This window comes from Wolbachia endosymbiont (group A) of Dendrolimus pini (genome assembly GCF_964026835.1).
Lineage (GTDB): Bacteria > Pseudomonadota > Alphaproteobacteria > Rickettsiales > Anaplasmataceae > Wolbachia > Wolbachia pipientis.
Genome location: NZ_OZ034702.1, coordinates 749,729 through 865,071 on the forward strand (window position 1 = coordinate 749,729; position 115,343 = coordinate 865,071).

At 34.7% G+C, this 115,343-nt stretch carries 107 protein-coding genes, 1 tRNA gene, 2 rRNA genes and 8 pseudogenes (2 of these 118 running past the window's edge); 61 read left to right on the forward strand and 57 right to left on the reverse strand.

Going from position 1 to position 115,343, the window contains the following annotated elements; all coding sequences use genetic code 11:
- From AAGD66_RS03710 to AAGD66_RS03760, 11 genes and pseudogenes are all read left to right on the forward strand, one after another.
- Positions 1–153: the 3' portion of a phage tail sheath subtilisin-like domain-containing protein gene (locus AAGD66_RS03710; protein WP_341814415.1), read on the forward strand. Its footprint begins 1,035 nt before the window's first position; 153 of the gene's 1,188 nt are visible here — the last part of the coding sequence; its start codon lies beyond the left edge, outside the window; the stop codon is at positions 151–153.
- A gap of 11 nt (positions 154–164) precedes the next feature.
- A complete protein-coding gene (locus AAGD66_RS03715) occupies positions 165–671 on the forward strand; it encodes a phage major tail tube protein (protein ID WP_264706158.1) in 507 nt (168 codons plus the stop codon).
- Positions 672–705: 34 nt separating this feature from the next.
- On the forward strand, positions 706–960 hold the full coding sequence (locus AAGD66_RS03720) for a phage tail assembly protein (protein ID WP_341814416.1): 255 nt from the start codon (positions 706–708) through the stop codon (positions 958–960).
- A 115-nt stretch (positions 961–1,075) separates the two neighbouring features.
- Positions 1,076–3,346, forward strand: coding sequence for a phage tail tape measure protein (locus AAGD66_RS03725; protein ID WP_265024607.1), 2,271 nt, complete (start codon positions 1,076–1,078; stop codon positions 3,344–3,346).
- On the forward strand, positions 3,346–3,702 hold the full coding sequence (locus AAGD66_RS03730; protein WP_236514916.1) for a phage tail protein: 357 nt from the start codon (positions 3,346–3,348) through the stop codon (positions 3,700–3,702). The genes AAGD66_RS03725 and AAGD66_RS03730 overlap by 1 nt, the downstream gene beginning before the upstream one ends.
- On the forward strand, positions 3,699–3,908 hold the full coding sequence (locus AAGD66_RS03735) for a tail protein X (RefSeq protein WP_264685702.1): 210 nt from the start codon (positions 3,699–3,701) through the stop codon (positions 3,906–3,908). Before AAGD66_RS03730 ends, AAGD66_RS03735 begins: the two co-directional genes overlap by 4 nt.
- On the forward strand, positions 3,909–4,844 hold the full coding sequence (locus AAGD66_RS03740; protein ID WP_264374858.1) for a contractile injection system protein, VgrG/Pvc8 family: 936 nt from the start codon (positions 3,909–3,911) through the stop codon (positions 4,842–4,844).
- Between the two features lie 56 nt (positions 4,845–4,900).
- Positions 4,901–5,422, forward strand: a complete 522-nt coding sequence (locus tag AAGD66_RS03745) for an ankyrin repeat domain-containing protein (RefSeq protein WP_265024606.1) — start codon at positions 4,901–4,903, stop codon at positions 5,420–5,422.
- 54 nt (positions 5,423–5,476) lie between these two features.
- Entirely contained in the window at positions 5,477–5,704 is a 228-nt protein-coding gene (locus AAGD66_RS03750) for a hypothetical protein (RefSeq protein WP_007302999.1), read from the forward strand.
- A 20-nt stretch (positions 5,705–5,724) separates the two neighbouring features.
- Positions 5,725–6,477: pseudogene (locus AAGD66_RS03755) on the forward strand (patatin-like phospholipase family protein); the annotation flags it as partial.
- A gap of 104 nt (positions 6,478–6,581) precedes the next feature.
- Positions 6,582–6,743 (forward strand): annotated as a pseudogene (locus AAGD66_RS03760) (patatin); the annotation flags it as partial.
- 95 nt (positions 6,744–6,838) lie between these two features.
- Here AAGD66_RS03760 and AAGD66_RS03765 read toward each other — a convergent pair.
- The 5 genes and pseudogenes from AAGD66_RS03765 to AAGD66_RS03785 form a co-directional block, all read right to left on the reverse strand.
- On the reverse strand, positions 6,839–7,753 hold the full coding sequence (locus tag AAGD66_RS03765) for a helix-turn-helix domain-containing protein (RefSeq protein ID WP_406833412.1): 915 nt from the start codon (positions 7,751–7,753) through the stop codon (positions 6,839–6,841).
- 38 nt (positions 7,754–7,791) lie between these two features.
- Positions 7,792–8,706 carry a helix-turn-helix domain-containing protein gene (locus AAGD66_RS03770; RefSeq protein ID WP_265024604.1) on the reverse strand — a complete coding sequence of 305 codons (915 nt, stop codon included), beginning with the start codon at positions 8,704–8,706 and terminating at the stop codon, positions 7,792–7,794.
- A gap of 82 nt (positions 8,707–8,788) precedes the next feature.
- Positions 8,789–9,967 carry a hypothetical protein gene (locus tag AAGD66_RS03775; protein WP_265024603.1) on the reverse strand — a complete coding sequence of 393 codons (1,179 nt, stop codon included), beginning with the start codon at positions 9,965–9,967 and terminating at the stop codon, positions 8,789–8,791.
- Between the two features lie 99 nt (positions 9,968–10,066).
- Positions 10,067–10,723 carry a RadC family protein gene (locus tag AAGD66_RS03780; RefSeq protein ID WP_226080734.1) on the reverse strand — a complete coding sequence of 219 codons (657 nt, stop codon included), beginning with the start codon at positions 10,721–10,723 and terminating at the stop codon, positions 10,067–10,069.
- Positions 10,724–10,893: 170 nt separating this feature from the next.
- Positions 10,894–11,788, reverse strand: a pseudogene (locus AAGD66_RS03785) (helix-turn-helix domain-containing protein).
- Positions 11,789–11,908: 120 nt separating this feature from the next.
- Here AAGD66_RS03785 and AAGD66_RS03790 point away from each other — a divergent pair.
- Positions 11,909–12,853 (forward strand): Rpn family recombination-promoting nuclease/putative transposase, encoded by a 945-nt coding sequence (locus AAGD66_RS03790; RefSeq protein ID WP_141456735.1) that lies wholly within the window; start codon positions 11,909–11,911, stop codon positions 12,851–12,853.
- Here AAGD66_RS03790 and AAGD66_RS03795 read toward each other — a convergent pair.
- Both AAGD66_RS03795 and AAGD66_RS03800 read right to left on the reverse strand, forming a co-directional pair.
- Positions 12,835–17,985 (reverse strand): hypothetical protein, encoded by a 5,151-nt coding sequence (locus AAGD66_RS03795; RefSeq protein WP_341814417.1) that lies wholly within the window; start codon positions 17,983–17,985, stop codon positions 12,835–12,837. The two genes, AAGD66_RS03790 and AAGD66_RS03795, sit on opposite strands and share 19 nt — an antisense overlap.
- Before the next feature lie 264 nt (positions 17,986–18,249).
- Positions 18,250–21,321 carry a hypothetical protein gene (locus AAGD66_RS03800; protein WP_341814418.1) on the reverse strand — a complete coding sequence of 1,024 codons (3,072 nt, stop codon included), beginning with the start codon at positions 21,319–21,321 and terminating at the stop codon, positions 18,250–18,252.
- A gap of 618 nt (positions 21,322–21,939) precedes the next feature.
- Between AAGD66_RS03800 and AAGD66_RS03805 the strand changes: the two genes are divergently transcribed.
- From AAGD66_RS03805 to AAGD66_RS03815, 3 genes are all read left to right on the forward strand, one after another.
- Positions 21,940–23,763: an ankyrin repeat domain-containing protein gene (locus AAGD66_RS03805; protein WP_341814419.1), complete on the forward strand. Its 1,824-nt coding sequence runs from the start codon at positions 21,940–21,942 to the stop codon at positions 23,761–23,763.
- Between the two features lie 62 nt (positions 23,764–23,825).
- The gene (locus AAGD66_RS03810; RefSeq protein WP_265024599.1) at positions 23,826–26,267 is read left to right on the forward strand and encodes an ankyrin repeat domain-containing protein; all 2,442 of its coding nucleotides are present in this window, start codon (positions 23,826–23,828) and stop codon (positions 26,265–26,267) included.
- 125 nt (positions 26,268–26,392) lie between these two features.
- A complete protein-coding gene (locus tag AAGD66_RS03815) occupies positions 26,393–27,721 on the forward strand; it encodes an IS4-like element ISWosp9 family transposase (protein ID WP_341814420.1) in 1,329 nt (442 codons plus the stop codon).
- A 36-nt stretch (positions 27,722–27,757) separates the two neighbouring features.
- Here the strand turns inward: AAGD66_RS03815 and rmuC are convergent, their stop codons facing one another.
- From rmuC to AAGD66_RS03840, 6 genes are all read right to left on the reverse strand, one after another.
- Entirely contained in the window at positions 27,758–29,089 is a 1,332-nt protein-coding gene (gene rmuC, locus AAGD66_RS03820; RefSeq protein ID WP_151807714.1) for a DNA recombination protein RmuC, read from the reverse strand.
- A gap of 256 nt (positions 29,090–29,345) precedes the next feature.
- Entirely contained in the window at positions 29,346–29,516 is a 171-nt protein-coding gene (locus AAGD66_RS07010) for a DDE-type integrase/transposase/recombinase (RefSeq protein WP_080717647.1), read from the reverse strand.
- 255 nt (positions 29,517–29,771) lie between these two features.
- Positions 29,772–29,918: an IS3 family transposase gene (locus AAGD66_RS03825; protein WP_080717648.1), complete on the reverse strand. Its 147-nt coding sequence runs from the start codon at positions 29,916–29,918 to the stop codon at positions 29,772–29,774.
- Positions 29,919–29,977: 59 nt separating this feature from the next.
- Positions 29,978–30,109, reverse strand: coding sequence for a hypothetical protein (locus AAGD66_RS03830; RefSeq protein WP_255356260.1), 132 nt, complete (start codon positions 30,107–30,109; stop codon positions 29,978–29,980).
- Positions 30,109–30,243, reverse strand: coding sequence for an IS3 family transposase (locus AAGD66_RS03835; protein ID WP_007548354.1), 135 nt, complete (start codon positions 30,241–30,243; stop codon positions 30,109–30,111). Before AAGD66_RS03835 ends, AAGD66_RS03830 begins: the two co-directional genes overlap by 1 nt.
- 105 nt (positions 30,244–30,348) lie before the next feature.
- Positions 30,349–31,059, reverse strand: a complete 711-nt coding sequence (locus AAGD66_RS03840) for a class II aldolase/adducin family protein (protein WP_264723686.1) — start codon at positions 31,057–31,059, stop codon at positions 30,349–30,351.
- A 280-nt stretch (positions 31,060–31,339) separates the two neighbouring features.
- On the opposite strand from AAGD66_RS03840, the gene AAGD66_RS03845 reads away from it, so the two are divergent.
- Entirely contained in the window at positions 31,340–31,963 is a 624-nt protein-coding gene (locus AAGD66_RS03845; protein ID WP_155969020.1) for an AAA family ATPase, read from the forward strand.
- Here AAGD66_RS03845 and tsaB read toward each other — a convergent pair.
- The 3 genes from tsaB to AAGD66_RS03860 all read right to left on the reverse strand — a co-directional run bounded on the left by tsaB (position 31,958) and on the right by AAGD66_RS03860 (position 34,800).
- Complete coding sequence (tsaB, locus tag AAGD66_RS03850) at positions 31,958–32,542, reverse strand: tRNA (adenosine(37)-N6)-threonylcarbamoyltransferase complex dimerization subunit type 1 TsaB (RefSeq protein ID WP_264723684.1); 585 nt, start codon at positions 32,540–32,542, stop codon at positions 31,958–31,960. The two genes, AAGD66_RS03845 and tsaB, sit on opposite strands and share 6 nt — an antisense overlap.
- The gene (locus AAGD66_RS03855) at positions 32,542–33,672 is read right to left on the reverse strand and encodes a cation:dicarboxylate symporter family transporter (RefSeq protein ID WP_320157053.1); all 1,131 of its coding nucleotides are present in this window, start codon (positions 33,670–33,672) and stop codon (positions 32,542–32,544) included. The genes tsaB and AAGD66_RS03855 overlap by 1 nt, the downstream gene beginning before the upstream one ends.
- Positions 33,673–33,810: 138 nt before the next feature.
- Positions 33,811–34,800 (reverse strand): ribonucleotide-diphosphate reductase subunit beta, encoded by a 990-nt coding sequence (locus AAGD66_RS03860; RefSeq protein WP_155969016.1) that lies wholly within the window; start codon positions 34,798–34,800, stop codon positions 33,811–33,813.
- Positions 34,801–34,931: 131 nt separating this feature from the next.
- Between AAGD66_RS03860 and AAGD66_RS03865 the strand changes: the two genes are divergently transcribed.
- From AAGD66_RS03865 to AAGD66_RS03875, 3 genes are all read left to right on the forward strand, one after another.
- On the forward strand, positions 34,932–35,270 hold the full coding sequence (locus tag AAGD66_RS03865; RefSeq protein ID WP_006279908.1) for an outer membrane protein assembly factor BamE: 339 nt from the start codon (positions 34,932–34,934) through the stop codon (positions 35,268–35,270).
- 334 nt (positions 35,271–35,604) lie between these two features.
- Positions 35,605–36,015: a transposase gene (locus AAGD66_RS03870; RefSeq protein ID WP_151807722.1), complete on the forward strand. Its 411-nt coding sequence runs from the start codon at positions 35,605–35,607 to the stop codon at positions 36,013–36,015.
- 49 nt (positions 36,016–36,064) lie between these two features.
- On the forward strand, positions 36,065–36,553 hold the full coding sequence (locus tag AAGD66_RS03875) for a transposase (protein ID WP_341814421.1): 489 nt from the start codon (positions 36,065–36,067) through the stop codon (positions 36,551–36,553).
- Positions 36,554–36,722: 169 nt separating this feature from the next.
- Here the strand turns inward: AAGD66_RS03875 and AAGD66_RS03880 are convergent, their stop codons facing one another.
- The gene (locus tag AAGD66_RS03880) at positions 36,723–37,343 is read right to left on the reverse strand and encodes a hypothetical protein (RefSeq protein ID WP_006280120.1); all 621 of its coding nucleotides are present in this window, start codon (positions 37,341–37,343) and stop codon (positions 36,723–36,725) included.
- A gap of 172 nt (positions 37,344–37,515) precedes the next feature.
- Between AAGD66_RS03880 and AAGD66_RS07015 the strand changes: the two are divergent.
- From AAGD66_RS07015 to recO, 3 genes and pseudogenes are all read left to right on the forward strand, one after another.
- Positions 37,516–38,539, forward strand: a pseudogene (locus AAGD66_RS07015) (PDDEXK nuclease domain-containing protein).
- 76 nt (positions 38,540–38,615) lie between these two features.
- The gene (locus tag AAGD66_RS03895) at positions 38,616–38,762 is read left to right on the forward strand and encodes a hypothetical protein (protein ID WP_007548499.1); all 147 of its coding nucleotides are present in this window, start codon (positions 38,616–38,618) and stop codon (positions 38,760–38,762) included.
- Entirely contained in the window at positions 38,746–39,468 is a 723-nt protein-coding gene (gene recO, locus AAGD66_RS03900) for a DNA repair protein RecO (protein ID WP_182309188.1), read from the forward strand. The genes AAGD66_RS03895 and recO overlap by 17 nt, the downstream gene beginning before the upstream one ends.
- A gap of 137 nt (positions 39,469–39,605) precedes the next feature.
- Here recO and AAGD66_RS03905 read toward each other — a convergent pair.
- The 13 genes and pseudogenes from AAGD66_RS03905 to AAGD66_RS03965 form a co-directional block, all read right to left on the reverse strand.
- Positions 39,606–40,465 (reverse strand): IS630 family transposase gene (locus AAGD66_RS03905; RefSeq protein WP_341814422.1). Its coding sequence is split into 2 segments (ribosomal slippage): positions 39,606–40,141 and positions 40,141–40,465, totalling 861 coding nucleotides; the frame shifts between segments, so codons are not numbered across the junction.
- A gap of 33 nt (positions 40,466–40,498) precedes the next feature.
- Positions 40,499–40,756, reverse strand: coding sequence for a hypothetical protein (locus AAGD66_RS03910; RefSeq protein WP_264723730.1), 258 nt, complete (start codon positions 40,754–40,756; stop codon positions 40,499–40,501).
- A gap of 52 nt (positions 40,757–40,808) precedes the next feature.
- Entirely contained in the window at positions 40,809–42,191 is a 1,383-nt protein-coding gene (locus AAGD66_RS03915) for a PleD family two-component system response regulator (RefSeq protein WP_264723731.1), read from the reverse strand.
- A complete protein-coding gene (locus AAGD66_RS03920; protein ID WP_151807733.1) occupies positions 42,163–42,459 on the reverse strand; it encodes a hypothetical protein in 297 nt (98 codons plus the stop codon). The genes AAGD66_RS03915 and AAGD66_RS03920 overlap by 29 nt, the downstream gene beginning before the upstream one ends.
- 4 nt (positions 42,460–42,463) lie before the next feature.
- Complete coding sequence (locus tag AAGD66_RS03925; protein ID WP_265041245.1) at positions 42,464–47,188, reverse strand: NAD-glutamate dehydrogenase; 4,725 nt, start codon at positions 47,186–47,188, stop codon at positions 42,464–42,466.
- Between the two features lie 27 nt (positions 47,189–47,215).
- Positions 47,216–49,777: an ATP-dependent chaperone ClpB gene (clpB, locus tag AAGD66_RS03930; protein WP_264724263.1), complete on the reverse strand. Its 2,562-nt coding sequence runs from the start codon at positions 49,775–49,777 to the stop codon at positions 47,216–47,218.
- A 969-nt stretch (positions 49,778–50,746) separates the two neighbouring features.
- Positions 50,747–50,992: pseudogene (locus AAGD66_RS03935) on the reverse strand (PD-(D/E)XK nuclease family transposase); the annotation flags it as partial.
- A gap of 62 nt (positions 50,993–51,054) precedes the next feature.
- On the reverse strand, positions 51,055–52,884 hold the full coding sequence (gene typA, locus AAGD66_RS03940; protein WP_010962447.1) for a translational GTPase TypA: 1,830 nt from the start codon (positions 52,882–52,884) through the stop codon (positions 51,055–51,057).
- Between the two features lie 105 nt (positions 52,885–52,989).
- A complete protein-coding gene (pyrE, locus tag AAGD66_RS03945) occupies positions 52,990–53,586 on the reverse strand; it encodes an orotate phosphoribosyltransferase (RefSeq protein WP_006279657.1) in 597 nt (198 codons plus the stop codon).
- Between the two features lie 3 nt (positions 53,587–53,589).
- Entirely contained in the window at positions 53,590–54,774 is a 1,185-nt protein-coding gene (locus AAGD66_RS03950; RefSeq protein ID WP_155968759.1) for a dicarboxylate/amino acid:cation symporter, read from the reverse strand.
- 198 nt (positions 54,775–54,972) lie between these two features.
- Positions 54,973–56,298: a dihydroorotase gene (locus AAGD66_RS03955; RefSeq protein WP_155968756.1), complete on the reverse strand. Its 1,326-nt coding sequence runs from the start codon at positions 56,296–56,298 to the stop codon at positions 54,973–54,975.
- Between the two features lie 122 nt (positions 56,299–56,420).
- Positions 56,421–57,662, reverse strand: coding sequence for a hypothetical protein (locus AAGD66_RS03960; protein WP_341814424.1), 1,242 nt, complete (start codon positions 57,660–57,662; stop codon positions 56,421–56,423).
- 80 nt (positions 57,663–57,742) lie between these two features.
- Positions 57,743–57,931 carry a hypothetical protein gene (locus AAGD66_RS03965; protein WP_264723734.1) on the reverse strand — a complete coding sequence of 63 codons (189 nt, stop codon included), beginning with the start codon at positions 57,929–57,931 and terminating at the stop codon, positions 57,743–57,745.
- A gap of 22 nt (positions 57,932–57,953) precedes the next feature.
- Here AAGD66_RS03965 and AAGD66_RS03970 point away from each other — a divergent pair, with 22 nt between their 5' ends.
- From AAGD66_RS03970 to secF, 3 genes are all read left to right on the forward strand, one after another.
- Complete coding sequence (locus AAGD66_RS03970) at positions 57,954–59,783, forward strand: heme lyase CcmF/NrfE family subunit (RefSeq protein WP_265024672.1); 1,830 nt, start codon at positions 57,954–57,956, stop codon at positions 59,781–59,783.
- A 173-nt stretch (positions 59,784–59,956) separates the two neighbouring features.
- Complete coding sequence (locus AAGD66_RS03975) at positions 59,957–61,954, forward strand: hypothetical protein (protein WP_341814425.1); 1,998 nt, start codon at positions 59,957–59,959, stop codon at positions 61,952–61,954.
- A gap of 200 nt (positions 61,955–62,154) precedes the next feature.
- Complete coding sequence (secF, locus tag AAGD66_RS03980; RefSeq protein ID WP_264339180.1) at positions 62,155–63,030, forward strand: protein translocase subunit SecF; 876 nt, start codon at positions 62,155–62,157, stop codon at positions 63,028–63,030.
- 6 nt (positions 63,031–63,036) lie between these two features.
- On the opposite strand, the gene AAGD66_RS03985 is transcribed toward secF, so the two are convergent.
- A complete protein-coding gene (locus AAGD66_RS03985; protein WP_006279648.1) occupies positions 63,037–63,552 on the reverse strand; it encodes a TIGR02281 family clan AA aspartic protease in 516 nt (171 codons plus the stop codon).
- Between the two features lie 134 nt (positions 63,553–63,686).
- On the opposite strand from AAGD66_RS03985, the gene yidC reads away from it, so the two are divergent.
- The 9 genes from yidC to AAGD66_RS04030 all read left to right on the forward strand — a co-directional run bounded on the left by yidC (position 63,687) and on the right by AAGD66_RS04030 (position 68,545).
- Positions 63,687–65,396 carry a membrane protein insertase YidC gene (yidC, locus tag AAGD66_RS03990; RefSeq protein WP_264723739.1) on the forward strand — a complete coding sequence of 570 codons (1,710 nt, stop codon included), beginning with the start codon at positions 63,687–63,689 and terminating at the stop codon, positions 65,394–65,396.
- Entirely contained in the window at positions 65,374–65,802 is a 429-nt protein-coding gene (locus tag AAGD66_RS03995; protein WP_264723741.1) for a 6,7-dimethyl-8-ribityllumazine synthase, read from the forward strand. Before yidC ends, AAGD66_RS03995 begins: the two co-directional genes overlap by 23 nt.
- Positions 65,802–66,284, forward strand: coding sequence for a transcription antitermination factor NusB (gene nusB / locus AAGD66_RS04000; RefSeq protein ID WP_007549265.1), 483 nt, complete (start codon positions 65,802–65,804; stop codon positions 66,282–66,284). The genes AAGD66_RS03995 and nusB overlap by 1 nt, the downstream gene beginning before the upstream one ends.
- 172 nt (positions 66,285–66,456) lie before the next feature.
- Positions 66,457–66,786 carry a transposase gene (locus AAGD66_RS04005; RefSeq protein ID WP_007548762.1) on the forward strand — a complete coding sequence of 110 codons (330 nt, stop codon included), beginning with the start codon at positions 66,457–66,459 and terminating at the stop codon, positions 66,784–66,786.
- A gap of 1 nt (position 66,787) precedes the next feature.
- Positions 66,788–66,970: a transposase gene (locus AAGD66_RS04010; protein ID WP_167347183.1), complete on the forward strand. Its 183-nt coding sequence runs from the start codon at positions 66,788–66,790 to the stop codon at positions 66,968–66,970.
- 19 nt (positions 66,971–66,989) lie between these two features.
- Complete coding sequence (locus tag AAGD66_RS04015; RefSeq protein ID WP_007548764.1) at positions 66,990–67,397, forward strand: transposase; 408 nt, start codon at positions 66,990–66,992, stop codon at positions 67,395–67,397.
- A 68-nt stretch (positions 67,398–67,465) separates the two neighbouring features.
- Complete coding sequence (locus tag AAGD66_RS04020) at positions 67,466–67,612, forward strand: hypothetical protein (RefSeq protein ID WP_265040958.1); 147 nt, start codon at positions 67,466–67,468, stop codon at positions 67,610–67,612.
- On the forward strand, positions 67,597–68,007 hold the full coding sequence (locus AAGD66_RS04025) for a transposase (RefSeq protein WP_151807722.1): 411 nt from the start codon (positions 67,597–67,599) through the stop codon (positions 68,005–68,007). The genes AAGD66_RS04020 and AAGD66_RS04025 overlap by 16 nt, the downstream gene beginning before the upstream one ends.
- 49 nt (positions 68,008–68,056) lie before the next feature.
- Complete coding sequence (locus AAGD66_RS04030; protein ID WP_341814426.1) at positions 68,057–68,545, forward strand: transposase; 489 nt, start codon at positions 68,057–68,059, stop codon at positions 68,543–68,545.
- A 58-nt stretch (positions 68,546–68,603) separates the two neighbouring features.
- On the opposite strand, the gene AAGD66_RS04035 is transcribed toward AAGD66_RS04030, so the two are convergent.
- The 4 genes from AAGD66_RS04035 to yihA form a co-directional block, all read right to left on the reverse strand.
- The gene (locus AAGD66_RS04035) at positions 68,604–68,864 is read right to left on the reverse strand and encodes a hypothetical protein (protein ID WP_246484087.1); all 261 of its coding nucleotides are present in this window, start codon (positions 68,862–68,864) and stop codon (positions 68,604–68,606) included.
- 78 nt (positions 68,865–68,942) lie between these two features.
- Positions 68,943–69,404, reverse strand: coding sequence for a dUTP diphosphatase (gene dut, locus AAGD66_RS04040; RefSeq protein WP_006279458.1), 462 nt, complete (start codon positions 69,402–69,404; stop codon positions 68,943–68,945).
- Between the two features lie 702 nt (positions 69,405–70,106).
- A complete protein-coding gene (gene argB / locus AAGD66_RS04045; RefSeq protein ID WP_319803555.1) occupies positions 70,107–71,018 on the reverse strand; it encodes an acetylglutamate kinase in 912 nt (303 codons plus the stop codon).
- Between the two features lie 4 nt (positions 71,019–71,022).
- Positions 71,023–71,616, reverse strand: coding sequence for a ribosome biogenesis GTP-binding protein YihA/YsxC (gene yihA / locus AAGD66_RS04050; protein WP_151807719.1), 594 nt, complete (start codon positions 71,614–71,616; stop codon positions 71,023–71,025).
- A 98-nt stretch (positions 71,617–71,714) separates the two neighbouring features.
- Here yihA and prfA point away from each other — a divergent pair, with 98 nt between their 5' ends.
- Complete coding sequence (gene prfA / locus AAGD66_RS04055; RefSeq protein ID WP_007548640.1) at positions 71,715–72,794, forward strand: peptide chain release factor 1; 1,080 nt, start codon at positions 71,715–71,717, stop codon at positions 72,792–72,794.
- 27 nt (positions 72,795–72,821) lie between these two features.
- Here the strand turns inward: prfA and AAGD66_RS04060 are convergent, their stop codons facing one another.
- Positions 72,822–73,985, reverse strand: a complete 1,164-nt coding sequence (locus AAGD66_RS04060; RefSeq protein WP_265024598.1) for a multidrug effflux MFS transporter — start codon at positions 73,983–73,985, stop codon at positions 72,822–72,824.
- Between the two features lie 464 nt (positions 73,986–74,449).
- Here AAGD66_RS04060 and AAGD66_RS04065 point away from each other — a divergent pair, with 464 nt between their 5' ends.
- The 5 genes from AAGD66_RS04065 (at position 74,450) to AAGD66_RS07020 (ending at position 76,486) form a co-directional block, all read left to right on the forward strand.
- Positions 74,450–75,379: an AEC family transporter gene (locus AAGD66_RS04065; protein WP_006279391.1), complete on the forward strand. Its 930-nt coding sequence runs from the start codon at positions 74,450–74,452 to the stop codon at positions 75,377–75,379.
- Positions 75,380–75,588: 209 nt separating this feature from the next.
- A complete protein-coding gene (locus AAGD66_RS04070; RefSeq protein WP_007548354.1) occupies positions 75,589–75,723 on the forward strand; it encodes an IS3 family transposase in 135 nt (44 codons plus the stop codon).
- Positions 75,723–75,854: a hypothetical protein gene (locus tag AAGD66_RS04075; protein ID WP_255356260.1), complete on the forward strand. Its 132-nt coding sequence runs from the start codon at positions 75,723–75,725 to the stop codon at positions 75,852–75,854. The genes AAGD66_RS04070 and AAGD66_RS04075 overlap by 1 nt, the downstream gene beginning before the upstream one ends.
- A gap of 59 nt (positions 75,855–75,913) precedes the next feature.
- Entirely contained in the window at positions 75,914–76,060 is a 147-nt protein-coding gene (locus AAGD66_RS04080; protein WP_080717648.1) for an IS3 family transposase, read from the forward strand.
- A gap of 255 nt (positions 76,061–76,315) precedes the next feature.
- On the forward strand, positions 76,316–76,486 hold the full coding sequence (locus AAGD66_RS07020; protein ID WP_080717647.1) for a DDE-type integrase/transposase/recombinase: 171 nt from the start codon (positions 76,316–76,318) through the stop codon (positions 76,484–76,486).
- Between the two features lie 176 nt (positions 76,487–76,662).
- On the opposite strand, the gene AAGD66_RS04085 is transcribed toward AAGD66_RS07020, so the two are convergent.
- From AAGD66_RS04085 to pstC, 4 genes are all read right to left on the reverse strand, one after another.
- Positions 76,663–76,842: an ankyrin repeat domain-containing protein gene (locus AAGD66_RS04085; RefSeq protein WP_238514246.1), complete on the reverse strand. Its 180-nt coding sequence runs from the start codon at positions 76,840–76,842 to the stop codon at positions 76,663–76,665.
- Positions 76,843–77,246: 404 nt separating this feature from the next.
- Positions 77,247–77,591 (reverse strand): F0F1 ATP synthase subunit epsilon, encoded by a 345-nt coding sequence (locus tag AAGD66_RS04090; protein WP_006279902.1) that lies wholly within the window; start codon positions 77,589–77,591, stop codon positions 77,247–77,249.
- 12 nt (positions 77,592–77,603) lie between these two features.
- A complete protein-coding gene (gene atpD / locus AAGD66_RS04095) occupies positions 77,604–79,031 on the reverse strand; it encodes a F0F1 ATP synthase subunit beta (RefSeq protein ID WP_264724260.1) in 1,428 nt (475 codons plus the stop codon).
- A 101-nt stretch (positions 79,032–79,132) separates the two neighbouring features.
- Complete coding sequence (pstC, locus tag AAGD66_RS04100) at positions 79,133–80,221, reverse strand: phosphate ABC transporter permease subunit PstC (protein ID WP_265024588.1); 1,089 nt, start codon at positions 80,219–80,221, stop codon at positions 79,133–79,135.
- Positions 80,222–80,328: 107 nt separating this feature from the next.
- On the opposite strand from pstC, the gene rpmH reads away from it, so the two are divergent.
- The 3 genes and pseudogenes from rpmH to AAGD66_RS04115 all read left to right on the forward strand — a co-directional run bounded on the left by rpmH (position 80,329) and on the right by AAGD66_RS04115 (position 81,156).
- Positions 80,329–80,463: a 50S ribosomal protein L34 gene (gene rpmH / locus AAGD66_RS04105; RefSeq protein WP_006279898.1), complete on the forward strand. Its 135-nt coding sequence runs from the start codon at positions 80,329–80,331 to the stop codon at positions 80,461–80,463.
- A gap of 67 nt (positions 80,464–80,530) precedes the next feature.
- Positions 80,531–80,806 (forward strand): annotated as a pseudogene (gene rnpA, locus AAGD66_RS04110) (ribonuclease P protein component); the annotation flags it as partial.
- 86 nt (positions 80,807–80,892) lie between these two features.
- Positions 80,893–81,156 (forward strand): hypothetical protein, encoded by a 264-nt coding sequence (locus tag AAGD66_RS04115; protein ID WP_077188558.1) that lies wholly within the window; start codon positions 80,893–80,895, stop codon positions 81,154–81,156.
- Between the two features lie 85 nt (positions 81,157–81,241).
- Here AAGD66_RS04115 and rrf read toward each other — a convergent pair.
- Together rrf and AAGD66_RS04125 are read right to left on the reverse strand one after the other, a co-directional pair.
- A 5S ribosomal RNA gene (gene rrf / locus AAGD66_RS04120) occupies positions 81,242–81,348 on the reverse strand.
- A 66-nt stretch (positions 81,349–81,414) separates the two neighbouring features.
- Positions 81,415–84,180: ribosomal RNA gene (locus AAGD66_RS04125) — 23S ribosomal RNA — on the reverse strand.
- Between the two features lie 335 nt (positions 84,181–84,515).
- Between AAGD66_RS04125 and AAGD66_RS04130 the strand changes: the two genes are divergently transcribed.
- From AAGD66_RS04130 to guaA, 3 genes are all read left to right on the forward strand, one after another.
- Positions 84,516–85,592, forward strand: coding sequence for a methyltransferase domain-containing protein (locus tag AAGD66_RS04130; RefSeq protein ID WP_012673083.1), 1,077 nt, complete (start codon positions 84,516–84,518; stop codon positions 85,590–85,592).
- Positions 85,593–85,650: 58 nt separating this feature from the next.
- Entirely contained in the window at positions 85,651–87,435 is a 1,785-nt protein-coding gene (locus AAGD66_RS04135) for a ribonucleoside-diphosphate reductase subunit alpha (RefSeq protein ID WP_006280151.1), read from the forward strand.
- A 1,081-nt stretch (positions 87,436–88,516) separates the two neighbouring features.
- Positions 88,517–90,079, forward strand: coding sequence for a glutamine-hydrolyzing GMP synthase (gene guaA, locus AAGD66_RS04140; protein WP_264723688.1), 1,563 nt, complete (start codon positions 88,517–88,519; stop codon positions 90,077–90,079).
- Between the two features lie 32 nt (positions 90,080–90,111).
- Here the strand turns inward: guaA and AAGD66_RS04145 are convergent, their stop codons facing one another.
- Positions 90,112–90,819: a TerC family protein gene (locus AAGD66_RS04145; protein ID WP_038199715.1), complete on the reverse strand. Its 708-nt coding sequence runs from the start codon at positions 90,817–90,819 to the stop codon at positions 90,112–90,114.
- A gap of 421 nt (positions 90,820–91,240) precedes the next feature.
- On the opposite strand from AAGD66_RS04145, the gene AAGD66_RS04150 reads away from it, so the two are divergent.
- The 7 genes from AAGD66_RS04150 to AAGD66_RS04180 all read left to right on the forward strand — a co-directional run bounded on the left by AAGD66_RS04150 (position 91,241) and on the right by AAGD66_RS04180 (position 99,763).
- Positions 91,241–91,399, forward strand: a complete 159-nt coding sequence (locus AAGD66_RS04150; RefSeq protein WP_264723689.1) for a hypothetical protein — start codon at positions 91,241–91,243, stop codon at positions 91,397–91,399.
- Between the two features lie 185 nt (positions 91,400–91,584).
- Positions 91,585–92,391, forward strand: coding sequence for an ankyrin repeat domain-containing protein (locus AAGD66_RS04155; protein ID WP_264723690.1), 807 nt, complete (start codon positions 91,585–91,587; stop codon positions 92,389–92,391).
- A 283-nt stretch (positions 92,392–92,674) separates the two neighbouring features.
- On the forward strand, positions 92,675–95,170 hold the full coding sequence (gene mutS, locus AAGD66_RS04160; RefSeq protein ID WP_265024584.1) for a DNA mismatch repair protein MutS: 2,496 nt from the start codon (positions 92,675–92,677) through the stop codon (positions 95,168–95,170).
- 703 nt (positions 95,171–95,873) lie between these two features.
- Entirely contained in the window at positions 95,874–96,008 is a 135-nt protein-coding gene (locus AAGD66_RS04165) for a hypothetical protein (RefSeq protein WP_010962423.1), read from the forward strand.
- Between the two features lie 37 nt (positions 96,009–96,045).
- On the forward strand, positions 96,046–97,224 hold the full coding sequence (locus AAGD66_RS04170) for a ribonuclease D (RefSeq protein ID WP_264724261.1): 1,179 nt from the start codon (positions 96,046–96,048) through the stop codon (positions 97,222–97,224).
- Between the two features lie 295 nt (positions 97,225–97,519).
- A complete protein-coding gene (coaE, locus tag AAGD66_RS04175) occupies positions 97,520–98,107 on the forward strand; it encodes a dephospho-CoA kinase (protein ID WP_006280338.1) in 588 nt (195 codons plus the stop codon).
- 252 nt (positions 98,108–98,359) lie between these two features.
- Positions 98,360–99,763: an NAD(P)H-dependent flavin oxidoreductase gene (locus AAGD66_RS04180; RefSeq protein WP_182365528.1), complete on the forward strand. Its 1,404-nt coding sequence runs from the start codon at positions 98,360–98,362 to the stop codon at positions 99,761–99,763.
- A 91-nt stretch (positions 99,764–99,854) separates the two neighbouring features.
- On the opposite strand, the gene AAGD66_RS04185 is transcribed toward AAGD66_RS04180, so the two are convergent.
- From AAGD66_RS04185 to AAGD66_RS04210, 6 genes are all read right to left on the reverse strand, one after another.
- A complete protein-coding gene (locus AAGD66_RS04185; protein ID WP_010082072.1) occupies positions 99,855–100,019 on the reverse strand; it encodes an IS3 family transposase in 165 nt (54 codons plus the stop codon).
- Entirely contained in the window at positions 100,012–100,173 is a 162-nt protein-coding gene (locus AAGD66_RS04190) for a DDE-type integrase/transposase/recombinase (protein WP_010082071.1), read from the reverse strand. The genes AAGD66_RS04185 and AAGD66_RS04190 overlap by 8 nt, the downstream gene beginning before the upstream one ends.
- A 3-nt stretch (positions 100,174–100,176) precedes the next feature.
- Positions 100,177–100,611 (reverse strand): IS3 family transposase, encoded by a 435-nt coding sequence (locus tag AAGD66_RS04195; protein ID WP_319606382.1) that lies wholly within the window; start codon positions 100,609–100,611, stop codon positions 100,177–100,179.
- Positions 100,596–100,889 (reverse strand): transposase, encoded by a 294-nt coding sequence (locus AAGD66_RS04200; RefSeq protein ID WP_007548709.1) that lies wholly within the window; start codon positions 100,887–100,889, stop codon positions 100,596–100,598. The genes AAGD66_RS04195 and AAGD66_RS04200 overlap by 16 nt, the downstream gene beginning before the upstream one ends.
- A 162-nt stretch (positions 100,890–101,051) precedes the next feature.
- Positions 101,052–102,224: a porin gene (locus AAGD66_RS04205; RefSeq protein ID WP_265024670.1), complete on the reverse strand. Its 1,173-nt coding sequence runs from the start codon at positions 102,222–102,224 to the stop codon at positions 101,052–101,054.
- Positions 102,225–102,286: 62 nt separating this feature from the next.
- Positions 102,287–103,102, reverse strand: coding sequence for a hypothetical protein (locus AAGD66_RS04210; RefSeq protein ID WP_264374144.1), 816 nt, complete (start codon positions 103,100–103,102; stop codon positions 102,287–102,289).
- A gap of 233 nt (positions 103,103–103,335) precedes the next feature.
- Here AAGD66_RS04210 and AAGD66_RS04215 point away from each other — a divergent pair, with 233 nt between their 5' ends.
- The gene (locus tag AAGD66_RS04215) at positions 103,336–104,121 is read left to right on the forward strand and encodes an enoyl-ACP reductase (protein ID WP_264723694.1); all 786 of its coding nucleotides are present in this window, start codon (positions 103,336–103,338) and stop codon (positions 104,119–104,121) included.
- Here AAGD66_RS04215 and secD read toward each other — a convergent pair.
- Positions 104,118–105,476 (reverse strand): protein translocase subunit SecD, encoded by a 1,359-nt coding sequence (gene secD, locus AAGD66_RS04220; protein ID WP_264723695.1) that lies wholly within the window; start codon positions 105,474–105,476, stop codon positions 104,118–104,120. The genes AAGD66_RS04215 and secD overlap by 4 nt on opposite strands.
- On the opposite strand from secD, the gene AAGD66_RS04225 reads away from it, so the two are divergent.
- Positions 105,463–105,744 carry a hypothetical protein gene (locus AAGD66_RS04225; RefSeq protein ID WP_237357365.1) on the forward strand — a complete coding sequence of 94 codons (282 nt, stop codon included), beginning with the start codon at positions 105,463–105,465 and terminating at the stop codon, positions 105,742–105,744. The genes secD and AAGD66_RS04225 overlap by 14 nt on opposite strands.
- A 129-nt stretch (positions 105,745–105,873) precedes the next feature.
- Here AAGD66_RS04225 and AAGD66_RS07025 read toward each other — a convergent pair whose 3' ends face one another.
- Together AAGD66_RS07025 and AAGD66_RS04230 are read right to left on the reverse strand one after the other, a co-directional pair.
- The gene (locus AAGD66_RS07025; protein ID WP_080717647.1) at positions 105,874–106,044 is read right to left on the reverse strand and encodes a DDE-type integrase/transposase/recombinase; all 171 of its coding nucleotides are present in this window, start codon (positions 106,042–106,044) and stop codon (positions 105,874–105,876) included.
- A gap of 255 nt (positions 106,045–106,299) precedes the next feature.
- Complete coding sequence (locus AAGD66_RS04230) at positions 106,300–106,446, reverse strand: IS3 family transposase (protein ID WP_080717648.1); 147 nt, start codon at positions 106,444–106,446, stop codon at positions 106,300–106,302.
- A 318-nt stretch (positions 106,447–106,764) separates the two neighbouring features.
- On the opposite strand from AAGD66_RS04230, the gene AAGD66_RS04235 reads away from it, so the two are divergent.
- Complete coding sequence (locus tag AAGD66_RS04235) at positions 106,765–108,090, forward strand: IS4 family transposase (protein WP_264339118.1); 1,326 nt, start codon at positions 106,765–106,767, stop codon at positions 108,088–108,090.
- Between the two features lie 15 nt (positions 108,091–108,105).
- A pseudogene (locus AAGD66_RS04240) lies at positions 108,106–108,832 on the forward strand (IS5 family transposase).
- Positions 108,833–108,914: 82 nt separating this feature from the next.
- On the opposite strand, the gene AAGD66_RS04245 reads toward AAGD66_RS04240, so the two are convergent.
- From AAGD66_RS04245 to rsmA, 3 genes are all read right to left on the reverse strand, one after another.
- The gene (locus tag AAGD66_RS04245; RefSeq protein ID WP_007548354.1) at positions 108,915–109,049 is read right to left on the reverse strand and encodes an IS3 family transposase; all 135 of its coding nucleotides are present in this window, start codon (positions 109,047–109,049) and stop codon (positions 108,915–108,917) included.
- 63 nt (positions 109,050–109,112) lie between these two features.
- A complete protein-coding gene (guaB, locus tag AAGD66_RS04250; protein ID WP_264723696.1) occupies positions 109,113–110,606 on the reverse strand; it encodes an IMP dehydrogenase in 1,494 nt (497 codons plus the stop codon).
- A gap of 116 nt (positions 110,607–110,722) precedes the next feature.
- Positions 110,723–111,535, reverse strand: a complete 813-nt coding sequence (rsmA, locus tag AAGD66_RS04255) for a 16S rRNA (adenine(1518)-N(6)/adenine(1519)-N(6))-dimethyltransferase RsmA (protein ID WP_264723697.1) — start codon at positions 111,533–111,535, stop codon at positions 110,723–110,725.
- Between the two features lie 78 nt (positions 111,536–111,613).
- Between rsmA and AAGD66_RS04260 the strand changes: the two genes are divergently transcribed.
- Positions 111,614–111,686, forward strand: a tRNA-Thr gene (locus tag AAGD66_RS04260).
- A gap of 24 nt (positions 111,687–111,710) precedes the next feature.
- Entirely contained in the window at positions 111,711–112,436 is a 726-nt protein-coding gene (locus AAGD66_RS04265; protein WP_341814427.1) for a triosephosphate isomerase, read from the forward strand.
- 352 nt (positions 112,437–112,788) lie between these two features.
- Here the strand turns inward: AAGD66_RS04265 and AAGD66_RS04270 are convergent.
- A pseudogene (locus AAGD66_RS04270) lies at positions 112,789–113,551 on the reverse strand (IS5 family transposase).
- 58 nt (positions 113,552–113,609) lie between these two features.
- Positions 113,610–114,698, reverse strand: coding sequence for a DNA-processing protein DprA (dprA, locus tag AAGD66_RS04275; protein WP_264723699.1), 1,089 nt, complete (start codon positions 114,696–114,698; stop codon positions 113,610–113,612).
- Between the two features lie 61 nt (positions 114,699–114,759).
- Between dprA and AAGD66_RS04280 the strand changes: the two genes are divergently transcribed.
- Together AAGD66_RS04280 and AAGD66_RS04285 are read left to right on the forward strand one after the other, a co-directional pair.
- The gene (locus AAGD66_RS04280; protein ID WP_265024581.1) at positions 114,760–115,134 is read left to right on the forward strand and encodes a ferredoxin family protein; all 375 of its coding nucleotides are present in this window, start codon (positions 114,760–114,762) and stop codon (positions 115,132–115,134) included.
- 129 nt (positions 115,135–115,263) lie between these two features.
- On the forward strand, positions 115,264–115,343 hold the 5' portion of the coding sequence (locus AAGD66_RS04285) for a hypothetical protein (RefSeq protein ID WP_265040968.1). 43 nt of this gene lie beyond the right edge of the window; 80 of the gene's 123 nt are visible here — the first part of the coding sequence; its start codon is at positions 115,264–115,266; its stop codon lies beyond the right edge, outside the window.

Genomic DNA, 115,343 nt, shown 5'->3' on the forward strand with positions numbered 1-115,343 from the left:
ATTAGCGGAAAATGTTATGCAACTCCAGAGCTCAATACACCAACAAATATTGCAAGCGGGAAAGTATATTTTGATTTCGAATTTACACTACCATATCCGGCTGAGCAAATAACATTCAAATCTCATCTCGTAAATAATAGTGTAATAAGTTAGGAGAAAGCAAAGTGTTACCGAAAATACTGAGAAATTTTAACGTATTTGTTGATGGCCGGGGTTATGCAGGAAAAATAGATGAAATAACCTTGCCGAAGCTTACCATAAAAACCGAAGAGTACAGAGCTGGTGGTATGGATATTCCAATAAATATTGATATGGGCATGGAAAAGCTTGAAGCAGATTTCACTTTTTCTGAATACGATACAGAACTCTTTAGGCTATTTGGTCTAATAAATGGGAATTCAGTTTCTTTGACACTCAGAGGTGGAATGCAAGGGAGTGGTAGTAATGATATTGAAGCAGTAATAATCAATTTAAGAGGCATTTTTAAAGAGTTTGATTTTGGTAACTGGAAACCTGCTGAAAAAGCAACGCTGAAGTGTACTGTAGCTGCTCATTACTATAAACTTACTATAGGTGGTAATGAGTTAATAGAAATCGATGCTGAAAATATGATTAGAAAGATAAATGGTGTGGATCAGATGGCTTTGCTACAAACGGTTTTAGGCATATGAAAAGATTTCGAAATTTTATTTTAAGGAGGCAATAATGCACACTATAACACTAAACAACCCAATTACAGTTGATGGAATTTCTGTCTCAGAGTTATCGATGCGTGAACCTAAAGTAAGAGATTTACTTGCTATAGAACGCATAGAAGGCGAAGCTTTGAAAGAGGTAGCTTTAATTGCTAATCTAGCATCTGTGCCAAAAGAAGTAGTTGAAGATTTATGTATTAAAGATTATGTAGAAATACAAAAGGTACTAAAAGATTTTTTGTCGCAGCTGGAACAGAGAACTTAAAGTATAATGTATTACTACTCAGTTCTATTTCAGGAAGTGGAATTGAGCAGATTACTAATATGGATGTAAATGAATTTTTATCCTGGATAGAAATAAGTAAAGGAGTGGCAAAAAAATGTCAATGCTTTCAATAAAGATCGGTGCAACATTAGATGGCAGTTTTAATAGTGCAATGACAGGTAGTGCAGCAAAGCTTTCTAAGTTGGGTGATAGTATAAAGCAGCTTGATTCGTCAATGAAATCAGTCTCCAAATTTAAGCAATTAAATCATGATGCTCTTGAAGCCATGAAGAATTGGAAGGAAGCGGAGAAGAAAGCAAAAGAATCAGCTACAGCAATCGCTAAAGAGAAGAAGGAAAAAAAAGAACCAAGCAAAGCACTGAGAAATGAATTCGAAAAATTGAAAGCATCGGCATCAAAGGCAAAAGAGGCTTATATTAAAAAGAGAGATGCACTTCACACATTAAATGAAGAAATAAGGAAAAGTGGAAAGGATATTAAATCTTTAGTGAGGGATCAAACTAAACTTGGTTCATCTATTGAAGTACTCAAAGGGAAATACAATAAATTAGGATCTGTAATACAAAAACAGCAAAATGCTTTGGCAAAAAAAGCGCATTATAGATCACAAGTAATGGAAACTATAGGACTAGGACTTTCGCTTGCAACGCCAATTAAAGTTGCGATTGACTTTGAAAGTGCTATGGCTGACGTTAGGAAAGTAGTAGAATTTAATGGTGATAATGAAGCTAATATATTTACTCGAGAATTGAAGAAATTATCCCGTGAAATACCATTATCAGCCGCAGAGTTAGCACAAATAGCTGCAAGTGGCGGACAGCTTGGTATCAACAAAGGTAAGCTGCTTGAATTTACCACAACAGTAGCTAAAATGGCCACAGCATTTGATATGTCTGCTGAACAAGCTGGTGATTCCATAGCTAAACTCGCTAACATTTATGGAATTGCAGTAGAGAAGATGGAAGGAGTTGGTGATGTTATAAATTACCTATCAGATAATACTGCAGCTAAGGCAAACGATATGATTGAAGCACTTGCTAGAGTGGGTGGTAATGCAAAACAATTTGGTTTAGATATTAATCAGACAAGTAGTTTAGTAAATGCCTTCATTAGTTTAGGTAAACAACCTGAAAAAGCAGCAACTGCTGTCAATGCTCTGCTTTCTAAACTTCAAACTGCTGAAGGGCAAGGAAAAGAGTTCAAAGCAGCATTGGAATCGATAGGTATCACTGCAGAGGAAATGTCACAAAAGGTTGCTGAAAACGGGCAAAACGCTCTACTTCATTTTTTTGAAACTTTAGAAAAAGTAGATAGACAGGAACGTTCACAAATCCTTCTCAATCTCTTTGGTCAAGAATATCAAGATGATATTGCATTGATAGTTGGGAGTTTGGAAGAATATAAAAAAGCAATAGATTTTGTGGCTGATAAAGAAAAGTATAACAAATCTATGCAAAAGGAATTTAATAACCGTGCAAGCACTACAGCAAATAACTTGCAGCTACTTAAAAATACAATAGCAGAGCTAGGAATGAACTTAGGGTCAGTTATGCTACCTCCTTTAAATTGGATAAGTAAGATTTTGAGGTCTATATCTACAGGTATAGCTTGGTTCGCAGAGAAGTGTCCAATTTTGACTACAGGAGTTATGAGCATAATTTCAGCTCTTATTATTGGCAAGATTGCAGTGGTAGGTTTTGGTTATGCATTTGCATTGGCTGGAGGTGGACTATTAACTTTTAATGCTATTTTGCAGGGAACACTTTTGCCAGTATTAACTTCGTTATCAGCACGAGTAATTCCAGCAGTAATCATGGGACTGAAAGCTTTAACGCTAACCAATCCTATAGGAGCTGCTATTGCTGGACTATCAGTTGGTGCAGCACTTGTAATCGCTAATTGGCAAAAGGTAAAGGACTTTTTCTCAAGTATCTGGAAATCAATTACAAAACCTATAGAAAATTGGATTGGTATAGGAAAATTGTTTAATGATAATCCAATAAAAGCATTAGAGAAAACAGTAGAAGCAAAAATAGGCAGTGCAACTAGTGAAAATAGAAATGTTTTTAGTAAAGGAAATCCTTTATTAAATAATAATGCTTTTAGTGGAATTTCGAATAGTAGAACGAATATTGAAAGTGCTAGCGTGATTACAGAAAAAGGTTCTGTAGCAGATAATTCAGAGAAAGTTTTAAAAGACTGTGAAAAGTGTGAACAAAAAATTTTCAATCAAACTTTTACATTTAATATAAGTATTAAAGCAGAACCTAACCAAGATGTACGTAGTCTTGCTGATACAGTAATAAAAAGAATAAGAGAAAAATCGCGAGATGTTTTATTTGATTCAATAGAACCTATTTACTAATGTTTTCACTTGGTCCATATAAAATTTCTCCAACAGGGTTAAGGTGCAGTAAAGAGAATCGTTGGAATACCATAGAGTGTATTCACAAAGCTCCATTGTTGCAAAATATTGGCCAGGGAGTAGAAAATATAGATTTAGAAGGAGTCATTTATCTTAATAACTCTAATGGCTTAAACCAACTAAAAAATTTAAAGGAATCAATAGAAAATCAAGTATCCTATCCTTTAGTGGATAATACGGGTAATGTTTTAGGGCAGTTTGTAATTACACGATTAGAAGAAAAGCAAACGTCGTATTTTCCCTGTGGATTAGCAAAAAAGGTTGAATTTAGCTTAAGTTTAAGGCGTTATGTATGACAGTACATTATATAGCACAAGAAAATGAAATGTTGGATTATATATGCTTTAAACACTATGGACATAGCTCTGGAGCAGTAGAAATAGTATTGGAAGAAAATCCTGGACTTGCAGATTATGGAAGTTTTTTGCCTGCAGGATTAAAAATCAAGTTACCTACAATACAAGAGCAGTTGAAAAAATCGAAGTTAAAAGTGTGGGAATAAATGAAACCTGAATTTAGCATCGAAGGAATAAAAGATCATGTAATATCGGTGTATCTTACTGATGAATCTGGTACTATAGATGATATCGCAGAGGTATGTGTTGATTATGGCAATGAAAATGTAGAAGTTCCAAATGAATTGAACATAGCACTAGGTTATAAGGAAACGGGAATCTTTCCAATGGGTGTATATACAGTCAATGAAGTTACGATACAAGGCCCACCTAAGACCCTACTAATAAAAGCTCATGCAACAAATTTAAGAATATCTTTGAAGGCAAAAGTATCAAAAGAATGGCACCAAATTACCATAGAAAACTTAGTAAAAGAAATAGCTCAAAAACATGGATATGGATACAAAGTCGCTGAGGAATTTAAGGATATATTGATACCCCACATCAACCAAATAGATGAAAGTGATATCAGCTTGTTAACTAAAATAGCAATAGAAAACGAAGCAATGGCAAAATTAGCTGGTGGGTATATATTATTTATTTCAAAAAACATGGCAAAATCAGCCACAGGAAAAGCTTTAGGAACAACGAATATTAGACCTCAAGACACAATTAATTGGAAAGTGCATTTTACCGTACGTGATAAGTATAATTCAGTAGTGGCAAAGTGGCATAGCTATGAAAAGGGCGAAACTATTAAAGAAACAGTTGGTAGCGGTGAGCCAAGTTATATTATGCTGGAACTTTACTCAAATGCAGAGTCAGCACTAAGTGCAGCAAATGCCAAGTTGAAACAATTGAAGCGTAACAATGAAACTTTAGATGTAACTATGCCTGGTAATCCTCAAATTTTTGCAGAAGCTAAACTTAATCTTCTAGGTTTTAATCAAGCGTTAGATGGTGAATGGATAATTAATAGAGCGGAGCATACTTTAAATAGCTCGGGTTACCTTACTATGTTGTCAGCATCTTTGAGTAAGTAATGTTAAGAAAAAAATGAGTAATGATCTATTTAATATGAAGAAACTGTGTGCCAAATATGAAAAAAATAAAGTATAATGAAAGAGATAAACTACATTTCGTATGGTTCATACTATTAATAGTATGCGTTGCTATTACTTATTGCTATCAAAAATCTAAAGCTACAGATAATTATAACAAAACATTACAAGTGGCTACTAGTAATTGCAACTTAGAAATAGTAAAACTTTTAGTAAAGGATATGGCTCCAAACTTGAGTGGAACAACGTTACATTGTGCAGCAAGAAAAGGATGTTTAGACATTATCAGATTTTTAATAGAAGAGGAAAAAGTAAATATAAACGCACTTGATAGAAATGCATTTAAAAGAATAGCTTTACATCACGCTGCAGGTGAAGGACACCTAGAAGTTATTAAGTTTTTATTGGAGAAAGGCGCAAATCCTAATATTAGAGATATAGATGGAAAAAACCCAAGAGATGTAGCTGTGCTAAGATCACGGCACAATAAAGATAAACCATACGATGAAATTATACACTTGCTCTATAATGCTGAAAAAGAACACGAATCTGAGCAGTAATATTTCGTAACCGGAAACAAGAAGTAGTTGAAAGATTACACAGTTAGGAGAAACATGCAAAATCAAAAAATCCCAATTACAGTAATTATCACGTTATTAATACAAACAGTAGCATTTATATGGTGGTTATCCAAGCTAGACTCAAGGGTACAATTTCACGATAAACTTATTGAATATGGTTTAATGGAAAAAGTGTTAGTACTTGAGGAAAGGGTAAAAAATCTTTCTGAGGAATTGGATGAGTTTAAATTACACGTTCTAAGCGGAAAAATTAAATCTTAATACCTTTACCCAAATTCACAATGATTAAATATATTTTATCCGTTGATGGAGGTGGCATAAGAGGCATCATACCAGCCATTATTCTAGCAGAAATAGAGCAAAGGACAAGAAAACCGATAGCTGAAATCTTTGATCTTATGGCAGGGACCTCAACCGGTGGAATTGTTGTAGCTGGATTATGTAAAAAAGATAAACCTCAATATTCTGCTAATGATTTAGTCGAGTTCTATCGGGAATATGGACCATATATTTTCAAGTCTTCATTTTTTAGGCGATCAATATTATCTTGGTTTAACTGTGCACAATACCCATATAAAAATATTGAATTTGTATTGGACAAATATTTTGGTGATGATACTCTACAAAACACTTTAAATAATGTACTGCTTACCAGTTACGACATTCAGAATAATTGCCCATTTTTCTTCAAAAGCTGGAAAGAAGGTAATATTAAGCTGAAAGATGCACTCAGAGCTGCAACGGCTGCACCTACTTACTTTGCACCTAAATATCTTAAAATCAACCACAAGGAAATGGTATTAGTGAATGGCGGGGTATTTGCAAATAATCCAGCGGCTTGTGCATATGCAAGTGGTAAGAGGTTATTTCCAAATGATGATATTCTACTGTTATCGATAGGTACTGGAAGAACAGATAGAAGCATAGAGTATGCCAATTCAAAGAGATTTGGAAAAATAGGATGGATAAAACCTTTGTTAAATGTGATGTTTGCCTCTGGACTGGACTGCGTAAATTATCAGATGAATCAAGTATAGCTCTTTTTACAATAATCCGAACAGATCATAATATGCTACTGCTCTACCATAGCCATAAGCACATATCTTATCCTATTCGGACTATTGCGAGAAGTGCTATAATAGGCAATAGATACGTAAGAATACAATCGCAATTGAAGCTAGCGTCGGCTGACATGGATAACATTACATCAAAAAATATCAAATCTCTTCAACAAGAGGCAAAGGCAATGATAGAGGACAATCAGAAATTAATAGATAAACTTTGCGATTTCATATCTTAATTTATACCAAGCAAAATTCAACTGAGCCAAAAAAGTTGGTTAGCAAATTCTGTTGGTTAAATCATTAACTAACTTTACTTATATCTTAAACACATTCAATTTTCACACTCACCCAACTCATCAGCAGTTAGGCCACTTGCTCGCAAAATAACATCAGTAGAAACACCCGCCTTCACTAGATTTTTCGCAACCTTAATCTTTTCTGTTTTTTTAACTTTCTCTTTGCTATTCTTCATATCCCTAGATAAAAATTTCTTCACTAATTCTTGCTCTTCAGTTTTTCTTAGTAAATTAAGTAGTTCACTATCTTCATTTGTTTTAGGCAGCAGAACTTTAATATTCACTGATAATCCTTCTGCTATTTGATATAATTTGTCAAATGATATGGCAGTGTATCCTATTTCATACTCGTGTATTTCCTTGAGTGTTAAACCAACTTTGTTTGCTAAATCTTTCTGAGTATACCTTTTTATCAATCTCCATTCTCTTATTCTTTGCCCTATTCTGTAGTATATAGAATCAGTGCAGACTTCTTTCTCTGTATTATCATACTCGTAAATAGATAAGCCGGTTGCTTGGGAAATTATGTCAACTGAAACCCCTTCTTTCACTAGATTTTTTGCTATTTCCAACCTTGCCTCTTCTTGATTAATTTTTTCGCTAATATGAACAAACCTGACTAATGAAGGTACTATTTTGCCTAACTTTTGATTCTCGTATATTTTCGTTAGATAGAGTATTTCCTCGTCTTCATAGCTGTCTTCCCTTACTATTACTGGTTCAGGTAATAAATCTATAACGTCAACTGATAATACTCTTGCTATTATATATAGTACTTCAATTGGAATAGGAATATACCCATCTTCATAGCTGTTTACTTCTTGGTATGTTAAACCTATTTGACTTGCTAATCCTATTTGAGTATGCCCTCGCATTAACCTACAATTTTCTATTCTTTGCCCTATTCCATAGCTAACATTGCTTGCAGAAACAAACACATATACCTCCATTTAAGAAAAAAACTCTATTACTATAATTTTTCCACGAGCTACCCATCTAAAACTAGATCAACAGGTAAACCTACCGATTGCAAAATAATATCAACAGGAATTCCCCCTTTTACTAAATCTCTTGCAATTTTGATCCTTTCCACTTTCCTCACTTTTTCTTCACAAATCCTTATACCTTCAAACAGAGACTCTCTTAATGCACTACGTAGTTCTTGACTCTCAATTTCTTTGTATTCTTTTATCAAATCCTGTAGCTCATTTTTCACTTTACTCCCTTCCTCTATTAGTAGATCCGTAATATTAATCGATAATGCTTCTGCCATTTCATATAATTTATCAAGTGGAACAGCAGTCCTTCCCTGTTCATAGTTGCTTATTTCGTCACGTGTTGTATTCATTTTCTCTCCTAAATCTTTTTGAGTATACTCTCTCACTAGCCTCCATTCTTTTATCTTCTTTCCTATTTGGCAGTATATAGAACCAACTTTTTCTTCAACACATTCATCAGCAGAGAGGCCAATTATTTGTGAAACAATATCAACAGAAATTCCTGCTTTAACCAAGCGCTTTGCTATTTCCGCTTTCTCTGCTTTCCTGCTACTTTTCTCACTAACTTGAACAAATTTGGTTAGTAAACAAAACATCTTACGTAACTCTTGGTCATTAATCTTTTTATATTCTCTTACTAGATCTAATATTTCTTCTCCCTCATCTTCAAGACAGCTTTTTGATACAGGAATTAGATCCGTAATACTGATTGATAATGCCTCAGCTATAGCATATAACCTTTCAATTGGAACTCTACGATTCCCTTTCTCATATTGCAGTATCACCCAATACTTTACACCAATTTTCTCTGCTAAATCTTTCTGAGTATACCCTCTCTCTAACCTCCAACTTTTTAATTTTTCTCCCACTTTATAATCTAGACTTTTTTCCACAAAAAGAACCATACATATAATATTTTATACTATAGCTCAAAGGCTCCAGATATAATAGCCAGACTCTGGAACCTTTAAATTGGTTGTAGATGAATTAAAGTGCCCTACAAGTTTCTTTACTATTTTCACGTACTTTGTCTGCCCATGAAAACAATTTTTCACTTACTTCCTTCTGCTTTTCACTCCATATGCCACATCTAGTGAAACTACCTTTCTCTACTGCTTCTTTAAGTTTTACTCCCCCGAAAAGGCAATTTTTTCCAATTTCTTCCCCTATTTGTTGTAATTCAGCCCACATTTCCTTGTTTTCTACTCTGACTTGTACTTGATCATATTTTTTTACATCATGGCACAATATGATATTAAGCTTACCAGTGCTCGTAGGAAATTCTAATACAATAGAGCCTCCACCTGATACATCAACGTAATTTCTTGTACCTCCCTTCTCGCTTTTAACCTCAACTGCATCATTACCAATTTTTAAAATATTATTTCCTAACTTTCTGTTTGCTTCTAGTATTTTGGCTACTTCTATCTTACTATTTTCAGAGAACTCTATATACGATGCTGTATTGTCTATCTCGATATCTATTAATTCTCCTTCTTGAACAGCACTTTCGCCAGCTTTTTCCAGTTCTTCTAGTTGCCTATCTATCTGTGGCTGAACTTCTGGCTGTAGCTCATTATAGATTTCACCTATCAATTTATTCTCCAATAAAGTATCATGAAACTCTGCACCGCTTAGCATTAATTTACGTATTAGCTTTTTACGATCAACCTTATCAAATTTATGAAAATGTGTACCTAATACTACATACTCTGCGAAACTCCATTCCCCATCATTACATGCATTTAGCCTTGCTCCAGCAGCTAGTGCTTCGTCTACAGCCTTGTGCAGTTCATTTGGACTTTTTGCTCTTACCACAGTACTCTTAAACCAGCTCAACTTTTCACTTTCACCTCTACTTGGCTTTATTTTTTGCAAGGCAGAGGTAAATGGATTTTTATCTTCTTGATCACTTATAGGTTTTGTGCCATATATATAATCAAGTCCCTTTCCGTAGTTGATTTGAACGTCTCTATTAGGGAAGGGCACTTCTCCAGGTTTTTTAGCCTTATTAATTTTGCTTACAAAAGTGGACTGCTCTTTAGCACGACCAATTCCTATAATAGCATTCAACATCTCACCTTTTGATAACTTATCAAGGTCAACGTTTAATTCGTAAGTACCTCCTTTTTTGTCACCAAAAGGTACAATTATCTTATTACCCATATTAGCCTCCGCTATTAAATATACTTTTTAAGTGTATAGTTGTTATACACTCTACTACTCATTATAAATTATAGTGAGTAGATTTGCAAATACTTTCTACTATAACAATCCGTTCTCTCGAAAGCTGAAATAGCCTCCACTTGTGATGATAATATGGTCAAATAATCTAACGCTTACAGTACTACATGCTGCTGCTAAGCTCTTCGTTACTTCTTGATCTTCTTCTGATGGTTCTAAGCGTCCCCCAGGATGGTTGTGTGACATTATTACTAATGTTGCATTCTTTATTAATGCTTTTCTTATAATTTCCTTTATGTACACCGGTGCTTTTTCCATTTCACCAATATAGAGTTCTTCTCCGATTAATTGGCGCCTGTTATTCAAGTACAGTATTTTTACACATTCCCTTTCTGAGTGGCCTATACTTACGTTCAAGTACTCTACTAGACCTTGTAAGTCCATTACTGGCTCACTCTTGAGCTTTTCTCTGAGCACCCTTTCTAGTGTTTCCTTAACACACATAATCATTGCTACTGCAGAATCAGTTACTCCTTCTATAACTTTCAGGTCATCCATTTCTCGGCCTAAAATCCTTCCTACTCCTGTATAAGTATTCACCAGATTTTTAGCAATTTCTTGAGCTTGTGGCCTTTCATGTACTGCACTTAGAAATGTTTCCATTATTTCACGATCAAGTAGTGCTTTGCCTTTGCTTTCTAATATTCTGAACTCTATTTCCTCTTTACTTTTATTCATATAATTTACCCTTCACTAACAACAAACTTTTTTTAAATATTTACTGCTGTTTTTTTATCAGCATTGGCATAAAGCCATAGCTTTCGAGTGAAGTCAAATCAATTTCTCAATCTTTTTTACTTATTTTTTCATCTAAGAGTAAAGATATTAATATATACTGATTTTTTATTTTAAATCTGTTGAATTTCGCCTAAAGAGAGGCCTGTTATTTGCAAAATAATATCGGTAGAAATTCCTCCTTTCACTAAATCCTTTATCTTTTCTGCTCTTTTCACTTTTTCCTCGCAAATTTGTATGCTTTCAAACAGAGATTTTATTAGCGCATAGCGTAATTCTTGACTCTCAATTTTTTTGTATTCTTTTATTAAATCAGGTAGCTCACTTTCTACTATCTCATCTTCCTCTATGAGCAGATCTGTAATGCTAATTGATAATGTTTCTGCTATTGCATATAATTTTTCCAGTGGAATGGCCACACGTCCTTGCTCATAGTTGCTTATTTTATCACGTGTTGTATCCATTTTCTCAGCCAAATCCTTTTGAGTATACTCTCTTCCATTCTTTTATCTTTTTTCCTATTTGGTAGTAGATAGAACCTGTTTTTTCTTCAACACACTCATTAGCAGAGAGGCCAATTGCTTGTGAAACAATATCAACAGAAATTCCTGCTTTAACCATACCCTTTGCAATTTTTACCTTCTCTGCTTTTTTACTACTTTTCTCACCAACTCGGGTAAATTTTGTTAGCAAGTAAAACACCTTGCGCAACTCTTGATCATTAATCGTTTTATATTTTCTTACTAGATTTAATATTTCTTCTCCCTCATCTTCAAGACAGATTTTTTCATTTGATACAGGAATTAGGTCTACAATACCAATCGACAATATCTCTGCTATAGCATACAACTTTTCAATCGAAATTTTACGTGTTCCTTTTTCATATTGTAGTACTACTTGATACGTTACACTGACTTTCTTCGCTAAATCTTTTTGAGTATATCCTCGCTTTAACCTCCAGTTCCTTACTTTTTGTGCTATCTGATACCTTATTGAGATGTTTGCCATAAATATTATACATGTTAATACTACCAAACAAAGATATACAAAAACTTCTATGTTTGCATTTTAGTTGAATATTTCTTCACAATTATGTATAATTATTAATGCTTTTTAAGTGGATTTCCTATGGCTCTTTCGAAGTTTCTCGATCCCAAGAATGATATATCGTTCAAGCGCATCTTTGGTACTGAAAAAAATAAGGACATTCTTATTCACTTCCTTAATGATATCCTTGGCTTCACTGGCAAAAGTACAATACAGGATATAGAGTTCTTAAGTACTATTCAAGACCCTGATATTGCTTCTAAAAAACAAAGCATTGTTGATGTTCTTTGTAGAGATGAAAATGGGCTGCAAGTCATAGTTGAAATGCAGGTCGCTAAAACTAAGGGCTTTGAAAAACGTGCACAATACTATGCTGCTAAAGCTTACTCAAGACAGTCTGATAAAGGTGATCAATACCATGACCTTAAGGAAATTATCTTTATTGCTATAGCAGACTGTATTTTATTTCCTGATAAGTCTGAGTACAAATCAAAGCACACTATTCGCGATGAAGATACTAATGAGCATGATCTAAAAGATTTTTACTTTATATTTATTGAGTTGCCTAAATTTCCAAAAACCAAAGAAGATCAGCTTTCAAGTATAGTTGAAAAATGGGTCTACTTCTTTAGATATGCAGATGAAACTAGTGAACAAGAGCTAGAGAGAATCATAGGAAGTGACCTAATAATTAAAAGAGCATATGAAGAACTAAATAGGTTCAACTGGTCTGAAAAAGAATTTATTGCCTATGAACAAGAGATCAAGCGTATTCGTGATGAACAGGCTGTCCTTGCTCAAAAACTTGATGATGCTACTCAAAAAGGTAGACTAGAAGGTAGACTAGAAGGTAGACTAGAAGGCATCCAAATCGGCCATGAAAAAGGCAGAGTGGAAGGTCGCAAAGAAAGGGATATTGAAGTAGCCAAAAACTCACTCAAGGCCGGTGTCCCTATAGATGTGATCGCTGAAATCACTGGCCTTTCTGTGAATGACATTAAACAACTTCAGGAAGAAATTGTCTGATATGATCTTTGTAGTTGCTTTTCCACAGTTGGATCATTTAAATAAGCTTGAGGTTCATTGTCTGTTTTTACTGGCAGTTGGCTTTCTAATCGACTAACATTAGTAAAAAAAGCAGTAGTAAGATTACTAGCCATAAAATTAACTGCTCCTTTAGCTAGTTGTTCTAATAAAGATCGTTTCGGCTTACGTGTTTGCTCTGCTTCTTCAATTTCACGTTTTGAACCTATAAAAGGAATTACTTTGGTTGCTTGTACTACTTCTTCTATGTTCTTGCTATTTCTCAAGCTATCAAGATATTCTCTAGCTGTCATAATTACTTCTTTTTTATTTAGATGGTCTTGAAGTTTTTCGCTACTTAAATTCATATCAGAATTGATAAGCAACGGTACACTACCTTCCACATTAATCTTTGTTCCAAAGTCATATAACTGCACTCTAGATAATTCCTGACCATTAATCTTAATAAGACCAAGTTCCTTATCTTGCTCTGCTAGAAGTTGATGCTCTGTTTTAATTTCTTTTGCTAAAATTTGTTTATCTTCACTAGATAGTAGGTTATTAGCTTTACCAACATCAAAGTGCTCAGCAAGAAAACCTTTTTCTTCTATTTTATAACCAGCAAACTTCACTGCTTTTTCTACAATCTTCATAAGCTGATCAACAGTTTTTAACTCAGAAATAAACGCTGCATTACTATCAAAATAAGCATAGTTATCACCAGTTCTATAAATGGCAACTACGTGATTACTTGTTACTAAATGAATAGCAAAATCACCCTTAACTCCAGCTATGTAATTTGATAAATCATCAGATGTTTTGTAGCCCTTAGTATGAATTGAGCTTGAAGGTAAACTATTCGTAACAGAATCTAGTTGTCGTTCGAAATTATCAAGTAATTTACTTAAAGCAAAAACTTCTCTTTCCTCCCCTTCAGATATCTGCTTACCTTGAGCTATGCGCTCATAAATTTCAACTGAAGTTTCTAAATTACTTAAAAACGATTTGTCACTCTGTAAAAATAAAGCTTGAGATAAGCCACGTGTAATTGTTACACATTTACCATCAGTCTTAACTCCACGCTCTTCAAATGAAGGTAAATAAAGCCCTTGTTCTACTGGCTCAATGAATGATACAAATTTTGATAAGCGCAACTGTCCCTTCTTATTATGGTACACTGACTGTATTTGTTTTTCCCTTGTTCCTCGTCTCTGGGATAAATCTCTTGAGCTACCTGCTACTGTGTCTAAAACTTTATCATCTTGTCCGTTCTTACTTCGGTTAGTGATACCCTTCCTGGGTTTTCTCTTAGCTTTAGAATCACCTTGTTGTAAACCATCTAAATCTTGTTTTTGCTTTGTTTTACCGGGTAAACTACTCGGCTTGAGGCCTACACTAGTTGTTCTGTCTCCTTCACTAACATTCTGTTCATCCAAGAAAGCAGAAGGAGATTTTCTAACTTCTTCATATAATATATTAAGCATCTTATTTGGCGGGTTATTTTTGATAAGATTGTTTAAATATTTTGTTATGTTTCCTACTTTATCAAAACAAAGATCATGCAATTTTTTAAAAGTAGGACAAATATTAATTCCTACTCCATATAATATTTTAGATAAATCTTTCGGTGTAAAAAGTTTTTTCCCGTATAAGAAGCGATCTAAATAATTTTCTTTATTAAAACAAGATTTATGAAAATTTCTTAAAATAGAAGCGGCATTATTTCCTGCCATGGATAATATATTAGATAAATCACCTGGCCTAAAACCTGCCTCATAAAAATCATCTAAAAGCTGTGTTTTGTTTCCTGTTTCATCAAAACAAACATCATGAAAATCTTTTAAAGCAGAACAAATATTAGCTCCTGCTCCATGCAATATCTTAGATAAATTTTTTGGTATAAAACCTTCTTTCTCAATTAAGAAATGATTCAAATACTTTTTTGTTTCTTCCGTAAAACAAAAATCATGAAACTTTTTTAAACTATTTGCTGCTGAACTCAACACACCACATAAATCACGCGGTTTAAAACCTGCCTTATAGAAATCATCTAAAAATTTTGTTTTTTCTCTTTTCTCATTAAAACAAGTACTATGAAACCTTTTTAAAATAAAAGAAGCACGAGTTCCTGCTCCACATAACGTAGAGGATAAGTTACTTGGCGTAAAACCTGCCTTATAGAAATCATCTAAAAGTTCTGTTCTTTTTCCTTTGTCACTAAAACAAACACTATGAAACTTTTCAAAAGCATCTTTAGCATTAGCTCCTGCTCTACTTAATATACCAGATAAGTTATGCAGTGTAAAACTTTTTTTCCTATCTTTGTCCTCAATAAAATGTTTTAAATGCTGTTTTTTACTTCCTTTTGCATCAAACCAAATATCATATAAGTCTTTAAAAGCTTTTGCAGCATTGACTCCTGCTCCACTTAAAATACTGGACATACGAGCTAGATCTATTCCTTCTTTTTCTAGAGTTTTTAAGTATTGTTTTTTACTTCCTTCTCCATCAAACCAAATATCATATAAGTCTTTCAAGACTTTTGCAGCGTTAGCCCCTGCTCCACTTAAAATACTGGACATACGAGCTAGATCTATTCCTTCTTTTTCTAGGGTTTTTAAATATTGTGTTTTATTTCCTTCCACATCAAACCAAAGGTCATATAAGTCTTTAAAAACTTTTGCAGCGTTAACTCCTGCTACATTTAAAATACTGGACACATTAGATAGATTTACTCCTTCTTTTTCTAGAGTTTTTAAATATTGTGTTTTATTTCCTTGCTCATTGAACCAAATATCATATAAATCTTTAAAAGCTTTTGCAGCGTTAGCTCCTGCTCCACTCAAAATACTGGACATACGAGCTAGATCTATTCCTTCTTTTTCTAGGGTTTTTAAATATTGTGTTTTACTTCCTTCCACATCAAACCAAAGGTCATGTAAGTCTTTAAAAGCTCTAGAAGCATTAGATCCTGCTCCACCTAAAATACTGGACATATTAGATAGATTTATTCCTTCTTTTTCTAGAGTTTTTAAATATTGTGTTTTATTTCCTTGCTCATTGAACCAAATATCATATAAGTCTTTAAAAGCTTTTGCAGCTTTGGCTCCTGCTACATGCAAAATACTGGACATACGAGCTAGATCTATTCCTTCCCTCTTTAGAACTTCTAGACACTTTATCCCTTCTCCTGTAATTAAAAAACTTAAGAACTGATTAAATGCAGGTATTCCCTCTCTACCAACCACACTTCTAGCAAATTTTATTTCTTCATTAATGTTTTTATTTTGAATCTTCTTATAACTAGATCTATTATTTTTTATATCTCCCAAAAGCTTTTCCATTATTCCTTTTGTAAGAGGGCCGAATTCATGAGATTCTGACCAACGTAATGCTATTTCATGTAATTCTTCATAATTATATGGAACATCGAATGTATCTATCTCATCTTTAACAATATTATTCAATTCTTCCCTATTAGGTTGATTAATTGCAAATATTAGTTTATCTAAAAATTTCTCTTTTATTTCTTGTTCATTCTCACTAGAAAGTCTTCTTTCTTCTTTTTCTTTTTGCAAAGAAGGTGGAAGCTTTAATAGACTTAAAAGCTTTTTTCTTGTTGCTTCTTCTTGCACAAATCGATAAAGACCATTCCCATTTATACACAAACAATCTCTTAAAGCTTTATCATTATCAAATTTTAAAGGATAAAAATCTTTAGATCGCCCTTCTTTTAACTTCTTTTCTTCTGTAAGATCTAGATTTGCATTAGTATAGATAATAAAGTATTCTATACTCTCTCTTAGTTCTTCAACAAAAAGAGTAAAATACTTATTAATAGAAAACATACTCTGTTGTCTATAGGGAAATAACTGACTATAACCAATATTACCATTTGTATTGTAAGCCTTTACGTAAGTAATTTTATCTTTATAATCAAGGGCAATGTTATTAGATATATCATGGGTTTTTCCTTCATAATTTATGGAAAATATATTTTTATACAAAAACATGTCATGCAAGAAGAGCATTAATAGATTGAATTCATATATAATTCTAGACACATGATTCTCGAGTTTTTTATCCTTTTCTGGAGCTGTTAAATCACGTAACACTCTTTCCTGTAATGCTATATAATCATCTTCAACTGTGCTATTTTTTTCTATTTCATTTTTAATAATACTGTTCAGCTCTTCTCTATTAGGCTGATTAACTGCAAACACTAATTTATCTAAAAATGCTTCTTTTATTTCTTTTTCAAATTCCTGAGAGATTTTTCTTTCTTTTATTACTTTCTGCATAGCAGACGAAAACTCTAACCGCCTTAAAAGTTCTTCTTTTGTTGTTTTATCTCGCGAAAATCGATAAAAACCACTCTCTTGCGTATTGTCATTTATAAACAAAAAGTCCTTTAAAAGGTCAAATTCTTCTATTTTTATGCTATCAAATTTAAAAGGATAAAAATTTTTGAATTTTCCTTCTCTTAAATTCTTTTCTTTTGTAAGATCAAAGCCTGAATTAGTATATACAATAAGATATTCTATATTATTTGATAAACTATCTGATTTAGAGATTAGATGTTTAACAAAACTATCAAAGTAATTATTGATAGAAAAACTTCGTTTTTCTTTAGTAAATAATCTAGCATAACTAATGCCATTATTTACGTAATACTTGTCTACATTTTCAATTTTTATATGAATAGACTTCTTTTCATAACGAAGGACAATATCATTAAATTTATCAATTTCGGAATCTCCAAACGCTAATGATAATAAAGGATATTTATTTTTATACATAGACTCTCTAAGTGAGCAAAGCACCGACAAGTCTAATCGATACATAATTCCAATCAAGTGATGAGGAATGTATTGCTTAGTTTGACAAGTATTATCCAATTCATCCTGTCCAGGTTTATCCTGTAAATCACTAGGAAACTCTGAATCTTCATTACTAGTAACATTTACATCCATGCGCAGCCTCTTTGATACTGTACCATCTTTGTCTGTAACAGAACGTCCACGTTTTCTACTTGTTTTACGACTTTCCTTACCTGGACTCCTTGAATGACCACTTTGTTTGTGTGAGGAATTCTCAATATCTTGCAACGATGTAGAAGTTTCTTTACTTAACATATAAGCCTCTTATCATTTTCATTATATATGATAGTCGAAAAAGTTAGCAAAGCAAAGTTATTTTTTTTTGTGACTAATAAAATTATTTTAATCGGTATGTATTTTCATGCTTTTTATCACTAAATTAATAGTATAGTTACTTTTTGTTTAACTAAAAACAACTACCGTGAGAGTTTTGTGTTTTGGGATAGATTGGACTACCAAGCTTTCATTTATTAATAATCGAATAATTATAGCAAATTATTCAATAATAGACCACTGTATTTATTCACAACTTGCTGCTGCAGTATATCCATTGACTGCAACTTTATCGATGCTACTCTTTTCAAGTGAACTTGAAGGTTTATTACAATAATATACAATTGCAGCAGCAACCAGACAACAAGCTCCAACACCTGCTATTACTCCTGTTACCAGCAAACTAGCACTGAAAGTAAAATATGCAACTGATGCAGCAATTCCTGCAAGCACTCCAGCTATCGCTAATTTCCATGTAGCTGTGGTAGGCCACTTATTTTTTTGTACGCTTTGTGTTACAATAATACTTCCATTGCTTGAATTATTAGGCTGCATGCCATTGGTTTGAGAACCATTCACTTGTCCAGAGCTTTCGTTAGCTACCGAAGACATTTCTTGTTGAACAGAAACAAGTTTTTGACTTCCGCTTTTATCAGATGGAGTTTCCAGCATAACAGGAACTTTTTCTATATTTTTTACATTCATTGAAGTTACCGTTGCAGCAGGTGCAGCAGAAGCTTGTACATGTATGTTATTTCCTTCAAATTCTGTCAACCGAGTAGAATTAAGTTCACTTTCTGCACTATTTTCAGGTACTGTAGTTTCAATTTTATTCTGCCCTGATATGTTCTGCAACTGCTCTAGATTTCTGACAGACTTCGGTTCTTCCTTTTGCTTAATCTGTTGTTTAAGGCTATCTATTTTTGATTGTTGCTTTCTGAACGATGCTGAACCTGTACTTTTCGCCCTTAACTGTTCAAGTAAAATTTCCTTTTCTTCCTTCAATTTTTCTATTTGGTCACTCAGCTTATTTTCATTATCGATAAACTCACTTTTAGCTTGTCTTAGTTTACAAGTTAAATTTTCAATATACCCCCTATCTTTGTTTTTTACTTCTGAATACTTTTCATTTAAACCCCGAAACTTTGCTTCTAATCTCTGCTTCTCTCTCACTACCTGCTCTAATTGCTGATCCTTCTGATTAACCTCATAAGTTAGATCTTGCGCATTTGTTTGTACTTTTGAAAATGCTTCCTCTTTCGCACTGAGTTCATTTTTCTTTTCTTGAACCTGATTAGTTAGGGTATCTCTTTCTTTTTTAAACTCATCAAATTCCTTATTCTTCTCAAGCAACTGAGTTTCTATTTGACCATTTAAACAGTTTCTTTCATTGGTTATTGAATTAACCTTATCATTCAACTCCTTAACTTTATTTTGTTGATCTAAAAGCTCTTCCTCTTTTTTATTTTTATCTTGTTTAAGCTGCTCAATGTGCTGATAGCTTTTACTGAGCTGATCATTAAGCCTACCAATTTCACTTTCCTTTCTTGCTAACTGTTCCTCTACATAAGCTTCTATATTCTTCTCAAGCAACTGAGTTTCTATTTGACCATTTAAACAGTTTCTTTCATTGGTTATTGAATTAACCTTATCATTCAACTCCTTAACTTTATTTTGTTGATCTAAAAGCTCTTCCTCTTTTTTATTTTTATCTTGTTTAAGCTGCTCAATGTGCTGATAGCTTTTACTGAGCTGATCATTAAGCCTACCAATTTCACTTTCCTTTCTTGCTAACTGTTCCTCTACATAAGCTTCTATATTCTTCTCAAGCAACTGAGTTTCTATTTGACCATTTAAACAGTTTCTTTCATTGGTTATTGAATTAACCTTATCATTCAACTCCTTAACTTTATTTTGTTGATCTAAAAGCTCTTCCTCTTTTTTATTTTTATCTTGTTTAAGCTGCTCAATGTGCTGATAGCTTTTACTGAGCTGATCATTAAGCCTACCAATTTCACTTTCCTTTCTTGCTAACTGTTCCTCTACATAAGCTTCTATATTCTTCTCAAGCAACTGAGTTTCTATTTGACCATTTAAACAGTTTCTTTCATTGGTTATTGAATTAACCTTATCATTCAACTCCTTAACTTTATTTTGTTGATCTAAAAGCTCTTCCTCTTTTTTATTTTTATCTTGTTTAAGCTGCTCAATGTGCTGATAGCTTTTACTGAGCTGATCATTAAGCCTACCAATTTCACTTTCCTTTCTTGCTAACTCATTTTGTATCTTTGTGATCTGATCTTTCAAGGTGTTTCTTTCTGTCTCAATTGAGAAAACTTTTTCATTAAGCTCATTAACTTGATCATTCTTTTCCTCCAACTCTTTCACTTTATTATTCAACTCTATAGCAGCATTGCTACTTCCCTCCAATTCTCGCTCTAGCTGATCTCGTTCATCTAAAGTCTCTTTCACTTTATTATTCAACTCTATAGCAGCATTGCTACTTCCCTCCAATTCTCGCTCTAGCTGATCTCGTTCATCTAAAGTCTCTTTCACTTTATTATTCAACTCTATAGCAGCATTGCTACTTCCCTCCAATTCTCGCTCTAGCTGATCTCGTTCATCTAAAGTCTCTTTCACTTTATTATTCAACTCTATAGCAGCATTGCTACTTCCCTCCAATTCTCGCTCTAGCTGATCTCGTTCATCTGAAATCTCTTTCTGAGCTTCCTCTATTTTTGTCTTACTTTCTTCCGGTTGAACGGCTTGGCTGTCAAAGCTACTTTGTTTCTCTTCAAGTAAGTTACTTGCTTTATCTAACTCAGCTTCTACTTGACGGACTTTAAGTTCATTTTGATTCCCTATTATTGAATTAGAACCCTCTACACGAAATAACAAGGTCTTCACTTTTTTAGGAAATACAAGATCTTCTTCCACTTGAGTTCCAGCCCTCTTCCTGCAAAGATGATTTCTTGCAGTAGTTTTTTTTTCAGCATTTGCATCGATTCTAGCAACACTAATTGCTGCTGATTCACTATTTTCCTTACCTATTCTGTTTAAATCTAGATTACGTATACTATTTCTTTTGGGTGGAAGATTTTCAATTCGAGTTTTAGTCTTCCTTGCGTAAGGACAACTTCTTGCAGCAGTTTTTTCTTCAACACTTGCACCGACTCTAGCAACACTAATTGCTGCTGATTCACTATTTTCCTTACCTGTTTTTTTTGGATTACGTATACTATTTTCTTTGAGTGAAAGATTTTTAACATTTTGATATGTTAAAGAATCTTTACCAATACCCCCTGAATTAAATTGCATTGTAAGTCCTCCTAAACTGTCATATCGCTTAAGCTAATAAAATACCACTGTACATATAATTACTTGAATATTTCTATAAAGCAACATTTTTTTATAAAAAATTAATCATAAAAATTGCCTTAACTTTTTTGCGAAATCACTATTAATTTACTAGTAATTTTCAATAAAAACTTAATTGATACAACCATTTCTAGCAACAAAAAGCAGCTAGCATGAGAACTGTTCGTTTTGGAATGCGTTGGTCTACCAAGTGTACCGTTCGAACTTTTCTTTATAGTGATTCTACTATATCCTAAAACCAGCTATATTAGCCTACTTTTACTACATTTACATACGAACTAACTTACCTAACTTTGTTGCAAAGATTGCAAGTTCCTATTTTCATAACCCTACTTTTACGTAGCTTGTTCTCACAAAGATACGATCTTTTTGGGATCTTTGAAGAAGTAAATAATTGAAATCTTTGTAATACTTGGTTGCAATGTTTTTTAGAGACAAAAGGTATTTTCCTATATCTGAATACAATAAATTTGTAATTCTGAAAAAAATATAAAACTATTGCTAATTATAATAATTGTGTAATAATTAAAACATAAGTTTTTAAGTTAAGGTAGTGTCGTGGGTAATCAATTGGAAGAAGTATCTAGTCCAATAAATATTCAAGCAGATTTAGAAGAGAACAGTATGGTTGATGGAATAGAAAAGCGGTCAAAAGAACAAGGTTTTTATGCAACACAGACCATACCAATTTATCAAGTTAATCAAAATATTACGTATTCATATTTAGCTACGCTCGATAGTCACTTAAAAAAAGATGAGCATTGTGTACACGAAAGTAATATACATACTGACTTACTTAATTTTGCTTTTCATGGTCACTTAGAGAAAGTTCAAGATCTATTAAACAAAGGAGCTAGCGTTGAGACAGAAGACAACGATGGTAACACGCCTTTGCATATTGCTGCTGAAATGTGTCACTTAGACGTAGTTCAATTTCTGTTAAAAAAAGGAGCTACTGTTGAGGTAATAAACAATGAAGGCGCTACTCCGCTGCATATCGCTGCTCAGATGGGTCACTTAAACGTAATTCAAGTTCTACTAGGTAATGGTGCTGATGTTGATGCGCAAAAAGATAATGATGACACTGCCTTACATATTGCTGCTGAAATGTGTCACTTAGACGTAGTTCAATTTCTGTTAAAAAAAGGAGCTACTGTTGAGGTAATAAACAATGAAGGCGCTACTCCGCTGCATATCGCTGCTCAGATGGGTCACTTAAACGTAATTCAAGTTCTACTAGGTAATGGTGCTGATGTTGATGCGCAAAAAGATAATGATGACACTGCCTTACATATTGCTGCTGAAGCAGGCAAATTAGAAGTAGTTCAATTTCTGTTAAAAAAAGGAGCTACTGTTGAGATACGAGGTTATCAAGACTGCACTGCTTTGCATTGTGCTGCTATAGGTGGGCACTTAGAAATATTTCAATTTCTGTTAGACAGAGGTGCTAGCGTTAATGTGGGAGAAGGCATTGAACCCATTGCTTTGCAATGTGCTGTTAAAGGGGGAAACTTGAAAATAGTTCAGTTTTTATTGGGCCAAATGAATAATGCTGACATACGAAAGAATAGTTTCAAATGTGTCTTGCATATTGCTGCTCGAAAGGGTTACTTAGAAATCGTTAAAGCTCTATTAGACAAAGGTACTGATATTAATGCAACAAACTATGACGGCGATACTGCTTTAAATGAAGCTGCTGGATGTGGTCGTTTGGAAGTAGTTCAATTTTTGTTAGACAAAGGAGCTAGTTTTGAAGCACGAAACGAAGAAGGATGCACTGCTTTGCATATTGCTTGTGAGGTGGGCTGTTTAGGCATAGTTAAAGCTCTGTTAGAAAAGGGATCTGATGTTAATGTAGTAAGCGAAAAAAATGGCGATACTCCATTACATGAATCTGCTAGAATGAATTGCTACAATATAGTTGAATATCTTGTAGAGGAAGAAAAGGCTACTATTGATGTAAAAAACTTGAGAGGTGAGACTCCTTCCGATTTGGCAGATTCTAATGGTTACAAAGATATAGTTAAGTATCTTAGTCTTCGAGTAAGGGAGTGTCCCAAAACCTCGGGAAGTCTGGCTGACGATAAAAATGTGATACAGTATCAAAAAGTGACAGAAAATAAACACCTAACTATAACTAATAGAGCAATAAAGACCAGTTTCTGTGTAGGCATAATGACCATGTTGACAAGTGTAGCTATTGGATGTATTGCTATTCATCTTAGTTTATCAATATCAGCTACTGCTGCATTGATTGTTGGGGCCATTGCTGGTGGCATTACATATGCAGTATTAAAGCCTAGTAGTAGGCTAAATGAATGTGAAGTGAATAGGCAAAGCTTACCTCAAATGCCTAAGGACGAATGTTGCATGTCATATTAGTTCTTGCATTTTATGTCATGCGTGTGAAAATGGTGTGTAGTATTTTTAACCGAGGTGGAGTTATGGAATTGAATAAATTGCAGGAAGCATTAACTTCTGCTAACGCTGATGTTGGTTTAAGTAAGAGTAATGTAGTTAGTAAAATAGAAGAGAGATCAAAACAAGTAGATCCAGGTACATTCTGCCAATTACATCTTGCTGTTTTAAAAAACAATAAACAAATGGTAGAAGCCCTTATAAAAGGAGGAGCTGATGTTAACACAATTGATGCGTACAGTCGTGATCCATTATATTATGCTATCTTGCAAGGGAACACAAGAATGGTAGAGATCCTAATAAAAAATGGAGCAAGTGTTAATAAGAAGTATAATGACGGAAGCACTCCTCTACATCATGCTGTCTTGAGCCAAAAAATAAAAATAGTAGAGTATCTTATAAACAATGGAGCTGATGTTAATGCGTTAGATGAAAAACGGCGCACTCCATTATACTTAGCTGGACGAAGTACACAAATGGTCTCGATTCTCATGAAGAAGGGAGCATTCCCTTTACTGGAAAACAGAGATATTGAATTTTTAAAGGATCTAGTTAAACGCATCAAAGATGATGATACAGAGTATTTAAAGGAGGTAAAGGTGGAACAGAAGGAGGGGCGGGTAGATGATAAGTATGAGTCAATTAAATACTCGTTGCTGCTTAGTGATAACAGCTCTTTGACCTCTATTATTAAAAGGGAAAAATTCAAAAATTTAATATCTGATTGGTCTTTCAACGTACCTGATTTAAAAGATAACCAAAAAAATTTGAATAAGGCACTGTTAAATCTTCTTACAGACTTTCCATTTTGTGACATTACAAGGTTTGAGGACTTTTTACACGATAACAAAGGTGATGATCTAAAAGCTGTTCTCAATCTTCAAAGGGGAGAATCCAAATTGACAATACTACATGTAATACAAGGTATGGAGTATTTAGCAGTGGAAAAAGACATAGGTTGTGCAGTTAGTGCATTTATGACTTTACTTTCAAAATCTGGTGCTGATCCTAACATAGTTAACAGTGAAGGGCAAACACCTTTGCACTATGCTGCTTATTATAATACTTTAAATATACCTTTGCTTCTGAAAAAAGGAGCACGTGGTCAAACTGACAGACAAGGAAAAACTCCTCTAGACATTGTAATTATTAACAAAAAACCTTTTGAAGTGAATCTTTTAGAACAGATCTTTTTAACTCAGGAGCAATTGGAAGCAAAAAATGATTTAGAAGGTATTTGTGGTCATAGCTTTAACACTAATCGACTAAGAAAGTTTTTCAATCAGCACAAAGGAAATGAAGGTCTTAAAGAGATTCTCAATCTTCGTGATTGCGAAGGAAAGTCTCGAGTTTTTCAAAAGATTAGGGAGGCTTGTTATGGTAATGAAACTCATTTCAAAGAAGCAAAAAAGTTGCTGCTAGAAGCAGGAGCGATTGATTACGAAGAGTGGAAGGACAAAAAACGTTTGCCTAAGCTTAGAACTCTATGGGATGATTTAATATTAGATCAGTCGGAAAAGTTGAAAATATTTTTGGGTAGGGTAAATAAATCCAAAGATATAGATGAGTTAAAACGCGTTGTAAACGAAGCTATAGAACTTGGGGTAAGGCTGAACTTTCCTAACCAGGGTAGTATATACGGAAAGGTATATGAAAAGGAATATAGTTTTACAGATTTTGTGATAAGAAAGATTAGTGAATTAAGAAAGAGTTCCGAAGGTTCAAGGAATATAGAGGTTGCTAGTGGTATAGTATGTCAATTGATATCAAAAGGGGCAATTTTGTACAACATAAGCAGTATATATGTAATTGACGAACTGGAAGAGTTTGAAAGCCACAAAGCTAATATGAAAAACGCTTATGCAGATTATGAGAATCGTGCTTTAGATTTCATAACAATCGTTCAAAGCGCAACAAGTGGTAAGGTAAGAGACGTAAAAATTGACAACTCTACTCTCTGTCTTGAATATTCACAGGATAGTAAAGTAGATGTTGCAAAGATTACAAATGGAGCAAGGGGTTTAGGTATCACTCAGGAAGGTGTACAATACGGAAGAAATATAATAAAGATAGGTAAGAGTGAGGTAGAAATTATAACGGAAAACGCTATAAGGAATTATGTAGGCCTAGCAGATGGTAGTAATATAGTATTGACTTTCGATACTGGCTTGGGAGAGTTGGAAGTGAGATTATACCCTGATAAGCAAAATCTAATAAAGGTAGAAGTAGAAGATCAAGAAAAGTGGAAAAAATTACAGAATTGTGAGGAACGAATAGGGGAAAAATGTTTGCTTGGTGGGTGTTCAGTACGTGATGCTATTGAACGAGGTTTTTTTACTAGATCTGGAGAGTTGATTCGTTCTGAAACAATTAGTCAATCTGATGCAACAAAAGTGGGCCCTTGGGCAAAGCGCGAAAAAATGAGAAAAGCTTCAAGTCTTGAAGAAACAGTAGGCCGTTCTCTATAATGAAGTGAGGGAGTGTTAAATAAACCATACGCGTCAAGTTAAGGAAAAGTGTAAGTAAAGTTGATAGAGTGAAGGAAAATAATAAGGTATAAATTCTCTTGGATATATGAATGAGAGAACTTACAATGGACAGAATAGCTTGCTTATCAAAAGACCTCAATGAATTCTTTAATGAAAAAGCAGACGAAATATCAATTGCAGTAGGTTTTATAAAAAGAAAGAGAAAACTTAATGGCTCATCATTCATAAAAGCTATGGTTTTTGGTAACATAGGAGTTGATGATTGCAGCATAGAAACAATGTGCCAATTGCTAAATGAAGACTCGATAGAAATTACAAAACAGGGTTTAGATTTTAGGTTTAGTGAAGAAGCAGTTGAGTTCATGAAAAAAATGTATAACGAAGCTTTGTGTTTATTTAAAAAAAGTCTACAGATTGATTGCAAAATTTTACAGCAATTTGGAAGCGTTAAATTATTGGATAGCAGCTACATTAGCCTGCCCAGTAGCATGGAAGATATGTACAAAGGATATGGCAGTAGCTATAGAGATTGTGAGAATAATACCAAATCAGGAATAAAGCTACAGTTAGTCTTTGATTACCTGAATCAAGCGCTAGATAAGTTAAATTTTATGGAAGGAATAAGGTCGGATCAAGGTTATAGGGATTATCTGAACGGTTTATCAGCCAATGATTTGCTAATATTTGACTTGGGCTACTTTGTGCCTAGTTCTTTTAAACAGATTGATGAAGCAGGTGCATATTTTGTTAGTCGTTATAAGTCTGATACCAATATATATGATATAGAAACAAATCAAAAAATAGAGCTATTGGAGTATTTAGAAGGTCAATTATCTTCAGAAAAAGAAGTATTATTAGGAAAGGAAGTAAAAATTAAGGTAAGAATTATATGTCAAAAGCTAACTGAAGAACAGTCTATGGCTAGAAGAAGAAAGGCTAATAAATTAGCAAAGTCACATGGATATACATCTTCTCAAAAGAATCAAAAGTTATTAGATTGGTCAATATTTATAACTAATGTTCCAGAGAGTAAAATTAATGCTGAACAAATATTGACGGTTTATAGAGTAAGATGGCAAATCGAATTACTATTTAAACTATATAAAAGTCATATCAATCTTGATAAACTAAAAGGAAAGACAAATCCATTTAGAGTATTGTGCGAGCTACACGCAAAATTATGTGCTATTCTCGTATTTCACGAAATGGTTGGCTGTGTAAAACTAAAAAAGAACACGGAGCTCAGTTTAACAAAGGCATTTATTGAATTGAAAAGGCGGGTTAGAGAGCTCTTTTTGATATTAAACAATATTGTCAATAATTTAAAAATTTTTCTAAAAAAGCTTACTATAATCTGGTCAAAGTTTTCTTTGAAAGACAGATATAGGAAGACCAGGGTATCTACTTTAAGCTCTCTACATTCCTTAACTTGACGCGTATGGTTTATTTAACACTCCCTGTTAAGATGCCTAATCTACTTTCAGCTCCTCAGTATGTAAACTGCGTGGTAAAGACTCTAATTCCTTTGCAGCACTTAAACTTTTATTTTTTGCATGTATACCAAGCTTATTGAATTCTCGAGCAGCAGGAAACACCCTTGCTTCAAGAGAGCCAGCAGTTTTATTATAATGATCAACAGCACTTTTTAAGCTCCTGCGCAAATTATCAAAGTTTTCACCCATTGTGCAAATGCGCTCATATAAAATATGACCTAGTTCACTGATTTTCTTTGCGTTTTCAGCTATCATCTCTTGCTTCCATCCATACGCTATTGCTCTCAGCAACGCAATTAGAGTGATCGGTGTTGCAATGATCACTTTTTTTTCCACTCCAATCTCTATCAAAGCAGGCTCATATTCCAGTGCTGCGCTAAAAACCCCCTCCCCTGTTAAGAAAAGCACCACAAGTTCTGGCGTATTTTCAAATTGATTCCAATACTCTTTTTTACCCAAATCATTTATGTGTTTTTTTATTGCCAGGGAATGGTTCTTTAATTTCTCCTTTTGTATTTGCAAATCATTTTGTGATATAGCATCCATGTAAGAATCAAGCGGCACTTTAGCATCTATTATTATTTGCTTTCCAGATGGCATTTTGATTATTAAATCAGGACGCAATAAATTATCCTCGTTTTTATCAATCACTGACGGCTGAGTAAAAAAATCGCAATACTCAATCATTCCTGCCATTTCTACCACTCTTTTGAGTTGCATTTCACCCCATTTGCCCCTAATGTGAGGTTTCCTCAGGGCATTAGCAAGGTTGGAAGTTTGGTTCATCAGCGCTCCAATTTGCTCCTTTAAACCTTCATAGGCCCCTACCCTCTCCTTTTCTAGCTCACGTATTTCATTATCGAATTTTTCTAATTTTTCTTTTATTGGAGTTACAACTTCGTTGATCGTTGCTTGTCTTTTTTTGAAATCGCTTTCCGTTTCTTTTAATTTACTATCGATTACTTCCTTTGCTAAGTTCAGAAAATTATTGTTATTTGTTTGCAAAGCATCAAGAGAGAGCGCTTTAAAAGTGTTTGTTAATCTCTCCTCTGCTTTTGTTAGTAATTCTATTTCCTTTTTCTTTTCCTCACGTTCTTTTTGCAGAGTTACTTCAAGTTCTGCTTTTTTGACCCTTAAATCAACTATTTCTTCATTCTTCGTAAGCAAAGTTTGCTTTGTTTCTTGAAGTTCTTGCTCTAATTTACATAAATTACCCTCAAGGTTTGCTTTCTTTTCGCTCAGTTTTTTTACGATAATGTAGAAAAATAGTAATAGAGAGACAACCAGAGCTATAGAATTGAAAAGCATCAGAATAAAAAAGCTGTATTTACAATTCTATATGATTTTTGTGTGTATAAGAAAGAAAAAAGGAGCACCTAAAGAGGTGACCTTACCCAGAAAAAGTAGAGAGAAAGTTAAGACGTTTTTATCATGAGAATAAATTGTGCAGGAATGCAATAGTTAATAGTAGAATGTCTACGTTATTTGTTATAAAAGATTTCTATGTATTCAAATATGGCAGTTCTGGTTTGTTGAGCGAGAAGTATCAATAAGCAGCTCCCTTTTAAGTGAACTTTTCTGCAACAGAGTTATCGTAACAACAGCCCTTATGGCTCATGCTGGAAATGATGTTTTTTGTATTCAATAGAAATTGGTAATTTTGAGAGGTATACTGTGACCCTTGATCGCTATGTAACAGCAGATTTTTATCGGGCTTGCGTTTATCAACGGCCATCAATAAAGAATCTATAACTAATTATCATGTTACTCATTAACCACCATGCGTGAATATAGGTCAATTATTGCCGCCAACAACCTTCTTTAGTTTTTATGTAGGTAATCCCAAACTTTATTTGGCTGATCAGTAGTAAAATTTTGATCCAATGTGTTCGGAGCCACAACTCGGTTGCTTATTTGCTGTTTTTTATTTTTGAACCTTCGTCTAAGCTTGGCTTTAATGCCATTTTCTTGCATAACACTTTGTACTGTTTTAATTTTTGCCTAAAGCTTTTAATTCAGCGTGAATTTTAGGGGCTCCATATCTGCATTTAGAAGCTTGATGTATTTTTTGAATATCTGCTAGAAGCCCTTCTTTTGCTAATTCTTTACTGCTTTTTTCCTTAGCAACCCATACCACCAGTACAAAACCCTACATAGTTCCTGTGTTTTATAGCAATTTCTATATAAAAGAATACTTTACTCTTTTTCTTTGCCCAGGGCTTTTTTTAAGATGTCTCTTTCTCTTGTTAGTTCTTTTTTTAGATCAAATCTTTCTTTGTCATAAGGAGCCTTTGCCTGGAAATGCGTATGCTCCAGACATTTTTCCATCATATTTTCTTACTTAACATACTGCCATCTATACCTAGATCTTTTGCTATTTTTGTACTTGCTTGACCTGTTTCTTTAACCAGCTTAACAGCTTCTAATTTGAATTCTGCTGTATATTCTCTTCTATTTGTCATATTTTGAAAAAACGTTTTATTTTACTCCAAAAACGTCTTAACTTTCTCTCTACTTTTTCTGGGTAAGGTCACTACTTGGATGACAGATAGTAGTGCGAAAGTCTCTTACAACTTACTTTTAATTAGTCTAACCCATGCGTGCCAATCCCTCTCACCAAGATTGCTTTCAAAAGATAGGAGATCCTTTACAGCTTTTGAGCAAATTTCTTCACTTGGAATTGATAACTCCTTATTCATTGGTAACGTTAAACATTGAGTTTTGCACGCTCGTTCTAAATGATATGTGTAGAACATTGCTTCTTGTATAGTCCGACCACACGTTATAGATCCATGATTACGCATTAACATGACAAAATTTTCTTTCAGATCAGCTATTAACCTCTTTCCTTCTGTATCGCTAAGTGCTAGGGAATTATAATTATGGTAAGAGATTTTATTGTAAAAGTGCAGTGCCCATTGACTTATAGGAAGCAGCCCATCTTTGAGAGAAGAAACCGCTACAATAGAAGGTGTATGCAAGTGAAAAATTGCTTGAATATCTTTCCTTGCTTGATAAACAAAACCATGAATTATATAGCCAGTTCTATTATATTGATATTCTTTGCCTTCAATTACATCTCCATCAAATGATACTTTCATTAACGAACGTTCATCTACTTCATCAAAACGCATACCAAACGGATAAATATAAAACGACTTTTGATCTTCAGAACGCACTGAAAGGTGAGTATATGTATGATCATCGAACTTAAGGTAGGACAAAATCTGATAGGCATAGACTAGATCCCTTTTTACTCTGCTCTTTGTTAACAACACAATCCTCTGTTAGAATCTTCTGAAGGTTTATACGCGAAAAGAGACTTGTAGTAAACTAATAAGTCTATGCCACTCTGTCTTGCTTTCTGAATACCAAACACTTTTGTGTTGTAGCTTGCTTAAAAATAGTTATCGTTATTATAGAGTTTATATACAGAATTTATGTTTTTAAATTATATAATATCTTAACTACAAAAATAATTTTCTATATAATATTTCATATGTTTTAAAGCTTCATTTTTATGTTATTATAAATGTAAGTTTCAAGATTGAAAATAATATGGTAAATATTAACACAAAAAAACAGCCAGCAGGATTTTTCATATATCTCTCTGGTCTTTCGGGAAGTGGTAAACTTTCCACAGCAATAGAATTATCTAATATGATAGACGCATTAATTGTAAATAGCAAGTTCTATAACAATGTTCAAGCTTGCTCTATATACGATGGTGTCTTTGAACGTGATCAAATACCTAAAGAAGTTCAAGATAGAATATATGGCATTATGCAAATTATGCTTCAGGTAATAGAAAATTATCCGATTCACTCAAAAAATTACATATTTATTGATGAGTTGATGGAAAATAATGACCAGAACATGAGGATGTATGATTCAATAGTAAGGCTTAGTAAAAAAATGAACACAGAAATCCTTCCTGTGGTACTTAGGTGTGATCTACCGACATTACAAAAGCGTATTGCATTAAAAAGGCAAAGAAAAAATAGGAAGGTGATTAATCTAAATAGCATGATAGAGCAATGTAGGATTAACAATTTATTTACACCACCGAGTGCTATAGAGATAGAAAATTCAAATATGAGTATAAAAGAAGTAGCTCAAGAGATAGTAAACCAGATGCACAAGCTTAGCCAAATTGCGTGTATGCAAAAAAATAGTCTATAGCAATTTCATATACTGAGGCTCATTTAAATATAGAGCTTCAACTTCATTTAATTTTTGCTTGTTCTTCAGTCTATAATGAACTAATAGCCCTGCATGGCTAGCATTTAAATTGCAATCCATATGTGTACTGCTTGTAGCGTAACCAGGGTCACATGCTGCAGTTGGAACAGACAGCGGCAATAAATTGAAATCAAATAACTGTGTATAAAACCCTTGAGCATTTTTGATTATAGCTCTGATATTTTTTTTGCTATTTGCACAAAGCAAAGATATTGCGTAGGCTTGAACTTCCAGCGCACTAACCCCGTATAACGGCTTATTTGTAGCAAGATTTATACCTTGTGCAGCTGATATACCAACTCTAATTCCAGTGAAACTTCCTGGTCCAACTACTACCGCCAAATGATCTATTTTATCATAATTATAGTTGTGCTTATCAAATAAAGTACTTAGTATTTGAAAAAATGATTCTGCATGACTATTGCTGGTGGAATTGTGCTCTACAAAACAGTTACCATCATAATCAACTATTGCTATTGAACTACCAATACCTACAGTATCAATCGCTAAAATAGACATTACTTAAGCTTATCATAGAGTTTTGAAAATATTATAGTAAAGGCACCATTACCCATAACATTTGCTGAAGTGATTATTGGATCAAACACTATATACAATGCTGTAATTAACGAAAGCATTTCTGGAGAGAATTTGAGATATTTCTCAAGAATAGGTAGCATTACCATAATTCCTCCTGCCGGCACTGCCACGATAGCAAACTTAAATAACAAAAAATAGAGAAGAAAAGTTACATAATCTATTGTGAACAATGAATAACCGGAGGCAATTATCATTGATAATATTATGATAAAAAAGCAATCACCTACTAAATGAAAGCTAGCAGTTATTGGTACAACAGACGATGCTATGTCAGGTTGCTTTACATTTTTTTTGCTTCCTTCAAGAGTAAGTGGCATAGTTGCATTACTAGACATTGTGCTCATTGCAGTAATAAATGCCGGTATCATATTGCCTATACTAGCTATCCAGCTTGTGATCTTGAATGAATTTGCTGCTCCATATAAGAGGAAAACATAAAGGTAGGTTGCAGATGCTATAATAATGAAAATTATTGAGTAATCCTTAAATATTATAGATAAAACTTGATCATGCTGCATTTTTAAAGCAAGCCCAAGTACAAATATTGGAATAATCGGCGTCAAAAACGTCTTCAAAATAAAGAGAGTTAAATCTAACATTTTGTTCGAAAGCTCTTTGCTTTTCTTGGGTAGCAGTGTGGACACTACTATGCTGGACACAAATCCACAGGCAAGGGCATAAAAATTAGAAAGCAATGCAGGCAGCCTAAACGACCATAAGGGAACAATTGTTTCTTCATACGTTATATCTTGTATTGAATGAGTGTTTTGTATGATAAAATGCCCAACAGAATAAGCTATTAAACTTGAAGCCAGATTTGACAAGAAGATCATTATAATAAGTAACAATATGAACTTTATAGCTGACTGCTTAAGATTGTTAACACTGCTAAAGATTAACGCAAAAATAATAAAAGGCATTATAAATAGCAAAACCTCTTTTATACTCAGGCTCGTTGAGTACAAGAAGGTTTTTGCTTCCATTGGAACTAAATGACCAAAGAATGCAACTGAAGTGATGACCGTGAGTAAGATTAATAGTTGTAGCACGTTCTTATATACCAATGTCCTATGGACATATATATGGTAAGTTAGTTGTTAAGTAAAGCAAAACTGTCTAAACTGAACAGCAAATGACGTAATGAAAGTAGCTGACACTGGAATGACAAAGAAGAGTGAAATTAGCACTCACTTATTATTCGTGTCGTTTTCAGTAAAAGCCTCCTCCCATGTGCCTTGAGTTGCTGCACGGCTATACTCTGTTACTCTATTTTCAAAGAAATTCGTATGTTCCACGCCATTTAGTATTTCATCAAGCCACGGAATAGGATTATCATTAACATCATATATGGACTCAAGACCTAATTGCATTAACCGTCTGTTTGCTACGTAGCGTATGTAATTGCGCACTTCTTCTGCAGATAGTCCTTCAACGTCTCCGAAATTAAAAGCAAGCTTTATAAACTCATCCTCAAGCTCAACAATAGTGCGGCATGCAGAATATAATTCCTCTTTAAACTCGTCGTCCCAAATTTCATTATTCTCTTTAATAAATGTATTAAACAACATGATAATTGAATTGGTGTGCAAAGTTTCATCACGGGCTGACCAGGCAATTATTTGTCCCATGCCTTTCATTTTTCCAAAGCGTTGAAAATTGAGCAAAATTGCAAATGATGCGAATAACTGCAACCCCTCGGTAAATGCACCAAACACCGCTAGAGTTTTAGCTACATGTTTTTTATCGTGTTTTTTGCTTTCCTCGAATTCTAACATGTATTCATACTTCTTTCTCATAGCATCATACTTTAAGAATGCTTGATACTCGCTTTCTGGCATGCCAATTGTGTCTAAAAGATAAGAATAAGCTGCAATGTGTATAGTTTCCATATTGGAAAAGCTTGCAAGCATCATGCATATTTCCGTTGGCTTAAATATATTTGAATAATGCCTCATGTAGCAGTTATTTACTTCAATGTCTGCCTGAGTAAAAAATCTAAAGATCTGGGTTAGTAGATTTTTTTCTACACTTGAAAGTTTAGTTTTCCAATCCTTTACGTCATCAGCAAGCGGAACTTCCTCAGGTATCCAATGGATTCTTTGTTGCTGCAGCCACGCATCATACGCCCAAGGGTAATTAAAAGGTTTGTATATTGGATCTGCTTCTAACAATGACATAAGACACCTATTATTTTCTAAAGTAAATATTATATTAAGTGATATTGAGAATCAGTCAATTTAACTTTTTTGAAATTTGACGGCAGATAATTTATTAGTGTATTATAGCTTCAAGTAATTTATCAACAGAAATGCGAGTATTAATATCTTTTATTTTATTATTTACAGTGAGCTGCACTCACACTATTCACAATCACGGAGCTCCTGGCATTAGTGTTGAATTGTGGAGCAAGATAAAAGTAGGTGACGATAAAGAAAAAGTGGTTCACACTTTAGGATCACCAACATTAGTATCAAAGTTCGATGACAATGTTTGGTACTATGTCTCATATAAAATTAAACAAGCCAATTTTTTAGGAAAAAGGAAGTATAGTAGTAAGTCTCTGCAAATTTCATTCGACCAGGACGGTAAAGTTGAAGATACAAAAGAAACTGACATCTTAGAGAGATCTTTGGCTGTTTCTGATTGAAAGTTTGCTCAGATCTTCCTACGTCATACCGCGGTTCATTCCATAACTGTACGAACATTGCGATTTGGGCCTACCAGAAGGGTGTCATGAAAGTAGCTGACACTAGTTCCTTTATGACGGCAGTGCCCAGACTACTTGGATCCAGGAAACTTAATTGCAAGTAATGCATTGGGTTTGGTAAGTATGGGTTTTGCGTTATAGAATGAAGCACTTTTGGTGAATTTGTAAAGAAAACTGGATCCCAGTGGGCTTTGTTGCATCGCTCAAGTGAAAAGAACTGGCAGTTACTGACAAAATTCATTATAAATAGCCATTTAACTGTTGAAGAAAAAATATGCCACAAAAAATGAGAGTCAGTAACTGCCATGAATATAACAAATTTCTCCAAGAAAGAGGAAGCATTTTTTGTTATATCAATGACGCCATAGAAAATTGGTACGAGAATTGTCCAAAAATGCAGGGCGGCAACTATATTTATAGTGATAAAGTTGTGATTTTGGTGCATATAATCGTCAGTTTCTTTAGAATTGGTTTAAGACAAACAGTCGGGTTTATAAAAGGGTATTTGCAACAAATAGGAAGAGATTTGGCAGTTATCAGCTATTCACAAGCATCAAGAAGGTTTAAGAAACTTAATATTAAGATAAATGATTGCAGAATTGATAAAAATAATATGGAAGATATCGAAATTGCTATAGACAGTACAGGAATTAGTATATACAACAACACACAGCAAGGAAAATAGCACTGACAGAAAATATCGTGGCTATGAGCAAACGAGAAAATTGCACGTAATGTTGAATATAAACAACAAAAAAGCCATAGCTGTAAAATACAGTAACGGTGTCTACTCTGATCACTATGGAGCTTGTGATTTGCTAAAAGAAGTTGATTTTCAGCATGCCATAAAAGTACTATATGCAGATAGGGCATGTGATAGGCACAAGTTTTATAAGTTGTGTAACGAATATGATATAAAGACAAAAATTCCACCAATAAACAATGCGGCAGAACATCCAGAAATAGATTATATGTCTGACAGGAATGCTGCTATTAGGTTAATAAAATTATACGGTGAAGATGGCATGAAAGAATGGAAAAAAGAAGTAAATTATGGGAAAAGATCTTATATTGAAGGGTTTTTCTCAAGATTAAAGCAAATATTCGGATTTAGTTTTAGGAATAAATCTGAGATAAATCGAGAAAAAGAACTGCTAATCAAATGCTATTTGCTTAATAAATTCACTGATATTGGTATGGCTAAATTTGAGATAGTTACATGAATTTACCATAAATCACCATCTCATAAAGTGTGATGCAACAAAGCCATCCCAGTGTCAAGCACTGGGATGACACCATTTGTTGTAAACTCACTTTTACTCTATGGTTATACTACCTTGCTGCTATCCTGAACGGATACAGTGGGCTTATTAAATTATAGAATTACTTTAGCTATAGAATAAAATCTAGTGTTACTTCACGCCAAATGTGGTGGTGCTGAGTAGGCAAGCCGGTCAATGGGCTACATTTATATACTGCACGCATTGCATTATCTGCTATCGACCTGAAAAGTGGATTATTTCGATAGGAATCACTGTCTGCTACATCCGCCATAATTATCTCGCCTTGACTGGATAACAATAAGTTAATTTTTATATTAAAATTTTCTTTGTAAGCTATGCTTTCAGGAATGCTCCAGCATTTTGTGAGCTTTTCTCTTATAGAGTTAATAATTTCTGTTACAACTAATTCATCCTTTTTGCTCTCAACGCTTTTTTCGTTTCCTATTTCATTTTTTGCCCCTCTAACATCCCTTCTTAGTTTTTTCTCTACACTTTTTTTTCTTTTTGGAATTGGAATGAATTCTTTACCCTCGTTAATAATGACTTCTTCTTGCATTTCGATAATTTGCCTCGGTTGTGCTACAACAGTGTGCTCAACTATTTCTTTTTTCCTTTGTGGTATAGGAACAGCTAACGTATCATTCGTTTGGGCTTTTGTTGAAGATAACGAAAAAAGCAAAAAACAACATAAAGACAAAAAAAGAATATAATTCGAATAGAAAAAACGCATATGTTAAGCAGCTTGTTTTACTGGTTTAAAGCTAATATTGCACGTAAAGTCAATATATTTTAGTTGATGGACGAGTTTGAAGTCAATAAGGAATCCCTTCAAAGCTGAAGGCAAGCGAAAGATTGTCTTCTCGACAGACAAAGGAATTGTATAATGGATTAAAAGGAACCGTATGACAAAAATTATAGCAAAAGAATATACAGAATTTTTAGAGCAATTGAAGGATCATATTGCAACAAACCGTTATAAAGCAGCACTTGCAGTAAATAGTAAGCTTATTTTGCTTTACCACCATATTGGTACAGAGATCCTAAAACGCCAAAAAGAACATACCTGGGGAGCTAAGGTAATTGATCAATTAAGTAAGGATTTGAGAAGTACATTTCCAGAAATGAAAGGCTTTAGCATGAGAAATCTGAAGTATATGCGTAAGTTTGCCGAAGAATATCCTGATGTTGAATTTGTGCAGGAGCCTCTTGCACAATTAACTTGGTATCACAATATCACTCTTTTGGAAAAAATAGAAAGTCATGAAATAAGATTATTTTATGTAAAAAAAGCTATTGAACATACGTAACATTATGGTGATGCAGATAGAACTTGGCCTTCATAAACGGCAAGGTAAAGCAATTACAAATTTTAAAGAAAAACTGCCTTATCCAACATCAGATCTAGCAAATCAAACTCTTAAGGATCCGTATATTTTTGATTTTTTAAGTATAGGTAAGGATGCTCATGAAAGAGAAGTAGAAAAAGGACTCGTAGGGCATATGGAAAAATTTCTGTTAGAACTCGGTGAAGGATTTGCATTTGTTGGTAGACAATTTCATTTAGATGTTGGTAATAAAGACTTTTATATTGATTTATTATTCTATCATTTAAAGTTACGTTGCTTCGTAGTGATTGAACTAAAAGATAAGGATTTTAAGCCGGAATATGCTGGTAAAATGAATTTTTATCTTTCTGCAGTTGATGATTTACTGAAGCACTCGACAGATCAACCTTCTATAGGGTTAATCTTATGTAAATCTAAAGACGATGTACTTGCTAAATATACACTCCGAGACATGAACAAGCCAATAGGGCTAGCAGAATATCGAATAACTGAAAATCTACCAGAGAACATAAAAACAGCTTTACCGACGATAGAAGAATTAGAAGCTGAATTATCCAAAATTTCAGACGAGGAAAAGTAATGTTACTAAAATCATTCAAACAATTATTTAGCAAACCAAAAGCTCAGTATGAAATGCATCAGGCTCAGGAAGAAGAGTGGCAGCCAATAACTTACTCTCTCATAGCCTTGAAACTTTGGAAGCAAACAGTAACGGAGTAAGTGATTTTTATGGATTACACGCTCTAGGTGCACTATCCTATATATCATACGGTCAATACACTCTAAATGAGATGGAAAGATGAAGGCATCATTATAGCTGCTAAAAAATACGGCGATAAAAACTTAATTCTTTCTCTATTTACAAAAAATCATGGAAAGCGCAGGGGATTAACTAAGCTAACAAACAATAGCAATTATAAGTTTCAGATAAGTAATCTATTACATGCAGAATGGAGTGCTAAGTTACCTGAAAATCTAGGTTTTTTTAAGTGCGAATTAATCGAATCTCCATTCCATCATTTCTTTCAAGATAGGTTAAAAAGCATTACTATTGTTTCTTTCTCCTCTGTTTTAGAAAAAGTGCTTCCAGAAAGTGAACCCTGTGCCATGCTGTATGACAATTTTCGATATTTCATCGATGTAATTAAACACAACAATCAGTCTTGGCAAAGCCATTATCTTAACTTAGAGCTTCTGCTTCTTACGCAATTGGGATTCAAGTTAGACTTATCCAAATGCGCTGTAACAGGTGTTAAGGAAAATCTGCAATTTATTTCTCCAAAAACTGGTAGAGCAGTGTCAAAAAAAGTAGGAGATTATTATGCAGATAAACTCCTACCTTTTCCACAAATGTTGCATGATGTATACAATAATACCCTACAAAACAGCTACTCATTCCAAGAATTTCAGTTAGGACTGAAAGTCACAGGATATTTTTTAAATAAGTATCTATTTTTGCAGTTAAATGTGAAATTTCCAGAGCTGAGAAACCTCATGTTGTCGCTTTAATCTTAGTTATCATTTTTTTGAAATCATTTCAGAAATCTATAGCTAACCCAAGCAACACGTCATACCGCGATTCATTCCATAGCTGTACAAACATTCATTTTTGAAGGTATAGCATTTCTCATAATAGTCCGAACAGGTCATAGGAAGGCAGAATCAACAGCATGACGAAAGGATTCGAATAGAGGAATGTTTTTCCTGGCTCTGTTTTTTATAGCAAACCAATGATGCTCAATTTTGTTGAAATCTGGAGAATAAGGCGGCAGATACAAAATTTCTGCACCAACCCCTTTAGCAAGCTCGATAATCTTATCAGACTTATGAAAAGTAGCATTGTCAAGAATGACAGTCTGTCCAGGTTCCAAGATCGGTGTCAAAAATTGCTCAAACCATCCATTAAAAACATCCATATTACAGTGGCCTTCAAAGGTTAACGGAACAACTATCTTTCTTCCACTTAAGGCTGCAACCATACTGATTCGTTGAGTTTTCTTTCCAGATTTTAAGGCATAAAACCGCTGTCCTTTCTGGCAATATCCGTAGGGGTAGTCTTCGGTGTTATCAATGCCAGACTCATCTATATACACTAAGTTTTTAGGTTCTTTTGTCGCTATAATTTTCAAAAATTCAGCACGTTTTTCTTCGTTTCTTTCCTTGTATCCATATGTCTTTTTTTGCGCGTAAATCCAATTTTTTTAAGGGCTCGATAGATCGTTTGGATACTAACGTTGTTCCAAAGTTTAGCCATTTCCGATAGAGTCTTTCCTCCGTGTTCTCTGGCAAATTTGGCAAAGGTATCCCAGTCGGTAATTTTGTGATTGTAACCCCCATTTCCAAGTTTTTTTGATTGAAAGTCTCCTGTTTCTTTTCTTCTTTGCTGCCACTCCCATAAAGTAGTTCGTCCAATCTTAAATCTTGCTGCCACTGTTTCTCTGCTTTCTCCTTCGTCTAGCGCTTCCATTGCTTTTTTTCTTAAATCATAACTATATGCTGCTGGCATTCAACCTCCTTATCATCATCTACCCTTATCCTATCACATCCGGACTTTTATGGAAAGAGCTATAAATTGCACAGCAAATGGTGTCATTCCAGTGCTTGACACTGGAATCCAGAAATTTTGCTTATAACTGAGCTGATGAGCTAAAGGTAGTTGTCTTACGCTAAAACAAACGTTTTTAATTAAGTTGCATAGAAGCTGGATCCCAGTGTCTGGGCACTGGGATGACATCCCACTGGTGGGAATTGCTCCCAAACTACAACGTTCGTACAGTTGTGCGCGGTATCTCAGCATAGATTCCGCTAACGAGTAGCGGAATGACGGTTGTCGGTAAACTTAAGCCACTTTAGCTATAGCCAGTAACCACTCTATTTCTACCACTGTTTTTTGCTTTATATAAATATTTGTCGGCACGTACTATAAATTTTTTAATATCATCAAAGTCAGATCCTTGCATTTCTGCAATTCCAATGCTCACAGTTACATTATGGGTTGTATTTTTATCCGCAAGTACAAAAGGTTCTTTAGCAATAATTTTTCGTATTCTCTCCGCAATAGTATACGCATCTGATACATTGGTATCTGGCATTACAACAACAAACTCCTCACCACCAAACCTAGCTAGTAAATCTGTCACTCTGATATTTTCAGAAATTCTTTTCTGTATTTGCTTTAAAAGTTCATCTCCAGCACTATGCCCAAAACTGTCATTCACTATCTTAAAATAGTCTATATCAAGTATCATAAGAGACAACCTTCTATCCTTTTCCACAGAGTCCTTAACAATGTTTCTTAAGTGTGCATCAAAATATCTTCTATTATAACAGTTAGTTAATGGGTCCTTTATAGACATTTCCGCATTATTAAATAAATTCATTCTCAAGGCATCTTGATATCTTTTGCGTTTCACTTGCGAATTAACCCTTGCTATTAACTCACCCTCATCCAAAGGTACTGTTAAATAATCATTAGCACCTACATCAAGTGCTTTTACTAAATTGTTTTTATCATAATCCTCAGAAAGAATTAGAATTGGTGTATAACGTGTTTCCACCTTACTACGAAACCCAGAACACAAACGCAAGCCGTCAGTTTTTGAAAACTGCATATCAGAAATGATCAAGTCGTAATTATCCTTAATACCAACCTTTAATGCCTCTATTGGATCACTCAGTATTTTAATTGACCTAAAGCGTTGCTTTAGTAGATTATATATTTGCTCTGCTTGATGAACATCCTCATCTACAACAAGTATGTTAGCATCAAAAATCTGATTGGAATAATCCATAATACTGTTTCCTGCTACTCCGCCAATCTCAGCGTTGGTTTCTCCTCTTAAACGCAATTCATCTATAATCATTTTTAAGCGCGTGAGAGACTTAATTCGTGCAGATAAAGCAGTTTCGTTTATTGGTTTAGTCAGAAAATCATCCGCGCCAGCATTAATACCTTGCACTCTATCATGAGTGTCATGCAGTGCAGTTACCATAATTATTGGAATATGGGTTGTCAAGGGATCACTTTTTAGCTCCTTACAAACTTGAAAGCCATTCATCTTTGGCATCATGATATCAAGTAATATAATATCAGGCTGTTGCTTTGCTACTAAATCTATAGCTTCTTCACCATCATGAGCTACGATAACCGTATAGTACTCTGCTTTTAGTCGAGCTTCTAAAAGCTTGACATTAGATAGTACATCATCTACTACCAGAATCTTCGCTGTCATTATCTTTAGATGTATTATCTATATCGTAAGTAGGATAAAGCTTACCATTTTTACCAACTATGTAATTTACTTTCTCAGTATTACACTCTTTATATAAGTCTTCAATTCCGGCATCCTTCAATAACCTTTTGGCTTTTGACTTTGCAATTATAAAATACCTATATATAGTCTTAATAAAATCAATAAATACAGGTACCTTATTTTTATCAAGAACAATTATGCTCACTAAAGCTACAACTAAAATTTCTGAAAGACCTATATTGAACATTTTCCTATGAAGCAAGTACTTTAATCCTTCTGATTATAAATATTAATTTGCTTAAATCAAGTTTAGAAGCAACCATCTCATCTAAAAAACTATTATAACGTTCTATGTAGTCCTTATCATTACAAGCCCAGGTTTGAACCTTATCTTCGGGGTTATCAGTAGCTTTTATGACTTTAACAGCTAGCTTGTGATGGTAATTGCTTAAATCGTCCAATAAATCATTAACTAAGCTGCGATCCCAATAAGAAGAGCGGCTTTTCATCTTGATGGCAATTGTTCTAATCAGATCGAATCTTAACAGCGACTTTAACTCAAAGTATATTTTACCAGCATCAAGAATGGACAAAGATGTCTGTTCAGCAACAGATATAATATCCAGTGCATAAGTAAGAACGCACAGGTCAGCAATTTTTTTTGCTAGATCTTTATCTATATTAAGTTCCACTAAAGAAGTGTATCCATGATTATAGACCTTTAACAGGTGTTCATCTAAAACATCATGGCCTAAAGTTTCAATTGCATCTTTAAATTTTGTAACATCATCCAATTCTACAAAGCTAAGATTTTTTACTAACCAAAACGATACTCTGCCAATAAATTTCTGCACATTTCTCACTATTTGCAAGTATGAGTTAATATCAATTTTTCCATCCAATTCATCAATTTTCTGCCACAGGTTATTTAAATCATATAGGTGGTTAACAACGATATATATGTTAACTGCTTCGTGTACCTTAATTCCAGTATTCTCAACTAAATTATTAATAAATATACAGCCCATCCTATTTACAACATCATTTGCAATGCAAGTGGAGATAATTTCTCTACGAAGTTGGTGTTTTAATATGAAATCCTTAAACTCTGTTAACATCTTTTTAGGAAAATAACCTAGCAAGTAGTCATTAGATATAAGATCTTTTTCAGGCAGATCGGAATGTATAATTTTATTTTTTATTGCTGTTCTAGCATAAGACATTAGAACAGAGAGCTGAGGAGAACTGAAACCTTCTGCACCAGTTAACATCCTTGCTATCTCTTCTTCAGTTGGAAGAAATTCTACGCTTCGGTTTAACAGCCCAGATTTTTCTAAACTGAGCAGTAACCTGTGGTGCTGCTCCAATCTCTCTTTAGCTTGCAAACACTCAAGAAGTAATGCTTTTGTTTCAATTTTGTTGTGGTTCTCAAGCACTTTGGATGCAACTTCATCCACCATACTTGCCAGTATTTCATTCCTTTTTTCTAAAGAAATACCCCCTGCTTTCATAGCTGAAACAAATGCAATCTTAATGTTAACTTCAAGGTCCGAACATATCACTCCGGCTGAATTATCAACAAAGTCTGCATTGATATATCCACCTTTTTCAGCATATTCTATTCTTCCAAACTGTGTACAACCAAGATTTCCACCCTCTATAAACATAGAAGCTCTAATATCTTTACCATTCACTCTTAACTCATCGTTTGCTTTGTCACCGACCATGCTATGATTTTCACTCTTTGCCTTAACAAACGTGCCGATTCCTCCATTCCATATGAAGTCCACTTTTGCTTTCAATAGATATCTAATCAAATCACTTGGAGGTAGCATATCTTCTGTTATATCAAAGCACTTTTTTATTTCTTGAGAAATGTTTACTTGCTTACTGCTACGCTCAAATACTCCTCCACCCTTAGAAATCAAATCTTTATTATAATCCATCCAAGTTGAAAATGGTAACTCAAAGAGACGTTTACGCTCTGTGAAACTCTTTTTTGCATCAGGGTTTGGGTCAACAAAAATATGCATATGGTTAAATGCGCCGATTAAATGTATATTTTTTGAAAGCAGCATACCATTTCCAAATAAGTCGCCAGCCATATCCCCAATTCCAATAACAGTTGCATCCTGGTAAATATCCTTATTCATTTTCCAAAAATGCCTCTGTGCTGCAATCCATGCACCTTTGGCTGTAATACCCATTTTTTTGTGATCATAACCTGCTGATCCACCAGATGCAAATGCATCGCCAAGCCAAAAATTGTATTCAGAGGCTATCTGGTTGGCATAATCAGAAAATGAAGCAGTGCCTTTATCTGCTGCAACTACCAAGTATGGATCGTCTTCATCATACCTAATCACATTCTCTGGTGGAATTATTTCACCATCAACCACGTTATCAGTAATATCAAGCATTCCTCTAATAAAACTCTTATAGCACTCAACACTTTTCTCTCTTAAAGTATCTTTGTCTTTATAAACTTGCTTAATTACAAACCCACCCTTTGCGCCAACAGGGACAATAACCGCATTTTTTGTCATCTGAGCTTTCATGAGCCCCAAAACTTCAGTGCGAAAATCTTCCGTCCTATCCGACCACCTTAAGCCACCACGGGCTAATTTCCCTCCTCTTAGATGTATTCCCTCAAAAAGGTTTGAATAAATATATAATTCACGATACGGACGAGGATCAGGCAAACCATTCACTTTACTTGAGTCAAATTTTATGGATAAGTAGGGTTTATTATCTTGATAATAACTGGTCCTTAAAATAGCCATTATCAAGTTAAATATCGAGCGCAAAACGTAATCATGTGAAACATTGCTGATCTCTTTTAGAAGTTCCTCAATTTTTTCTCTGACAATGTCCGTAGTTTCTGCTCTATCAATGTCTATGTTAGGATCAAATCTTGCATGAAATAGTTGTATCAAATACTTTACTATTTTTGGATGCTCTGAGACTACCTTTTGGATATATTCTGGATTGTAGTTAAATGACGTCTGCTTTAGGTAAGCACTTAACGCTCTAACCAGAAGCACTTCTTTCCACTTGAGCCCAGCAATAATGATCAAACTATTGAAATAGTCATTTTTAATTTCCTTGCTAAACACTTTCGCAAGTGTTATTTCAAATTGCTCTTTTAGAGTAATGTTGTCTATTAATTCATCGACTCTTGACAACACAAAATGGTGTATCCATATTCCGCCGTTAATTTCTATGTAATAGCCATTATGAGATAGAATCTTAGCTCCCAAATTCTTAGTAATTCTTAATATCTTCGATAATTCAAGACCTCCATTGCTCGAAGTGTAAACCTTTAATTGATAATTAAGATTGTCACGAGTAAGTCTTAAATCGACCTCGCTAACTCTTTTTTTCCTCACTATCTCCAATTTTTTCATATCGTAATATGCGTCATGAGGTTCGAAACTCTCTTGATAGCTTATTGGAAATGCCTTGCAATAACGGATGAATATATCCTCAACAGTGCTAAAAGTATTATATAAATTGTCTATAAAACGATCTTCCCACTTTTCTGTAATGTTTCTTAATTTGTTTTCGATACGCAAAACTTCATCATCAAGAACGCTAGCATTTTTGGTCTTTAGCACTACATGCAATTTCATTAAATCATATTCATTGATAATGTGATTGTTATAAATATCTGAACTTCCTGCACTTGTCTCATCCTTCAATATGTCACGTATCTTGAACATTAGCCTAGCGCTAGCATAACGCATCGGTATCAGCACTATGCAACTAATAAAATCCCCTACTCTTCTTAAAAATAATCTGACCCTTGGTCTAATCGCAAGAGACATGATCGAAATGCAAATTTTAAATAATTCGTCTTCATTTGATTGGAATAATTCATCACAAGAGAATACTTGCAAAATAGAAATCAAAGCTTTATTGTTGTGGCCCCCGGTTACAAATCCTGCGTTTTTTTCTATAACTTTAACTTTATCTCTTATTATTGGAATAGTTCGAATATCTTGGACCTCCGCTACAGAAGTAAATAGCCCGAAAAAACGCCGTTCCTTTACCACATTACCCTGGTCATCAAATTCTTTTACTCCTATACAATTCATGTATGTACGCCGATGGACTATTGAGATTAGATCTGATCTCAATATGTATGGGGAATCAAGGTTTGCAGAAGGAATCAACGTACTTTGACCTACTCTCATCAGGCCAAGGTCCTTTTTGCTATCACAGATGAGTTTTTCATCTTTACCAGCAATATATTCTTGATAACCTAGAAATACGAAGTTATTATTCTTTAACCAAACTAGAAAATCTTTTTGCTCTTGATTTCGGTCTGGTGTCATTCCAGTGCGTGACACTGGAATCCACGTGTCCTTTTCCTGGATCCCAGCTGGGATGACAGAAAGACTTGCCTCATCAAGTTTCTTGAGCATTAAGTGCCAATCTTTCACAACGCAATTAACCGCTTTCAGCGTTTTCTGTAGAGATTCTTTTAATGTATCAACAAAGCTGTCACTTATACCTTTGATAATTACATATATGACTGACTCTTTGACTCCATTGCTTTCTTCCAAAGAGTAAATCTCGTCTATTAGGCCATCTTTTCTTTTAATGTTAATTATGCTGTTGCTGTAATAGCATATGGTTAAATCGTGCGACTTAATAGTTGCAATCACAGAGTCAACCAAAAATGGCATATCATCGTTTGTTATCTTAATCGTGGTAAAATCGCCTTCTATTCCTGGTATATCATCTATATTGCTTACTACTAACTTACTTTCATCTTTCTCTTTTTGAGAAACAAAATTGTAAGCATCGTTTACAATATATAGCAAAAACTTATCGTTAGCTTTTAGGTCGCTTTTATAAACAAAACTATAAAAATACTTAATAAATTTTTTAATTTTTTCTTTATCTTGCTGATTTTCTTGATCAGCTAACTTAAATAAAGACTCAGTGTCAACATTATGATCTATACACATTTTTTTTAACAAAAATACACAGTGAACTTAAACCTTTTTAACTAAGATTTCATTATCAAGAGCGTACACTATTAGTTCATCATTTTCTACTACTTCCCCTGATAAAACTAATTTAGCTAAATTATTTTGAATACACTCTTGTATAACCCTTTTTAGGGGCCTTGCTCCATATTCAGGGTCATAGCCAGTTTGTGCTATTAGTTCTTTAGCTTCCTGTGACAAACTTATACTCAGTTTACGCTTAGCAAGTGTTTTTTGTAAATAAGAAAATTGAACATCTATAATTTTATAGATGTCATCTCTGGTTAAACTGTGGAATATAATAATTTCATCCAGCCTGTTTAAAAATTCTGGACGAAATGCTGATTTAACTATTTGCATCACCTCATCTTTTACAGACTCAGCAATCCCCTTTAGCATTATCTCAGCACCAAGGTTAGAAGTTAAAATCAGTATGGTATTGCGAAAATCAATTAATTTGCCATGACTATCAGTGAGTCTCCCCTCATCCAAGATTTGCAGCAATAGATTAAATATATCTGGATTTGCCTTCTCTATTTCATCAAACAGAATAACCTGATATGGCCTTCTTCTTACTGCTTCGGTTAATCTGCCACCCTGCTCATAGCCAACATACCCTGGAGGCGCGCCAATTAACTTTGAAACAGAATGTTTTTCCATATATTCTGACATATCAAAACGCAAAAGCGCTGATTGATCGTCAAACAGAAATTCAGCTAAGGCTTTCGCAAGTTCGGTTTTACCAACTCCAGTTGGACCTAAAAATAAAAATGAACCAAAAGGCTTGTTGGTATCTTGCACCCCAGAGCGGGAGCGCCTAACTGCATTACTTATCGCTTCTATTGCATCTTTCTGCCCTATTACTCTTCTTCCTATTTCATTCTCCATGTTAAGGAGTTTTTCCTTTTCACTATGCATCATATTATCAACTGGAATTCCCGTCCACTTTGAAACAATGTTTGCAATATCATCTCCAGTCACTTCTTTCTTTAAGAAACTATCAGTAACCTTTTCCTGATTTTTTAATTCATTCTCAAGCTGAGGGATCACACCATACATCAGCTCTCCTGCCCTTCCCAAATTCCCACTACGCTGAACTAATTCCAACTCTTTTCTAGCGTTATCTAATTTTTCGGCTGTTTCTTGTATTCTAGCTATTTTATTCTTTTCCATCTGCCATTTGCTGTTCAAGTCAGCAAATTTACTGTTTAGATTTTCGATCTCTTCATTTATCTTTTTTAAACGCTGTTTAGAATTTTCATCACTTTCTTTTTTTAGAGCCTCTGCTTCAATCTTTAGCTGTATAACCTTTCTCTCAAGTTCATCAATAACTTCAGGCTTGCTATCCATTTCAATTCTCACCCTACTTGCTGCTTCATCAATCAAATCAATTGCTTTATCAGGTAAAAACCTATCTGTTATATATCTATTGGATAACGTTGCAGCAGCAATTATTGCACCGTCTGTAATTCTTATACCATGATGCACCTCATATCTTTCCTTCAAACCCCTGAGTATTGAAATGGTATCAGTTTCAGTTGGTTGAGAAATAAACACAGGCTGGAAACGCCTTGCAAGCGCAGGATCTTTTTCTATATGCTGACGATATTCATCTAAAGTTGTGGCTCCTATACAGCGAATTTCTCCACGCGCAAGAGCAGGCTTCAGCAGATTCGAGGCATCCATTGCACCACTTGTTGCTCCTGCTCCAACTAAAGTATGAAGCTCATCTATAAACAAGATAACTTTTCCCTCCGCTTTCGAAAGCTCATTAATAACTGCTTTTAACCTTTCTTCAAATTCTCCTCTAAACTTCGTTCCAGCGATTAATGCACCAAGATCCAAAGCTAAGACTTTTGCATCATGCAAACCAAGTGGTACATCGTTTGCAACAATTCTATTTGCAAGCCCCTCAACTATTGCAGTTTTTCCAACACCAGGTTCACCGATCAGCACTGGATTATTTTTTGTCCGCCTCAGTGATACCTGCATAGTTCTTCTGATCTCTTCATCACGACCAATTACAGGATCAAGCTTTCCTTGCATAGCAAGCTCTGTAACATCTTTTGTATATTTCTTTGCCGCGTTTAATTTTTCCTCACTGTTTGGCGAGTCCGCACTGCTGCCCTTTCTCATTTCTGCAACAACTGAGTTCAGTTTTTGTGGAGTCACACCATTCTCTGCCAGAATTTTGCCTACAGTATCATCTTTTTGTGCAGTGAGGCCCTGCAGTAAACGCTCGACAGCAACAAATGAATCTTTATTTCTCTTTGCAATACCAATTGAATCTTCAAAAACTTTTGCTATTTCTCTTGAAAGTTGAAGGCCACCACTTCCTGGACCTTCAATTACTGGCAACTTTTTTATTGCACTATCCACAGCATCGGAAATACTCTGCACATTTCCACCACAAGCGTTTATCAAATCCTGAACTAAACCTGATTCATCTTCAAGCATCACTTTTAGTAAATGCTCAGGCATAAAAATCTGATGCCCAGCTCCCAACGCTTTCATCTGAGCACTTTGAATTAGACTTTTTGCTTTTTCGGTAAATTTATTTAAGTCCATAACACCAGTTAAATTCGTATTTGCTGATGTATATAACAACTGATTTCATAAATTTAAACCTAAAGTTGCTTATTGTTAAGTATGAAATTTAAAACTTTCTTAAAAAAGGAACTATCATAGTAACCATACAAATATCTTGTATCTCAAGACCTTTGGTTTTTGTTGCTGAAAATGGTTGTATTATTTAAGTTATTAACAATATACAATACTAAGTTAATGTAATTTATTTGGAGATGACAGGAAAATTTATTGTAACTTTATATTTTAAATAGAATAAAGTTCTTTTGTTAGTATTGTCCTTTTTGTAAAAAATATTCCTAATTTCTTCATCATTTCTGTGGGTAAGGTCATCTGCTTCTCTACCTCAAGTGGTTAACAAAGTTTCTTGTCACGAGGGACCAAATGGAAATCTGCTCGTTTTCACGCGAATTAATGTTACAAATTCTATACATTTCGTTACAAAATGGCATTCGCTTTCTCCATTATCCTTTACCTGCATTTTCATCAGCGTTCCTTGCGGTTTGCTTGCCATATAGGCGGAAATACAGGCTTACCCTGTTCCTTCTGTCATACAACAGTGGGTTAGGTGACTTCTCTATACCGGTGATTTGCGTACATCCAGAAATGAAAAATGTCACATTACCTTTTGGTCGGAGCTTATCAGCATCTTTAGCTCTTTAATCGTTACGATACTTATGAAGCTTCACTTACGTTCACCATACCACTAAGCCTAGCTCTCCAACCACATGATGCTTGTAGTTTATGCTCCTTTCACGATTGAGCATCTTCTTTTTCAAGAGGAGGTTCATTGTCCGCATCGCTTGGCACCAACCGGTTACCCGATTCGCACTGATGCGTAGACTCAGATGGCAAAACATCTGGTTTAATAAGTTTTAGAACTCTTTTAGTTTCTTTCTGAAGGAATTCCTCTCCTTTTAAACAATATGACCGAAGACTTTCAGGTCGCACCATTTCAATAATTAGCTGGGTTCCAGCAGAATCAGTACAGAAAACATCAACAATACTTTGTTTTTTAGAGGCAATCTCAGCATCCATGATAGTGCTGAGAAATTCTATTTCTTCTATTTCATCTTTGCCAGCGAAGCCCAATATATCATTGAGAAAGTGAATGAGAATATCTTTATTTTTCTCAGTGCCAAATATTCTCTTGAACGCGAAATTGTTTTTTGGATCGAGAAATTTCGAAAAGGCCATAATTAAATACAATTAGGAGACGAATAATTATACACTATTTTTCGCAAATGTTCAACCTCTGATTACTCCTTATTCTTTGCCCTTCCTGCACGCTTACGTTCATTTGGATCAAGGAATTTCTTGCGTAAACGTATAGATTTTGGAGTTACTTCCACCAATTCATCATCATCTATATACGCTATCATATCCTCCAGTGTCATTATCTTTGGTGGAGTGAGCTTTATAGCTTCATCACTACCTGAAGCTCTTACGTTTGTTAATTGCTTACCCTTTAACACATTTATCTCCAAATCATTGTCACGGCTATGCTGGCCGACAACCATGCCACAATATACCTTATCCTGTGGCTTAATAAACATAATTCCCCTGTCTTGCAAATTGAAAATTGCATATGCCACAGCCTCACCCTTATCTGTAGAAATTAAAACTCCATTGCGCCTTCCAGAAATTGGACCTCTATGTGGAGCATAACTGTGAAATAAACGGTTAATTATGCCTGTGCCACGAGAATCAGTTAAAAACTCTCCTTGATAACCGATTAATCCTCTTGATGGCACTAAAAACGTTAATCTTGTCCTGCCATTACCAGAAGGTCTCATGTCAGTTACTTCACCTTTACGGAAGCTGAGTTTTTCCATGATGATTCCACTATATTCATCATCTACATCAATTACTACTTCCTCTATAGGTTCAAGTTTTTTACCGCCTTCTTCTTTAAATAACACGCGAGGGCGTGATACCGAAAGCTCAAAACCTTCTCTCCTCATATTTTCAATTAACACTCCAAGCTGTAACTCACCACGCCCACCTACTTCAAATGCTTCACCGCTTGGTGCCAAAGTCACAGTAATTGCAACATTTGTTTCTGCCTCCGCGTATAAGCGATCCTTTATAGCAGTTGAGGTAAGCTTTGTACCTTCTTGCCCAGCAAAAGGTGAATCGTTAACGCTCAGAGTAATCGCCATTGTTGGCGGATCAACTGGAGTTGAGCTTACTGCAGTTGTAACTTCTGGTGCTGCTATAGTATCTGAAACCGAAGCTTCCTCAAGTCCTGCAATTGCAATTATGTCTCCCGCCACAGCTTGTTCTACTGGAATGCGTTTCAAGCCAGAAAATGAGAGCAACTTAGTTAATCTTCCTCGTTCAATTACTTTGCCATCGAGGTCAAGCACCTTAAGATCTGAATTGACTTTTGCAATGCCCTGATAAACCTTTCCTGTCAATATTCTGCCAAGAAACTTATCAGACTCAAGTAGAGTGACCAACATAGCAAAAGGTGCATTTTGATTATAAACAGAAGGTTTTATATAATCTATAACCGTTGAAAATAATGGGCTTAAATCTTTTCTTTCATCAGAAAGCTCCTTAGCACACCAGCCATTTCTACCTGAAGCATACAACACTGGAAAATCTAGCTGCTCGTTGGTTGCATCAAGGTTAAAAAATAACTCATATATTTCATTTAATACTTCATCAATTCTGCTGTCTGGTCGGTCGACCTTATTGATTATCACAATTGGCTTCAAATTTGCTTTTAGTGCTTTTGAGAGCACAAATTTTGTTTGTGGCATGGGACCTTCTGCAGCGTCAACCAGCAGCAACACACCATCTGCCATGCACAATACCCTTTCCACTTCCCCACCAAAGTCCGCGTGCCCTGGCGTGTCAATAATATTGATCTTTTCATCGCCCCACATTATTGATGTACATTTTGCAAGTATTGTAATTCCGCGTTCACGCTCTTGATCACCACTATCCATCACTCGTTCTTGAACTTCTTGATTCTCGCGGAATGTGCCACTTTGTTTTAACATGTTATCAAGTAAAGTAGTTTTACCGTGGTCAACGTGTGCGATTATTGCTATATTTCGGATCGATTTAAATTCGTTCATTTTCTATCATTTCAAAATTAATTTAGTAATAAGTATACATAAAATACACTTGGAGTAAATAACTAAAGCTGTGTATAAATGCTGTGTTTCCAAGATATTATAGGATTACTTTGTTAAATATTCCCTACTCCCAGGTTTTGTTATGGGTAGTTGTTTTAATTCACTTGGAAGTTCTTCCTCGCTGTAGTTTTTGATGTTCAGTTCAATCAAAGATATGACAGGAAAAGGCAGTTTCGTTTCACTATTTCTCTTTATCAAAGAAGCTTCAGCAACAACTTTACCTCCTTCCCCTTCTGCACATTCCACTGCTTCAAGTGAAGATTTACCTGTGGTTATTACATCTTCAATGAGCAATATTTTCTCACCCTTTTTGATCTTAAATCCACGGCGTAATTCAAACTTACCATTAACGCGCTCGCAAAACATTGTCTTTATTCCAAGCTGCCTGCCAATCTCATAACCCACAATTATTCCACCAATTGCAGGAGATAATATTAAATCTATGGAGCTATTTAATTCTTTTTTTATTTTATCTGCTAATAATGCGCAAACTTTCATGGCTCTGCTTGGATTTTCAAAAATCTTCGCACACTGTATGTATGTGTCACTATGCAGCCCGGATGATAAAACAAAATGCCCATGCAAAATTGCTTCTGCTTCTTTAAATTCTTTTATTATTAGGTTATTTTCGTCTAATATCATTTTTTAAGTTTCACTATTACATTCTTTATTAATTATCTGAGTGATACAAACATCAGACCACACATTTATTGCAGTTTCAAACATATCGATGATTGTATAAATAGGCAAAATCAGTCCCATAATATGCAGAGGAACATTCATCGACATGAGATAACTGGTTGCCATAAAATAGCACCCCATCGGCACTCCAGCGTTACCAATTGCAGCCCCTGTAGCTAAAAAAATCCATATCAACATTTCGCTTAAGGAAAATACGTATCCGTTCATTTCTGCAACAAACATTACAGTGATTAGTATAAATGCAGCACATGCATTCATGTTAATTGTTGTGCATATTGGTAAAATAAAAGACGATAATTTCTTTGGCACCTTTAGCTTGTTCTGCACACATTCTATAGTTGTTGGCAATGTTGCACTGGATGATTTAGAAAAAAACGCAAGTGTGAGTGCTGGCATAACCCCTTTCAGCGTTTGAATTGGTGATATGCCTTTATACCACATAAATAGCGGTAAAATCAGAAATGCCTGCACAAAATTTGCAGACATTATGCAAACAAAATACCATAAAAGATTGTAGAACTCACTACCGCCTTTTAATTCATGCAAAAAACATGTGATAAAGGACCACACAGCAAGCGGAATGAATTTTAGTAACCCCTGAGCAATTTTAAGTAGCGTATCAAAAAGTGCAGAGAATATTTGATGTAATATATCCTGCTTTTCTTTTGAAAGTGAAACAATAGCTCCACCCATCAAAAAAGCGATTAATATGCTACCAATCATATTATTTTCAAGAAAAACTTGCACAAAATTAGAAGGAATGAGTGATTTTAAATATGAAAAATAACTGTGGTTATTGCTGTTAATACTCCCTATTGTATTACTTATGAAATTTTTTCTTGCTGGATCTATTAACAAATAAAACGATAATGCAACAAACGCAGCTATAATAGTTGTAAGCAGAGTATAAAATAGTGTTTTCTTAACTAAGACTTTGATTTCAATTGAGTCTTTGAGCCCGGAAATTGTGGAAACTATGGATAAAAAAACCAGAGGTAAGCTTATTAATTTGAGCAAGCTGATAAAGATATCACTAAATAGCTTTGCTATTTCAAATATGATTTCATTGTTTAGGTAGTAAGCAACTATTGCAAGCAGTATAGAAAAAAGTATTGCAAACTTGTGCATTGAAAATAAAACTTCAAAGTAACATTATACAATAATTTTGCTGTTTTGGAATCAGATTGATAGACAAAATAACTTTACAGATTAGGGAAAGATAAGAGGATGTGTTTATTCGGAGACAGTGTAAGATTTCTTAATTTAAATTTAGGTGCACTTAGCCCATTCTGGTGATAACAAATTGGAATAGATAAGATATGATAACTAACTCTTCTGCGAGTATATAGTTTTGCCGGACACAACAGTACGTACTACGTGTCCTTTTACTTTGCGACCATCGAAAGGAGAATTCTTTGATTTACTAGCAAAGTTGTCAGTTTTAATTTCCCATTCATGATTGAGGTCAACTAAAATTAAGTCTGCAGCAAGGTTTTTTTGTATACGACCACGTGGTATGTGTATTATATCTGCAGGCTTATATGTCAATTTTGCGAGCACATCAAGTAGACCCATTTGCCCACTGTGATAGAGTTCAAGTGAAAGGGGCAGCATTGTTTCAAGACCAACAATACCAAATGCAGCATTTTCAAGTGGCAGATCTTTAGAACTACGATCATGCGGAGCATGATCGGTTGCAATGCAATCAATCACACCTGTCTTTAAACCTTCAACCATAGCTAAACGATCTTCTTCAGTGCGAAGTGGCGGGTTCATTTTTGCAATTGCCCCATGTTGTTTTACTATATCTTCAGTCAAAGTGAAGTGATGAGGGGTTACTTCGCACGTAACATTTAATCCCAAATCTTTTGCACGTTTAATAGCATCAAGTGAATCTTTTGAAGAGACATGTAGAATATGGTAGTGCACATTCTCCATATCTTTCATGAGCAGTATATCGCGACTTACCATAACCGATTCTGACGCACTTAAGATCCCCTTTACTCCCAATTCTTCAGAAATTTTACCTTCGTTGATTGCACCACCTGCTGATAAATTTAAATCTTCTGCATGTTGAGCAATAGGAACACCCAGCATACTTGAATAAAGCAGCGCCTGTCTCATAATCATTGGGTTCATAACTGGCATGCCATCATCAGTGAACCCAACCGCACCTGCTTCCTTTAAAAGTGCCATTTCAGTCAGGTGTTCTTCCGAAGTGGTGATTTTAGCGTAAAATTCAACATTCACATGCGAAGTTTCAAATGCTCTATATTTCAAATATTTAGCCAAAACAACGCTATCAATTGCTGGAACAGTGTTTGGCTGACAAACTACAGTTGTAACGCCTCCTGCAGCTGCAGATTTGCTACCTGTATATATAGTTTCTTTATGTTCCTGGCCTGGTTCACGAAAATGTACGTGAATGTCAATAAGGCCTGGCATTAGAACAAGCCCTTTACAGTCTATTGTTTCATCAACTCCACTTGTTGAAAATAATGATTCACCAAAGTCAACAATTTTATCCCCTTCAGTCAATAATGAACCTTTTATATCAAGTTTAGTTTCCGGGTCGATAATACGAGCATTAGTATACGCAATTTTATAGCCTTCCTTTTGCCCTGTTTGCAACAAATCCCAAGTTTGAGTCATTATATTTGAGTATCGATTATAAAATAAATCTAAAGTTTTTTTAATAAAACACAACCAAATTAAAACACAGACTAAGAGCTGTCTTGAATTAAAGTGCTTTCATTATCCTAAAGATTTGGTTCTTATAACCTAGTTAGCTCAGTTTTAACGTTAATGTGTGAAGCTCTGAGTTCTGTTGAAGGATTTTCCAGCTGAATATCTAGCTCATTCTGTATGTTCGATAAACAAATTAAAGCTGAATCAAAAATTTCATCACACTGCTTTGCTTCATGTATATCATCAATTATTTCCTCGAATTCTTCCACATCATCCATTTCTTGCGGCGCACTTTTTAATATCGCTTTTATTTGGTTTAAGTTTTGACGAATTTTCTCCTGATATCCAACAATTCTCTCTTGATATATATCAATCATTTTTTGACATGCGTTGCCTCTAAATGGATGTTCTTTTTTCTCTTTTATGTAAGAATTTTGAAAGTCTTTACAGTTAAGGATTGCTTCTCTATGTTTTTTTATGTCATTAATTGCGCTGATTATCGACTTATCTATTTTCTTTAAATTTTCTTCCCGTTCTTCTCTTTTAATTATACTTTTGGATTCATTTTTTATCTGGTTCATTTTGTCATACAGGTTTCTGCATCCTTTGTAAGATGCCATTGGTTGTAACATTCCTTCTTCTACACCTTTATTGTAAAAATTCTTCAACTCATCACTTGATAGTATTGTTATAGCATCTTCCCTTTTACCTTGTGATTTAGGATACTTTTTATTCAATGAACTAACATGATTTAACAAGAAATCTTTAACTAGCCCTTCTTTTTTTACTTCGGATAATCTTTCTAGTGTTTCTATATATTTCAGAGTTTCCGCAAAGAGCTGTCCACCAGAGGGAGCAAATCCTTGAAGTGATTTACTCTGTGCTTTACAAAAATCGGTTTGTAAAAAATCTTCAGCTTGTTTTTTTATTACTGAAAGTTCATTAAAGGCTTTTTCTGGATTGATTTTTCTCAAAATACTAATAGCTTTTCTAATCGCTTTTTCTCTCTTTTTATTATCTTGTTTTTCATTTAATATGAGATGTTCAGTTTTGGTAAAAGCATCACCGCGATCACTCTTTGCAATGTTACAAACGATGCTTTTTACAACTTTTTCGGTTGCTGCATAATCTATTTCTTTTGCAAAGCAGTCAACAAATGATTGCCAAACTTTTTTATTAACAAGCTTACTTGTCTTATTTTCAAAATCTTCTATATCTTTGAATCCTAAAATAGTATAGAGATTTTTTTCGATTATTGGTTCGGCATGTTGTTTTGCCACTTTACCTTTTATATTGAATGGAAATTTACTAATCTTAGTTGTACCCACAATGTTACCTCAATATTAACGCTATCTATAAAAGTATAAAGATTTAATATTTAATTTTTAATTAATACTAGCACAGCTAACTACGGGAGCATTATGCTAGCATCAATTAACACTTTAACTTCTAACTTGTCATCAGTAATATTGTTTATATAAAAACTATAATTTTTTATGCCTGAACTTGGGAATATATTGCTATTGCTAGCCTGCTTATTGTCTTTGACATATTTGTTTTTACCGCTTAGTTCTTGTTGGTTTATTACCACTGCCATGTTTTTTTGTGTATCAACATCAATGGCTATTTTGATCTACTGCCACATTACAAATGATTTCTCACTCGAAAACGTATATTACCACTCACACACAACAAAACCTTTGATCTATAAGATTTGTGGTGTTTGGGGAAATAAAGAAGGGTCCATGTTGCTTTGGACATTAGTGCTTACCTTTTACCTATTTCTGATGGATATTTTTACTGATAACGACAGTAAATTGAAGAAAGTATCCTTGATCACCCAAGGCTTGATTTGCTTTTGTTTTTTACTGTTCACTTTACTTGAATCCAGCCCCTTCACTAAAATGCCAAGCGTTGAAAAAGATGGTCTTGGTTTTAATCCGATATTGCAAGATATAGGTCTTGCTATTCATCCACCGATATTATATTTAGGGTACCTTGGATTTAGCGTTCCTTTTTCGCTCTCTATAGCTGGATTAATTGCAAAAGTTGAAGGAAATGTTTGGGCTAAAATTGTCAGGCCTTGGATACTTATTTCTTGGTCGCTGCTCACTTTGGGCATCAGCTTAGGTAGCTGGTGGGCATATCGCGAACTTGGGTGGGGTGGATTTTGGTTTTGGGATCCAGTGGAAAACGTTTCTTTGATGCCGTGGCTAATTGCAGTGGCGCTGACACATTTGTTGCTTGTGGTGCGAAATTTCAATGTTTTAAGGAACTTTGCTATTTTACTTACGCTTACAACTTTTATATTGAGTGTGACTGGAACATTTCTAGTTCGCTCAGGAATACTTACCTCAGTGCACACGTTTGCAGATGACCCAAGGTATGGACTGTATATATTAGCGCTACTTGGTGTAATTACAGTCAGTAGCTTAGTAATATTTGTAGTATTTACGAGAAAAAATCACACGTCTGCGATGTCATTCCAATGCTTGACACTGGAATCTGAAAAGAAACCTGCTACTCAAGTGACAGAGGGTAGAAGATTCTTTTCACGCCTTACGATGATGCTGATGAACAATTTATTATTCATCACTGCCTTTTTCATTGTGTTCGTTGGCACTTTATACCCTACAGTGCTCGAATATTTAACCGGTGAATTAATTTCAGTTGGAGCACCATATTACAATTCTTTATTTAATCCTATTGCACTAGCTATTCTAGTGCTCACCATGATCGGGCAATACTGTAGTTGGCAGGGAAATAGTCTATTGCCAATATTCCGTGAATATAGATTTTCATTCTGCAGTGCTGCAGCTATTTTGCCGTTTATCTTTCACATGGAGCTAATGATTGTGCTATCAATTACTATCTCCATAGCATTATTAATCTTTGTTTTAGAAGCATACAGTAAAAGAATTCGTTTATTTAAGAGCGAATCAATTTTATTAGCAAAAAAAGTTTCTAAATCCTACTATGCAATGATGGCAGCTCATGCTGGAGTGGCAATTCTAGTGCTTGGTATAGCTTATTCAGTTGGTTGGCAGGAGAAAAAAGAAAATTACTTAAAAATAGGGGATAGCATAACAGTCAATAAATTTAAAGTTACTTTACGAAATATTGAGCTAATAAAAGAAAAAAATTTCCATGCAGTGAGGGGTACAATGGATATCAGGAATTTGCTGAATAACAAGATATTGGGTGAAGTAACTCCTGAATATAGATTTTACCTTGTGGAAGGTCAGAAAAATGTTGAAAGCAGTATCTACCACAATTTATTTTCTGATATTTATGTTGTAATTGGAGAGATTGATAAGAGTAAGAGCAAAATCGCAGCCAAAGTGCACTATAAACCTGGAATGTCTATAATCTGGTTTGGATCCTTTCTTATCGCTTTTGGTTCGCTCCTTGCTGCTTTGCCTTCTAGTAAACGGGCGAAGGTTGTCTAGCTGTCGTGGATTTATTAACAACGCTCCTAGGTCCAGAGTGCAATATATGAGAAATTACCGGGCTATAGATACTGATTTGCAAAGGTTAGAACCAAAGAAAGTTATATTTTTTTATTGACAGACCTATATATTACGATATTCACTAAGGGATTAGTGAGTAATGGTTATACAATATGAATGGTGGGGTATCAGACAAGGAAAAAGCTATACGCACTGCTTTCGGTTTTGGGGAGCCTGACAGCGATTGGCGTCAAAATCTTGAAAGTAATGCACAAACTCCTCTACAGCACTCCGATGATTCTTGTACAAGTGATAACAGTAATAATCATAGGTCAGGTGATTCAGATTCAGAAGAAGGTGATGGCCATGATTCAGGTATTAGTTCCGATGATGAGGATGACCGGACAACTTATACAGCAGTACAATTAACTAATGATTCTCTTGATAGCCAAAGATATACAGGAATATGCATTCCAACACCAACTGATGGTTGGGTAGGTGAAAATAATCATCAGACTGGTTTATCAGGTAATTTGCCAAACGGAAGTAATAATCCACAAATTTTTGAAAGTACTGATTCAGTACAGCTAGATAGTATTGTTTTTAGCAATCTAATTCAGCTTTCCTTGATTAGTCAAGAGCATAATTCTACCTGCAATGATCATGTAATTTGTGATTCAGGTCACAATTCTGACGATGAGGATCAGATTCCAGAGGACTTTCCTTCAAGGAAACGAGTACGATCGATTGAAATTGATCAGTTTGAACCGTTGTACAAGAAGAGGAAAATAGAAGCACAAAATAATCAAAAATATACAGAAAATGTATGTAATCCAACAAATGGTGGTTTGTTAGGTGAAAGTGATAATCAACAGATTTCTGAAGATACAGAAATAACTTCTGATTGTAATCCAGATGATTCAGATCCAAAAGGGAATGAGGGCTATGGTTCAGATGGTTCTTGTGAAAGTAAAGAAAATTTGACAAAGGGCGCTGGTGGTAGTAATCAGACTTTTGAAGGTGAACAGAAAAGCTCAGAATTTCCGAAAGTTGACAATTGGTTAGATAGTGATGGGAACTCAGAAGATAGTTCGGACTGTGGTGATGATAATGTTGGTCATTATGATACAGATTGTGGTGAACGCTACAGTCATCTAAGTTTTCATGATGAAAACACAAACATAATAAGAAAAAAAGATTCTTTTTTTTTAGCCCAAATAGAACTGAATAAAGCAGAAAGGGAGAAGTATGAAAATATTTGGCAAGAAATGGACAAAATCCTTAGTAGTTCACATGAAGTTGGTCTATGTGAAGATGATATTGAGGAGTTGAAAGGGAGACTTGATGAAGTTATAAGCCAAGCACTGGAACAAAGAATTATGTTCACTTTTCCATATAGAGACGGCGAGTCCTTTGTAGACTGTATAATTAATACAACACAAGAACTATATTGGGTCGATTCTACTGAGAATTCTAGACTTCTAGAGGAGAAAAAGATATTACAAGTAATATCGGAGGGTGCAACTTTAAATAAATTTACTAAAGAAAGGTACGATGATTATGTAAATTGTATTTACAGAGAAAAAGAGATTTTAAGTCAAAGGAATAAAAATATTTTAGGACTTAATAATTTAGCATATGAAAGTATTGTAAACAAAAGCAAGCAGACTCAAAATGTATTAGGAGTAGACAAGGATAATGGATATTTTTGTATAGAATATTCGCAAGATAGTATTGTTGAAGTTGCAGAAATCCTAAACAATGAAAAAGCCAAAGACTTAAATTTAAGAGTTGGCATACTCAAAATTGGAGAAAGTATAGTAAGAGTTGAAAATGTAGAAGAAATAGGGGGAAAAAGAAATTACATGGATGTCTCAAAAGGTGGTATTGAAATGTCTTTTACTACTGAGGTAGGAGAGATAAGTATTTATCTAAGTCCTAGTGAGAAAGGCAGCAATAAAATAAAAGTGGAGATTGATGGGGAAAACAGAGCAAGGCTTAATGAGTTAAAAAATAGGGGAAAAAGTTTAGGGGAAAACTGTCTTTTAGGAGGAAAAAGTGTTGAGGAAGCTATAGAGCATGAAAGTTTTGAAAGATATGGCAGTGTACCTAACACTGCTATGAAGGAACCTAGCTTAGGTTGCGTTGCTAACATAGCAAGGGGGGGATAAGCTTGCAGAGATAAAATGATGGGCCAAATTGGCAGTATTTCGCTTTTGTAATGTACTTCAAAATGGTAGTATGCAAGCTAGATAGAACTTAATTGACAGACAAGAATTAACTGATGGAAAAATTGACATAATCAAACAATCACAGAATAAACTAGTGAATTTTTTGAAAAGTATATAAAATTCAAGTTTAAGTAAATAGCATGGCACTTAGACTCATTCCAGATAACCTCAATATCAAGTTTAGTAAATATAGAAATTTGACAGCACTCGTTAGCATTATTCTTATCATCTTTTCAATGCTCATTGTTGTACTGCGTGGAGTGAACTTAGGCATAGACTTTGCAGGCGGAATTTTGATAGAGATAAAATCTTCAGATGAGAATCACTCTATTCTCGATGCATTAAAAGAAAATGGTTTTACAGTGCAGAGTTCAAAAGCGGGTGATAATTTAGTCATGCGTTTTAAAGATGAAGGAGATGAAGATAAAATCAAAAAGATAAAAAGCATACTAGAAGAAAAGCTAGGTAGCTCAATAAGCTATCGTAAAATAGACTATGTTGGCCCACAAATAAGCTCAACACAAATATTTGAAGGAATGTTATCCATGTTGATCGCGATTGTTGGAATATTTTTTTACGTTTGGTTTAGATTTAATTGGCAATGTGGATTCAGTGGAATAACAGCACTGATTCATGACGTGATTTTAACTGTTGGTTTTATTAGCCTAACTGGCATTGAGTTTAATATTTCATCAGTTGCAGCTCTCCTCACTGTCATTGGTTATTCAATCAATAACTCAGTAATTATATATGATCGGATTCGAGAGTATCGCAGGAGTGGTAAAAGTGGGCGGATGAGTGAGGTAGTAGATGCAAGTATCAACGCTACATTATTTCGCACTATATTAACTTCTGGTACAACCCTTCTTGCTGCTCTTCCTTTGGTATTAATCTGCACAGATGCAGTGAGAGACTTCAGCTTGATCATTTTTTTTGGTATTTTGATTGGCACTTGTTCTGCAATATTTATTTCTGCTCCTATATTGACCTACAGAGCTTTGATAAGTAGATTGTAGAAGTGTTTAGTCGCGGTATAATATCAACTTATTATCTCTTATAGTGAAATGAAAATACCTTAAAAAGCTCATTCCAAGTAGTGAATGAGACATAGAATGAGTGTTAACGCTTGCCTGTACATCATTAATCAAAAAATTTCCTATTTTAACTTGAGGTATTTGAACCACTCCAGCTTTTATTTGACCTTTCGCAGTTTCATATATTTTAAAATCCTGAACATTTTGTAAGTTAATACCAACATGTAATGCGTCTTTTTGTGATAGAACAATATCGGTTGCTCCAGTATCAAGCAAAAACGTTATATTGCGATCATTGACTTGAGCCTGAATATAAAAGTGTCCATCATATGACTTCGTAAATTCAATACTTCCACTATTCTGACCGCTATTTTGAATTCTTCCTTTATATGGTAAAAAAGTACTGAGAAATCTGTCGCTTAGTTTGTCCCTTTGTGAATCAATAAGCATTGCAGTAGTGGCTATTATTAGCAACCAAATAACTAGATTTTTCACCGCGTTCATATTGTTAAAATTTGAAGCTATTAAAATAAATTTTAAAGATCAGCGTTAAAAGTTATTATTAAAAATAAGTAAATTTCATTGTTTTAGTACAATATTTAGTATACACTTTAAGAAGATATGTTTGATTTAATTTCATGTCAGAAGCAAAAAGTTTAATTTTGGCAGCTATCCTTTCCATGTTAATCATGGTGTCTTGGCGTATTATTTATGATAATTTTTTTAGTACAAACCAAAATCAGCCATTGATTGAAAATATTGAACATATCGAATCTTTTAACGACCTTGCTCCTATAATACACCAAAATCGTTCTGAAATTATTAATTCTACTCGAGAACAGAGGGTTAGTTTAACCAATAACATGATTAAAGGATCAATTTCTCTGAAAGGTGCAAGGTTTGATGACTTAATTTTAACTAATTACCACTTAGAACCGAGTTCTTCTTCTCCACAAGTGGTGTTACTGTCACCTGCAGAATCAAAAGATGTATATTTTGCAGAATTTGGGTGGCTCGATCCGAGTAACAAGATTAAAGTTCCAGATTCTAAAGCAGTCTGGCGAGCAGATAAACTTAATCAAAAAGAGGTCAATTTATCTTGGGACAATGAGAATGGCATTTTATTTAGAATGAAAATTAACCTCGACGATAATTACATGTTTAAAGTTGAGCAAGTTGTTGAAAATAATACAAAGGATAATGTAGTTTTGGTTCCTTATGGTAAAATTAACCGTAAACGTGACAATATCAACGAATCTTATTGGATATCCCATGAAGGAGTACTGGGTGCATTTGATAATAAACTAGAGGAGTGGACATATAAGGATATTTCCAAAAAACATTTAATAAAAGCAAGCACGAGTGAAAAAAATTGGTTTGGTTTTGCTGATAAATACTGGCTCACAGCCATCATACCTGAAAAATCTGATAAAATAAATGTAAGCATTAAACACACAAACGTTAATAATACTGATAAATTCCAAGTAGATTTTGTCAAACCTTACAAGAGCATACTTCCTGGTGCAAGCGTTTCTAATGTGAATTATTTTTTTGCTGGAGCAAAAAAGTTGAATTTACTGGATTCTTATAAGGACACTCTCAATATACCCCTGTTTGATAAAGCTGTAGATTTTGGTGTTCTTTACTTTATAACTAAACCAGTGTTTTTACTGCTTGAATATTTTAACTTCGTTTTAAAAAATTTTGGCTTAGCAATATTATTGCTGACTTTAGTAATCAAACTTTTGATGCTTTCCTTATCTAATAGATCATATATTTCGATGTTTAAGGTAAAAAGCCTGCAGCCTGAATTAACTCGTATAAAAGAGTTGTATAAAAATGACAGCTTAAAGCAGCATAAAGAGACAATTGCATTGTTTAAGAGAAACAACGTAAATCCAATGTCGAGCATTTTTCCCATGCTAATACAAATACCGGTATTTTTTGCTCTATATAAAGTATTATTTGTTACTATAGAGATGAGGCATGCTCCTTTTTTTTTATGGATTAAGGATCTTTCAGCTCCTGACCCAACGAACATCTTTACATTATTTGGGTTGTTTAATTATAACTTTCCTATTTCTATAGGCATTTTACCTATAATTTTCGGTGCCACCATGATAATTCAGCAGAAGCTAAGTGAGAAAGATCAAACCAGTAAAGATGATATTCAAGTAAATGTTATGAAGTTTTTACCTTACATTTCTGTCTTTATTTTTTCTTCTTTTCCTGCCGGCCTGGTAATATATTGGATATTTAGTAATATTATAACTCTAATTCAACAGTCATTAATAAAGTTGTTTTTAACAAAAAAAGTGGTAGTAAATGTCGAGAATACTAATAGTTAATTCGATTTATTATACTGAAATAGCGAACCTTTTGCTTGAAGGTGCAATTGATAAATTAAAAGGCAGTAATGCCAGTTACGATGTAGTTGAGGTTCTTGGTACATTTGAGATACCAGCTACAATTCTTTTTGCAGTCAAGAGTGGGCATACTAATTATGATGGTTATTTAGCTCTTGGGTGCGTAATTCGCGGTGAAACCGATCATTATCAATATGTTTGTAAAGGAGTAATTGAAGGCTTAAATGAGGTTGTTATGCATTATGCAATACCCCTTGGTATGGGTGTAATTACCGCTGACAGCAAAGATAAAGCACTAGTTAGAGCTGATAAAAACAAAAAGAACGTTGGTGGCCATGCAGCCTCAACTGTTTTGCGTATGATAGATTTACACAATAAATTAAAATAATGGAGGAAAAACCAGTAGATAAAAAGTGGCGCATAAAAAGAAGCACGGCAAGATTTCTTGCTGTACAAATTGCTTATTCAAATATTTTCGTAGGTTACAACAAAAGCACTTTTAAACTGGAAAATTGTGAGCTTAAGGACTACATAAATAAGTTGAAAGATATATTTGAATGTGAAGAATTTGAACATCAGTTCTTAGAAAACTTGTTATATAAGGTTATAAAAAGCAGTGAAGAATATGATAAAATAATAGAGTCTTATTTACACCCAAGTTGGTCCCTTTCACGGTTAAATCTTATAAGCTTATCTATTTTGCGTGTTGCAATATGTGAGTTAGCTAATTGTGATACGCCAGTTCCAGTTGTCATTAATGAATATACTAACATTGCATCTGATTTACTTGATAAACCAAGCGAAATAGGTTTTATTAATGGGTTATTGGATAAGGCAAAAGATGCAGTTAAATTAAATAAAAATCCTTAGCAATTATAGCCAGCAAGCACAAGGTGTCATCCGAGTAGCTGCTGTATGAACATTGTCTACCAGATCCCAGTGCTTGACACTGGAATGGCTTTGTTGCATAGCAACTGAAAAAATCTGGTGGCTACTGACAAAATTCATTATAAAATAGCCATTTAACCTTGAAAGAAAAAATATGCCACAAAAAATGAGGGTCAGTAACCATAGCGAATATAACAAATTTCTAGAAAAAAGAGGAAATATTTTTCATTATATCAACGAAGCCATAGAAAAGTGGTACGAGAATGGTCCAAAAATACCAGGTGGCAACAATATTTATAGCGATAAAGTTGTAATTTTGGTGCACATAATAACTTGTTTATTTAGAATAGGCCTGAGGCAAACAGTTGGGTTTATAGCAGGATACCTTGAGCAAATTGGGAAAAATTTGCAAGTTATCAGCTATTCACAATCATCAAGAAGGTTTAAGAAACTCAATATTAAGATCAATGATTGCAGAAAATAATATGGAAGATATCGAAATTGCTATAGACAGTACAGGAATTAGTATATACAACAACACTCCTGGTCATAGCAAAGAAAATAGCGAAGATAGAAAGTATCGCAGCTATGAACAGACAAGAAAATTGCATGTAATGTTGAATACAAACAGCAAAAAAGCCATAGCTGTAAAATACAGTAACGGCTGATCACTATGGAGCTTGTGATTTGCTAAAAGAAGTCGATTTTCAGTATGTCATAAAAGTACTATATGCAGATAGGGCATATGACAGAGAAAAGCTCTATAAGCTGTGTAATCAATATGGTATAAAAACGAAAATTCCTCCGAAAAACAACGCAGCAGAGCATCCAAAGTTAGACTATATGGCTGAGAGAAATTCTGCAGTCAAGCTCATAAAGTCATATGATGAAGATGGTATAAAGAAGTGGAAAAAAGAGATGAGTTATGGAAAAAGATCTTATATAGAAAGTTTTTTCTCGCGACTGAAACAAACATTCGGGTTTAGTTTTAGGAATAAATCTGAGACAAATAGAGAGAAGGAACTACTTGTTAAATGCTATTTGCTCAATAAGTTCACTGATATTGGTATGGCTAAATTTGAGATAGCTTCATAAATTTATTGTGCGTTACCTACTATCCGAAGAGCGATGCAACAAAGCCCACTGGAATCCAGAAAAATTGATTGTGCACTATACAACATTTTCGATCAAAAGCTGGATCCCAGTGGGCTTTGTTGCATCGCTCAAGTGAAAAGAACTGGCAGTTACTGACAAAATTCATTATAAATAGCCATTTAACTGTTGAAGAAAAAATATGCCACAAAAAATGAGAGTCAGTAACTGCCATGAATATAACAAATTTCTCCAAGAAAGAGGAAGCATTTTTTGTTATATCAATGACGCCATAGAAAATTGGTACGAGAATTGTCCAAAAATGCAGGGCGGCAACTATATTTATAGTGATAAAGTTGTGATTTTGGTGCATATAATCGTCAGTTTCTTTAGAATTGGTTTAAGACAAACAGTCGGGTTTATAAAAGGGTATTTGCAACAAATAGGAAGAGATTTGGCAGTTATCAGCTATTCACAAGCATCAAGAAGGTTTAAGAAACTTAATATTAAGATAAATGATTGCAGAATTGATAAAAATAATATGGAAGATATCGAAATTGCTATAGACAGTACAGGAATTAGTATATACAACAACACACAGCAAGGAAAATAGCACTGACAGAAAATATCGTGGCTATGAGCAAACGAGAAAATTGCACGTAATGTTGAATATAAACAACAAAAAAGCCATAGCTGTAAAATACAGTAACGGTGTCTACTCTGATCACTATGGAGCTTGTGATTTGCTAAAAGAAGTTGATTTTCAGCATGCCATAAAAGCACTATATGCAGATAGAGCATGTGATAGGCACAAGTTTTATAAGTTGTGTAACGAATATGATATAAAGACAAAAATTCCACCAATAAACAATGCGGCAGAACATCCAGAAATAGATTATATGTCTGACAGGAATGCTGCTATTAGGTTAACAAAATTATACGGTGAAGATGGCATGAAAGAATGGAAAAAAGAAGTAAATTATGGGAAAAGATCTTATATTGAAGGGTTTTTCTCAAGATTAAAGCAAATATTCGGATTTAGTTTTAGGAATAAATCTGAGATAAATCGAGAAAAAGAACTGCTAATCAAATGCTATTTGCTTAATAAATTCACTGATATTGGTATGGCTAAATTTGAGATAGTTACATGAATTTACCATAAATCACCATCTCATAAAGTGTGATGCAACAAAGCCATCCCAGTGTCAGCTACTTGGATGACAAGAAAGGGAGCACTGGAATGACATTATCTGTTGTGCAATTTGCTAAATAAGTCAGCGCAGCAGCAACAAATGCTAAAACGCCCATTCCAAGTGGTGTAGCTGCAAAAGCTGCTAGCTTGCAAGTTGAAGGCCTCCAAAGCGGTGTTGAAAGTATTGCTAATCCACCTATAACGTATATAGCAGTAAATGCAACAAATACAGTGTTTGCTTTGTGGAGCTGGCCACAATGATTTTTGAAAGTTAGCATAAACGACTTCATTTAATAAAATATTAATATGCTTAAATTGTGTATAAAAGAACTGTCATAGTCAAGCTTTTTCGTAAGCTACCTGCCGCTTGAGCCAAAGCCCCCTGCATTGCGACCGGTTTCTTCTGCACAGAATTCTTCTCTGTCATCCCAAATTACCTGAGATACAGGAGAAATAAGGATTTGTGCGATTCTATCTCCTCTTTTTATTTCGTATGGCTGATTACTTAGATTAATTAGACAAATTTTAACTTCACCTCGATAATCAGAGTCTATAGTACCCGGAGAATTTAAGACAGTGATTCCATGTTTTGCAGCAAGACCAGAACGTGGGCGGATTTGCCCCTCAAAACCGTTTGGTATTGCAATCACAATTCCAGTTGGAACAAGTAATCTTTCAAGTGGATTTAAAACAGCAGAATCATTCAATGCAGCATAAAGATCCATGCCAGCACTCTGCGTAGTTGCATAACATGGAAGAGACAAGTCTTCTCCGTGTGATAATCTTTTTATTTCTACTTTAATTTTACTTCTTTGCACTCCAATTTACCATCTATGAAGACTCAATTATAGCATGTAAATTGTATCTGCAAAAGTGATAAATGTAAATGATGTCATTCCAGCGCAGCCATAAAAATTCCTTGACAAACTCCGCCAGCCCCCTTATCATGAAACTGAAGCTATTGTATTTGCTTTCGCCAATCTGCAGATTAAAAGGTAAGGATTACTTAATGTATCGGCGTCTTATGTTCAATTTTTTGCAGTATATAGATACTGTATGTCTTTACAAAACTTCATCTACATCTAGATTTTTATCTAAATAAGCTGAACGCGCTTATAAAGCGTTACAAGACATCAAAAAATGCCAATACTCGACAGAGATAGTAAAAGACTAGCTAACTCGGGGATTCTTTGTCTTTTTTTCTGCTTGGTAAATTTCTTAAACATTTGCAGCATAGGTTAGTTGCAATTAAAAGCAGCTAAATCTTGCTTGTCAAGCGTTTAAAACATAAAAAACGCCAATATTTTAAAGCGGATAATAACCACGGGGCTTCTTTTGCCTTTTTTTTGTTTGGTAAATTTCTTAGTATTTATGGCTAAACGACAACCGTCATCCCGCTGCTTGTTAGCGGGATCTGAGATACCGCGAATGAATCGCGGTATGACGTAGATTGCTGTCATTCCAGTGTCAGCTACTTGAATGACACCCTCTTGGTATTCGTGTAGTTGCAAGCAGTATAGCTATAAATCACTCACAATCGATATGCTTGAATTACTCTCAGTAAATAAATCAAGCATAATGTTAGGTATTCTACCATCAACTATGTGAACAACTCCAGCATATTCCTCCGCCATTTTAACGTATGCCATAAGCCTTTCAATAAATTTTTCCCCTTTAATTTTCCCACAATCAATCGATGCATTCAAATTTTTAACAGATATCTTCCTGCCACCAATTTTATCTATTTCTTCATCTGTGTCACTCAAGATTATCATTTTAGATGCAGAAACTGCGATTGCGATTGCGCTTGCAGTGCTATCGGCATCAATATGATATGTTTCCCCATCTTTTCCATGACCAATTGGTGCAATAACTGGTATAAAATCTGATTCTTCAATAAAAAATAATATATCAGGATTGATTTCAGTGGGTCTACCGATGAACCCCATGTCTAATATCTTTTCGATATTATTTGATCTATCTTCTCTAAGCGTAGCGGTTATTTTTTCGGCTTTAATTAAGTTACCATCTTTTCCACATAATCCAATAGCTGAACCACCAGCAGAATTTATATGCTGAACAATTTTTTTATTAACTGAGCCACACAGTGCCATTTCAATGATTTTCATAGTGTCTCTGTCTGTAAGTCTGATACCATTCACAAATTTACTGTCCATACCCAGCACTTTTAACACCGAGTTAATTTCATATTCTCCGTCATGAATTATTACCGGATTTATACCAAGCTGCTTCAACAAGACAACATTATGCACAAAAGTGTTAAATAGTGTTTCATCTAAGATTATTGTACCACCGCATTTAATGACAAAAGTCTCGCCTACAAAGCTAGGTATATTAGATAGCACTTCAAATAATATTTCTGCTTTTTGTTCAAATGATACCTCACCCTTTAAGAATTCACTACTCTTCATTTTTTTATCTTGTAAACTTGAAAAACTCATCTCTTACCTTGGTTATTTTATGCTTAACACGGATGCTCATTTGATGAATTGACACATTCTCATTATTAATCCATCTTTGAATATCTTCTATAACAGCACCTAAGCTTTTTTGACTTACTTTATCTATTTTTGTTAGCACAACGTTAAAGTTAATGTTATTATATATTAACCAATAAATGAAGTCTTTGTCTATTTCTTTTAATCCTACCTTGCTATCTATCAACACAAACACTCTTCTTAGATTTCTTCTTTGAATTAGATAATACTCAATTAAGTTTAAATATTGTATAATTTCCTCCTTACCTGCATGAGAATAACCATACCCTGGTAGGTCAACAAGCCTGAACTTATCATTGTACATAGAGTAAAAATTTATTTGTCTAGTGCATCCAGGTTTAGAGGAAACTCTGGCAGCTTTTTTGCTGTTTATCAGTAAGTTAATCAGACTGGATTTTCCTACATTTGATCTACCAGCAAACGCAATCTCTGGAGCCGACTCATTTGGTAATGATTTTATGTCCGAAGCTCCAAATATGAAATTGCAGTTTGATGTTATCTGTTTTGCCATTATATTCAACTAGAAGGTAGTAGGTATATTATAGTGTTATTGCTTGATATAAGAAATTTTTTATTTCAGTATATATTACTTAGCTAGATCTGTGCTATATGGATATGGAAAATAATTTACAAGACTTAAAGAAAAAATTTAATGATATAGAGAGAAATTTGGAAAATCCTACCAATTTAAGTCAAAAAGAATTCATTACCCTTTCAAAGGAATACTCTGAGCTCAGGCCAATAATCAAGATAATTGACGAATATAACACGCTGAAAGAGGAAATTTCAGACTTAGAAGAAATAATGAAAGATGAAAACAGCGAAGGTGATATAAAAGAGTTAGCAAAAGAAGAATTCTTCGAAAAGCACAAGGTATTATTACCAAAAATAAAAGCAAAATTAAAGTTAGCATTATTGCCCAAAGATGAAGATGACTCAAGAAATGCAATATTAGAAATTAGAGCAGGTACAGGCGGAGAAGAAGCAGCATTATTTGCAGCAATGTTATTTCGTATGTATCAAAAATATGCAGAAAGAAGAAATTGGAAGTTCGAGCCAATAAGCATTTCTAATACAGGTATAGGTGGCTATAAGGAAGCTTCTGCACTCATTAATGGAACAGAAGTTTTTGCAAGGTTGAAATTTGAATCAGGGGTGCACAGAGTACAGAGAGTGCCAGAAACTGAATCCTCAGGAAGGTTGCATACCTCTGCCGCTACTGTTGCGATATTACCTGAAGTAGAAGAAGTTGACTTTAAAATAGAAGAAAAAGACTTACGAATAGATGTTTATAGATCCAGTGGTCCTGGAGGGCAATCAGTGAATACAACTGACAGCGCAGTAAGGGTCACCCACTTGCCAACAGGGATAGTTGTGATACAGCAAGATGAAAAATCGCAGCACAAAAATAAAGCTAAAGCGCTCAAAGTATTGAGGGCAAGGCTATACGAAATTGAAAGACAAAAAAAAGAAATGGAAAGGTCAACAATGAGGAAAAGTCAGATTGGCTCTGGTGATCGTTCCGAGCGCATAAGAACATATAATTTCCCACAATCAAGAATAACAGACCACAGAATTAATCTAACTTCACATCGGCTAGAGCAGATTATAAAAGAAGGCGAACTAGATGAATTTATTGAGGCATTAATCTCACGTAATGAAGCAGAAAGATTGGCAGGGGAAAGTTAGCAGCCTACAATGGAATATCTTTATTAATTACATAGGATCTTTTAAACGCAATAGATAGACAGTAAAAACAAGTTCTAGTACTATCGCGGATAAAACAAGAACAGCTACACTAATTGTTTGACCATTGTAAATGTAGCTTGTTAAGCCGATAAAAATAGCCATGATAAAAGCTCTAATGAACGAGACTGCAGAAGAAGCTGTGCCTTTAATTTCAGGGAAAACATTTATTGATGCATTAAAAATCACTGGCTGGAAAATTGCACAACCGATAGAAAAAATAATCATAGACAGTGTTACTAAGTAGAAAGAGTGGGGTACAATTATACTGAATATTACAAGCAATAGAGACCCAATAGCACCCACGCTCGTACCAGAAATTACACACTTTATTGCTCCAAGTTTCTGCAAGATTTTGCCAGCAAATAGACTGATGAGTGAGAAGCACCCAACTATTGCACCTTGATGTAGTGCATAAATAGTGCTAGATAAACCAAAAGTCTTCATATACAGAAAAGGTCCACAAGTAATGAATGACATATACGCAGCAGAAAAGAGGCTTGACATCAAAGACAACGTAACAAACCTCGGACTAGATAGTAGTTTTCTGTAATCTTTCATCATTTTTTTCAAACTGAAAATATCGCGGTCCTTTTTTGTTTCTGGTAACGCTAAAAGCAGCAAAACCCAAGAGATTAAACAAAGTATTGCAACAGTTGCATAATTACCACGCCATCCTACAATTTCATTGATGAAACTGCCTAACACTGGCGCAATTGCCATGACAACTGTAAGAACAGAATTCATGATTCCAATAAATTTCACCGCTTCGTCGCCTTTGTAGCTGTCTGCAACGATTGCAAACACAACTACAGATGTGCTAACACCAATGCCCTGAACAAAGCGAGAGATTAAAAGCCAAAAAATCGACGGTGCAAAAACACAACCAACAGCGCCGATTAATAACAAAGTGTTACCTATGATCATAATTCTCCTTCTGCCATAGCATTCAGACAATGGACCAAAAAACAACCCTCCTATGCAAAAGCCTAGGAAATTATAAGCAATAGTTAATTGAATTATGCCTTCCGGTACGTTAAAATAGTGCACCATATCAGGAAAACTAGGTACGGAAATGTCAATTTCAATGAACTTAGCAATTAGAGACAGGATTAACAGAAATGGTAGTAACATTTGAGATTTTTAATTAATGAATAAAAATATCACATTTAAAGCGTTGAAAGAAAACATTTTTTACTGTTATTAAAATGGTTAGAAACACCTCATGTGAAGGAATGGTGGATAAATTGGACACTAGGGTTAATTAAAGAAAAATATGACAACTATGTTAAAGCTCTTACCTCTCTGCCCTAACTTTACTTATTTCCTCTTACTTTTTCAACAGTTCGTCTAAATTACTACAAGCAGTTTAATTTTTAGTAAATATGTCATTATTTAAAAATATGCAAGAAGCTTTATAGAAACTTAACATAATTTTATCATAAAAATGTCATTCTTAAGTCCTATATAAAAACGAATTTTGGCACTAATGTAATTAACTATGAGCTGGATAAATTGGAAAATAAATTTTGTTTACTTTTACAACACCTTAAGATCTAATGTCACTTTATCAATCAAAAATATTACAATAGGCTAGTATGTTCCTTACTCTTTTTCTCAAAATATTACCTATTTATATTACAATATTTATTGGTTACTTAGCAGGAAAATATCTTAAAATTGATAGAAACACTATATCTCAAATACTTTTTTATATAGCTAATCCAATAGTGATTTTATATGGAGTCTCTCATACAGAAGTTAACTTAAAAGTAATTTCTCTGCCGATTTTGATATGGTTTATAGGTAGCACTATGTCCTTATCAGTGTATTATCTTTCTTCTTTTTTATTTAAGGATAACACAAGAAACATATTAGCATTTAGCTCGGGCAGCACAAGTATGGGTTATTTTGGCCTGCCGATTGCCATGGCTTTATTTGATGAAGATTCAGTATCTGTATATGTTGTTTGTTATATAGGAATGGCGCTATTTGAAAACAGCTTAGGATTTTACATAGCTGCAAATGGTATTTATACCGCAAAAGAATGCATATTAAAGTTGTTCAAACTTCCTTCGCTTTATGCGATGGTTCTGGGCTTCTTTTTAAGTATATACGATATACAAATACCTACTTTTTTAACAGATGTTATGATGAACATTAGAAGTACATTTGTCACATTAGGAATGGTGCTACTTGGAGTGAGCATTGCGAATATTGCAAGCTTTAAAATAGATTGGAAGCTTGCTTTGATCACTATTACAGCAAAGTACGTATTCTGGCCACTGTTTGTTTTAGGAATTGTCCTTTTAGACAAGCATGTTATAGGTATATACGATGAGAGCATATATAAAGCACTGATGTTGCTGGCTATTATTCCAGTTTCTGGGTCCAGTATAATACTTGCTAATATTTTGAATTATCAACCAGATAAAGCTACTCTGTTGCTTCTAATCAGTACTGCAGTGGGACTGTTTTATGTTCCACTAATAATATCATTATTTTTTACTAAACTTGTTCCTTTTTGATCAAAAAATTAAGCGCTTGCACAACCATTATTTGGGTAACAACACAAGACATTGATAAAACTTGAATTTATAGCTAAAGCAACTTCTACAATTTGGTAACCCGTCATCCCGCTACTAGTTAGCGCCGCGGCGGTAAATTGACCTTACCCAGAAAAAGTAGAGAGAAAGTTAAGACGTTTTTGGAGTAAAATAAAACGTTTTTTCAAAATATGACAAATAGAAGAGAATATACAGCAGAATTCAAATTAGAAGCTGTTAAGCTGGTTAAAGAAACAGGTCAAGCAAGTACAAAAATAGCAAAAGATCTAGGTATAGATGGCAGTATGTTAAGTAAGAAAATATGATGGAAAAATGTCTGGAGCATACGCATTTCCAGGCAAAGGCTCCTTATGACAAAGAAAGATTTGATCTAAAAAAAGAACTAACAAGAGAAAGAGACATCTTAAAAAAAGCCCTGGGCAAAGAAAAAGAGTAAAGTATTCTTTTATATAGAAATTGCTATAAAACACAGGAACTATGTAGGGTTTTGTACTGGTGGTATGGGTTGCTAAGGAAAAAAGCAGTAAAGAATTAGCAAAAGAAGGGCTTCTAGCAGATATTCAAAAAATACATCAAGCTTCTAAATGCAGATATGGAGCCCCTAAAATTCACGCTGAATTAAAAGCTTTAGGCAAAAATTAAAACAGTACAAAGTGTTATGCAAGAAAATGGCATTAAAGCCAAGCTTAGACGAAGGTTCAAAAATAAAAAACAGCAAATAAGCAACCGAGTTGTGGCTCCGAACACATTGGATCAAAATTTTACTACTGATCAGCCAAATAAAGTTTGGGATTACCTACATAAAAACTAAAGAAGGTTGTTGGCGGCAATAATTGACCTATATTCACGCATGGTGGTTAATGAGTAACATGATAATTAGTTATAGATTCTTTATTGATGGCCGTTGATAAACGCAAGCCCGATAAAAATCTGCTGTTACATAGCGATCAAGGGTCACAGTATACCTCTCAAAATTACCAATTTCTATTGAATACAAAAAACATCATTTCCAGCATGAGCCATAAGGGCTGTTGTTACGATAACTCTGTTGCAGAAAAGTTCACTTAAAAGGGAGCTGCTTATTGATACTTCTCGCTCAACAAACCAGAACTGCCATATTTGAATACATAGAAATCTTTTATAACAAATAACGTAGACATTCTACTATTAACTATTGCATTCCTGCACAATTTATTCTCATGATAAAAACGTCTTAACTTTCTCTCTACTTTTTCTGGGTAAGGTCAATTTGGGTCTGCACCATTTTTGAGTAATAGTTTTACTTCTTGTGCATTACCATCTTCTACAGCTAGGAATAATTGTTCTTCCTGTGTTTTTACGCGTGTTTCCACATTAGATATAAAAAATAACAATACTAAACATGCAATACCAATAATGCTAATATATTTTATAATTTTTCTCATAAGATATTTTACAATGCTTCTAATAATATTAGATATCATCTATAAAATTAAAAAATCCATGAAAGGGGATGAAAATATGTAAAAAAGTATTATTGATTAATTAAAAACAGATTTTGATTTGATAATACTAATAAAATCGATTTATCTTAAATTTACGTTGATTTTTACCTGTTATTTTTTGTAGTTTATCCAACGTAAATTCCAGGTAAAACAAAGTCGTTATCTCCAACCGTTACAACCAACTCTCCTTCTTTAATTTTTATTTGATTAGGTGTATGGTCCCATACCATCACACTCTGGGATCATACACCTAAAGTACTCCGACACTGGGATGACAAAAAAGAGCCCCCTGAGCAAAAATCTTATAGCCACTTGAATGATAATTGACTTTTTGCCTAAAATAACTAAGAAAGAAACTTCTCATCAAGATAACTTAAATATATACTAATTCTCTTATTTTTAAACGATTTCTCATCATGAATTGCACGATCAAAAACCTGAATTTGACTTGTTATAATGCTACAATTATTATTTGCAACTTCTAATACGCCACTATCAATTACAACCTTCTTTTCTGTTTGGTTACTCATTTTAACAGTAATCATACCAGGCAATAAATAAATTAAGTAAGGAGCATGGTGAGCTAAAATCATAAGCTCCCCTTCGAGCCCAGTTACTGAAAGAGAAACCACTCCACTGAATGAAATTTGATCATCAGGAGAGAAAAATTGCACTTTAAAAGTATTCATAATCTTTAACTTTTATTTAGCTTCAGCTTGTATTAATTCAGCCTTTTTTATTGCTTCATCTATATTCCCCACCATATAAAAAGCAGCCTCTGGTAAGTGATCATATTTGCCTTCAACAATCCCTTTAAAACTGGAAACAGTATCAGAAAGTGAAACAAATTTACCAGGCATGCCAGTAAATATTTCTGCAACGTGAAAAGGTTGAGAAAGAAATTTCTGAATCTTACGAGCCCTATCAACAATAATTTTATCTTCATCAGATAGCTCATCCATACCAAGTATTGCGATAATATCTTGCAGTGATTTATAAGTTTGCAATATACGTTTCACCTCAGAAGCTACATTATAATGTTCTTCACCAATGATTTCAGCAGATAAAGACTGAGAAGTTGAATCAAGTGGATCAACAGCAGGGTATATTCCCATTTCAGCTATTTGCCTTGACAACACTGTGGTTGCATCAAGGTGAGAGAATGTAGTTGCTGGGGCTGGATCAGTCAAATCGTCCGCAGGAACATATATAGCTTGCACAGAAGTAATAGAGCCAGAAGTTGTTGAAGCTATTCTTTCTTGCATTGCACCCATATCAGTTGCAAGGGTTGGCTGATAACCAACAGCTGACGGTATTCTTCCAAGTAAAGCAGAAATTTCAGAACCAGCTTGTGTAAATCTAAAGATATTATCCACAAAAAATAGAACATCTTGGTTTTCACGGTCACGAAAATACTCTGCCATAGTAAGTGCTGTTAAAGCAACTCTAGCCCTTGCTCCAGGAGGCTCATTCATCTGACCATAAACCAAAACAGCTTGAGATTTTTCATGCTCATTTATATTTATTACATTTGAAGTGATCATCTCGTGATAAAGATCGTTACCTTCACGCGTTCTCTCCCCTACCCCGGCAAACACAGAAAATCCTTTATGAGCTTTTGCTATATTATTAATTAATTCCATTATTAGGACTGTTTTACCAACACCGGCTCCACCAAATAAGCCAATTTTTCCTCCTTTAAGATAAGGTGCAAGAAGATCTATAACTTTTATTCCCGTAACTAAAACTTCTTCCTGTATTCTCTGTTCAGTAAAACTTGGAGGTGCTCTGTGTATAGGCTCTAAGTTATACTTTCCCTTCAGTGGACCACACTCATCTATAAGCTCTCCAACAACATTAAAAATCCTTCCTAAAGTTGAACGCCCAATTGGCACCGATATTGGTGCACCTGTATCAACAAATTCATCCCCCCTTGACATGCCATCTGTGTTATCCATAGCAATACAACGAACTATATTGTCACCTATATGCTGCGAAACTTCTAAAACCAGCTCCTTATCCTTATATTTTAGTTTGCTTTTTAAAGCATTAAATATTTTAGGCAATTCACCTTCAAATTTTATATCAACAACTGCTTGAGTTACCTTAATCGCTCTACCTATATTCATCTCTTTATTTTTATCACCTAACACTATAATTCCATAAAAGAACTTCTAAAGAAAATAAATTTTATATTATTAATAGAAATTTTGCAACATTAAAACGCTTACTAGTTACGCTTCATTACAAACAATGCAAATGCATTTAATAGCCAAGTAATAATAAACAATACTAAACTAAGCGCATAAGCAGCAAGAGTTTGTACACTATTGAAATCCTGATCTCCGGTAAGTAATGTAGCGATCTGCACGGTAATGGTAGTAACTGAATTAAGAGGGTTAAAAGTCAAATTTGCGTTGATTCCCACAGCCATTAGCACAATCATTGTTTCACCTATCACTCTTGAAATTGACAATAAAATTGCACTTAAAATTGTAGGCATTGCATAAGGTATTGTTATATGCCATATAGTTTCCGCTGGAGTTGCACCAAGTGCCATGAAGCCATAACGCAAGCTTTTTGGAACAGATCTTATGGCATCTTCGAGTAAAGAAATAATAAAAGGAAGAATCATCATCCCAATCGATAAACCGGCAACTAAGGCACTTTCTGAGTGTATACTTAAACCAAAAAAATTTGCTACCTGCTTTATAAAGAAAGACAAAAACACAACCGCGAAATATCCATATACAACCGTAGGAATAGCAGACAAAACTTGCAAAGTTGTATTAACAATATAACGCACTTTCTCACTCGCATATTCACTAATATATATTGCAGAAAATAAACCAAGCGGAACGACAACTAACATTGCTATAATAGTTATAAGTAATGTACCAACTAAAAGCGGCGCTATACCAAAACATCCTATCTTCTCTTCATTGATAGTGACTACATTGTGGCCCCATTTCAAGCAAAACAAGAATTCTGAAATAGCTACTTTATTAAAAAAACTAATGGATTGAATAAAAATAGACAGCATTATAAATAAAGTGATAAAAAATGATATGGCCAAAGCCACAAATAACGAAAGTTTTATTATCTTATTTCTTTTATTTTTAAAGATAAAAGCAAGCATGAAAAAAAGTAACGCTATAGAAATAAAAGTTACAAAACAATTATTATAGAATACTAACAACCAAGTTAGCATCCATACACAACTAAGATATAGATAAGATTTAACCTTATTTACTTCTTGAAACCTACTAAAACAAAATAAAAGGATTAGTAAGACAGGTATGACTATCACCGAATTCATTCTTCCATGCATCAAATTTTATTCTACGAAAATGTCATACAAGTTCACCATTATTTGACAATAAAGTAAAACAATTTAAAATAAATAATTATATTAATATAAAAACAATGAAGAGAACATTTCAACCAAAAAATTTGATAAGAAAGCGCAGACACGGATTTCGTTCACGTATGGCAACAAGAGCTGGAAGAAAAATCCTTAATAGGCGCCGTTCATTAGGGTGTAACAAATTATGCGCATAGTAAGTATAAAAAAAAAGATTTTTCTTCTGCTTTCAAAAATAAGTTAGCACTCAACAGTCTTTTTTATCGTGGGCTTTATATATCACTGTACGCTATAAAAGAAAGAGAACCTGAAAAGTACATTCATACTATTAGAGTAGGTCTGGCTATCAGTAAAAAAACCGGAAAAGCAGCAAAAAGAAATAAAATAAAAAGGCAACTACGAATGCTTGCTAAAATTAACATTTTAAATATAAGTAATATAGGGCACTACTACATAATACTAACTCATAGAAACATTATGCAAGCAAGTTATAAAAATTTACAAAAAGATCTAACTATTTGCTTAAAAAAGATAAAATAAAAAAAAATCTCAATTAAGGTATTTACAACTATATTTTTTATGATAATATAGGTAAAATTTTTAAAAATAGTTAATGGGTGTGGTGAATGGTAGAGCATATAAAAGAGGTAAATAACACAGGCTTTGGTCAGATGTATCAATTCTTATTTCTTCCTAAAGGAACAGGAACAGATTGGAGGTCAGCATTTCGCCAACAAGAAGAATTATTTAAAAAAGTGGGAGGTAATGTAATATTACCAGAAATCAGTAATTCTCCTTCAAAAGGGAATCAATTAGGGGAAGTAGGAACAATGCTAAATAATGTAGAAAATGACCAAGAACATATAAGAAAAAAAAGATATCGTAGTTAAAGTAAAAACTTAAAGAATAGTAACAAAACAAGAAAGTTAAAATATAAGTATACCTACTGTCTAATTAACAAAGAAATTTTTATAAACTTGGCGGCGACCTACTCTCCCTTTTCAAGTACCATCAGCGCTAAAAAGTTTCACTTCCGAGTTCGAGATGAGATCGGGTGGTTCATTTTTGCTATAGCCACCAAGTCAATAAAAATTTCTAACTTAACAATTTTAACTTAATATTTAACACTGCATACACACATATAGAAAGCAAATAAATCAATCAGGCTATTAGTACTAGTTAGCTTCACATGTTACCATGCTTCCACACCTAGCCTATCAACGTGGTAGTCTTCCACGGCCTTAATTGGGAAATCTTTTTGAAGAGGGTTTCTTGCTTATATGCTTTCAGCAATTATCCCATCTATACATAGCCACCCAGCGATGCTATTGGCATAACAGCTGGTACACCAGAGGTATATCCATCTCGGTCCTCTCGTACTAGAGTCAGACCTTCTCAAATTTCCTTCACCCACGGCAGATAGAAACCGAACTGTCTCACGACGTTCTAAACCCAACTCACGTATCACTTTAATCGGCGAACAGCCGAACCCTTGGGACCTTCTTCAGCCCCAGGATGTGATGAGTCGACATCGAGGTGCCAAACGGTGTCGTCGCTATGAACGCTCGAACACCATCAGCCTGTTATCCCCGGCGTACCTTTTATCCGTTGAGCGATGACCCTTCCATACAGAATCACCGGATCACTATGACCGACTTTCGTCTCTGCTTGGCTTGTCAGCCTCGCAGTCAGGCAAGCTTATGCCATTATACTATCAAGCTGATTTCCGACCAGCTCTAGCTTACCTTCGCACGCCTCCGTTACTTTTTAGGAGGCGACCGCCCCAGTCAAACTACCCACCATACAATGTCCTAGTTCCAGATAATGAAACATAGTTAGATATCAAAAGTGTAAAGGGTGGTATCTCAAGGTTGACTCCATTATAGCTAGCGCCATAACTTCAAAGTCTCCCACCTATCCTGCACATCACACTTTTAATAGCAATGTAAAGCTATAGTAAAGGTGCACGGGGTCTCTTCGTCTAACCGCGGGTACCCCGCATCTGCACGGGGAATTCAATTTCGCTGAAGTGATGTTGGAGACAGTGGAGAAATCGTTACGCCATTCGTGCGGGTCGGAACTTACCCGACAAGGAATTTCGCTACCTTAGGACCGTCAGTGTTACGGCCGCCGTTTACTGGGGCTTCAATTCGGAGCTTGCACCCTTCCTATTAACCTTCCAGCACCGGGCAGGCGTCAGACCCTATACTTCCACTTACGTGTTTGCAGAGTCCTGTGTTTTTAGTAAACAGTCGCTACTCCCTATTTTGTGCCACCTACTCATAGTTGCCTAAAAGCAGGTTACCCTTCTTCCGAAGTTACAGGTATAATTTGCCGAGTTCCTTCAACATCATTCTTTCAACACCTTAGTATACTCTACTCATCCACCAGTGTCGGTTTGCGGTACGGCCTCATAAATATAAGTGCTATTTCCTGGAGCTTCTTTTAAGCATAGATCAATCCAATAAGATCTATACAAATACGAAACCCGTCACACTTAAGAGGTTTAGGAATATTAACCTAATTGCCATCGACTACTCCTTTACGGACTCGCCTTAGGAACCGACTAACCCTACGCAGATTAACTTAACGTAGGAACCCTTAGATTTTTGGTGAGAGTGTTTTTCACACTCTTTTACGCTACTTATGTCAGCATTCTCACTTCCGATATCTCCAGCAGTTTTCACAAACCACCTTCACAGACTTACGGAACGCTCCGCTACCGCGCCTATTGATCGAAATCAATAAGCACTCACATCTTCGGTATACAGCTTTAGCCCCGGTACATTTTCGGCGCAGAAAAACTTATTTAGACAAGTGAGCTGTTACGCTTTCTTTAAAGGATGGCTGCTTCCAAGCCAACCTCCTAGCTGTAATGGTTTTTCTACTTCCTTCCCCACTTAGCTGTAATTTTGGGACCTTAGATAGTGATCTGGGTTGTTTCCCTCTTCACCACGGACTTAGCACCCGTAGTGTGCCTGCTGTATAATTAATTGTTGGTATTCGGAGTTTAGTTAGATTTGGTAAGACGGTGAATCCCCCTAGTCTATCCAGTGCTCTACCCCCAACAACATACATACAACGCTCTACCTAAATAGATTTCGCGGAGAACCAGCTATTTCCAAGTTTGATTGGCCTTTCACCCCTAATCACAACTCATCCAATAATGTTGCAACATTAACTGGTTCGATCCTCCAGTGTGTTTTACCACACCTTCAATCTGGTCATGACTAGATCACTTGGTTTCGGGTCTAATCCATAAAACTAAAACGCCCTATTCAGACTTGCTTTCGCTACGCCTACACCTAACGGCTTAAGCTTGCTTCATAGATTAACTCGCTGACCCATTATGCAAAAGGTACGCTGTCACTCTAAATATCAATAAATTGATATAGAGCTCCAACTGTTTGTAAGCACTTGATTTCAGATTCTATTTCACTCCCCTCCCGGGGTTCTTTTCACCTTTCCCTCACGGTACTTGTTCACTATCGATCGTTAAGGAGTATTTAGGCTTGGAGGATGGTCCCCCCATATTCAAACAGGATTTCACGTGCCCCGCTCTACTCAAGGATTTAAAAACTTTCTACTTATACAGGACTATCACCTTCTATGGTTACTATTTCCAGAGTATTCTAATTCTTATTCTTAAATCACTAGCCTTTTCCGCTTTCGCTCGTCACTACTAACAGAATCTCGGTTGATTTCTTTTCCTTTGGCTACTTAGATATTTCAGTTCACCAAGTTTGCTTTACATACTTAGTACGTAATAACTAGCTAAACTAGTTGGGTTTCCCCATTCGGAAATCTGCGGATCAAAATTTGTTGACAATTCCCCACAGCTTATCGCAGCCTGCCACGTCCTTCATCGCCTCTTAACGCCAAGGCATCCATCAAGTGCTCTTAATAATTTATTTATCCGACTATATGCAGAATATGCAGAGTTAAATATTATTAAAATTGAATTGAGATTAAATTAATCTCTACCATAAAACTTGTCAAACATCTAAAAACTAAATTAATCTTTTATATGTTATAACCTAATAAATAATATGTCAACGCCTTTTTGCACAAAACATTTACTTATATTATCAACAACAATATACTAGCAATCCTAAACAGTATAATCTGAGAAATATGTGGTAAACTTATATATACAGTAAAAATTAATAAAAAAGATATTTTGTAAGATAAAATGTGTTAAAATCAATTGCCTAAAAATGATAATAAACATTCGGAGTATTTCTAACGTATGAAAAGTAATCTCTCTTTTATAAAAAACGTTGCTTTAAATTGTATGTCTAAGCTCATTGGCGTATTAAATATTAAGAAAGTAAAACACTTCATTGTGAATAAATATAATACTCTTCATAAAGAAATGACAGTGCTTCTTAAAAAATCTAAGAACCTGTTAAACACCAACATTGAAATCGGTTTATATCACTTTTATAAAGGTAGCATATCAGATGCAAAGTTACGATTTTGGTTAATTAGCATATTTTACCCCCATTTACCTATAGTCTGGTATAACATCGGAAGGTGTCATTTTGCGGTAGGGAATACTAACAAAGCTTATAATTATTTAACAAGGGCACTAAAATTAGATAATGACCACGAGGAGGCGTCTTACTATATAAAAAAAATGACAAACTCAGCGCCTATTACAGAATTGCCAAAAAACCTCATAAGACAATATTTTGATTACACAGGTGAATATTTTGTTGAGCATTGGTTGATTGCCAAACAATATAGAGGGCATGAACTTGTACACATGATAATTACAAAAATCTTCAACAACTCCACTTCTGAGCTCAATATACTCGACCTTGGTTGTGGAACTGGAATATGTGGTCATTTCTTGAAAATAAATAGTATTGGAAACCATATAACAGGAATTGACATTTCAAGTAGAATGCTAAATATCGCAAGAGGATGCTTTATAAAAGGTAAGCCTGTTTACAATGAATTAATACATATGGAAATGAAAGAGTTTCTTAAACAAGAGAAAAACCAGCAGTATGATGTAATTATCTTTGCTGAAGTGCTACATTATCTACATGACTTTCAAGAAGAGTTGGAATTAGCAAAAAGATCTACGAGCAAAAAAGGAGTTATTGTATGTTTAATAAGAAGAAAGGAAGGTGAAGGTATTGACTTTGTAAATAAAGGAGACTATTTTCGTCACTCAGAAAGTTATGTTCAACATGTTGCAAAAGAAATAAATATGCAAATAAGTTATATGAGTTACTGTAAAATATATGGCAGTCAGGTTGACGGTATCTTGTTTGCATTACAGCATCAACAAGAAAATCCGAAAAACCTAACTTAAAAATCGCTCAAAATGACTTTTAAGTATCTATATATAATAAAAGAATAAAAGGAACTTTATGAATAACATTACCATTAATTACGCAAAGGACAGCAAATTAACCGACTTTGGAAAAGCAGTTCTATCAGACAGGTATTTAATAGAAAATGAAAGTTATCAAGACCTCTTTGCACGTATTGCTAATTACTATTCTGATAATAAAGAACATGCGCAGCGTCTTTATGACTACATGAGCAACTTGTGGTTCATGCCTTCAACACCAATACTCAGCAATGGTGGCACTAAGAGAGGGTTACCTATCTCTTGCTTTCTTAATGAAACCGAAGACAGCTTGCAGGGAATAGTTGATCTATGGAACGAAAATGTTTGGCTTGCTGCACGTGGAGGAGGCATAGGTAGTTATTGGGGAAATTTACGCTCAATAGGCGAAAGCGTAAAGGGTAGCGGCAAAACATCAGGAATTGTTCCATTTATTGTAGTGCAAAATGCTCTAACGCTTGCAATTAGTCAGGGATCCCTAAGGCGAGGAAGTTCAGCAGTCTACCTTCCTGTATCTCATCCGGAGATAGAAGAGTTTCTAGATTTACGCAAGCCAACAGGCGGTGACCCAAATCGCAAAGCGTTAAATATACATCATGCTGTAATAGTAACAGATAAATTTATGCAGGCTGTTGAGAATGATCAAGAATGGAATTTAATAAGCCCTCACAACAATAAGGTTATTTCAACTGTAAAAGCGCGGGATATATGGATCAAAATATTAACAGCAAGAGTTGAAACTGGAGAACCTTACATTATTTTCCTTGATGCAACAAATAACAATAAGCCAGAATCTTACAAAAAGCTCAACTTAGACATCAAGATGTCAAATCTATGCAGTGAAATAACTTTAACCACAGGTTATGATCACCTGAATAAGTCACGCACTGCTGTGTGTTGTCTATCATCCGTAAACCTTGAGTACTACGAAGAATGGAAAGACAATAAACTCTTCATAGAAGATATAATGCGCTTTCTTGATAATGTATTGGAAGATTTCATAAATAAAGCACCGAATGAAATGCAGCGAGCAAAATATTCTGCAGCCAGAGAACGCAGTATTGGTCTTGGTGTGATGGGCTTTCACTCATTTTTACAAAGCAAAATGGTTCCTTTTGAATCAGTAACAGCACAACAATGGAATAAAAAAATATTTAAGTATTTACGCGAGCAAGCAGATATAGTTTCTAAAAAATTAGCAGAAGAAAAGGGAGCATGTTCTGATGCCAAAGAAGTTGATCTAATGGAAAGGTTTACACACAAACTCGCTATTGCTCCTACTGCCTCGATCTCCATTATTGCAGGTAATACCTCCCCTGGAATAGAACCATACGCAGCAAACGTATTCATACAAAAGACACTTACAGGCTCATTTGTAGTGCGAAATAAATTCTTGCAAAAACTATTAGCAGAAAAAAATCAAGACAATGATAAAATATGGTCTTCAATTTCAACAAACGAGGGTTCCGTTCAGCATTTAGATTTTCTTAGTGAGCATGAAAAATTGACATTTAAAACAGCGTACGAGCTTGACCAAAGATGGATTATAGAACATGCAAGTGATAGAACTTCGTATATTTGTCAATCTCAATCAGTAAATCTGTTCTTACCTGCCAACGTACATAAACGTTACTTGCACAAAATACACATGCTTGCTTGGAAAAAAGGATTGAAGAGCTTATATTACTGCAGATCACAATCAATGCAGAGAGCCGATAAGGTCTCGCATGACATATTCAAAAAAAGTGAAATATTGCAACAAAAAACAGATATTGACTACGATGAATGTCTGTCATGCCAATAGCGGCCTTACTCAAAAAAAGTAGAGAGAAAGTTAAGCAAATGGGTAAATAGACTTCTTGCATAACCATATAACGCACTTTTATTGGGAATAGAAACGAAAAAACTTTCTTGACAAACTCCGCCAGCTCCCTTATCATAAAACTGAAGCTATTTATTTATCTTCTCTGTACAGATTAAATGACAAAAAAACTCACGTATCTGGCGTCTCATGTTTAATTTTTTGCACTATGTGCACCTTATGTCTTTATCAAACTTCTACCTACATAAGCTGAAACGCGCTTATAAAGCGTTTAAAACATAAAAAAACGCCAACTTAAAAAATGGATAGTGAATAACTAGCTACCCTAGGGTTTCTTTTGCCTTTTTTTCCGTTTAGTAAATTTCTTAAACATTTATAGCTAAGGTTAGTTGCATTTAAAAGCAGCTGAGTCGCGGTTATTAAGCGTTTAGAATAAAAAAACGCCATACTTGAAAGTATAATGTAAGTAATTAGCCAACTACGGGGCTTCTTTTGCCTTTTTTTTCATTTGGTAAATTTCTTAAACATTTATGGCTAAACGACAATCGTCATCCCGCTACTTGTTAGCGGGATCTCTTGTTAGCGGCTGAGATACCGCGAATGAATCGCGGTATGACGGTTCGCGGTGGCATGACGATAAAGTTTATACCTCGTCATCCCGCTGCTTGTTAGCGGGATCTCTTGTTAGCGGCTGAGATACCGCGAATGAATCGCGGTATGACGGTTCGCGGTGGCATGACGATAAAGTTTATACCCCGTCATCCCGCTGCTTGTTAGCGGGATCTCTTGTTAGCGGCTGAGATACCGCGAATGAATCGCGGTATGACGGTTCGTGGCAGCATGAAGATAATCCCGCTACTTGTTAGCGGCTGAGATACTGCGGCGGTATGACGTAGATTGCTGTCATTCCGCTACTAGTTAGCGCCGCAGCGGTATGGTGTAGGAAAATTAGCTATATAGCTAACTTGTACCACGCGTTAAAGCTTTTAAACAGGTCTTGGTTTACTTACTCCATTATTTTCTTTATTATCAGATATCATTTTAAATAATATGGAGGAGCAAATTGTCAGCAATTGCCATTATTGATTTTGGTTCACAGTTTACACAGCTTATCGCAAGACAAGTAAGAGGAATGGGCGTTTATTGTGAGATATTTCCAAGCAACATCAGTTTTGAAACAATATCAAAATTCAATGGGTTTATTCTCTCTGGAGGACCACAATCTGTAAATGATGATTGTTCTGAAACAAGTAGAGTAGTACATGAAATTATAAAACTTAATGAGGCAACAAACGTTCCTATACTTGGAATATGCTATGGACAGCAACTCATTTGTCATTATTTTGGAGCAAAAGTAAAAGAGAGTTTCAAACAGGAGTTTGGTAGAACTAAAATCAAGATACTAAAAGAATCCCCCATTGTAAAGGATACCTGGGACGTTAATTCTGAAGTGGATGTATTAATGAACCATGCGGACAGTGTTGATACTATACCACATGGATTTACTGTTATTGCATCAGGTGTGATAAATCAAACAATTGCAATGATTGTCAACGAACAGCGGAAGATTTACTGTACTCAGTTCCATCCTGAGGTTAAGCCCACAACAAATGGCAGTAAATTGCTCTCTAACTTCTTGGATATTGCAAATTGCGAAAGGGACTGGACAATGAAGTCGTTTATTGAGGAGCAAAAGGAAAAAATCAAAAATGTAGTAGGAGAGAAAAAAGTAATCGCTGCAGTGAGTGGTGGGGTTGATTCAAGTGTTGCAGCGGCTCTCACACATAAAGCTATAGGAAAACAATTGAACTGTATTTTCATTGATACTGGGTTGTTACGCAAGAACCAGACTATTGCTATGTTGAAAGAGATTCCGATAAACTACGTTGATAAATCAAATTTATTTTTGAGTAGGTTGAAGGGAATAACTGATCCAGAAGAAAAGCGAAAAATTATCGGTAACACTTTTATTGAAGTGTTTGAAGAAGAAGCAAAAAAAATAGGTGATGTGGATTTTTTGATGCAAGGTACCATCTACTCTGATGTAGTTGAGTCAGGGCATGCCTCAGACAACACTAGTACAATTAAGTCTCACCATAATGTTGGTGGGTTGCCAGAAAAGATGAATCTGAAGTTAGTGGAGCCTTTACGTTACCTCTTTAAAGATGAGGTAAGGCTACTTGGAAAAGAAATTGGGCTTTCAGATGAGATAATATTTCAACATCCATTTCCTGGACCTGGACTTGCAGTGAGGATTATAAGTGAAGTCGATGAAGAAAAGGTGCGAATATTGCAAGAAGTAGATGAAATATATATTAATACGATGAAAAATTACGATCTATACGATAAGATATGGCAAGCTTTTGCTGTATTATTACCAATAAAAACTGTAGGCGTTATGGGAGATGGTCGTACGTATGGATATGTTTGTGCTTTAAGGGCTGTAACATCATCTGATGGTATGACAGCCGATGCATTTCCATTTGAAGATAAGGATCAACACTTGCTAGTATTTTGGGATTTTTTACGCAATGTCGGCAGTATAATTGTTAATAATGTTCCCGGAGTAAATAGAGTTGTTTATGATATCACTTCTAAACCACCCGCAACTATTGAGTGGGAGTAAATCAAAAAGATCCCGCTGCTTGTTAGCTGGATCTAGAGATACCGCGAATGAATCGCGGTATGACGGTTAATTTTCTTTATTTTGCTTATAATTTCCACAAGCAGTGCAAACATAAATGAAGAATACAAATATCCTTTTGGTAATTCTATATGAAATCCATGAAGTATGAGGTACACACCGACAAGTAAAATAAATAAAATGGCGATTATTTTTAACCCTGGGTTAGATTTGATTAACTGGGCGGTATAACTTGATAAAAACAGCATTGCTAGCATGGAAAATGTAAATGCTGTAGCAATTATTACCATGTTATAAGTTAGTGCTATAGCAGTTAATATCGAATCAACCGAAAAAACTAAATCTATTAATATAATTTGTAGCACAACTAAAAAAAATTTTGATTTAACGTTTGCTTTCTTTTTATTTTTCTTACATACAAAGATGTCATCCCGTAACTCCATAGAGCTCTTAACAATAAGGAATAATCCCCCTGCGATCATAAGTAAATCCCTTGCTGATGCAGTGTGAAATATAGGTTTTTGCATTGACAATATAGATGATGTAAAAAATAGTATTACAAAACGCATTAATAGTGCTAATCCAAGGCCCATAAGGCGCACTCTTTCTCTCAGCGCATTTGGTACCTTATCTATTGCTAGAGAAATAAAGATTAAATTGTCTACACTAAGTATAGTTTCAAGTAGTGTAAGTGTCAGTAAAGTCCAAGCATCAGTTAGCATTTTTGTTTCAAATTCGGTTCTTCTTACTCTACAATAGATGTGTAAAAATTAAGTGACTTCACTCAGAAGTTTTATAGCAGTTCTCCAGAAAAACAGGATATATAAAGTTCAGCAGCTTCTTCTATTTTCGTTTTTGAGCAAAATCAATAATAAGAGAGTTTCTTATTTTCATGCACGCAAATAAGATAAAGCCTTATTTTCATTTTTGACTTTATTTGAAAATAATATATACTATAAAAATAGTGTGCTAGGTTGAATGAATGTATATTAAAGGATCACCATCAGGCAAAGTATTCGCTGGTTATCAGGCATTTATACCAAGCCCCTTGCCACCAAAATTTGAATGGGACAATGATTTAGTTAATAGTCTTTAAACCCTTACTTTACTATAAGGAAAGTGGTTGAAAACTTAGGTGTCGTATTGACAACAGCCCAAAGAGCAATCGTAAAGCTTGAAGATTTAGGCATCGTTTCACAAACTTCTCAAGGAAAGAGAGATCGGGTTTATTGTGCAACTGATATTTTGAATATTCTAGAAGAACCAACTAAGATTACAGAGAACTTCGATAGCACATTGTAGCTATTGTGATGAATAAATTCAGCAAACAGCAAGCTTAAAGAGTCTGATCCAATGGACATGCTGAACAAAAAGTAAGGAGCTCCTTTTGGAGGATTGTATTAACTTATTAATTAATTGCTTGACTTTTAGCAGGATTTATTATATTATTTATTAATGAGCAATGCAATCAAACCAAGGAGGATAGCATGATAAATAATTTGGATTCAATAATTCTTGGAATAAAAGATGGTGAAAAGGCGATTGAAGATTTAAGGGTTGTTCTTAAAAAAAGAAAAGAAGAAGTTATTACTACACAGACATTTAATTACGCTTTACAATGCCCACAAACTACAAAGGAAGCGATAGTACACGAAATTCTGCTTCATTTTATACAAAATCCTGGCGAGCAATCACTAGAACAAGTAATACAATACTTAGATGGAGCAATACAATCTAGGATATATGCAAAAAACAACCCAATAAGAAATCTAGATGAAGAATTTCGTACTCATATAAACTTTAAAGATGAAGAGGGAAATACATTACTACATCATGCAGTTATAGGTAATAAAACTGAAGAAATAACCACCCTTCTTGTTACATATAGTGCAAATCCTTTGATACAAAACGCGGATAATAAAATTCCTTCATATTTAGCTCAAGGAAAAACAAAAGAAGTGCTTATTAAAAGTATGAAAAAACAAGCTAATACGAAAAAAGAAAGCGCTATGGTAGGCAGTTTGGTGCCTGGCGTAATAATTGGTGGTTTTCTTGGTGTTGTACTTGGAGCTGGTGTGTGTGTTGCAGTAAGTCTTTCTGGTGGTATGATACTAGGTGTAATGATAGCATCTTCTCTTGTTGCTAGTATAGCTATTGGACTGGCCATGTATTTTTTGAGTCAAGACTATGAACAGGCTAAAGCGATAGAAAAAACTATTAGCACTGTTAGCTCTGAAATATCTGTTGATGGTGCAACTGCCGCAAATGATAAAGAAGAGCCACAACTTACATAGAAAAAGCTATAGTATTTTCAAACTAAATAATAAACCTTGTAATTAGGATATTCTGGATTCCAGCGTCACGCGCTGGAATGACAACTGCGTTTTTTGCTTTTTTGTCATCAAATACTCCTACTCTTTATGTCATCCAAGTATCCTGACTACTTGGATCCAGGAAATTTAATTGTTTTAAATTTTGCTCAACGTCCTTCTATACACCTATTTAAATTTTATGTATGTGCAATATAATCTATAATAACGTTGAATTTATTATCAATACAATATATTAAAAAATATTATGAGCTTCGTAAGAGAAAAAAACACCCCTGTGATGGAACAATATTTGAACCTGAAAGCTCAATACAAAGATCATCTGCTATTTTATAGGCTAGGAGATTTTTATGAGTTGTTTTTTGATGATGCTATTAAAGCTGCGAAATTGCTGAATATAGTGCTAACCAAGAGGGGCAATTCAAATGGGCAAGAAATACCAATGTGTGGAGTGCCAGCACACAGTAGTGAATCTTACCTACACAAGCTAATAGATTTAGGATTCAAAGTAGCAATCTGTGACCAATTAGAAACTGCTGATGAAGCAAAAAAGAGAGGCTATAAATCCATAGTAAAACGTGATGTAGTGCGAGTTGTAACTCCAGGTACAATTATAGAAGATTCGCTACTGGAGGATAAAAGCAATAATTATCTCGCGTCCATAGTTGAACAAAATGACGAATATGCTATTAGTTGGCTTGAATTATCGACGGGAAAATTTTTTCACACTTTAACGAGTTTGAAAGCTCTAGATAGTGATTTATTGCGTATATCACCAAGAGAATTATTAATTTCTGAAAAATTCACTGAGGATGAAAAAATTAGATCGGTTTTAAAAAATTATAAAATATCAATTACGCAACACGCACTGAGCTTTTTTGAGTATAGTAAATCTCACAGAACGTTATGCGAGTTTTATAAAATCAGGGAACTTGGGAGTATAGGAAATTTCAGCAAAGTAGAAATCATGGCGTGTGGTGCACTGCTTGAATATGTCAGAGTAACGCAAAGGGGCTCCATTCCAAGGCTTGAATTCCCAAAAACCTATAAGCAACAAAATTTCATGCTTATTGATGCTTCAGCAAGGAGAAATCTTGAGTTGTTTTCAACTCAATTTGGTGAAAAGAAAGGTTCACTAATTTCAGTTATTGATCATACAGTTACAGCTTCTGGTGGACGCCTGCTCAAACAAATGCTCGCTTCACCCCTTGCTTGCTCCAAGGCAATCAATTTGAGGCTCAGCACCGCTCAATTTTTTGTAAATAATCATGATTCACGCAGAAAAATACGAGAGATATTATCTAACATTCCGGATATTGAAAGGTCTTTATCGCGCTTAATACTAGGGCGTGGTTCACCAAAGGATATGAACCTATTGAAAATAGGCCTAGGAAAGACTTTAGAATTGTCTGAGTTCTTATGTAAAATTGAATCAGGTGAAAATGGATCTCTCCCACAACAATATGTCATCCAAACTGAGATCCAGCCAGCGTCACGCGCTGGAATAACAGTAAAATCAGACGAGAGTGAACTAAGCACAATACATAAAAGCCTTGGTAATCATAAAGACCTATTTGAACTGCTAAATAGTGCTATACTTGATAATAATCTCAGTTCCGTGAAAGAGGGAGGGTTTATCTACCCAAAATACAACTCAGAATTATCTGAGTTATCCTACATATTAAATAATAGTAATAAACTAATAACCAAACTCCGTGAATCTTATCGCGACCTAACTGGCATTGCCGCACTCAAAATATTGCACAACAATATACTCGGTTATTACGTTGAAGTATCAGCAAATCACAAAATAACTTCGGATATATTTATTCATAGGCAAAGCTTAGCAAATAGCATGCGCTACACTACTAATGAATTGAAAGAACTAGAAAATAAAATTCTTACGGCACGTGATGCTGCAATCGGCTTAGAAATGAAAATTTTTAGTGAACTGTGTAGTGAAGTTGCTAAAGAGTCTGAAAAAATTGCTCTTGCTGCAAATGCTTTGGCAAAACTTGACATTAGAACCGCGTTTGCAGAGCTTGCAGTGCAAAATAATTACGTAAAACCCATTATTGATGACAGCAAAGAGTTCAATATCTGTAGCGGAAGACATCCAGTGGTTGAAGTTAACGATAAATTCATTGCAAATAGCATCAATTTAGCTGGTATACATCTAATTACTGGTCCTAATATGGCTGGAAAAAGCACTTTCTTGAGGCAAAACGCTCTCATTGCAATTTTAGCTCACATGGGGTCATTTGTGCCAGCAGAGAGTGTACATATTGGAGTGATTGACAAGATATTCAGCAGGGTTGGCGCAACGGATAATATAACAGCTGGTTATTCTACCTTCATGGTAGAGATGATCGAAACAGCAACGATAGTAAATCAGGCAACGGACCGTTCCTTGGTGATACTTGATGAAATTGGTAGGGGCACAGGGGTGTATGATGGATTATCTATTGCACAGGCGGTGATTGAACATATTCACAATGTAAATAAGTGCCGCGCCATTTTTGCAACTCATTATCATGAATTAACTAAAGTAAGCAAATACTTGAAGAACGTGAAATGTTTTTGTGTAAAAATAAGAGAGTGGAACGGAGAGGTTATCTTTCTACATGAAGTAATTGAAGGCATTGCAGATGAGTCATATGGAATACATGTAGCAAAACTTGCTGGTTTTCCTGATTCTGTTTTAAATAGAGCAAGTGAAGTGTTTGAGGAGCTGAAGGCTTGAATCATTATTATAAGTGAAGAATTACCTATACAATCGTGGTAGTAGCTATAGAAACGAAAAACTTACTTGACACCCTTCGCCAGCGCCCTTATCATGATAGTGAAGCTATTGTATTTGCTTTCGCCAATCTGCAGATTAAAAGGTAAGGATTACTTAATGTATCGGCGTCTTATGTTCAATTTTTTGCAGTATATAGATACTGTATGTCTTTACAAAACTTCATCTACATCTAGATTTTTATCTAAATAAGCTGAACGCGCTTATAAAGCGTTACAAGACATCAAAAAATGCCAATACTCGACAGAGATAGTAAAAGACTAGCTAACTCGGGGATTCTTTGTCTTTTTTTCTGCTTAGTAAATTTCTTAAACATTTGCAGCGTAAGTTAGTTGCAATTAAAAGCGGCTGAATCTCGCTTGTCAAGCGTTTAAAACATAAAAAACGCCAATATTTTAAAGCGGATAATAACCCCAGGGCTTCTTTTGCCTTTTTTTTTATTCGGTAAATTTCTTAATATTTATAGCTAAACGACAATCGTCATCCCGCAGCGGGATCTAGAGATACCGCGGCGGTATGACGTAGGACTGCTGTCATCCCAGTGCTCCTTTTTTTGTCATCCCAGTCTGGGATCTATTTTGCATGTAACTCCAATTGTGTTTTGGCATAAAACGCGACGCGTATTAGACTTATTTGCAAGCAAAGCTTGCTAGATCCAAGTAGTCAGGGCACTGGGATGACAGGAGAAGGAAGCACTGGGATTGGGATGGAAAAGGCTATTTGTGTGATGCCAATGAGTGATAGAAAGTTCTGCAAGAAGTCATTAATTGCAAAAATTTAATATAAGTGGTAAAGTAGAACCACTGAATAAAAAACATATGTTAATTAATACAACGTTGGAGCTGGAGGACATATGTGAGGGGTTGATAGCAAAAAAGCCAAAATTTATAGCAGTTGACACGGAGTTCATTAGAAATAATTTAATCTACTACCCAAAATTATCGTTAATTCAAATTTCTTACGGAGAGAAGAGTTTTATTGTAGACGCACTAGTGCCAGAAATTGATTTATCATTCATTAAGAAAATAATGCTAAATCAGGGGATAACCAAAGTGTTTCATAGCTGCCGGCAGGATATAGAATCCTTACTCACTGTGTTTAAATGTATTCCCACTCCCATTTTTGATACCCAAGTTGCTGCTATGTTTTGTCATTATTATCATGACTTTATTGGTTACTCAAAAGTAGTGGAGCAATATCAAGGAATAGCACTGGATAAAATTAAAGCTAAAAATTCAGATTGGTTAAGGCGTCCGTTGTCCGAGGATCAGTTAGACTATGCAATAAACGACGTGATACACCTATATGACCTACACCAAATATTGTGCAATAAACTTGAAGAAAATAATAGGATGGGTTGGTTTCAAGAAGAGATGGAATCAATAGTTAATATAAATAAGTATTTACATAATCCAAAAGATGCATGGAAGAGGATGAAATTTAATTATGAAGTAAATCCAAGGTTGATACTAACTGTTAAAGCAGTTAGTGAGTGGCAAGAAACCTTAGCACAGCGCTATAATATGAACCGTAATAAAATAATCAATAACGCTGTAATAGCTGGTTTTATTGAAAAAAATATAGAGCATGTTGATGAGATTTTAGATGATCTCAAGAGGAATGCAAAAAATATAAAAGATGCAGATTTACTAGAGTTTGTGAATATTTTTAATGAAAATGAGGGAAATTGGATGCAGCAAAACAATACCTTATCGAGTAATTATGACAAATCTGTACTTGATATACTCTCAATTATTTTAGATAGTAAATGTAAAGAAAGTAACATATCAAGGAAATTAGTTTCTTCAAAAGATGAGTTAACCTGGTCAATATCTAGACAGACAGATAAATTATTCAAGGGGTGGAGATATGATTTTTTTGGCAGGTCAGTTGAATCATTTTTGAACACAAGCTCAAAATTTGAGATTTCAGCAGTGAAATCCGCAAATAATATAACCAAAATTCAGAGTAATTTGGTAGAGAATAACTGTTGCTAAAGTAACTTAGATTTATCGACAATCGTCATCCCGCTACGTGTTAGCGGCTAAGAGATACCGCGGCGGTATGACGGTTAAGTAGGGTGTCATCCAAGTAGCCCTGACTACTTCGATCCAGGAAAATTGATTGTGCACTATACAACATAAAAGCTAGATCCCAGACTGGGATGACACCACCTACAAATTGCAATGTTCGTATAGTTATGTGCTTGACACTGGGATCTAGAAAATCTAGTTAATATATATAGAGAAACCTTAGCTATAGTTTCAAAAGAAGTCGAATGTATTTTGTTATATGATTATAAGTCTAACAGGCGGAATTGGGGTAGGAAAGAGCTTTGTAGCTAATTGCTTTCAAGAGTTTGGTGCTGTTGTATTTGATGCTGATTCTGTTGTACACCAACTTTATAAAGTGGATAAAAGCATAATAAGTTATGCAGAGAAAAATTTTCCTGGAGTGGTAGTAAATGGTGAAATAGATAGAACAGTACTGTCTAAATATTTCTTAGCCTACGATGAAAATTGGAAACAATTTCAATCTTTGGTTCACTCTGCTGTGCTGCGTGAATTAGAATTTTTTATTGCCAAGGAAAAAAAGATCGATAGAAAACTTTTAGTTTTAGATGTGCCACTTCTATTAGAAACAAAATTTTATTTATATTGCGACCTTATTGTTTTTGTTCATGCAGATAGCGTTGTGCAAGCTCAAAGACTTAACGAACGCAACATAGATAAAGAAAAGCTTAATCTAATCTCCGATGTTCAGTTATCTATTGAGGAGAAAAGGAAGATGAGTGACTTTATTATCGATACCAGTGTAAGCAAAGAGTATGTTTTTTCTCAAGTAAAAGATATAGTGGATTCATTAAACCTAAACACGTAGCTCTACGTCATACCGCCGCGGTATCTCTAGATCCCGCTAACAAGCAGCGGGATGACGGTTGTCAGGATCCCAGCAGCCTCCCTCCCCTGTCATCCCAGTGTCAAGCACTGGAATGACACCCTTCCGATGGGAACTGCTCTCAAACTACAACAGCATGAGTAGCTATAGAAGCTTTAATGATACAAGAAAAAATAAACAGCTATCATTTTTTTAGTAATTAAGTAAAATAGAGTGAAAGATTGCGAGGAAGTTTTGAAAAATAAGATAAAAAAGATAGTAATTTCAGGAAAGGAAGTGTGGCCAATCATCGAGGGCGGCAAAGGCATTGCAGTTAGTGATGGAAGATCAAGCGGAGCATTTGCTGCAGCAGATGCTGTGGGTACATTTTCTGGTGCAAATGCTAAGCTTATTGATGATAATGGCGAGTTAGTGCCACTAATTTATAAAGGCAAAACAAGAAATGAAAAGCATAGTGAATTGATTGAGTATAGTATTGAAGCTGGAATTAGTCAGGCAAGAATAGCAAATGAAATATCAAAAGGTCATGGAAGAATACACATGAATGTACTTTGGGAGATGGGAGCAGCAGAACGCGTACTTCATGGCATATTAGAAGGAGCGAAAGGTTTGATTCATGGTATTACCTGCGGTGCTGGTATGCCTTATAGGCTTGGAGAAATTGCAGCTAAATATCAGGTTTATTATTACCCTATTATCTCATCGGTGCGTGCTTTTAAAGCATTATGGAAGCGTGCTTACCAAAGAATATCTTCCTATTTGCTTGGTGGAGTAGTGTATGAAGATCCATGGCTTGCTGGAGGGCACAATGGACTGAGTAACAGTGAAGACCCAGAGCTACCACAGGCTCCATTTGAAAGAGTTGCAGAGCTTAGATCTTTCATGAACGAGATCGGTCTTTCAGAAACACCAATTGTTATGGCAGGAGGAGTGTGGCATTTGAAAGATTGGGAACATTGGTTTGACAATCTGCAAATTGGACCAATAGCTTTTCAGTTTGGCACTCGTCCACTTTTGACGAAAGAAAGCCCAATTTCTGCAGAGTGGAAAAAGAAGCTACTCACTTTAGAAGAAGGTGATGTATTTTTAAATAAATTCAGTCCAACAGGGTTTTACTCATCTGCAGTAAAAAATAACTTCATACGTGAGTTGCAGGAACGGAATTCACGTCAAATAAAGTTTTCAGAAAATGCTAGCGAAGAATTTAATAATGAATTTGCAATGGGTAGCAGAGGTAGAAAGATCTACCTTACTGCAAAAGACAAAGAACTGGCAAATACATGGACTAAAGCAGGGTATACAGAAGCAATGAAAACTCCAGATACAACTGTTATTTTTGTGACGCCAGGCAGGTTTGCAGAGATAAGACAAGATCAAATCAATTGTATGGGATGCTTAAGTCATTGTTTGTTTAGCAATTGGAAAGATCATGGTGACCATTCAACAGGACGAAAGCCAGATCCGCGTAGTTTTTGCATACAAAAAACACTGCAAAACGTTATACACGATGGTGATATTGAGAACGAACTCATGTTTTCCGGGCACAATGTGTACAAATTTAAGCAAGATCCATTTTATGAGAATGGCTACGTACCGGCAGTAAAAGAACTGGTGGAAAGGATATTGACTGGGTATTGAGTCAGTGACCTTACCCAGAAAAAGTGGAGAGAAAGTGTGGAATGTTTTTTACAAAAAGAATGATGCATCAAATTGTTCTGGAATGCAATAGTTAATAGTGACGTTGTTTGTTATAAAAAATTTCTATGTATTCAAATATTGCAGTTCTAGTTTGTTGAGCAGAGTGTTGTGAAGTATCAATAAGTATTTCTCTTTTCAATGAGCTAAAGAAGCTTTCTGCAACAGAATTGTCGTAACAACAGCCTTTATTACTCATCTATATTCTTTACAGCTAAGAGATATTGATACCCTTGCGCAGTATATTGTGAACCTTGATCACTATGTAATAGTAGATTTTTAACAGGTTTACGCCTATTAATGGCCATTAATAAAGAGTTCATAACCAATTGTTTATTTATTGCACTACTCATTAACTACCATACGTGAGAATTATTGCTGCCAAATATAGCCATCCCTCCTTGGTTTTGATGTAAGTAATCCCATACTTTATTTGGTTGATCAACAATAAAGTTTTGATCTAGTATATTGGGAGCTACAGCTCTATTATCTGTTTGTTGTTTTTTAATTTTAAACTTTCTTTTCAGTATAGCCCTGATGTCATTTTTCTGCATAATACTTTGCACCGTTTTCAAATTGCAACTTTTACCCAAAGCCTTCAATTCAGCATGAATTTTAGGAGCTCCATATCTACATTTAGAAACTTGATATATTTTTTGAATAGCTTCGAGTAGCTCTTTATTTGCTGATTCTCTACTGCTTATTTTTCTTGTAGTCCACTTATAGTAGCCACTAGCAGAAAATCCTACATAATTCCTGTACTTTATAGCAGTTACTATATAAAAAAATATTTTACTCTTTTTGACTGGCCAGGGCTTTTTTTTAAATGTCTCTTTCCCTTGTTACTCTTGCTTTGTAAATCAAACCTCTCTTTGTCATAAGGTGCTACATCTGGAAATGCATTTGCCGCTGACTTTTTTTCGTTATATTTCTTCATCCATTTTCCTAATACACTATCCCTTATTCCTAGATCTCTTGCTACTTTTGCAACTGGTTGACCTACCTTTCTTTGTTCATTTGCCAGTTTAACAGCTTCCAATTTGAATTCTGCTGTATATTCTCTTACCATTTCTAATCCTCCAAAATTTTATTTTACCCAAAAAAACTCTTTTCTTTCTCTCCACTTTTTCTGGGTAAGGTCAGTTTACTGGCCTCTCCATGAGTGAGATTGAAAAATTAAGTGTGAACGGTTACCTTGGATGACAGAAAAGAGTGTTGGAAGGAGGCAATATTAAAAACTTAATTTCAGTCCAGCCAAGAACACATAACCAGAGTTGTTATTTTCTATTTTAGGTTCTTTGGTACTAAATTTTACAATATCGAAATAGTATGAAGTACCTAAAAAAAGAGAATTTTCAAGACTTAAAGCATATGATGTTAACTCGTTTGTACCTTCGCCTGCAATATCCCTACCACTACTAAAATATGTTAAGCTTGATTTGTAAGAATCAGAATGGTAAGCGATACCTGCATTCATATAATACGTATTATTTGTTTCAGGATTATGCTTCTCACCAGATTTACCGCCATTACCATACGAAAAAATGCAATCAAGATCGAACAATTTTAGCTTCAAACCAAAATTCCAGTGTAGTAATTGATTATGACACTGAAGATCGCTAGGATTTTTATTTGTACAGTCATTAAAATTTTCCCTTGCAAATTCACCAGTTAAGGCAGTAGTAAAACCTATATCATCTGACAAGCTATTTTTATAGGAAAGGCCAGCAGCAATTAAATTGCTGTACTGTAAGTTATTTTTTCCTGGAACATAACTGAATCCGAGTTGAAAGTTATAGATTTCAGGGGAGATGTAGTTAATTGATGATTGTTTTAACCCTAGTTCGAGTTCATTATAATCGCTATAAATATTGGGCTTGACCCAGAACACCTTGTCTTGATTATATCCAGGGTCACCATCTTTTTTATGATCACCGCGCAAATTTGCATAGTTTGTCCAATGACCATTTACTCCTCCAGCAGCTGCATAAATTTTTGAAGTGTTAATTAACATGCTCTGACTAACTAAACTTCTTTTACCATATTCAATTGATCCAAGTCCCTGATTTTTAATGATGAAATACCCTTCCTCCATGTCTAACTTTTCTATGTCTAACGCTTTTAGGTTTGCAATACCAGAAACTCCTGCCTTAACATTAAACCCCATTTGAGTATTTGGATAAATTTGCTGTAAATAAAGAAAGCGCAAGTATGAATAACTTGAAGTTTTATCCTTAGCCTTAGCATTGAAAGAATCTCTGTTGAAGGCGTAGCCGAATCTCAAATCTATTTTTCCGTCTAGTTCTACATAGAATATTTCCTTATCCAAAATTGTTCTAGAGCTAGCACTATTCTGCAAAAACAATGATGAAAGCAGTGCTACCAGGTAGTACTTTAACTTCATAAATAACCTTAAATCTTTATAAAAATTTAAGTTTAAACTCAATATAAATAAAAAACAACTTTTCAGAAGGCACCGCTGGTAGATTTTGCTGCCTGTTTTTGAGCTATATTCCCATAAATTATTGATACACTTGGTAATTTTTGCATTAATAACTGCTTATTAATGGCAGAATGTATACGATTAATTATTTTAGATGTACTTTTTACATCGCAGTTAATCAAAACAAAAAGCACTTTATTCTCATCAATATACCCTAGAAAATCATCACTACGGCAATTTTTATAAAAATGTTCTATGACAACTTTCAGTGCATCATTTGTCTCGCTACAGCTACTATTTAAGCCAATTATTCCTATAGCTGCATTAATTTGATGTTGAAAGGCGAAATTCAATATAACGTATAACTCTAGAATAGTGGACTCATTGCCCGGTATATCGAATAAGTCATGGTTTTTATATTTCTTACCCATTAGATATTCATCTCTAAAGATTCCTAATTTATGGGACAAACTGATATCACGTATTAACAGCTCATAATTTATTTTATTACTGGCAAATTGTGCAGTGCGGAAAACTTTTACTTTTGTCCTGATATCTTCTCCTTTAGCATCAGTTAAGGAAAAATCTATCACTTTAGGTAATATATCAAGTAAATCGTGCCCATTTTCGGTATACTCTAAATAATTCTTCATGTCGTCAGCTGCTCTTGCACTTAAAATATTGATTAACGGCTTATTAAGTAAATTCCCTTCCTCGTATTTTAACAAATTCCTTGCGGCTTGATTGAGCCCTAAAATTAACACGTTTTTTTTCTTATTATCCTGACAAACAGATACCACAGCATCATCTTTTCTTCTTGCAGTTATGAAATCATCCATACTTTCATTCTATACAGCGTATTTATAAGTATAATAAGATTATATTAAGATTTACTTACTTATTGATATGCTTAATTAGGTATAGACAAAATGTCATACGGGATGGCTTTGTTGTAGAAGAATCAAGATTACTGTTTATAGACTTCAAGTTACTGCAAAAAATATTTTAAAACATAGTGATATCTTGACTTTACCTAGTTAATATTCCAAATTATAAAAAAACAGATAGTTCTATGACGACAAGTCTATTACAAGGCAAAAAGGGATTAATAACCGGAATAATAAATAAGAGATCAATAGCATACGGTATAGCAAAAACTCTCTCAGAGCACGGAGCAGAACTTGCAATCACCTACCAGAATGAAATAATAAAAGAAAAACTATCACCAATAGCAGATGAACTAAATGTGGAGCTAATATTACACTGCGACGTTTCAAATGAAAAAATCATAGATAACGCTTTCGAAATAATAGAGAAAAAATGGGGTACTCTTGACTTTTTGGTGCATGCAATAGCATTCTCAGATAAAAATGAGTTAGATGGTAAATATGTCAATACTTCACTGAATAACTTCCTCAATGCAATGCATATATCGTGCTATTCTTTTACTGCTTTAGCGCAAAGAGCTGAAAAAATGATGTCAGGTGGTGGTAATTTACTTACTTTATCTTATTATGGCGCTGAAAAAGTTATGCCAAATTATAACGTTATGGGTTTATGTAAAGCAGCACTTGAAGCAAGTGTAAAATATATAGCATGTGATCTCGGGCCACAAAATATCAGAGTAAATGCCATTTCCGCTGGTCCAATCAGAACTTTAGCATCTTCTGGAATAAGCGATTTTCACTTCATATCAGAATGGAATAGAAATAATTCTCCGCTCAGACGCAATGTTACAATAGAGGATGTTGGCAAGGCAGCGCTATACTTATTAAGCGACTTAAGTAGTGGCACTACTGGAGAAATTTTGCACGTCGATTCAGGATATAACGTTGTAGGAATGAAGGTGGTTGACTAACAAAGCACTAGTTCCTTCGGGTTCATACACAACTCTATCAGGAGTTTTGTGACTGTGATTGCAGAAAACATCGAACATAAAATTCCTATTGATAGAGTGACAGAAAAGCCTCTAATTGCTCCGCTGCCAATAATGAACATTATTCCTGCAGCAATTAATGTAGTGATATTTGAATCCAGTATTGTCTTTATAGCGTTTTTAAACCCTTCTTCAATAGCACGTTCCACTCTCTTGCCAGATTTTATTTCCTCACGAATTCGCTCAAATATTAAAACATTTGCATCCACCGCCATACCGACAGTAAGTGCAATACCGGCAATTCCAGGTAAAGTTAGAGTTGCTTCAAGCAGAGTGAGAATTGATAATATAAGAATTACATTAGAAAAAAGCGCAACAGAGGCCAATACACCTAATTTACCGTAAGTGATAATTATAAATAAAGCCACGGCTATAATAGAGATTGTTGCTGCCATTTCCCCTGCCTTTATTGATTCTTCTCCAAGGCTTGGGCCAATGTTTTTTTCTTCAATTATTTTAAGTGGTGCTGGCAGTGCTCCAGATTTTAAAAGTATTGCAAGTTCGCTTGCTTGTTTTTCAGTAAAATTACCGCTAATTTCTCCCTCTCCATTTAAAATTGGCTCACGTATTGTAGGTACTGTTAAAACTGTGTTATCCAGAACAATTGCAAAAGGTTTTCCCACATTTTCTTTAGTGATTTTCGCGAATCTTTTACTCGCTATGCTGTCAAATTTAAAATGCACTGTCGGTTTACCTAAATTGCCGAATCTAACTGATGCGTTAACCAGCGAATCGCCACCTATTTCAGTCTTGCGGAATATTGGATAAGAATTACCTAAAGAATCCTTGAGCATGACAGTAGTTTCGTAATCTATATCCTGCACCTTGGCTATGTTAGTGTTTGCCAAATGAAAAGCTAGCTTAGCAGTTTTGCCAAGCAGAGATTTTATCTGCTTGGTGTCTTCTACTCCAGGCACCTGCACTAATATTTTATTCTGCCCTTGTTTTTGAACGCTGACTTCCTTTGTGCCAAGTTTATCCAAACGGCGCTGGACATTGTTTATTGATTCTGCAACTACTTCACTGATCAAAGAATTTTTATAATGGGGTTTATACGAAATGAGAATTGAAGAATCTTTTCTATTTAGCTCTAAATTTGGATTTATCGCATTAATCAACATAGATGCTTTTTTATAATCATCAATATTATTTAAAGTTACAACGCTATTTTGTACGTTAGATTCAATATTTTTTGTTAGCAATGTCTCTTTTATTTCGTTAGCTAGCATGCTTAGCTTTTCCTTAAAATAGAAGTCTAAGTCTATGTTTAAAAGCAAAGATGCCCCTCCTTTCAGGTCAAGGCCTAAGTTTATTCTTTTTTTCGAAATAAAAAGCTTATTATCAAAGAAATTTGGCAGTGTTATGTATAAAGCAAGTAAACAGATGCATAATACTGAAAAAGATTTGATTATAAGTCTGTTGTACATAAGTTGTAGGTTTAAAATTGTAATAATTGATTGTAAGTTAAAAATAGATTTTTGTAAAATTCTCTATTTGACCTTACCCAGAAAAAGTAGAGAGAAAGTTAAGACGTTTTTATCATGAGAATAAATTGTGCAGGAATGCAATAGTTAATAGTAGAATGTCTACGTTATTTGTTATAAAAGATTTCTATGTATTCAAATATGGCAGTTCTGGTTTGTTGAGCGAGAAGTATCAATAAGCAGCTCCCTTTTAAGTGAACTTTTCTGCAACAGAGTTATCGTAACAACAGCCCTTATGGCTCATGCTGGAAATGATGTTTTTTGTATTCAATAGAAATTGGTAATTTTGAGAGGTATACTGTGACCCTTGATCGCTATGTAACAGCAGATTTTTATCGGGTTTGCGTTTATCAACGGCCATCAATAAAGAATCTATAACTAATTATCATGTTACTCATTAACCACCATGCGTGAATATAGGTCAATTATTGCCGCCAACAACCTTCTTTAGTTTTTATGTAGGTAATCCCAAACTTTATTTGGCTGATCAGTAGTAAAATTTTGATCCAATGTGTTCGGAGCCACAACTCGGTTGCTTATTTGCTGTTTTTTATTTTTGAACCTTCGTCTAAGCTTGGTTTTAATGCCATTTTCTTGCATAACACTTTGTACTGTTTTAATTTTTGCCTAAAGCTTTTAATTCAGCGTGAATTTTAGGGGCTCCATATCTGCATTTAGAAGCTTGATGTATTTTTTGAATATCTGCTAGAAGCCCTTCTTTTGCTAATTCTTTACTGCTTTTTTCCTTAGCAACCCATACCACCAGTACAAAACCCTACATAGTTCCTGTGTTTTATAGCAATTTCTATATAAAAGAATACTTTACTCTTTTTCTTTGCCCAGGGCTTTTTTTAAGATGTCTCTTTCTCTTATTAGCTCTTTTTTTAGGTCTTGTCGACATAAAAAAATAGTGATATAGAGTACTCTTTATTAATAGGTAAAGAGAATGCTATATGATTTAAAAGATGAGCAATGGGAGAGAATAAAAAACCATACGCGTCAAGTTAAGGAAATAAAGGTATGAAAGAGATAGAATAATAAGGTATAAGTTCTCCCAGATATACTTTTAGTGAGAGAACCAATGAATAAAATAACTTGCTTATCAAAAAAGCTCAAAGAATTTTTTAATGAAAAAGCAGAGAAAATCTCAATTACAACAAGGTTTATAAAAAGAAAGAGAAAGCTAAAAGGTTCATCATTCGTAAAAGCCATGGTCTTGGGTAATATAGGAGTTGATAATTGTAGCGTAGAAACAATGTGTCAATTACTAAACGAGGACTCGATAGATATAACAAAACAAGGTTTGGATTTTAGATTTACTGAAGAAGCAGTGGAATTTATGAAAAGGATGTATAATGAATCTGTGATTCTCTTTAAAAATATCTTGCAAGTTGATTGCAAAATCTTACAGCAATTTAATAGTGTTAAATTATTGGACAGTAGCTATATTACTCTACCTAACAGTATGGAAGAGATGTATAAAGGTTATGGTACTAGCTACAGTGGCTATGAAAGCAATACTAAGTCTGGAATAAAGTTACAATTAGTTTTCGACTACATGAATCAGATAATAGACCAACTTAATTTAACGGAGGGGGTAAGATCAGACCAGGGATATAGGAAACATTTAAGTAATATATTAAGCAATGATTTGCTAATATCTGATCTCGGTTATTTTGTGCCAAGTTCTTTTAAACAAATCAATGAAATAGGAGCTTATTTCATAAGTCGTTATAAATCCGATACCAACATATATGATGTAGAAACAAATCAAAAAATGGAGTTATTAGAATGTTTAGAGGATAAGTTATTTTTAGAAAACGAGGTATTGTTAGGAAAAGAAGCAAAAATTAGAGTAAGAATTATATGTCAGAAACTAACTGAAGAACAGTCTATGGCCAGAAGAAGGAAAGCTAATAGATTAGCAAGATCGCAGGGATATACATCCTCTAAAAGAAATCAAAAATTGTTGAACTGGTCAATATTTATAACTAATGTTCCAGAAAATAAAATTAGTGCTGAGCAAGTATTAACGATTTACAGAGTAAGGTGGCAAATTGAGTTATTATTTAAATTGTATAAAAGCCATATCAGGCTTGATAAGCTAAAAGGAAAGCCATGCAGAGTATTATGTGAACTATATGCTAAATTGTGCGCAATTCTTATATTTCACGGCATAGTTGGTTGCACAGAAGTGAAAAAGAATACAGAACTTAGCTTAACAAAGGCATTTATTGAGCTAAAAAGGCGGGTTAGAGAGTTATTTTTAGTATTAACCAAAATTAATAGTTTAAAAGCATTTCTTAAAAAACTCACTATAACTTGGTCGCGATTTTCATTAAAAGACAAACGTAGAAGGGCTAGAGTATCCACTTTAACCTCTCTAAATTTGCTCACAATCTCTTAACTTGACGCGTATGGAATAAAAAACAGTCTGCCAGGTAAGGAAGGAGATAGAGGAAGAAGCGCAAAAGATAACAGGAGATTCGTAGCTGCAATAATGTGGATAGGTAGAACAGGAGCAACATGGAGAGCATTGCCGGCTGAGTATGGAAAATGGTCAAGTGTACATAAACGTTTTATAAGGTGGGCAAAATCTGGTGTTTGGCAGATGATTTTCAACACATTAGCTGTTAATGGAGACACAGAGTGGCTCATGATAGACTCAACAATAATCAGGGCACATCAACATGCTGCTGGTGCAAGAAAAAAATGTGGAAACTGGTAGACAAGAACAAGAGCTGGGACGGTGCAAAGGAGGATTTTCAAGCAAATTACACGCTGCTTGTGATGCTTTGGGCAACCCACTGAGATTCTTTGTTACTGCAGGGCAAAGATCGGATTACGTAAAAGCTTTAGACCTGATAGAAGGCAAGAACATGGAGGCACTTATTGCCGATAAAGGGTATGACGCAAATTATATGATTGAGGCTGCAGAAGCTGTAAATGCTGAGCCAGTAATCCCACCGCGTTCCAACAGAAAAACACCAAGAGAATATGACAAAGAATTGTATAAAGAGAGAAACTCAATCGAAAGGATGTTCAACAAAATCAAGCACTTCCGCAGAGTTGCTACACGCTACGACAAATTGGCCATAGCTTTTCTGTCTTTTGTTCACATTGCTGGCATTTATCTTTGGTTAAAATAAATGTCGACACTGCCTAGATCAAATCTTTCTTTGTCATAAGGAGCCTTTGCCTGGAAATGCGTATGCTCCAGACATTTTTCCATCATATTTTCTTACTTAACATACTACCATCTATACCTAGATCTTTTGCTATTTTTGTACTTGCTTGACCTGTTTCTTTAACCAGCTTAACAGCTTCTAATTTGAATTCTGCTGTATATTCTCTTCTATTTGTCATATTTTGAAAAAACGTTTTATTTTACTCCAAAAACGTTTTAACTTTCTCTCTACTTTTTCTGGACTACTCCGAATCGGTTGACAAATTGGACGTTTGATAAGCATAATTTGGAGCTTCTTGTGTAATGACTATATCATGAGCGTGACTCTCTCTTAATCCTGATGCAGTAATAGTAACAAATTTACAATTTTTTTTCATCTCTTCTATATTCCTATTACCAGTATACCCCATTGCAGCTTGCAATCCGCCAATCAATTGATGGATTACTCCTGAAGCTGGACCTTTGAATGGAACTCTTCCTTCCACTCCTTGTGGAACTAATTTGAGTTTTGAATCTTTATCTTGAAAATAACGGCTAGCTGAACCTCGTTTCATTGCACTAATAGATCCCATTCCTCGATAGCCTTTATATGCTCTGCCCTTATACATAATAATCTCACCTGGGCTTTCGTCAGTGCCAGCAAAAATCGAACCAATCATCACAGAGTCAGCACCAGCTGCAATAGCTTTTGCAACATCTCCTGAGTATTTTACCCCACCATCAGCAATTAGTCTGACGTTTCTTGCTCTACACGCCTCTGCAACATTCTTGATTGCAGAGAATTGTGGCACACCAACACCTGTAACTATTCTGGTTGTACAGATTGATCCTGGTCCTATTCCAACCTTCACTGCATCAACACCCGCATCAATCAACGCTTCAGCAGCCTCCTTTGTTGCAATGTTTCCGCCAATTAATTGCGTATTAGGATACATCTTTTTTATTTCCCTAATGGTATTGATAACGTTTTCGGAATGACCGTGAGCAGTATCCACAACAACTACATCAACTTCTTCTCCGATCAAAGCTTCACATCTTTCTATACCATCTTTTTTACCAGTGCCAATTGCAGCGGCAACTCTGAGACGCCCTTTACTGTCTTTACATGAATTTGGGTATCTATTGTATTTTTCAATGTCTTTAACCGTAATTAAACCTATACAACAAGAATTTTCATCTACGACCAAAAGCTTTTCTATTCTATTTTCATGCAACAATTTCATTGCTGAGGCACTATTCACTCCCTGCTCCCGCACTGTCACTAACTTATCTTTTGTCATCACTTCGGAAACTTTTACATTCATGTTCTGGTCTTCAATAAATCTCACATCTCGGTTAGTTAAAATTCCAACTAACTTGCGTTGATCGACTACAGGAATGCCAGAATAATTGTGCTCTCTCATTAATGAAATTGCTTCCGCAACTGTTTTATCCGGTGAAATCGTAATTGGGTTATACACGATCCAACTTTCATATTTTTTCACCCTTCTCACTTCTAAAACTTGTTCATCTATTGATAAATTCTTATGTATGCAACCTATCCCTCCATGTTGGGCAATAGCTATTGCAAAGCCCGATTCAGTAACAGTATCCATTGCAGAGGATATGAGAGGGATATTTAGTTCTATACTATTTGTTAAATAAGTTTTTGTATCTGCATCGCAAGGCAATATATTAGAATAGGCTGGCAAAAGAAGTATATCGTCAAACGAATAACAAGCTTCCATTTTTTTCATAGGCTTTATTTAAAGCTTATACGCCAATTAATTAAATTGCAATAGGCAAAATTAGCTAGGAGCCTTTAATTGTATAGCTCTAACTGTTTTTAGGAGATAGAAAAGCTATATAGTTGCTAATACATTTTATTGCAAAATAAGCATTCTACATTATTTGCCAGCAAACAAAACTGCTCAATAGTTAAGTTTTCTGGACGCTGGTTTCCGCTCAATTTAGCGTTTTCAAGGACAGTTTCAGCGTGGTTCGTTATATTTTGCAAGCTATTTCTCAGCATCTTTCTTCTTTGAGAAAAAACAGCACGTGTTAATTTTATTAAGGTTTCCAAGTTTACTACAAACTTTGGGGTAGGCAAAGGATTTACTGTAATTACTGAAGAATGTATTTTTGGTCTTGGAAAAAACTCTTTAGGTTCAATATCAAATTCCTTTTTTATATCGCATAGTAATTGGCTTAGCACTGATAAGGAACCATAATCTTTAGAATTGGGTCTTGCCGTAATGCGATCTGCTACCTCTTTTTGAAACATTAATGTCAAGTTCGTAAAAAATTTTATATTATTTAACCACTTTAAAAATAACACTACCGAGATATTGTAAGGCAAGTTAGCAATAACTTTAACTGGGCGCTCTATCAGCTCTTCTTCTATAACATGCAGTGCATCTGCTTCTATAATTTTATACTTTCCTTGATGCTCATTTAGCAGTTGATCATGGTGTTTTACTAAATCTCTATCTTTTTCTATAGAAAGTAGAGACTTTGGATTATGCACCAATATTTCTCTTGTTAATGCACCATATCCAGGACCAATTTCAATGACATTAAAATTTTCCAGACTACCAGCTAAAGCGACGATTTTTTTTGTTATCTCACTCGATAAAATAAAATTTTGCCCTAGACTCTTTTTTGGCTTCAGTAAAAATTTTTTCATATTATTTTCATTATACAGTATTTTAAAAATTAGTTGACTAAAATTCATTGATAATTGTATATTATTAATGTGTTTAACGCCGGCTTAGCTCAATTGGTAGAGCAACTGACTTGTAATCAGTAGGTTGTCAGTTCAAGTCCGACAGCCGGCACTCTCACTCATATAAGTAAAGTTGATGTCCTTTTTAATAGTAGCAAACTGGAAAATGAATGGAATGCGTTCTTCATTTGTTGACTTTATAGGCAAACTTAACAACAAGAGCAACGAAATTACCTCTAAGCTAGTGATTTGCCCTCCTTTTACATCATTTCCAAGCAGTATAGAGTTGAACAATAATATTAATATAGGAGCACAGAATTGCCATCATAAAAAGTTCGGTTCTTACACAGGTGAAATTAGTGCAGAAATGTTAAAAGAACTAGGGTGTACTTACGTAATACTTGGGCATTCTGAAAGGGCTAATGAAAAAGATAGTGAAATAAAACTTAAGTCGGAAATAGCAATAGAATCAGGCTTACACCCAATTATCTGTGTGGGTGAAAATTCAGAAGATTATAAGAATGAAAAAACAAAAGAAGTAATAGAATATCAATGTAAAAACCGCTTGCCAACACACGGTGAATATACCGTAGCATATGAGCCAATATGGGCAATAGGCACAGGATGTGTACCAAGCAATGACGCAATTGCTGAGGTGATAGAGGTAATAAAATTGTGTACTGGTAAAAAACACATTATATATGGTGGTTCAGTCAGTGCAGAAAATATAGAAAATTTGCTCAGTATCTCAAATTTATCAGGAGTTTTAATTGGCAGTGCAAGCTTAGATTTCAATCACTTTTATAAAATTATACAACAAGTTGAAAAAAAGTTTTCTCTTATCAATTCTAAAAGTAGATAAGAGGGAATTACTCACTATAGAAATAGGGCTATCACGGGCGTCTCAGTAGATTCCGCTAACGCGTACTCCCTAGTCATACCGTCACGGTATCCGCTAACACGTAGCGAGATGAAGGTTGTCAAGGTGACACTGGTTTCCATACAAAAGTGGTGTCATCTAAGTAGCTGATACTGATTTCTATCCAAGACGCCAGTGCCCAGACTACTTGGATCCAGAAGACTTAATTTCAACCAAGTGGCTGCATAATAAAGGCTGGATTCCAGCGTCACGCGCTGGAATGACATCTTTCTTGGTGGACTCAAATCATAATGTTCGTACGGTTGTGGGCTTATAGCTTAGGCAGTGTCGACATTTATTTTAACCAAAGATAAATGCCAGCAATGTGAACAAAAGACAGAAAAGCTATGGCCAATTTGTCGTAGCGTGTAGCAACTCTGCGGAAGTGCTTGATTTTGTTGAACATCCTTTCGATTAAGTTTCTCTCTTTATACAATTCTTTGTCATATTCTCTTGGTGTTTTTCTGTTGGAACGCGGTGGGATTACTGGCTCAGCATTTACAGCTTCTGCAGCCTCAATCATATAATTTGCGTCATACCCTTTATCGGCAATAAGTGCCTCCATGTTCTTGCCTTCTATCAGGTCTAAAGCTTTTACGTAATCCGATCTTTGCCCTGCAGTAACAAAGAATCTCAGTGGGTTGCCCAAAGCATCACAAGCAGCGTGTAATTTGCTTGAAAATCCTCCTTTGCACCGTCCCAGCTCTTGTTCTTGTCTACCAGTTTCCACATTTTTTTCTTGCACCAGCAGCATGTTGATGTGCCCTGATTATTGTTGAGTCTATCATGAGCCACTCTGTGTCTCCATTAACAGCTAATGTGTTGAAAATCATCTGCCAAACACCAGATTTTGCCCACCTTATAAAACGTTTATGTACACTTGACCATTTTCCATACTCAGCCGGCAATGCTCTCCATGTTGCTCCTGTTCTACCTATCCACATTATTGCAGCTACGAATCTCCTGTTATCTTTTGCGCTTCTTCCTCTATCTCCTTCCTTACCTGGCAGACTGTTTTTTATTCTCTCCCATTGCTCATCTTTTAAATCATATAGCATTCTCTTTACCTATTAATAAAGAGTACTCTATATCACTATTTTTTTATGTCGACAAGACCTAGAAAATTAACGATATTTTATTCCCCGGTGAACGCTCTATTTTGTTTTCCAACTCTAGTTCCAAAAGAGCCATTAGAGCTATGTTGGTAGAAAGTCCGCTTGCTAATATAAGTTCATCTATATCAACAGGTACAGAGTTAATATGATCAACTATAACAGATTTTGCCTGTTGTAATTTTTCTTGTTTTTGGTTAACAGCACAGTGCTCAACATCAAATAGGTTTTTTTGCTGCGGAGGTAAACTAAACCTAACACTCTCTATTATGTCATCAGCGGACTCGATAAGCTTAGCACCGTTTTTAATTAAATAATTACTACCACTACAGCGTGAATCTAAAGGAAAACCAGAAACTGCAAACACCTCTCTCCCTTGATTTAAAGCAAAATCTGCTGTTATTAGAGAGCCAGAACGTTTCGATGCTTCAATCACTGCAACACCCAGCGATAGACCAGATATAATTCGATTCCTTTGAGGAAAATATTGAGGCTTTGGTTTAGTAGCAAATGGAAGCTCAGTAATTACTAAACCACCGTTCTCAGTGATTTTTTTATATAGATCAAAATTCTCTTTTGGATACACCACATCAATTCCGCTTGCTGTAACAGCAATAGTGGGGTGATTTTTGTATATTACACTGTTTGCTGCAGTATCAATTCCTCTTGCAAGTCCAGAAACGATAATAAAACCAGCTTCGCTTAAATCAAGTGCCAACTTATTGGCAAAATTTCTTCCATTCATTGAAGAGTTACGCCCACCGATTATTGCAATTATCTCACGGCTTAATAATGATATATCACCAAGTGCAGTTATTACAGGAGGACAATTCGAGATATTTCTTAAAAGATCAGGGTAATCTGGGTCACATGCGGGTATAATTTTAGCTCCAATTTTTTCTGCATTATTGATTTCTTCTCGTGCATCTTGAATGCCATACACCTTATTATTAGCCACCTTATTGAGATATTTCAACACCTCATCTAGCGATCCATGTGTTCTTAGTATACTAAAAAACTTTATTGGTCCTATAGTTCTAGCCAAGCTTAACCATACTTCTAATTCTTTGTTGTTCAATTTATTTATCTTCATAAAAGGCTTGAATTTCTTATCAATTTAGTGTACCCAAGATAATGCAAATATACAGTGTTTTATGACGCATTTTGTTACAGATAAATGCATAAAATGTAAATATACGGACTGTGTGGAAGTATGTCCCGTTGACTGCTTCTATGAAGGTAAAAACATGCTCGTGATTAACCCAGATGAATGTATTGATTGCGGAGTGTGCATACCTGAGTGTCCAGTAGATGCAATTGTAACTGATGATTCCATAAAAGATATTTTAGAACTAGATGAAGAGTTGCTGAGCAGCGAACAAAAAATTTTCAAGTTATTTTACGATATAAATGTAGAATACTCACAAAAATGGCCAAATATCACAGCTAAAAAGCAACCTCTTTATACAGCAGAAGAGTATAAGGAAAAAAAGGATAAAACAACTTATTTTGATGAAAATTTAGAATAATATTAACAAAGAAAAAGATCAGACTCCTTGCATAACCATATGAAAAACTAGCAACTCACTCTTTTTTGTCATTCCAACGCGTGACGCACAATCGTACGAACATTGTGCTACCAGGAGGGTGTCATCCCAGTGCTTGACACTGGGATCCAGAAAAGTTTGCTTGTGAGCAAGCAAACTAGCATAGAAAGTGGTTACAACGTTTTCGATAA

What these genes read in the sequence shown, in the direction of transcription:
- AAGD66_RS03720 (WP_341814416.1), top strand. Translation starts at nt 706, where the DNA reads ATGCACACTATAACACTAAACAACCCAATTACAGTTGATGGAATTTCT.
- AAGD66_RS03725 (WP_265024607.1), top strand. Translation starts at nt 1,076, where the DNA reads ATGTCAATGCTTTCAATAAAGATCGGTGCAACATTAGATGGCAGTTTT.
- AAGD66_RS03730 (WP_236514916.1), top strand. Translation starts at nt 3,346, where the DNA reads ATGTTTTCACTTGGTCCATATAAAATTTCTCCAACAGGGTTAAGGTGC.
- AAGD66_RS03735 (WP_264685702.1), top strand. Translation starts at nt 3,699, where the DNA reads ATGACAGTACATTATATAGCACAAGAAAATGAAATGTTGGATTATATA.
- AAGD66_RS03740 (WP_264374858.1), top strand. Translation starts at nt 3,909, where the DNA reads ATGAAACCTGAATTTAGCATCGAAGGAATAAAAGATCATGTAATATCG.
- AAGD66_RS03745 (WP_265024606.1), top strand. Translation starts at nt 4,901, where the DNA reads ATGAAAAAAATAAAGTATAATGAAAGAGATAAACTACATTTCGTATGG.
- AAGD66_RS03750 (WP_007302999.1), top strand. Translation starts at nt 5,477, where the DNA reads ATGCAAAATCAAAAAATCCCAATTACAGTAATTATCACGTTATTAATA.
- AAGD66_RS03765 (WP_406833412.1), bottom strand. Translation starts at nt 7,753, where the DNA reads ATGGAGGTATATGTGTTTGTTTCTGCAAGCAATGTTAGCTATGGAATA.
- AAGD66_RS03770 (WP_265024604.1), bottom strand. Translation starts at nt 8,706, where the DNA reads ATGGTTCTTTTTGTGGAAAAAAGTCTAGATTATAAAGTGGGAGAAAAA.
- AAGD66_RS03775 (WP_265024603.1), bottom strand. Translation starts at nt 9,967, where the DNA reads ATGGGTAATAAGATAATTGTACCTTTTGGTGACAAAAAAGGAGGTACT.
- AAGD66_RS03780 (WP_226080734.1), bottom strand. Translation starts at nt 10,723, where the DNA reads ATGAATAAAAGTAAAGAGGAAATAGAGTTCAGAATATTAGAAAGCAAA.
- AAGD66_RS03790 (WP_141456735.1), top strand. Translation starts at nt 11,909, where the DNA reads ATGGCTCTTTCGAAGTTTCTCGATCCCAAGAATGATATATCGTTCAAG.
- AAGD66_RS03795 (WP_341814417.1), bottom strand. Translation starts at nt 17,985, where the DNA reads ATGTTAAGTAAAGAAACTTCTACATCGTTGCAAGATATTGAGAATTCC.
- AAGD66_RS03800 (WP_341814418.1), bottom strand. Translation starts at nt 21,321, where the DNA reads ATGCAATTTAATTCAGGGGGTATTGGTAAAGATTCTTTAACATATCAA.
- AAGD66_RS03810 (WP_265024599.1), top strand. Translation starts at nt 23,826, where the DNA reads ATGGAATTGAATAAATTGCAGGAAGCATTAACTTCTGCTAACGCTGAT.
- AAGD66_RS03815 (WP_341814420.1), top strand. Translation starts at nt 26,393, where the DNA reads ATGGACAGAATAGCTTGCTTATCAAAAGACCTCAATGAATTCTTTAAT.
- rmuC (WP_151807714.1), bottom strand. Translation starts at nt 29,089, where the DNA reads ATGCTTTTCAATTCTATAGCTCTGGTTGTCTCTCTATTACTATTTTTC.
- AAGD66_RS07010 (WP_080717647.1), bottom strand. Translation starts at nt 29,516, where the DNA reads ATGGCCGTTGATAAACGCAAGCCCGATAAAAATCTGCTGTTACATAGC.
- AAGD66_RS03830 (WP_255356260.1), bottom strand. Translation starts at nt 30,109, where the DNA reads ATGGAAAAATGTCTGGAGCATACGCATTTCCAGGCAAAGGCTCCTTAT.
- AAGD66_RS03835 (WP_007548354.1), bottom strand. Translation starts at nt 30,243, where the DNA reads ATGACAAATAGAAGAGAATATACAGCAGAATTCAAATTAGAAGCTGTT.
- AAGD66_RS03845 (WP_155969020.1), top strand. Translation starts at nt 31,340, where the DNA reads ATGGTAAATATTAACACAAAAAAACAGCCAGCAGGATTTTTCATATAT.
- tsaB (WP_264723684.1), bottom strand. Translation starts at nt 32,542, where the DNA reads ATGTCTATTTTAGCGATTGATACTGTAGGTATTGGTAGTTCAATAGCA.
- AAGD66_RS03860 (WP_155969016.1), bottom strand. Translation starts at nt 34,800, where the DNA reads ATGTCATTGTTAGAAGCAGATCCAATATACAAACCTTTTAATTACCCT.
- AAGD66_RS03865 (WP_006279908.1), top strand. Translation starts at nt 34,932, where the DNA reads ATGCGAGTATTAATATCTTTTATTTTATTATTTACAGTGAGCTGCACT.
- AAGD66_RS03870 (WP_151807722.1), top strand. Translation starts at nt 35,605, where the DNA reads ATGCCACAAAAAATGAGAGTCAGTAACTGCCATGAATATAACAAATTT.
- AAGD66_RS03875 (WP_341814421.1), top strand. Translation starts at nt 36,065, where the DNA reads ATGTTGAATATAAACAACAAAAAAGCCATAGCTGTAAAATACAGTAAC.
- AAGD66_RS03880 (WP_006280120.1), bottom strand. Translation starts at nt 37,343, where the DNA reads ATGCGTTTTTTCTATTCGAATTATATTCTTTTTTTGTCTTTATGTTGT.
- recO (WP_182309188.1), top strand. Translation starts at nt 38,746, where the DNA reads ATGAGATGGAAAGATGAAGGCATCATTATAGCTGCTAAAAAATACGGC.
- AAGD66_RS03910 (WP_264723730.1), bottom strand. Translation starts at nt 40,756, where the DNA reads ATGCTGAGATACCGCGCACAACTGTACGAACGTTGTAGTTTGGGAGCA.
- AAGD66_RS03915 (WP_264723731.1), bottom strand. Translation starts at nt 42,191, where the DNA reads ATGACAGCGAAGATTCTGGTAGTAGATGATGTACTATCTAATGTCAAG.
- AAGD66_RS03920 (WP_151807733.1), bottom strand. Translation starts at nt 42,459, where the DNA reads ATGTTCAATATAGGTCTTTCAGAAATTTTAGTTGTAGCTTTAGTGAGC.
- AAGD66_RS03925 (WP_265041245.1), bottom strand. Translation starts at nt 47,188, where the DNA reads ATGTGTATAGATCATAATGTTGACACTGAGTCTTTATTTAAGTTAGCT.
- clpB (WP_264724263.1), bottom strand. Translation starts at nt 49,777, where the DNA reads ATGGACTTAAATAAATTTACCGAAAAAGCAAAAAGTCTAATTCAAAGT.
- typA (WP_010962447.1), bottom strand. Translation starts at nt 52,884, where the DNA reads ATGAACGAATTTAAATCGATCCGAAATATAGCAATAATCGCACACGTT.
- pyrE (WP_006279657.1), bottom strand. Translation starts at nt 53,586, where the DNA reads ATGATATTAGACGAAAATAACCTAATAATAAAAGAATTTAAAGAAGCA.
- AAGD66_RS03950 (WP_155968759.1), bottom strand. Translation starts at nt 54,774, where the DNA reads ATGCACAAGTTTGCAATACTTTTTTCTATACTGCTTGCAATAGTTGCT.
- AAGD66_RS03955 (WP_155968756.1), bottom strand. Translation starts at nt 56,298, where the DNA reads ATGACTCAAACTTGGGATTTGTTGCAAACAGGGCAAAAGGAAGGCTAT.
- AAGD66_RS03965 (WP_264723734.1), bottom strand. Translation starts at nt 57,931, where the DNA reads ATGGCAGTGGTAATAAACCAACAAGAACTAAGCGGTAAAAACAAATAT.
- AAGD66_RS03970 (WP_265024672.1), top strand. Translation starts at nt 57,954, where the DNA reads ATGGCTATTTTGATCTACTGCCACATTACAAATGATTTCTCACTCGAA.
- AAGD66_RS03975 (WP_341814425.1), top strand. Translation starts at nt 59,957, where the DNA reads ATGAATGGTGGGGTATCAGACAAGGAAAAAGCTATACGCACTGCTTTC.
- secF (WP_264339180.1), top strand. Translation starts at nt 62,155, where the DNA reads ATGGCACTTAGACTCATTCCAGATAACCTCAATATCAAGTTTAGTAAA.
- AAGD66_RS03985 (WP_006279648.1), bottom strand. Translation starts at nt 63,552, where the DNA reads ATGAACGCGGTGAAAAATCTAGTTATTTGGTTGCTAATAATAGCCACT.
- yidC (WP_264723739.1), top strand. Translation starts at nt 63,687, where the DNA reads ATGTCAGAAGCAAAAAGTTTAATTTTGGCAGCTATCCTTTCCATGTTA.
- AAGD66_RS03995 (WP_264723741.1), top strand. Translation starts at nt 65,374, where the DNA reads ATGTCGAGAATACTAATAGTTAATTCGATTTATTATACTGAAATAGCG.
- nusB (WP_007549265.1), top strand. Translation starts at nt 65,802, where the DNA reads ATGGAGGAAAAACCAGTAGATAAAAAGTGGCGCATAAAAAGAAGCACG.
- AAGD66_RS04005 (WP_007548762.1), top strand. Translation starts at nt 66,457, where the DNA reads ATGCCACAAAAAATGAGGGTCAGTAACCATAGCGAATATAACAAATTT.
- AAGD66_RS04010 (WP_167347183.1), top strand. Translation starts at nt 66,788, where the DNA reads ATGGAAGATATCGAAATTGCTATAGACAGTACAGGAATTAGTATATAC.
- AAGD66_RS04025 (WP_151807722.1), top strand. Translation starts at nt 67,597, where the DNA reads ATGCCACAAAAAATGAGAGTCAGTAACTGCCATGAATATAACAAATTT.
- AAGD66_RS04030 (WP_341814426.1), top strand. Translation starts at nt 68,057, where the DNA reads ATGTTGAATATAAACAACAAAAAAGCCATAGCTGTAAAATACAGTAAC.
- AAGD66_RS04035 (WP_246484087.1), bottom strand. Translation starts at nt 68,864, where the DNA reads ATGCTAACTTTCAAAAATCATTGTGGCCAGCTCCACAAAGCAAACACT.
- argB (WP_319803555.1), bottom strand. Translation starts at nt 71,018, where the DNA reads ATGAAGAGTAGTGAATTCTTAAAGGGTGAGGTATCATTTGAACAAAAA.
- yihA (WP_151807719.1), bottom strand. Translation starts at nt 71,616, where the DNA reads ATGGCAAAACAGATAACATCAAACTGCAATTTCATATTTGGAGCTTCG.
- prfA (WP_007548640.1), top strand. Translation starts at nt 71,715, where the DNA reads ATGGATATGGAAAATAATTTACAAGACTTAAAGAAAAAATTTAATGAT.
- AAGD66_RS04060 (WP_265024598.1), bottom strand. Translation starts at nt 73,985, where the DNA reads ATGTTACTACCATTTCTGTTAATCCTGTCTCTAATTGCTAAGTTCATT.
- AAGD66_RS04065 (WP_006279391.1), top strand. Translation starts at nt 74,450, where the DNA reads ATGTTCCTTACTCTTTTTCTCAAAATATTACCTATTTATATTACAATA.
- AAGD66_RS04070 (WP_007548354.1), top strand. Translation starts at nt 75,589, where the DNA reads ATGACAAATAGAAGAGAATATACAGCAGAATTCAAATTAGAAGCTGTT.
- AAGD66_RS04075 (WP_255356260.1), top strand. Translation starts at nt 75,723, where the DNA reads ATGGAAAAATGTCTGGAGCATACGCATTTCCAGGCAAAGGCTCCTTAT.
- AAGD66_RS07020 (WP_080717647.1), top strand. Translation starts at nt 76,316, where the DNA reads ATGGCCGTTGATAAACGCAAGCCCGATAAAAATCTGCTGTTACATAGC.
- AAGD66_RS04085 (WP_238514246.1), bottom strand. Translation starts at nt 76,842, where the DNA reads ATGAGAAAAATTATAAAATATATTAGCATTATTGGTATTGCATGTTTA.
- AAGD66_RS04090 (WP_006279902.1), bottom strand. Translation starts at nt 77,591, where the DNA reads ATGAATACTTTTAAAGTGCAATTTTTCTCTCCTGATGATCAAATTTCA.
- atpD (WP_264724260.1), bottom strand. Translation starts at nt 79,031, where the DNA reads ATGAATATAGGTAGAGCGATTAAGGTAACTCAAGCAGTTGTTGATATA.
- pstC (WP_265024588.1), bottom strand. Translation starts at nt 80,221, where the DNA reads ATGAATTCGGTGATAGTCATACCTGTCTTACTAATCCTTTTATTTTGT.
- rpmH (WP_006279898.1), top strand. Translation starts at nt 80,329, where the DNA reads ATGAAGAGAACATTTCAACCAAAAAATTTGATAAGAAAGCGCAGACAC.
- AAGD66_RS04115 (WP_077188558.1), top strand. Translation starts at nt 80,893, where the DNA reads ATGGTAGAGCATATAAAAGAGGTAAATAACACAGGCTTTGGTCAGATG.
- AAGD66_RS04130 (WP_012673083.1), top strand. Translation starts at nt 84,516, where the DNA reads ATGAAAAGTAATCTCTCTTTTATAAAAAACGTTGCTTTAAATTGTATG.
- AAGD66_RS04135 (WP_006280151.1), top strand. Translation starts at nt 85,651, where the DNA reads ATGAATAACATTACCATTAATTACGCAAAGGACAGCAAATTAACCGAC.
- AAGD66_RS04145 (WP_038199715.1), bottom strand. Translation starts at nt 90,819, where the DNA reads ATGCTAACTGATGCTTGGACTTTACTGACACTTACACTACTTGAAACT.
- AAGD66_RS04155 (WP_264723690.1), top strand. Translation starts at nt 91,585, where the DNA reads ATGATAAATAATTTGGATTCAATAATTCTTGGAATAAAAGATGGTGAA.
- mutS (WP_265024584.1), top strand. Translation starts at nt 92,675, where the DNA reads ATGAGCTTCGTAAGAGAAAAAAACACCCCTGTGATGGAACAATATTTG.
- AAGD66_RS04170 (WP_264724261.1), top strand. Translation starts at nt 96,046, where the DNA reads ATGTTAATTAATACAACGTTGGAGCTGGAGGACATATGTGAGGGGTTG.
- coaE (WP_006280338.1), top strand. Translation starts at nt 97,520, where the DNA reads ATGATTATAAGTCTAACAGGCGGAATTGGGGTAGGAAAGAGCTTTGTA.
- AAGD66_RS04185 (WP_010082072.1), bottom strand. Translation starts at nt 100,019, where the DNA reads ATGAGTAATAAAGGCTGTTGTTACGACAATTCTGTTGCAGAAAGCTTC.
- AAGD66_RS04190 (WP_010082071.1), bottom strand. Translation starts at nt 100,173, where the DNA reads ATGAGTAGTGCAATAAATAAACAATTGGTTATGAACTCTTTATTAATG.
- AAGD66_RS04200 (WP_007548709.1), bottom strand. Translation starts at nt 100,889, where the DNA reads ATGGTAAGAGAATATACAGCAGAATTCAAATTGGAAGCTGTTAAACTG.
- AAGD66_RS04205 (WP_265024670.1), bottom strand. Translation starts at nt 102,224, where the DNA reads ATGAAGTTAAAGTACTACCTGGTAGCACTGCTTTCATCATTGTTTTTG.
- AAGD66_RS04210 (WP_264374144.1), bottom strand. Translation starts at nt 103,102, where the DNA reads ATGGATGATTTCATAACTGCAAGAAGAAAAGATGATGCTGTGGTATCT.
- AAGD66_RS04215 (WP_264723694.1), top strand. Translation starts at nt 103,336, where the DNA reads ATGACGACAAGTCTATTACAAGGCAAAAAGGGATTAATAACCGGAATA.
- AAGD66_RS04225 (WP_237357365.1), top strand. Translation starts at nt 105,463, where the DNA reads ATGTTTAAAAGCAAAGATGCCCCTCCTTTCAGGTCAAGGCCTAAGTTT.
- AAGD66_RS07025 (WP_080717647.1), bottom strand. Translation starts at nt 106,044, where the DNA reads ATGGCCGTTGATAAACGCAAACCCGATAAAAATCTGCTGTTACATAGC.
- AAGD66_RS04235 (WP_264339118.1), top strand. Translation starts at nt 106,765, where the DNA reads ATGAATAAAATAACTTGCTTATCAAAAAAGCTCAAAGAATTTTTTAAT.
- AAGD66_RS04245 (WP_007548354.1), bottom strand. Translation starts at nt 109,049, where the DNA reads ATGACAAATAGAAGAGAATATACAGCAGAATTCAAATTAGAAGCTGTT.
- guaB (WP_264723696.1), bottom strand. Translation starts at nt 110,606, where the DNA reads ATGAAAAAAATGGAAGCTTGTTATTCGTTTGACGATATACTTCTTTTG.
- rsmA (WP_264723697.1), bottom strand. Translation starts at nt 111,535, where the DNA reads ATGAAAAAATTTTTACTGAAGCCAAAAAAGAGTCTAGGGCAAAATTTT.
- AAGD66_RS04265 (WP_341814427.1), top strand. Translation starts at nt 111,711, where the DNA reads ATGTCCTTTTTAATAGTAGCAAACTGGAAAATGAATGGAATGCGTTCT.
- dprA (WP_264723699.1), bottom strand. Translation starts at nt 114,698, where the DNA reads ATGAAGATAAATAAATTGAACAACAAAGAATTAGAAGTATGGTTAAGC.
- AAGD66_RS04280 (WP_265024581.1), top strand. Translation starts at nt 114,760, where the DNA reads ATGACGCATTTTGTTACAGATAAATGCATAAAATGTAAATATACGGAC.